Annotated in this window: 109 protein-coding genes and 5 pseudogenes (1 of these 114 only partly in view); 64 read left to right on the plus strand and 50 right to left on the minus strand. The window is 68.1% G+C overall.

Annotation, left to right across the window (positions count from 1 at the left end; all coding sequences use genetic code 11):
• The 12 genes and pseudogenes from ABZ909_RS25755 to ABZ909_RS25810 form a co-directional block, all read right to left on the minus strand.
• Positions 1-250, minus strand: a pseudogene (locus tag ABZ909_RS25755) (phosphoenolpyruvate carboxykinase); the annotation flags it as partial.
• Positions 251-350: 100 nt separating this feature from the next.
• Positions 351-680, minus strand: a complete 330-nt coding sequence (locus ABZ909_RS25760) for a metalloregulator ArsR/SmtB family transcription factor (protein WP_357003976.1) — start codon at positions 678-680, stop codon at positions 351-353.
• Between the two features lie 92 nt (positions 681-772).
• Positions 773-2,209 (minus strand): NADH-quinone oxidoreductase subunit C, encoded by a 1,437-nt coding sequence (locus ABZ909_RS25765; protein WP_357004389.1) that lies wholly within the window; start codon positions 2,207-2,209, stop codon positions 773-775.
• A 47-nt stretch (positions 2,210-2,256) separates the two neighbouring features.
• Positions 2,257-3,723: a proton-conducting transporter membrane subunit gene (locus tag ABZ909_RS25770; RefSeq protein WP_357003978.1), complete on the minus strand. Its 1,467-nt coding sequence runs from the start codon at positions 3,721-3,723 to the stop codon at positions 2,257-2,259.
• Positions 3,723-4,385, minus strand: a complete 663-nt coding sequence (locus ABZ909_RS25775; protein ID WP_357003980.1) for a hypothetical protein — start codon at positions 4,383-4,385, stop codon at positions 3,723-3,725. The genes ABZ909_RS25770 and ABZ909_RS25775 overlap by 1 nt, the downstream gene beginning before the upstream one ends.
• On the minus strand, positions 4,382-5,347 hold the full coding sequence (locus tag ABZ909_RS25780) for an NADH-quinone oxidoreductase subunit H (RefSeq protein WP_357003982.1): 966 nt from the start codon (positions 5,345-5,347) through the stop codon (positions 4,382-4,384). Before ABZ909_RS25780 ends, ABZ909_RS25775 begins: the two co-directional genes overlap by 4 nt.
• A complete protein-coding gene (locus ABZ909_RS25785; protein WP_357004392.1) occupies positions 5,344-7,278 on the minus strand; it encodes a proton-conducting transporter membrane subunit in 1,935 nt (644 codons plus the stop codon). Before ABZ909_RS25785 ends, ABZ909_RS25780 begins: the two co-directional genes overlap by 4 nt.
• A gap of 41 nt (positions 7,279-7,319) precedes the next feature.
• A complete protein-coding gene (locus tag ABZ909_RS25790; RefSeq protein ID WP_357003984.1) occupies positions 7,320-7,796 on the minus strand; it encodes an oxidoreductase in 477 nt (158 codons plus the stop codon).
• Between the two features lie 144 nt (positions 7,797-7,940).
• Positions 7,941-8,291 carry a zinc ribbon domain-containing protein YjdM gene (locus ABZ909_RS25795; RefSeq protein WP_357003986.1) on the minus strand — a complete coding sequence of 117 codons (351 nt, stop codon included), beginning with the start codon at positions 8,289-8,291 and terminating at the stop codon, positions 7,941-7,943.
• A 29-nt stretch (positions 8,292-8,320) separates the two neighbouring features.
• Positions 8,321-9,130 (minus strand): alpha/beta hydrolase, encoded by an 810-nt coding sequence (locus tag ABZ909_RS25800; RefSeq protein ID WP_357003988.1) that lies wholly within the window; start codon positions 9,128-9,130, stop codon positions 8,321-8,323.
• An 87-nt stretch (positions 9,131-9,217) separates the two neighbouring features.
• Positions 9,218-9,421 carry a hypothetical protein gene (locus ABZ909_RS25805; protein WP_357003990.1) on the minus strand — a complete coding sequence of 68 codons (204 nt, stop codon included), beginning with the start codon at positions 9,419-9,421 and terminating at the stop codon, positions 9,218-9,220.
• Positions 9,422-9,552: 131 nt separating this feature from the next.
• On the minus strand, positions 9,553-9,783 hold the full coding sequence (locus ABZ909_RS25810; RefSeq protein WP_357003992.1) for a hypothetical protein: 231 nt from the start codon (positions 9,781-9,783) through the stop codon (positions 9,553-9,555).
• A 240-nt stretch (positions 9,784-10,023) separates the two neighbouring features.
• On the opposite strand from ABZ909_RS25810, the pseudogene ABZ909_RS25815 reads away from it, so the two are divergent.
• The 4 genes and pseudogenes from ABZ909_RS25815 to ABZ909_RS25830 form a co-directional block, all read left to right on the plus strand.
• Positions 10,024-10,350, plus strand: a pseudogene (locus ABZ909_RS25815) (hypothetical protein); the annotation flags it as partial.
• 84 nt (positions 10,351-10,434) lie between these two features.
• Positions 10,435-10,635 carry a three-helix bundle dimerization domain-containing protein gene (locus tag ABZ909_RS25820; RefSeq protein ID WP_357004395.1) on the plus strand — a complete coding sequence of 67 codons (201 nt, stop codon included), beginning with the start codon at positions 10,435-10,437 and terminating at the stop codon, positions 10,633-10,635.
• A gap of 187 nt (positions 10,636-10,822) precedes the next feature.
• The gene (locus tag ABZ909_RS25825) at positions 10,823-10,993 is read left to right on the plus strand and encodes a three-helix bundle dimerization domain-containing protein (RefSeq protein ID WP_357004398.1); all 171 of its coding nucleotides are present in this window, start codon (positions 10,823-10,825) and stop codon (positions 10,991-10,993) included.
• Between the two features lie 12 nt (positions 10,994-11,005).
• On the plus strand, positions 11,006-11,206 hold the full coding sequence (locus ABZ909_RS25830; protein WP_357003994.1) for a hypothetical protein: 201 nt from the start codon (positions 11,006-11,008) through the stop codon (positions 11,204-11,206).
• A gap of 253 nt (positions 11,207-11,459) precedes the next feature.
• Here the strand turns inward: ABZ909_RS25830 and ABZ909_RS25835 are convergent, their stop codons facing one another.
• The 3 genes from ABZ909_RS25835 to ABZ909_RS25845 all read right to left on the minus strand — a co-directional run bounded on the left by ABZ909_RS25835 (position 11,460) and on the right by ABZ909_RS25845 (position 14,396).
• Positions 11,460-12,158 carry a hypothetical protein gene (locus ABZ909_RS25835; RefSeq protein WP_357003996.1) on the minus strand — a complete coding sequence of 233 codons (699 nt, stop codon included), beginning with the start codon at positions 12,156-12,158 and terminating at the stop codon, positions 11,460-11,462.
• Positions 12,159-12,528: 370 nt separating this feature from the next.
• A complete protein-coding gene (locus ABZ909_RS25840) occupies positions 12,529-13,443 on the minus strand; it encodes an alpha/beta hydrolase (RefSeq protein ID WP_357003997.1) in 915 nt (304 codons plus the stop codon).
• 362 nt (positions 13,444-13,805) lie between these two features.
• A complete protein-coding gene (locus ABZ909_RS25845) occupies positions 13,806-14,396 on the minus strand; it encodes a TetR/AcrR family transcriptional regulator (protein ID WP_357003999.1) in 591 nt (196 codons plus the stop codon).
• A 93-nt stretch (positions 14,397-14,489) separates the two neighbouring features.
• Between ABZ909_RS25845 and ABZ909_RS25850 the strand changes: the two genes are divergently transcribed.
• The gene (locus tag ABZ909_RS25850) at positions 14,490-15,794 is read left to right on the plus strand and encodes an alpha/beta fold hydrolase (protein ID WP_357004001.1); all 1,305 of its coding nucleotides are present in this window, start codon (positions 14,490-14,492) and stop codon (positions 15,792-15,794) included.
• A 68-nt stretch (positions 15,795-15,862) separates the two neighbouring features.
• Here the strand turns inward: ABZ909_RS25850 and ABZ909_RS25855 are convergent, their stop codons facing one another.
• The 3 genes from ABZ909_RS25855 to ABZ909_RS25865 all read right to left on the minus strand — a co-directional run bounded on the left by ABZ909_RS25855 (position 15,863) and on the right by ABZ909_RS25865 (position 17,326).
• A complete protein-coding gene (locus ABZ909_RS25855; protein WP_357004003.1) occupies positions 15,863-16,156 on the minus strand; it encodes a hypothetical protein in 294 nt (97 codons plus the stop codon).
• A gap of 126 nt (positions 16,157-16,282) precedes the next feature.
• Positions 16,283-16,525, minus strand: a complete 243-nt coding sequence (locus ABZ909_RS25860; protein WP_357004006.1) for a hypothetical protein — start codon at positions 16,523-16,525, stop codon at positions 16,283-16,285.
• Between the two features lie 288 nt (positions 16,526-16,813).
• Positions 16,814-17,326, minus strand: coding sequence for a hypothetical protein (locus ABZ909_RS25865; RefSeq protein ID WP_357004401.1), 513 nt, complete (start codon positions 17,324-17,326; stop codon positions 16,814-16,816).
• 33 nt (positions 17,327-17,359) lie between these two features.
• Here ABZ909_RS25865 and ABZ909_RS25870 point away from each other — a divergent pair.
• The 3 genes and pseudogenes from ABZ909_RS25870 to ABZ909_RS25880 all read left to right on the plus strand — a co-directional run.
• Positions 17,360-17,533: pseudogene (locus ABZ909_RS25870) on the plus strand (alpha/beta hydrolase); the annotation flags it as partial.
• Between the two features lie 649 nt (positions 17,534-18,182).
• Positions 18,183-18,902, plus strand: a complete 720-nt coding sequence (locus ABZ909_RS25875; RefSeq protein WP_357004403.1) for a VIT family protein — start codon at positions 18,183-18,185, stop codon at positions 18,900-18,902.
• 437 nt (positions 18,903-19,339) lie between these two features.
• The gene (locus tag ABZ909_RS25880) at positions 19,340-19,561 is read left to right on the plus strand and encodes a DUF397 domain-containing protein (RefSeq protein ID WP_357004007.1); all 222 of its coding nucleotides are present in this window, start codon (positions 19,340-19,342) and stop codon (positions 19,559-19,561) included.
• An 84-nt stretch (positions 19,562-19,645) separates the two neighbouring features.
• Here the strand turns inward: ABZ909_RS25880 and ABZ909_RS25885 are convergent, their stop codons facing one another.
• The gene (locus tag ABZ909_RS25885) at positions 19,646-20,557 is read right to left on the minus strand and encodes a helix-turn-helix transcriptional regulator (RefSeq protein WP_357004010.1); all 912 of its coding nucleotides are present in this window, start codon (positions 20,555-20,557) and stop codon (positions 19,646-19,648) included.
• 636 nt (positions 20,558-21,193) lie between these two features.
• A complete protein-coding gene (locus ABZ909_RS25890) occupies positions 21,194-21,391 on the minus strand; it encodes a hypothetical protein (protein ID WP_040863016.1) in 198 nt (65 codons plus the stop codon).
• Between the two features lie 94 nt (positions 21,392-21,485).
• On the opposite strand from ABZ909_RS25890, the gene ABZ909_RS25895 reads away from it, so the two are divergent.
• Positions 21,486-21,698, plus strand: a complete 213-nt coding sequence (locus ABZ909_RS25895) for a hypothetical protein (RefSeq protein WP_357004012.1) — start codon at positions 21,486-21,488, stop codon at positions 21,696-21,698.
• 21 nt (positions 21,699-21,719) lie between these two features.
• On the opposite strand, the gene ABZ909_RS25900 is transcribed toward ABZ909_RS25895, so the two are convergent.
• The 6 genes from ABZ909_RS25900 to ABZ909_RS25925 all read right to left on the minus strand — a co-directional run bounded on the left by ABZ909_RS25900 (position 21,720) and on the right by ABZ909_RS25925 (position 27,724).
• Positions 21,720-22,898, minus strand: a complete 1,179-nt coding sequence (locus tag ABZ909_RS25900) for a hydroxylase (protein WP_357004014.1) — start codon at positions 22,896-22,898, stop codon at positions 21,720-21,722.
• A 26-nt stretch (positions 22,899-22,924) separates the two neighbouring features.
• Positions 22,925-23,443, minus strand: a complete 519-nt coding sequence (locus tag ABZ909_RS25905; protein WP_357004016.1) for an ester cyclase — start codon at positions 23,441-23,443, stop codon at positions 22,925-22,927.
• The gene (locus ABZ909_RS25910; protein ID WP_357004017.1) at positions 23,433-24,638 is read right to left on the minus strand and encodes an NAD(P)/FAD-dependent oxidoreductase; all 1,206 of its coding nucleotides are present in this window, start codon (positions 24,636-24,638) and stop codon (positions 23,433-23,435) included. Before ABZ909_RS25910 ends, ABZ909_RS25905 begins: the two co-directional genes overlap by 11 nt.
• Before the next feature lie 500 nt (positions 24,639-25,138).
• Positions 25,139-25,705, minus strand: coding sequence for a helix-turn-helix domain-containing protein (locus ABZ909_RS25915; protein ID WP_357004406.1), 567 nt, complete (start codon positions 25,703-25,705; stop codon positions 25,139-25,141).
• Between the two features lie 31 nt (positions 25,706-25,736).
• Positions 25,737-27,065 (minus strand): HAMP domain-containing sensor histidine kinase, encoded by a 1,329-nt coding sequence (locus ABZ909_RS25920; protein ID WP_357004019.1) that lies wholly within the window; start codon positions 27,063-27,065, stop codon positions 25,737-25,739.
• Positions 27,062-27,724 carry a response regulator transcription factor gene (locus tag ABZ909_RS25925; RefSeq protein ID WP_357004022.1) on the minus strand — a complete coding sequence of 221 codons (663 nt, stop codon included), beginning with the start codon at positions 27,722-27,724 and terminating at the stop codon, positions 27,062-27,064. Before ABZ909_RS25925 ends, ABZ909_RS25920 begins: the two co-directional genes overlap by 4 nt.
• A gap of 608 nt (positions 27,725-28,332) precedes the next feature.
• Here ABZ909_RS25925 and ABZ909_RS25930 point away from each other — a divergent pair.
• From ABZ909_RS25930 to ABZ909_RS25945, 4 genes are all read left to right on the plus strand, one after another.
• Positions 28,333-29,403: a ParB N-terminal domain-containing protein gene (locus ABZ909_RS25930; RefSeq protein ID WP_357004024.1), complete on the plus strand. Its 1,071-nt coding sequence runs from the start codon at positions 28,333-28,335 to the stop codon at positions 29,401-29,403.
• Between the two features lie 123 nt (positions 29,404-29,526).
• A complete protein-coding gene (gene fabD / locus ABZ909_RS25935) occupies positions 29,527-30,504 on the plus strand; it encodes an ACP S-malonyltransferase (RefSeq protein ID WP_357004028.1) in 978 nt (325 codons plus the stop codon).
• Positions 30,505-30,567: 63 nt separating this feature from the next.
• Positions 30,568-31,665, plus strand: a complete 1,098-nt coding sequence (locus ABZ909_RS25940) for a 3-oxoacyl-ACP synthase III family protein (protein WP_357004031.1) — start codon at positions 30,568-30,570, stop codon at positions 31,663-31,665.
• The gene (locus ABZ909_RS25945) at positions 31,593-33,200 is read left to right on the plus strand and encodes an NAD(P)/FAD-dependent oxidoreductase (RefSeq protein WP_357004034.1); all 1,608 of its coding nucleotides are present in this window, start codon (positions 31,593-31,595) and stop codon (positions 33,198-33,200) included. Before ABZ909_RS25940 ends, ABZ909_RS25945 begins: the two co-directional genes overlap by 73 nt.
• A gap of 13 nt (positions 33,201-33,213) precedes the next feature.
• Here the strand turns inward: ABZ909_RS25945 and ABZ909_RS25950 are convergent, their stop codons facing one another.
• Entirely contained in the window at positions 33,214-33,801 is a 588-nt protein-coding gene (locus ABZ909_RS25950) for a TetR-like C-terminal domain-containing protein (RefSeq protein WP_357004037.1), read from the minus strand.
• A gap of 130 nt (positions 33,802-33,931) precedes the next feature.
• Between ABZ909_RS25950 and ABZ909_RS25955 the strand changes: the two genes are divergently transcribed.
• From ABZ909_RS25955 to ABZ909_RS26035, 17 genes and pseudogenes are all read left to right on the plus strand, one after another.
• Positions 33,932-35,500 carry a DHA2 family efflux MFS transporter permease subunit gene (locus ABZ909_RS25955; protein WP_357004040.1) on the plus strand — a complete coding sequence of 523 codons (1,569 nt, stop codon included), beginning with the start codon at positions 33,932-33,934 and terminating at the stop codon, positions 35,498-35,500.
• A pseudogene (locus tag ABZ909_RS25960) lies at positions 35,497-35,760 on the plus strand (transposase); the annotation flags it as partial. The gene ABZ909_RS25955 and the pseudogene ABZ909_RS25960, both read left to right, overlap by 4 nt.
• 346 nt (positions 35,761-36,106) lie before the next feature.
• A complete protein-coding gene (locus tag ABZ909_RS25965; RefSeq protein ID WP_357004043.1) occupies positions 36,107-37,294 on the plus strand; it encodes an NAD(P)/FAD-dependent oxidoreductase in 1,188 nt (395 codons plus the stop codon).
• Positions 37,284-37,796, plus strand: a complete 513-nt coding sequence (locus ABZ909_RS25970; protein WP_357004046.1) for an ester cyclase — start codon at positions 37,284-37,286, stop codon at positions 37,794-37,796. Before ABZ909_RS25965 ends, ABZ909_RS25970 begins: the two co-directional genes overlap by 11 nt.
• Positions 37,793-38,563 carry a 3-oxoacyl-ACP reductase family protein gene (locus ABZ909_RS25975; protein WP_357004049.1) on the plus strand — a complete coding sequence of 257 codons (771 nt, stop codon included), beginning with the start codon at positions 37,793-37,795 and terminating at the stop codon, positions 38,561-38,563. Before ABZ909_RS25970 ends, ABZ909_RS25975 begins: the two co-directional genes overlap by 4 nt.
• Before the next feature lie 45 nt (positions 38,564-38,608).
• Positions 38,609-39,007: an acyl carrier protein gene (locus ABZ909_RS25980; RefSeq protein ID WP_357004051.1), complete on the plus strand. Its 399-nt coding sequence runs from the start codon at positions 38,609-38,611 to the stop codon at positions 39,005-39,007.
• 5 nt (positions 39,008-39,012) lie between these two features.
• Entirely contained in the window at positions 39,013-39,453 is a 441-nt protein-coding gene (locus ABZ909_RS25985; protein ID WP_357004054.1) for a hypothetical protein, read from the plus strand.
• A complete protein-coding gene (locus ABZ909_RS25990) occupies positions 39,450-40,706 on the plus strand; it encodes a beta-ketoacyl-[acyl-carrier-protein] synthase family protein (protein WP_357004057.1) in 1,257 nt (418 codons plus the stop codon). Before ABZ909_RS25985 ends, ABZ909_RS25990 begins: the two co-directional genes overlap by 4 nt.
• Positions 40,703-41,107 (plus strand): hypothetical protein, encoded by a 405-nt coding sequence (locus ABZ909_RS25995; protein WP_357004060.1) that lies wholly within the window; start codon positions 40,703-40,705, stop codon positions 41,105-41,107. Before ABZ909_RS25990 ends, ABZ909_RS25995 begins: the two co-directional genes overlap by 4 nt.
• A complete protein-coding gene (locus tag ABZ909_RS26000) occupies positions 41,104-42,396 on the plus strand; it encodes a beta-ketoacyl synthase N-terminal-like domain-containing protein (RefSeq protein ID WP_357004063.1) in 1,293 nt (430 codons plus the stop codon). The genes ABZ909_RS25995 and ABZ909_RS26000 overlap by 4 nt, the downstream gene beginning before the upstream one ends.
• Entirely contained in the window at positions 42,393-44,717 is a 2,325-nt protein-coding gene (locus ABZ909_RS26005) for a beta-ketoacyl-[acyl-carrier-protein] synthase family protein (protein WP_357004066.1), read from the plus strand. Before ABZ909_RS26000 ends, ABZ909_RS26005 begins: the two co-directional genes overlap by 4 nt.
• Positions 44,714-45,475 carry an alpha/beta hydrolase gene (locus ABZ909_RS26010; protein WP_357004068.1) on the plus strand — a complete coding sequence of 254 codons (762 nt, stop codon included), beginning with the start codon at positions 44,714-44,716 and terminating at the stop codon, positions 45,473-45,475. The genes ABZ909_RS26005 and ABZ909_RS26010 overlap by 4 nt, the downstream gene beginning before the upstream one ends.
• Before the next feature lie 2 nt (positions 45,476-45,477).
• The gene (locus tag ABZ909_RS26015) at positions 45,478-45,924 is read left to right on the plus strand and encodes a nitroreductase/quinone reductase family protein (protein WP_357004071.1); all 447 of its coding nucleotides are present in this window, start codon (positions 45,478-45,480) and stop codon (positions 45,922-45,924) included.
• Positions 45,921-47,081: an FAD-dependent monooxygenase gene (locus ABZ909_RS26020; RefSeq protein ID WP_357004074.1), complete on the plus strand. Its 1,161-nt coding sequence runs from the start codon at positions 45,921-45,923 to the stop codon at positions 47,079-47,081. Before ABZ909_RS26015 ends, ABZ909_RS26020 begins: the two co-directional genes overlap by 4 nt.
• 15 nt (positions 47,082-47,096) lie before the next feature.
• Entirely contained in the window at positions 47,097-47,546 is a 450-nt protein-coding gene (locus tag ABZ909_RS26025) for a hypothetical protein (protein WP_357004077.1), read from the plus strand.
• 47 nt (positions 47,547-47,593) lie between these two features.
• On the plus strand, positions 47,594-53,080 hold the full coding sequence (locus ABZ909_RS26030) for a carboxyl transferase domain-containing protein (RefSeq protein ID WP_357004080.1): 5,487 nt from the start codon (positions 47,594-47,596) through the stop codon (positions 53,078-53,080).
• Between the two features lie 24 nt (positions 53,081-53,104).
• Positions 53,105-53,566, plus strand: coding sequence for a DUF1772 domain-containing protein (locus ABZ909_RS26035; RefSeq protein WP_357004083.1), 462 nt, complete (start codon positions 53,105-53,107; stop codon positions 53,564-53,566).
• A 34-nt stretch (positions 53,567-53,600) separates the two neighbouring features.
• Here ABZ909_RS26035 and ABZ909_RS26040 read toward each other — a convergent pair whose 3' ends face one another.
• The gene (locus ABZ909_RS26040; protein WP_357004085.1) at positions 53,601-54,209 is read right to left on the minus strand and encodes a hypothetical protein; all 609 of its coding nucleotides are present in this window, start codon (positions 54,207-54,209) and stop codon (positions 53,601-53,603) included.
• Positions 54,210-54,382: 173 nt separating this feature from the next.
• On the opposite strand from ABZ909_RS26040, the pseudogene ABZ909_RS26045 reads away from it, so the two are divergent.
• A pseudogene (locus ABZ909_RS26045) lies at positions 54,383-57,094 on the plus strand (aminotransferase class I/II-fold pyridoxal phosphate-dependent enzyme); the annotation flags it as partial.
• A gap of 160 nt (positions 57,095-57,254) precedes the next feature.
• Here the strand turns inward: ABZ909_RS26045 and bfr are convergent.
• Both bfr and ABZ909_RS26055 read right to left on the minus strand, forming a co-directional pair.
• Positions 57,255-57,734 carry a bacterioferritin gene (gene bfr, locus ABZ909_RS26050; protein ID WP_357004088.1) on the minus strand — a complete coding sequence of 160 codons (480 nt, stop codon included), beginning with the start codon at positions 57,732-57,734 and terminating at the stop codon, positions 57,255-57,257.
• A 57-nt stretch (positions 57,735-57,791) separates the two neighbouring features.
• Positions 57,792-58,028, minus strand: a complete 237-nt coding sequence (locus ABZ909_RS26055) for a (2Fe-2S)-binding protein (RefSeq protein ID WP_357004091.1) — start codon at positions 58,026-58,028, stop codon at positions 57,792-57,794.
• A gap of 100 nt (positions 58,029-58,128) precedes the next feature.
• Between ABZ909_RS26055 and ABZ909_RS26060 the strand changes: the two genes are divergently transcribed.
• The 6 genes from ABZ909_RS26060 (at position 58,129) to ABZ909_RS26085 (ending at position 64,199) form a co-directional block, all read left to right on the plus strand.
• Positions 58,129-58,884 carry a Mut7-C RNAse domain-containing protein gene (locus ABZ909_RS26060; RefSeq protein WP_357004094.1) on the plus strand — a complete coding sequence of 252 codons (756 nt, stop codon included), beginning with the start codon at positions 58,129-58,131 and terminating at the stop codon, positions 58,882-58,884.
• Between the two features lie 706 nt (positions 58,885-59,590).
• On the plus strand, positions 59,591-60,400 hold the full coding sequence (locus ABZ909_RS26065; RefSeq protein WP_357004097.1) for an SAM-dependent methyltransferase: 810 nt from the start codon (positions 59,591-59,593) through the stop codon (positions 60,398-60,400).
• Positions 60,401-60,564: 164 nt separating this feature from the next.
• Positions 60,565-60,966, plus strand: coding sequence for a hypothetical protein (locus ABZ909_RS26070; protein ID WP_357004100.1), 402 nt, complete (start codon positions 60,565-60,567; stop codon positions 60,964-60,966).
• A 130-nt stretch (positions 60,967-61,096) separates the two neighbouring features.
• Entirely contained in the window at positions 61,097-61,297 is a 201-nt protein-coding gene (locus ABZ909_RS26075) for a LysR family transcriptional regulator (protein WP_357004103.1), read from the plus strand.
• A gap of 4 nt (positions 61,298-61,301) precedes the next feature.
• Positions 61,302-62,324, plus strand: coding sequence for an AraC family transcriptional regulator ligand-binding domain-containing protein (locus ABZ909_RS26080; protein WP_357004106.1), 1,023 nt, complete (start codon positions 61,302-61,304; stop codon positions 62,322-62,324).
• Positions 62,325-62,531: 207 nt separating this feature from the next.
• A complete protein-coding gene (locus ABZ909_RS26085) occupies positions 62,532-64,199 on the plus strand; it encodes a BTAD domain-containing putative transcriptional regulator (RefSeq protein ID WP_357004109.1) in 1,668 nt (555 codons plus the stop codon).
• Positions 64,200-64,233: 34 nt separating this feature from the next.
• Here the strand turns inward: ABZ909_RS26085 and ABZ909_RS26090 are convergent, their stop codons facing one another.
• Positions 64,234-65,376 (minus strand): hypothetical protein, encoded by a 1,143-nt coding sequence (locus tag ABZ909_RS26090; RefSeq protein ID WP_357004111.1) that lies wholly within the window; start codon positions 65,374-65,376, stop codon positions 64,234-64,236.
• On the minus strand, positions 65,376-66,311 hold the full coding sequence (locus tag ABZ909_RS26095; protein ID WP_357004114.1) for a metal-dependent hydrolase: 936 nt from the start codon (positions 66,309-66,311) through the stop codon (positions 65,376-65,378). The genes ABZ909_RS26090 and ABZ909_RS26095 overlap by 1 nt, the downstream gene beginning before the upstream one ends.
• Before the next feature lie 174 nt (positions 66,312-66,485).
• Between ABZ909_RS26095 and ABZ909_RS26100 the strand changes: the two genes are divergently transcribed.
• The 4 genes from ABZ909_RS26100 (at position 66,486) to ABZ909_RS26115 (ending at position 69,781) form a co-directional block, all read left to right on the plus strand.
• On the plus strand, positions 66,486-67,121 hold the full coding sequence (locus ABZ909_RS26100; RefSeq protein WP_357004117.1) for a TetR/AcrR family transcriptional regulator: 636 nt from the start codon (positions 66,486-66,488) through the stop codon (positions 67,119-67,121).
• Between the two features lie 83 nt (positions 67,122-67,204).
• Positions 67,205-68,401, plus strand: coding sequence for a glycosyltransferase 87 family protein (locus ABZ909_RS26105; protein WP_357004120.1), 1,197 nt, complete (start codon positions 67,205-67,207; stop codon positions 68,399-68,401).
• A 472-nt stretch (positions 68,402-68,873) separates the two neighbouring features.
• Positions 68,874-69,224, plus strand: coding sequence for a nitroreductase/quinone reductase family protein (locus ABZ909_RS26110; protein WP_357004122.1), 351 nt, complete (start codon positions 68,874-68,876; stop codon positions 69,222-69,224).
• Positions 69,225-69,415: 191 nt separating this feature from the next.
• Entirely contained in the window at positions 69,416-69,781 is a 366-nt protein-coding gene (locus ABZ909_RS26115; RefSeq protein WP_357004124.1) for a hypothetical protein, read from the plus strand.
• Here the strand turns inward: ABZ909_RS26115 and ABZ909_RS26120 are convergent.
• Complete coding sequence (locus ABZ909_RS26120; RefSeq protein WP_357004126.1) at positions 69,778-70,464, minus strand: hypothetical protein; 687 nt, start codon at positions 70,462-70,464, stop codon at positions 69,778-69,780. The two genes, ABZ909_RS26115 and ABZ909_RS26120, sit on opposite strands and share 4 nt — an antisense overlap.
• Before the next feature lie 365 nt (positions 70,465-70,829).
• Between ABZ909_RS26120 and ABZ909_RS26125 the strand changes: the two genes are divergently transcribed.
• The gene (locus tag ABZ909_RS26125; protein ID WP_357004128.1) at positions 70,830-71,960 is read left to right on the plus strand and encodes an alpha/beta hydrolase family protein; all 1,131 of its coding nucleotides are present in this window, start codon (positions 70,830-70,832) and stop codon (positions 71,958-71,960) included.
• A 247-nt stretch (positions 71,961-72,207) separates the two neighbouring features.
• Here ABZ909_RS26125 and ABZ909_RS26130 read toward each other — a convergent pair whose 3' ends face one another.
• Positions 72,208-75,894: an arabinosyltransferase domain-containing protein gene (locus tag ABZ909_RS26130; RefSeq protein WP_357004130.1), complete on the minus strand. Its 3,687-nt coding sequence runs from the start codon at positions 75,892-75,894 to the stop codon at positions 72,208-72,210.
• A gap of 184 nt (positions 75,895-76,078) precedes the next feature.
• Here ABZ909_RS26130 and ABZ909_RS26135 point away from each other — a divergent pair, with 184 nt between their 5' ends.
• The 3 genes from ABZ909_RS26135 (at position 76,079) to hutU (ending at position 80,988) form a co-directional block, all read left to right on the plus strand.
• The gene (locus ABZ909_RS26135; protein ID WP_357004133.1) at positions 76,079-77,584 is read left to right on the plus strand and encodes an MFS transporter; all 1,506 of its coding nucleotides are present in this window, start codon (positions 76,079-76,081) and stop codon (positions 77,582-77,584) included.
• 213 nt (positions 77,585-77,797) lie between these two features.
• Complete coding sequence (hutH, locus tag ABZ909_RS26140; RefSeq protein WP_357004136.1) at positions 77,798-79,342, plus strand: histidine ammonia-lyase; 1,545 nt, start codon at positions 77,798-77,800, stop codon at positions 79,340-79,342.
• Complete coding sequence (hutU, locus tag ABZ909_RS26145) at positions 79,339-80,988, plus strand: urocanate hydratase (RefSeq protein ID WP_357004139.1); 1,650 nt, start codon at positions 79,339-79,341, stop codon at positions 80,986-80,988. The genes hutH and hutU overlap by 4 nt, the downstream gene beginning before the upstream one ends.
• A 9-nt stretch (positions 80,989-80,997) precedes the next feature.
• On the opposite strand, the gene ABZ909_RS26150 is transcribed toward hutU, so the two are convergent.
• The 4 genes from ABZ909_RS26150 to ABZ909_RS26165 form a co-directional block, all read right to left on the minus strand.
• On the minus strand, positions 80,998-81,390 hold the full coding sequence (locus ABZ909_RS26150) for a nitroreductase/quinone reductase family protein (protein WP_357004142.1): 393 nt from the start codon (positions 81,388-81,390) through the stop codon (positions 80,998-81,000).
• Between the two features lie 26 nt (positions 81,391-81,416).
• Positions 81,417-81,764 carry a DoxX family protein gene (locus ABZ909_RS26155; RefSeq protein WP_354835600.1) on the minus strand — a complete coding sequence of 116 codons (348 nt, stop codon included), beginning with the start codon at positions 81,762-81,764 and terminating at the stop codon, positions 81,417-81,419.
• Between the two features lie 75 nt (positions 81,765-81,839).
• Positions 81,840-83,009, minus strand: coding sequence for a lipase family protein (locus ABZ909_RS26160; RefSeq protein WP_357004145.1), 1,170 nt, complete (start codon positions 83,007-83,009; stop codon positions 81,840-81,842).
• 120 nt (positions 83,010-83,129) lie between these two features.
• Positions 83,130-83,564 carry a T6SS immunity protein Tdi1 domain-containing protein gene (locus ABZ909_RS26165; protein WP_354835595.1) on the minus strand — a complete coding sequence of 145 codons (435 nt, stop codon included), beginning with the start codon at positions 83,562-83,564 and terminating at the stop codon, positions 83,130-83,132.
• Between the two features lie 96 nt (positions 83,565-83,660).
• Between ABZ909_RS26165 and ABZ909_RS26170 the strand changes: the two genes are divergently transcribed.
• Positions 83,661-84,644 (plus strand): cyclase family protein, encoded by a 984-nt coding sequence (locus ABZ909_RS26170; RefSeq protein ID WP_357004148.1) that lies wholly within the window; start codon positions 83,661-83,663, stop codon positions 84,642-84,644.
• 18 nt (positions 84,645-84,662) lie between these two features.
• On the opposite strand, the gene ABZ909_RS26175 is transcribed toward ABZ909_RS26170, so the two are convergent.
• Positions 84,663-85,097: a DoxX family protein gene (locus ABZ909_RS26175; protein WP_357004151.1), complete on the minus strand. Its 435-nt coding sequence runs from the start codon at positions 85,095-85,097 to the stop codon at positions 84,663-84,665.
• Positions 85,098-85,259: 162 nt separating this feature from the next.
• Between ABZ909_RS26175 and ABZ909_RS26180 the strand changes: the two genes are divergently transcribed.
• From ABZ909_RS26180 to ABZ909_RS26200, 5 genes are all read left to right on the plus strand, one after another.
• The gene (locus tag ABZ909_RS26180; RefSeq protein WP_357004153.1) at positions 85,260-86,087 is read left to right on the plus strand and encodes a helix-turn-helix domain-containing protein; all 828 of its coding nucleotides are present in this window, start codon (positions 85,260-85,262) and stop codon (positions 86,085-86,087) included.
• A 188-nt stretch (positions 86,088-86,275) separates the two neighbouring features.
• A complete protein-coding gene (locus ABZ909_RS26185) occupies positions 86,276-87,094 on the plus strand; it encodes a GNAT family N-acetyltransferase (RefSeq protein WP_357004156.1) in 819 nt (272 codons plus the stop codon).
• 79 nt (positions 87,095-87,173) lie between these two features.
• Complete coding sequence (locus ABZ909_RS26190; RefSeq protein WP_357004159.1) at positions 87,174-88,043, plus strand: esterase; 870 nt, start codon at positions 87,174-87,176, stop codon at positions 88,041-88,043.
• 28 nt (positions 88,044-88,071) lie between these two features.
• Complete coding sequence (locus tag ABZ909_RS26195) at positions 88,072-88,638, plus strand: YbhB/YbcL family Raf kinase inhibitor-like protein (protein ID WP_357004162.1); 567 nt, start codon at positions 88,072-88,074, stop codon at positions 88,636-88,638.
• A gap of 86 nt (positions 88,639-88,724) precedes the next feature.
• Positions 88,725-89,048 (plus strand): hypothetical protein, encoded by a 324-nt coding sequence (locus tag ABZ909_RS26200; protein ID WP_357004165.1) that lies wholly within the window; start codon positions 88,725-88,727, stop codon positions 89,046-89,048.
• A 237-nt stretch (positions 89,049-89,285) separates the two neighbouring features.
• Here the strand turns inward: ABZ909_RS26200 and ABZ909_RS26205 are convergent, their stop codons facing one another.
• Together ABZ909_RS26205 and ABZ909_RS26210 are read right to left on the minus strand one after the other, a co-directional pair.
• On the minus strand, positions 89,286-90,074 hold the full coding sequence (locus ABZ909_RS26205) for a hypothetical protein (RefSeq protein ID WP_357004168.1): 789 nt from the start codon (positions 90,072-90,074) through the stop codon (positions 89,286-89,288).
• Positions 90,075-90,175: 101 nt separating this feature from the next.
• Entirely contained in the window at positions 90,176-90,745 is a 570-nt protein-coding gene (locus ABZ909_RS26210; protein WP_357004171.1) for a lipoprotein LpqH, read from the minus strand.
• A gap of 130 nt (positions 90,746-90,875) precedes the next feature.
• Here ABZ909_RS26210 and ABZ909_RS26215 point away from each other — a divergent pair, with 130 nt between their 5' ends.
• The 8 genes from ABZ909_RS26215 to ABZ909_RS26250 all read left to right on the plus strand — a co-directional run bounded on the left by ABZ909_RS26215 (position 90,876) and on the right by ABZ909_RS26250 (position 99,558).
• Positions 90,876-92,612, plus strand: coding sequence for a hypothetical protein (locus tag ABZ909_RS26215; RefSeq protein WP_357004174.1), 1,737 nt, complete (start codon positions 90,876-90,878; stop codon positions 92,610-92,612).
• Positions 92,609-93,727 (plus strand): hypothetical protein, encoded by a 1,119-nt coding sequence (locus ABZ909_RS26220; RefSeq protein ID WP_357004177.1) that lies wholly within the window; start codon positions 92,609-92,611, stop codon positions 93,725-93,727. Before ABZ909_RS26215 ends, ABZ909_RS26220 begins: the two co-directional genes overlap by 4 nt.
• 18 nt (positions 93,728-93,745) lie before the next feature.
• On the plus strand, positions 93,746-95,242 hold the full coding sequence (locus tag ABZ909_RS26225) for a tetratricopeptide repeat protein (RefSeq protein WP_357004180.1): 1,497 nt from the start codon (positions 93,746-93,748) through the stop codon (positions 95,240-95,242).
• Positions 95,239-96,537 (plus strand): hypothetical protein, encoded by a 1,299-nt coding sequence (locus ABZ909_RS26230; RefSeq protein WP_357004183.1) that lies wholly within the window; start codon positions 95,239-95,241, stop codon positions 96,535-96,537. Before ABZ909_RS26225 ends, ABZ909_RS26230 begins: the two co-directional genes overlap by 4 nt.
• 118 nt (positions 96,538-96,655) lie before the next feature.
• A complete protein-coding gene (locus ABZ909_RS26235; protein ID WP_357004186.1) occupies positions 96,656-97,978 on the plus strand; it encodes a serine hydrolase in 1,323 nt (440 codons plus the stop codon).
• A gap of 251 nt (positions 97,979-98,229) precedes the next feature.
• On the plus strand, positions 98,230-98,541 hold the full coding sequence (locus ABZ909_RS26240) for a hypothetical protein (protein WP_357004189.1): 312 nt from the start codon (positions 98,230-98,232) through the stop codon (positions 98,539-98,541).
• 82 nt (positions 98,542-98,623) lie between these two features.
• Positions 98,624-99,091, plus strand: a complete 468-nt coding sequence (locus ABZ909_RS26245) for a hypothetical protein (RefSeq protein ID WP_357004191.1) — start codon at positions 98,624-98,626, stop codon at positions 99,089-99,091.
• Between the two features lie 95 nt (positions 99,092-99,186).
• On the plus strand, positions 99,187-99,558 hold the full coding sequence (locus ABZ909_RS26250) for a hypothetical protein (protein ID WP_357004193.1): 372 nt from the start codon (positions 99,187-99,189) through the stop codon (positions 99,556-99,558).
• Between the two features lie 79 nt (positions 99,559-99,637).
• Here the strand turns inward: ABZ909_RS26250 and ABZ909_RS26255 are convergent, their stop codons facing one another.
• The gene (locus ABZ909_RS26255; RefSeq protein WP_357004195.1) at positions 99,638-100,297 is read right to left on the minus strand and encodes a TetR family transcriptional regulator; all 660 of its coding nucleotides are present in this window, start codon (positions 100,295-100,297) and stop codon (positions 99,638-99,640) included.
• A 106-nt stretch (positions 100,298-100,403) separates the two neighbouring features.
• On the opposite strand from ABZ909_RS26255, the gene ABZ909_RS26260 reads away from it, so the two are divergent.
• Positions 100,404-101,852 (plus strand): DHA2 family efflux MFS transporter permease subunit, encoded by a 1,449-nt coding sequence (locus ABZ909_RS26260; RefSeq protein WP_357004197.1) that lies wholly within the window; start codon positions 100,404-100,406, stop codon positions 101,850-101,852.
• Between the two features lie 240 nt (positions 101,853-102,092).
• Here ABZ909_RS26260 and ABZ909_RS26265 read toward each other — a convergent pair whose 3' ends face one another.
• The 3 genes from ABZ909_RS26265 to ABZ909_RS26275 all read right to left on the minus strand — a co-directional run bounded on the left by ABZ909_RS26265 (position 102,093) and on the right by ABZ909_RS26275 (position 105,132).
• Positions 102,093-103,208: an alpha/beta fold hydrolase gene (locus tag ABZ909_RS26265; protein ID WP_357004199.1), complete on the minus strand. Its 1,116-nt coding sequence runs from the start codon at positions 103,206-103,208 to the stop codon at positions 102,093-102,095.
• A 104-nt stretch (positions 103,209-103,312) separates the two neighbouring features.
• A complete protein-coding gene (locus ABZ909_RS26270) occupies positions 103,313-104,017 on the minus strand; it encodes a dihydrofolate reductase family protein (RefSeq protein WP_357004201.1) in 705 nt (234 codons plus the stop codon).
• Positions 104,002-105,132, minus strand: coding sequence for a hypothetical protein (locus tag ABZ909_RS26275; RefSeq protein ID WP_357004203.1), 1,131 nt, complete (start codon positions 105,130-105,132; stop codon positions 104,002-104,004). Before ABZ909_RS26275 ends, ABZ909_RS26270 begins: the two co-directional genes overlap by 16 nt.
• A 590-nt stretch (positions 105,133-105,722) precedes the next feature.
• Between ABZ909_RS26275 and ABZ909_RS26280 the strand changes: the two genes are divergently transcribed.
• Positions 105,723-106,187: a hypothetical protein gene (locus ABZ909_RS26280; RefSeq protein ID WP_357004206.1), complete on the plus strand. Its 465-nt coding sequence runs from the start codon at positions 105,723-105,725 to the stop codon at positions 106,185-106,187.
• Here ABZ909_RS26280 and ABZ909_RS26285 read toward each other — a convergent pair.
• Positions 106,156-107,388 (minus strand): sigma-70 family RNA polymerase sigma factor, encoded by a 1,233-nt coding sequence (locus ABZ909_RS26285; RefSeq protein ID WP_357004208.1) that lies wholly within the window; start codon positions 107,386-107,388, stop codon positions 106,156-106,158. The two genes, ABZ909_RS26280 and ABZ909_RS26285, sit on opposite strands and share 32 nt — an antisense overlap.
• A complete protein-coding gene (locus tag ABZ909_RS26290) occupies positions 107,385-107,738 on the minus strand; it encodes a YciI family protein (RefSeq protein ID WP_357004211.1) in 354 nt (117 codons plus the stop codon). The genes ABZ909_RS26285 and ABZ909_RS26290 overlap by 4 nt, the downstream gene beginning before the upstream one ends.
• 210 nt (positions 107,739-107,948) lie before the next feature.
• On the opposite strand from ABZ909_RS26290, the gene ABZ909_RS26295 reads away from it, so the two are divergent.
• Complete coding sequence (locus tag ABZ909_RS26295; protein WP_357004214.1) at positions 107,949-108,242, plus strand: hypothetical protein; 294 nt, start codon at positions 107,949-107,951, stop codon at positions 108,240-108,242.
• A gap of 319 nt (positions 108,243-108,561) precedes the next feature.
• Here ABZ909_RS26295 and ABZ909_RS26300 read toward each other — a convergent pair whose 3' ends face one another.
• Positions 108,562-109,164, minus strand: a complete 603-nt coding sequence (locus ABZ909_RS26300; RefSeq protein WP_357004217.1) for a GNAT family protein — start codon at positions 109,162-109,164, stop codon at positions 108,562-108,564.
• Positions 109,165-109,201: 37 nt separating this feature from the next.
• On the opposite strand from ABZ909_RS26300, the gene ABZ909_RS26305 reads away from it, so the two are divergent.
• Complete coding sequence (locus tag ABZ909_RS26305) at positions 109,202-110,356, plus strand: nucleotide pyrophosphatase/phosphodiesterase family protein (protein ID WP_357004219.1); 1,155 nt, start codon at positions 109,202-109,204, stop codon at positions 110,354-110,356.
• A 91-nt stretch (positions 110,357-110,447) separates the two neighbouring features.
• Here ABZ909_RS26305 and ABZ909_RS26310 read toward each other — a convergent pair whose 3' ends face one another.
• Both ABZ909_RS26310 and ABZ909_RS26315 read right to left on the minus strand, forming a co-directional pair.
• Complete coding sequence (locus ABZ909_RS26310) at positions 110,448-111,032, minus strand: QsdR family transcriptional regulator (protein ID WP_357004222.1); 585 nt, start codon at positions 111,030-111,032, stop codon at positions 110,448-110,450.
• Positions 111,029-111,982: a patatin family protein gene (locus ABZ909_RS26315; RefSeq protein ID WP_357004225.1), complete on the minus strand. Its 954-nt coding sequence runs from the start codon at positions 111,980-111,982 to the stop codon at positions 111,029-111,031. The genes ABZ909_RS26310 and ABZ909_RS26315 overlap by 4 nt, the downstream gene beginning before the upstream one ends.
• A 127-nt stretch (positions 111,983-112,109) precedes the next feature.
• On the opposite strand from ABZ909_RS26315, the gene ABZ909_RS26320 reads away from it, so the two are divergent.
• Positions 112,110-113,229: the 5' portion of an acyl-CoA dehydrogenase family protein gene (locus ABZ909_RS26320; RefSeq protein WP_357004228.1), read on the plus strand. The gene runs 47 nt beyond the window's last position; only the first 1,120 of its 1,167 coding nucleotides appear in the window; its start codon is at positions 112,110-112,112; its stop codon lies off the right edge, out of view.

Genomic DNA, 113,229 nt, shown 5'->3' on the forward strand with positions numbered 1-113,229 from the left:
CTTCGACCCGGGCCACATCGTCGGGATCGGAGACGCACCAGAACGAGTTCGGCTTGGCCGGCAGCGGCACGAAAGTGCCCTTGTCCACCAGAACGTCGGTGAGCCGGTCCCACTCGTCGCGGGACCCGTCGCAGTAGACGATGCGCTCGGGCGCGGTCAGTTCGGCGACTTCGGCGACCCAGGCCAGGATGCCCTCGTGGTCGATCAACGCCTGCACGGTCCCGGTGACGGTGGTGGACTGTTCGGTCACGGCGACTATCTCCTTCGCGAAACTACTAGGTAATAAGTTTAGAAAACCTGCAATAAGTGACGGCGCACACACCCACCCGTTCGGGGGTGTGCGGGTTGGATCAGGCGGGCTGCTCCAGGGCTTCGGCCTGCCCGGCCACGACGCCGGTGAGAATGGCCCGGGCGGCCGCGAGTAGTTCGGCGACCTCGGGGGAGGTGAGCTCGTAGGTCACCGAAAGTCCCTCGCGGCGGGCCGTGACCAGGCCGGCGCGGCGCAGGATGGACAACTGCTGAGACAGGTTGGCCGGTTCGACGCCGATCTCGACGAGCATTTCGGCGACGGGGTGGTCACGCTGGCTGAGCAGTTCGAGGACGCGGATGCGGACGGGGTGGCCGAGAGTTTTGAAGAAGTCGGCTTTCATCTGGTAGAGCGGCCGTTGCTGTTCTGGCATGTGTGCCACTCCTTCCACGGTGGCGGAATTCGTACCGATGACCGCCTTCTGATTGCAGAGTTTAGCAAACAGCGTAATCACTCCGAGTCGGGCTATAGGTCGTTTCCCGCATAGGAGAGATTGAAACTCTTGTTGACCAGCGGGAAGTCCGGGACGATCGTCTCGCTCATCGCCACCGGCAAGGCCGGCCAGTTGAACCACGACGGGTCGACGATCTTGGCGCGCGTCAGCCGTCCGGCCGCGTCGACCTCAACACGGTGCACGATGGTGCCGCGCCAGCCCTCCACGATCCCGACCCCGTTGCCCGGCCCTCGGTGGCTCGGTGGCGCCGTGAATTCGAATGGGCCGCCCGGTGATTCGGCCAGTGCGGTGACAAGGACGACGGATGCGTCGAATTCGTCTCGGCGCGTGGTGAAGCGGGCGAGCACATCCCCGGCATCGGCCCGGACCTCGGTCACGGGCAGCTCGACGAAGGGGTGGTCCAGGCGCGCGTCGGTGGCCAGACCGCTGGCGCGCGCGGGGTAGCCGAGGCAGCCGAGTGCGCGGGCATCGTCGCCGGTGAGGGTGCCGGTACCGGCGAACCGGTCGAAGACCACCCCGTTACGCAAGGTGAGTTCGGCGATCTCGGCGAGATCGGCTGCCAGCGAGCGCAACTCGCGGACGTCGGGCAACGCGCGCAGTGTCACTCCACCCGGCCGGATCGCGCCGCGCAGCAAGCGATGTCCGGTCACGACGGCGTTCATCCGCAGCACACGCTCGCGAATGCGCAGGGCGTGGGCGTTGGCCAGCCCGTATCCGACGTCATTGGCCAGCGCGCCGAGGTCGGTGGCGTGGTTGTAGAGCCGCTCCAGTTCGACGAGTATGGCGCGCAACCGATGAACCTCGTCGGGCACGGTGATCGCGCAGGCTTCCTCGACCGCGAGGCTGTGGGCCAGCGCGTGACCGGCGGAGGTGTCGCCGCTGACGCGCTCGGCGAGATCGACCGCGTCGGTCGCGGCCCGGCCACGGAACAGCCGCTCGATGCCGCGATGGACGTACCAGAGGCGGGCCTTGAGCCGCACCACGGTTTCCCCTACGACCGAGAACCGGAAATGGCCGGGGCCGATCATCCCCGCGTGCACCGGGCCGACCGGGATCTCGTACACACCGCTGCCGCCGACAGTGAGGAATCGCAATTCCCCGGCCCCCTCGAAAACCGGCCTGTCCTGAGCGTCCGCGCGCATGGGGTACCAGTCATCGGGCCAGTGCGCGTGCCGGACCAGACGGCGTGGGCGTGGATGGCCGTGCAGGCGAATACCGTAGAGGTCCATCATTTCCCGCTCGAACCGGCCTGCCGGAAACGACATGTACGCGAGCGACGGGAGCGCCGGATCATGCGCGGGCAGAGGGCATTCCAGCTCCACCCGCCGGTCGGGCCGTCCCGCGAGGAACAGGTACACGATGCGTAGCCAGCCGTCGCCGTCGTCGTGGGCGGCGACCAGCCCCAACCGGTGTCCGGCCATGAACAGGTCTTCGGCGGCGTCGCTCAGTTCGCCGGGCGTGACGACGCGCCGTATCCGCTGGGCCTGATCCGAAGTCACCGCGGCATCACCTGCTCGGCGGCGGTGGCGAACAGATTCGTGAGTGGTCCGGCCGTGATGCCCAGTGCCACCGAAAGCGCCACTCCCGTGACCAGCGCCACCGTCATCGAGGCGGGCACCGCGATGGCGGGCGCGCCCTCGGGAACACCGCCGAGCAGGATACGACTGGCATTGCGCACCAGCGCGGCGAACGCAATGGCGATCAACAGCAGCGCCAAGCCCAGCACCCACGCCAGGCGCGCATCGGCCAGCGACCGGGCGATGGCCAGCTCGCTGGCGAACATCGCGAACGGCGGCAACCCGAGCAGCACGACGGTCCCCACGGCGAAGGTCACGCCGATCAGCCGAGATCGGGAAGCGACGCTGGTGATGGCGGCGATGGCGGTGGACTGGTGGGCCGCCTGCAGCGGGCCCGTGGACAGGAACAGCACGGTCTTGCCGATCCCGTGGGCGAGGACGTGCAGCAACAGCGCCGCGATCGCCAGCCGGGTTCCCGCCGCCGCGGCGATGGCGATCAATCCCATGTTCTCCATGGACGAATAGGCCAGCAGCCGTTTGAGATCCCGGGTGACGGTGAGCATGGACGCCGCGATCAGCAGCGTGGCCAAGCCAACGATCAGCAGTCCGCCGCGCAGATATCCGGTACCGGTGGCCGCGTCGACGATCGGTTTGATGCGCAGCACGACCGACAGCGCCACCGCCAGCAACACCCCGCTCATCAAGGCCGATACCGGTGCCGGCGCTTGGCTGTGGGCGTCGGCCAGCCAGGTATGGAACGGCACCAGACCCGCTTTGGCGCCGTAGCCGATCAACAGCAGTCCGCCCGCCAAGCGGGTGACGCTCGGATCGAGATGGCTTGCGTACGTGAGCAATACGTCGAGATCCAGCGCTTGCTCACTGGGCGCCCCGGCATGGCGGGCGGCGAAGTACAGCAGCACTGTGCCCAGGAAGGCGACGATGATGCCCACCGAGCAGATCACGATGTACTTCCAGGTGGCCTCGAGCGCGGTCCGAGTGCGCCGATGCCCGACGAGGAAAGCAGTGACCACGGTGGTGGCCTCGACTGCCACCCAGATCACGCCGATATTGTTGGCGCACACCGCGAGTGCCATCGCCGCCAGGAACGCGGGCACCAACCCGGCGTAGGTCCGCGCCCCGCGAGTGTCGGTGTGGCCGTGCGCGAGTTCCGCATCGATATAGCCGGTGCCGGCGCAGGTCGCGAGGGCACCGACGACGCCGATGACGAGCAGCATGGAAACCGACAGCGCGTCCGCCCGCAGCAATCCGCCGGCCATGACATGCGTCCGCCCGGCTAGCCGGCTGCCCAGGGCTGCCCCACAGGCCAGGATCGTGAGCGCGCTGAGCGTGGTGAGAACGGCTGTGCCGCGCCGCCATCCGGCGAGGGCGCCGATCACGGCCGCACCGACGGGCGCCAGGATGGCCATGAGGATCAGGGCTGTCATCAGTCGTGCAGCTCCTGTAGCTGGTCGAGGTCGGCGTCGCCGAACGCGCGGCGCAACCTTCCGGTCAGGACACCGATGATGGCGACCGCGAAGAACACATCCAGGGACGCACCCAGTTCGACGATCAGCGGAACACCGGCGGTGAGCAGGAACGCCGTGGCGGCGATCCCGTTGTCCAACATGAGGAATCCGGCCGCCTGCGAGACGGCGTGGCGACGGGTGGCCATCACCAGCAGCGCGATCAGGATGACCGCGAACGCCGCCGGGACCGCAGCGGTCTCCGGGGTCGTCTCGAGGTCGACCAGTGGCCGGGTGACGCCGAACGCCGTCACCGTCAGCGCGGCCGCGATCAGCAGCGAGGCCGCGGTGTTCACCAGTGGCGTGGCCTCCCGGTACTCGCGGCGCTCTGCACCGATCGCCCGCGCCAGCAGCCACGGCAACACCCCGGCGCGCAGCACCAGCACGGCCGCGCCGACCCCGAGCAGCGGGCCGTCACGGTGATGGATGCCCTGCACAATCGGGATGATCGCCAGCGCGGCGCCCTGCGCGCCGAGCAGCCAGGCGATCGCGCGCAGGTCGCGGCGCCACACCACGAATACCGCCGCGAGCACCAGTGCGCCCGCGGCGAAGTCGAGCACACTCGCGTATCCGGCCTCGCTCACGCTCCTCCTCGCGAGGTGAAGAAGCTGGCGGCGGTGACCGCCAGCAGCGCCAACAGGAAAGAGCCCGCCAGCAATTCGGGCACCCGGAACAATCGGAGCTTGGCGATGAACACCTCCGCGGAGGCGAGCAGCACCGCCAGCACCGATACCTTGACCGCGATGGCGACCACGCCCACGGCGACGGCGATCACGCCGGGCTGACCGCCCGCGATTCCCCATGGCAGGAACAGATTCGCCAGCAGGGCGAGCAGCACGGTCAACCGCATGGCCGACGCCCACTCCACCAAGGCCAGTCTGGGCCCGGCATATTCGAGCACCATCGCCTCATGCACCATGGTCAGCTCCAAGTGCGTGGCCGGGTTGTCCACCGGCAGCCGCCCCGTCTCGGCGATGATCACGACCACCAGCGCCGCCGCGGCCAGGACCGCGCTCAACGACAGCACCCGGCCCGGGTGATCGAGGGTATTCGCCACCAGCGCACCGAGATTCGAAGACCCGCCGGGAATCGACAGCGCGAACACCGACAGCAGGATGGTCGGCTCGACCAGCGCCGCGATCACCGTCTCCCGGCTGGCCCCCATCCCGCCGAACGCGGTGCCGGTGTCGATGCCGCCCAGCGCCAATGCCACCGTGCCGACGAATAGCAGTCCTACCACGGCGAACAGATCGGCCGTCCCGTCCAGTGGCGACCCGGTCGCCACCAGCGGCGCGACCGCGGCGATCACCAGTGTCGTCGCCGCCAGTACCAGCGGCGCGGCGGCGAAGATGAGCGTGGTGCCGACCGGCGTGATCGACTGTTTGCTCAGTTGTTTGCGCAGATCTCGCCACGGTTGCAGGATCCCGGCCCCGGCCCGCCCTTCTGCGCGCGCGCGGACCTGCCGCATGGCGCCGAGAACCAGTGGCGCACCGGCGATGACGCCACCGATCTGCACGGCCCCGGCCGCATACGCTGTCGCGGTCACCGTGAGACCACCAGGACGATCAGCACTCCGAGCGCACCATAGGCGAGGTACAGGTGCACGCTGCCGGTGTGCGCGCGAGCAACCGTCAGCGCTGCCAACCGGATCGCCCGGACCACGGGACGGTACAGCCGGTTCTCGACCGCATCCGCGATCCGCGTGCGATAGGCGACCTTCTCCACCAGATACCGGGACTCGGCCAGATGTGTGATCTCGATGTCGGTGTCCGGGCGCAGCACGTCGTCGAACACCCGCTGCAACGGCTCGGCGAATGACGTTGCCGTGTACTGCATCCGCGCGGTCGGCTGATCCGCGCCGCACGCCCACAAGGGCAGCTCCGCTGGCGCCGGGTTGTTCCGCGCACGCCACCGCATCAGGACCGCGACAGCCACGAAGGCGACGACGACCACGGCGGCGATCCCGGCCGGCGCGATACTGCCCGCGAGCCCCGGCAGTCGAATCGTCCAGCCCAGACCGGTGAATTCGTTCATCCGCGACGCGGGCAGGGAACCGGCCACGGCACGAATCGCCGGCCCGGCGATCAACGGCGCCACAGCCAGGACCACGCATGCCCCGGCGGCGATCACCATCCCCGCCCTCATCGACGCCGAGGACTCGCGAGCCTCGGCGGCCTGCGGTGAGCGTGGTCGGGCGAGGAATCCGATGCCGAACGCCTTCACCATCGTCGCCACACCCAAACCGGCGGTCAGTGCGACCGCGCCGACCGCCAGTGGAGCCGCCAACGCCACCACCGAATCATCCTGTGTCCGTGTGTGGATCAACGACTGGACCAGCAGCCATTCGCTGACGAAGCCCGCGCCCAGCGGCAACCCGGACGCCCCGAGCGCCGCGATGCCGAACAGCGTTGTGGTGGCGGGCATCCGCCGTGCCAGCCCACCGAGCCGGTCCAGATCCCGCAGCCCGGTCGATGCCAGCACCGAACCCGCGGCGAGGAATCCGAGGCATTTGAACGCCGCGTGCGCGATCAGATGCAGCATCGCCGCCGCCATGGCCACGGTGGCGGCCGAGGTCGCGCCCGCGTCGGAGAACAGGGTCGCGGTCCCCAGCGCGAGGATGATCAAGCCCATGTTCTCGGTGGTCGAAAACGCCAGCAGTCGTTTGAGATCCGACTGCACCGACGCCTGCAACACCCCGTACACGGCGGTCACGCCGCCGACGATCATCAGTGTCAGGCCCCACCAACGCGGACCCGGGCCCAGCAGTTGCAGATCGAAGCGGACGATGCCGTAGACCCCGAGATTCACCATTGCCGCGCTCATCAGCGCCGACACCGGGCTCGGGGCTTCGGGATGTGCGCGCGGCAACCACGCGTGCAGCGGCACCAGCCCGGCCTTGGAGCCGAAGCCCGCCACGGTCAGCGTGAATACGACCGCTCGTGTTCCCTCGGAGACGCCGGCGAGCTGGTCGAACCGATCCGTCCCGCCCGCCGCCGCGGAGGCCACCATCAGCCCGGCGAGGATCGCGACGAAACCCAACTGGGTCATCACCGCATAGAACACACCCGATCGCCGCGCGACCGGCCGCCGATGCTCGGTGAACACCAGGACCAGTGACGCGATCGCCATCGACTCCCAGGCGAGCAGGAACGTCGTCACCGACCCGGCCGCGGGTACCAGCATCATCGCCCCCACGAACAGCGGCACCACCGCGAGGGGCACCGGCCCCAGATGGTCCCGCCGGGCATAACCGATCAGATAGATGCCCACCGGGATCGCCACCCCGCCGGTCAGCGCCAGGAAGAAGCCACCGACACGGTCCAGCTGCAGATATACCCCCGACAGCGGTAGCAACCAGCCGATACTCAGCGAACGCGCCGGAGCGAACAGGCCACCGAGACCCGCGGCCACCCCGAGCACCCCCAGCGCACTTGTCGCGATGCCCGCCGTCGAGGCGCTGAAAGTATTGCGGCGCACGGGAACCGGCGTCGACCCGGCTGCCGCCTCGACCGTCGCCGTCACCGTCCGGTCACCGAACGCAGCGCGTCCACGATCGCCTCCGGCGGCGGCGGGCATCCGGGAATACCGATATCGACGGCCACCACCTCGCCGACCGCGCCCACCACCCCGTACGCGTCGGCGAATACGCCCCGGTTCAACGCACAGTCACCACAGGCGATCACGACCTTCGGGCCGGGCGTCGCGGCGTGCGTGCGGCGCAGGGCTTCGGCCATGTTCCGCGTCACCACCCCGGTGACCAGCAGTCCATCGGCATGACGCGGGGAGGCGACCAGCCGCGCGCCGTAGCGCTCGGCATCGTATACGGGTCCGAACGCGCTGGTGATCTCCACCTCGCAGCCATTGCACGAGCCCGCGTCCACATGCCGCAGCTGCAGTGAACCACGCACCGCCGCGGGCACATCCGCCCGCGGGGGCAGGCCGGGTCGTGGCTCGGCGACCCGGCCGATCCGCAGCATCTTCCGCACCCAGCCCACGGCGGCTACCTCTGGTCCGGCGCGTCGACGAGAACCTCGATGAGTACTTCGCCCACGGTTGGAAGGTTTATCAGAAACTGCTTCAGGATTCTACTGATTGCGAAATGCGGAAATTGTGAAGTTTGGGTGGTTCAGTCGTTCGCGTCAGACCTTCTTGACCACACTGGACTTGAGCTGCATCGCGCCGAATCCGTCGACCTTGCAGTCGATGTCGTGGTCCCCGATGCCCTGGACCAGGCGGATGTTGCGGACCTTCGTCCCCGCTTTGATCGGGTTCGGGCTGCCCTTGACCTTGAGGCTCTTGATCACCGTGACCGTGTCCCCGTCGGTGAGGACATTGCCGACCGAGTCCCGGATCACGCCTTCCCCAGTGCCGTCGGTGTCCGAACTCGGTGTGGCGGTCCACTCGTGCGCGCACTCCGGGCAGGTCAGCAGCGATCCGATCTCGTAGGTGTACTCGCTCGAGCATTCGGGGCAGGGCGGTAGGGCGGTCATGGTTCTCCTGTTCGGTGCGGATTCGAACTTCAGTTGGCGGTGAGGAATTCGATGAGGACGCGATTGACCTCGTCGGGCTGTTCGAGATAGCCGTAGTGTCCGCACTTGTCGATCTCGGTGAAGCGTGCGCCGGGGATGGCCGCGGCGACCTCGCGGCACAGCGCGGGCGGGACCATCCGGTCGTCGGCAAATCCCACCACCAGACAGGGCCTTCCGATGTGTCCGTAGTCGGCCAGCCGATTGCGGGAACGGTCCATGCCCAGCTGCGCCCGCACGCCCGCCGTCGGTTTCGCGCTCGCGCTGTAGTCGAAGATGTCCAGCCACTGCTCGGCACGCTCGTCGTCGCCGAGCGTATGCGGGGACAGATTGAGGATCGCCTTGATCGCGGCCGCGTATTGCGGTGGCAGCGAGACGCTTTCGTCGATCAGCGCCTGCTCGCCGCGATTGAGCGTCCGGGCGACCGGATCCGGGCGGCCTGTCGCCGCCAGCAGCACGGCCTTGCCGACCAGATCCGGTCGGGACAGGGCCAGCTCGGCCACCACCCGGGCGCCCATCGACGCACCGACGACGTGAGCAGGTGCGCCACCGAGGTGCTCGATCAGAGCGGCGGTATCGGCCACCAGATCTTCCATAGTGATGCCGTCCGCGCATTCGTCCGAGGGCGCGATGCCGCGGTTATCGAAGGTCGCCACCCGGAATCCCGCCTTGACCAGCGCCGGTACCTGATAGTTCCGCCAGACGCGCCCGGGGCTTCCGGATCCCATTACCAGGACGACGAGGGGACCGGTTCCGGTGACGTCGTAGTTCAGTCGGATCCCGTTGAGGGTTGCGGTGGGCATGGTCCTTCTTCCGGTCGCTCACATGATTGGTTGCGAACATTAGCAATCAGCAAGATGGATGGCGCCGGCGGCCGGGACCGGGGTACCTCATGCATCGTTCCGGGTGCGCTGCCGTGGGTTGCATTCGCTGCCATACCGCCCCGACGTACTGACGATCACCAGTGGGTGCGCATGGCATCGCGGGCAGGAGTCCTCGCCGGGGCGGAGGGCGGCGGGCTTGCACAGCAGCCCGCAGTCGTAGCAGCGCAGGATCTGCCCGCGCACCAGTGAGCTGATCGGCGTCGAACGCATCCTCGACCTCTTTCGTTATCAGCAGAGTCCCTTGATCGGAAGATCTCGGCCTTGTTCAGTGGATCTTGAAGACGTACACAGGTCCGGCCGGTCGAGGTGGATCGAAGAGACCGAACCTGTGTCGCGTTGGGTCAGGTGGTGATGGTGATGACGTCGTTGGCGGTGGCGACGTCGGTGAAGCCAGTGGGCAGGTTTCGGATGGCCTGTTCGATGAGTTGGGTGTGGCGGCCGCAGAAGACGACGATGGCCACGGTCCGCGGGTCGAGAGTCTGTACCACGGCGTGGGCGCCGATCGTGGTGTCGCCGAGCTCGGGCAGAGGGAATTCGCGGATCCGGACTTCCAGTTCATTGATGGCATCCATCGGAAGGACTCCTGTCATCGGTGCGACTCCTGTTCGGTTGTTCCCAGTTGGGCCGGACGCTGTGCAGGGCGGTGAATTCGGCGCGCATATCCTATCTCAGCAAGTATTGACTTTAGAAAAATTGCAACTATTCGGTGGAACGCTCACGCGGCCGTCTCGCAAGCCGCCGAGGCGGCCGTGTGAGCAGGGAGCCTGTTTATGTGCGGCTCGCTCGGTGGCGTCGACCTCACCGCGGCTGGCGTGATCGTGCACGCCGGCGGGCCGGACCCCGAGTCGCGCCGCCTGCTGAACGGCATCTCGGACGTACGCGCGTTCTTTCACACCAACGCCGTACCGCTGTACTTCATCTCGCCGACCCCGTTCAACCTACTGGGCATCGACCGCTGGGTGCGGAACTTCTTCTACCTGACGTACTTTGACTCTTTCGAGGGCGCACATCCGCGCGTGTACATGCCGCGGCGGCGTGACCGCAGGGATTTCGGGGGCATTGAGGACGTGTGCAACCACCTCCTGTACGACCCCGAGACACTCGAGTTCATCGCGCACCGAGGGCCCGGTGGCAAGGCTGTGGCCGAGGAAATTTCGGGGCATACCGACCGAAGCGGATCGACGTCTGTTGACTGCCGCGTCAACGGCGGGCAACCATGGTTTATGCCATCATCTGATGAGGTCAGGCGGCTCGCGGAACTCACTGATCGGCTCGCGCAGCGGTTTCCGGCAATCAGTGTGTGGACTATCGCCACGATCGTGCACGAGGTCCACCAGGGCTTTGATGGCCGGCCGGTGCGGGAATTCGTTCCGCTGCTGGTCGAGCGGGTCGCCGCACGACAGCTCGTGTCGGCCGTCCGCTGACCCGCCACCGCGATGCCGCCGGGACTCCGCCCCGACGGCATCGGCAATCACTTTGGCGCAGAATGTGATTGCCGTACTGGTCGCGATCGAACGTGACATACTGCCCGAATCGGAAATGCGGGTAGTTGACGACGCAGGGGGTCGCGAACAACCATGAACCACGGCAGCAAATGACGAAGACCAGCAGATCGCGGCATTCGTCCGACGCCTTGCCGCACAGTTTCCCACATTCGATGCCGGCACCGTCGAGGGCTTCGTCGCCGAAATCCACCGCGGCTTCGCCGGCCGGCCGGTCCGCGATTTCATTCCGCTGCTTGTCGAGCGCGGCGCACTGCGGAGGCTTCCTGCAACCGGCTGATACGAGCCGCCGGTGAGTGAGGATCCCGAAACCGCCCAGGCGCGTATGTTTCTCGCGGAACTCGAGTACTACGCCGAACGCCTCGTTCGCCGGCGCAGCCAGTGGCGAGACGACAAACCCAACCAGGCCATCGAGGTCGAACTCGCGCAGGTCCACCAGCAGATCCGGAACCTGCACCAGCGATTCCCGGGATTGCGGCAGACATCCGGATGATTTCGAGCGATCGAACAATGAAACGGGATTCGGTGCGGAAACCCGGGCTCGGTTCCTGCGCTGGTTGACCAGTTGGTCGCGGCCGCAGCCTTTTCGGTGGGATCCGCCACGTCGAAGTGGCTGATCATGACGACAGCCTGATGTTCATCGGAGATCGTGCTTCAGGACAGTTCGGCGAGCGTGCCACGCGGCAAGAGGATTTCGGCAGCTGGGCTGGCGGAGTGGCCGGTGGGTCGGTCGGTAGAAGCATCCGTTACATGAGCAGGGGACTGGCGAAGGTCGAGTTGTCGATGACGACGTCCATGAACCGTAACGGTTCGACTTCGGCGAGGTAGATCTGTTCGGCCGGTTGGTATCGGTCGCGGTGGGTCTTCTCGTCGTTGTCCCGGTCGGTGCCGCGGCTGATCGAAATCTCCGGGGATACCTCCAGCCAGATGCGGAAGTCCCAGTATTCGTTGATCTCCGGGCGGAACGCGAAGACGCCGTCCACGATCAGCACCGCGTCGTAGTCGGCCGCGGTCAGCTCCGAGGAGTGGTCGATCTGGGTCAACGGATCGATCGCACACAGCGCGCATTCGCCAGAACCGTTGGGGCCGAAGGGCTCGAGCAGTAGTGCCCGAATTTGCGGATAGTCGAAGGCGTTGCGGTAGTAGCCTTCTCCGGACTCACGATCGTAGAGGTGCCGGTCACGCCAGGGCTTTTTGAAATCGTCCAGGCTTGCCCGTAGCACGGGCCGCCCGGCGCTGGCGATTCGTTCGGCAAGTTCGTGGCCGAAGCTCGTCTTACCCGAGGCGGTCGATCCGTCGATGCCCACCGTCAGACGATTGCGGCCCAATGCCGAAATGCGTTCGGCGACCTGGTCGATCAGTGCGCCACGCTCGGGTGAGGCAAGTGTTGGAACAGGTTGCTGCCAGGTCGAAACCGAACGGTGAATATGTCCCCTTGCCCTCATGCACCGAGCCTAGCTGAACTTGTTGGTGCAGCGATCGGTCAGTGAGTGCTCTGGACCGAGCCTTCGCGGTCCTTGCTGGACGCCTTGTCGGTGAAGGTCTTGTCGACGGGTACGCCGTCGAGCCTGGTCGTCGATGCTGACCCTGATGTAGCCGATTCGCTGACCGTTCGCCACCCGGAATCCCTTCTGCGCGTGGGAATGTGCCGGGCTGAAGTTTTGGAACAGACACCGACAAGTGTCGGAAGAACCGGCGCGGATTCTATTCCGAAGGCCGTGCAGGGGAATCGGGGGTGCCGGGTCGAGGTCTACCTCAAAACGACACCGACTTCGCCAGCGGAACCGGCTATGGAACTCGCCGAGGTTGGCGTGGTCAGCGCGGCAGCGTATCGCGGATCGCCTGAACCACAGCGTCCGCCCTGAGCCAGGCCATGCCCGAGTGCCCGGCATCGTCCAAGCGGCGGACCTCGGCTCGAGGGTGCGCAGCGGCCAGATCGGTGTACAGCCGGTGCTTGGTCTGGTTGGACTCGGCCAGCGAGGCATGCCCTTCTGGCGGCACCAGCTCTTGGGCGATCGCATCGGTCCCCATGGCCGCCATGAAGATCATCGGTACGTCTGGATCGGGCCCGGCGTCGCGGACCTCCCGGAACAGCCGAGGCAGGTTCATCGGCTCCCGCAGGGACTGCCGGAAACGCTCGCGGCGGTGCCCTTGGTCCAGTAGCGGTTCGCGGATCTCGGCGGGCCAGTCGGCGAGCGCCCGGGCCAATACGGTCCGGTACGCGGTCCGCATCGCGTCCAACTGCTCGGGCGAGAACAGGTCGTCGATATTCGAGTCCCGCAGCCGCTGCGCTTTCTCCTCTGACACGTAGTCGACCATGTCCTCGTGGGTCGGGTCGAGCAGGACCATGCTGATGACTTCGCCGGGGAATCGCTTCGCGTAGAGCCGCGCGTACAGGCCGCCGAGTGAGTGCCCGACCAGCACACACGGGCTGGGCACAGCCGCGACGCGCAGCAGCTCGTGCAGGTCGTCGGTCACCTGCGTGCCGCTGCGTGGCAGGTCCACCATGTCGCTCCAGCCCAGGCCGAGCCGGTCGTAGATCACGCTCGTGGTGAACTCCGCGACGAGGTCGTGCACCTTCCAGTAGTACAGGCCCGACATCCCGCCACCGGCCAGGAACACCACGGGCGGCCCGCCGGCGCCGGACTTGTGCAGCAGCATCGCCCCGCCCGCGAGCTCATGGCGCGTCCCCAGTGGGGGCCGGGCCACGCTCGCGATGTCGTCCACCATGCCTGGCACTCCTCTCGTCAGGAACCCGGTCAGCGCACCAGCGCGCTGAAGTCCGTTCGATAACAAAGCATCCCAGTGGATCCACCCGGCTGACACCTGCGCATGAACTCTCCGGAAGTTCCGACATGACATGGTGTTACCAAGTGATCCCACTGCACACCTCATGGAGCAGCGCCGGTGCTCGCCGGCCGATCCGCGCCGCCCGCCCGACTTCGGCCGCACGAGATCACCACGGCGGGTAGAGGAACGAATTGCCGAACACCTCGTCCTGCGCAGACCCGCGTAGTCCTGGCCTAGCGGCGGGATCTGCCGGTGTGCTGTGGTCTCGGCTCACCCGGTCGGCAGGAATGCGCACCGTGATATCAGCTGCTGGAAGCCGGTACGTGCCAGCCGATGACCAATGATGTCACGGCCGCCGGGATCACCACGTCGATGTACGCCGAGGGCAGGGTCCCGTCGAGTTCGAGCGTGACGAAGCCGTGCAGGGTCGCCCAGACCGCGACCGCGATGCGGTTCACCTCTGCGGTCGGGTACCGGGAGGCGTGTACGCGGCTGATCGCATCGACGAGCGGCGCCGCCGGGTCCCGGTCGCTCGGGGCGCCGCTGGGCGTGTAGGTCGTGCCGCCGCCGAAGATCACCGCGTAGAAGTGCCTCTCGTCGAGGGCCCACCGCCGATAGGCCGACGCCATCGCCAGCAGGTCGGTGAGTGGGTCGTCACCCGCGGGTACCGCGACCAGAACCTCGAACAGCTGCGCCGCCAGGCGCTGGCGCACGGCAGCGAGCAGACCGTCCCGGCTTCCGAACAGGGTGTAGATCGAGGTCGTCGAAGCGGTTGCGGCAGCGGCGATTTCGCGCACCGACAAGCGATCCGACGAGCGATCACGCAGCAGATCGGTCGCAGCGCTGATGAGGCATTCGCGCGTGGCGTCGTCGTTGGTTGGCGGACGTCCCATGGAGACGCAGTCTACCCGCCGTGTAACATCGTTTCAGAACGGTGTTCTGAAACTAGGGAGATCATAGTGACGTTCGTTCGACAAAGCTTGCGAGTGGTACGGACCACCGCCATCTACGTCACGGCCGTACTGGCATTGGTCGTGGTGTTCCTGGCTGTGGTGGTGCTGACCGGAGGGGCTGGGCGTGGATGGGCGGCATGGACCGTCACTGCCACGGTCGGCACGGCCATTGCCGGACTGCTGGCAGCCCGTCATCGTCGGCGCTCCGCCGTGCACATGCTGATTCAGACGAGTCTGGCCTGCGCGCTCACCGCCAGCGCCTGCGTACCAACCGTTTCGACGAGCTGGCAGTATCCTCCGGACCTGCCCGGAGTTTCGAGCGAGCGTTGGACGCTCGCGACGGGCAGCCGTGTCGCTGTGTATCACTACGCACCGCCGGCGGGCGTCGAGCATCACGGTATGCCGCTGCTGTATCTCAACGGCGGTCCCGTCCGCAGCATCGCCCTGATCGACCACACGTTTCTGCGGCGGCTGGCGGGCGATGGCTTCGATGTCTACGCCTACGAGCAGGCCGGCGGCGGACGAAGCGATCCGTTGCCCATGCGCGACTACACCATCGACCGCTCGGTGCACGACCTCATGGCAGTGCTGGAGCACATTCCCGGCCGACGCGCCGACGTGATCGGGTTCTCCTCCGGGGCGGTGATCCTCACGCGAGCCCTGGCCGACGCCGCGAGCACGGTCTTCATCCATAGGGCAGTGATCGTGGAACCGGGACCGATGGACGGACCCACAGCGCACGCGGCCGGCTGGACCGGAAGCGCTACGGCCGCCGGGATTGCTCCCCCACCCGGCGGCTCACGCTCGGTCTCGATGCCGCGCTATGCGATTGCCTTCGGGCTGCAGCGGCTGGGGCTACTGTCTCCGCAGGATCAGATGGTCGGCCAGGCCGAAGCGGTCAACGCCTTCCGGGCCGCCGATCTCGGCAGCGACACGGCGAACAGCTACTGCGCGAAGGACGCTCAGCGCATCCCGGTCGAGGACAGCGCCGTGAACTTCTCGTTCAACCCAGCCGCCAGCCTCCGCATCCAGGACACGATCGCCCAGTCGCCCTCGATCACTCCGCAACTGCGCGTATCCGAGGTACCGGCGATGCTGGTGATGGCCCAATGTTCGCACCAATTGCGGCAATGGGCGACGGCCATCCTGGCGTCCGATCCCGCGATTGCCCGGACCCAATACATCACCGGCGTCGGCCATCACATCTGGAACGGCCTCGACGACAACAACGACCGCGCAGCATCGGTGATCACCGCGTTCCTCGACGACGAGCCGGCACCGCTTCCCAACTACCCCACGGCCGCGGACGTTCCGACCTTCCTCGGCGAACACCGGTAGGGCCGGTCCGGCGGCCAGGGAACACCGCGGGCGGCTGGTGTCGTCAGCCGGCTGTTCGGAGACGAGTCTCAGGCTCGATAGGCGTCCCGGGGCTCGTGCACCGCAGGCCCGATCGCGACGTGTGCGAGCAACCCCGGTAGGTCGATGCCCAGATGCCGGGTGACCTCACACAGCGCGTTGTCCAGTGCCACCCGCGTGGACCCCGGCTGCGGGTGCAGCCGCACGACGGTGCCCGCGTGGCGGATTTCGACGTGGCAGACCTTGTCGCCGCGGGTGCACCCGGCGACCGGCCGCGGTGCACTGATGACGACATGGGCCTCACCGCCGCAGCGGCTGACCCTGCCGCTGATGAACATCTGCACTCCAGCACTTCCCCTCGACCGATTACAGGACCGCTCGATAGTTCGACGCCGCTGTGCCAGCGGATTGCTCGCACCGACGCAGCATTCCGGCCACACCGGCGATAGCGGCCATCACCAGCAGCGCATCTACTGCCCCGACTCGTTGCTGCCTGATGACCTCAAAGTGCTGGTCGCGTCGATCGCGGCGCACTGACGGCGCAGATAGGCGGCCGTGAGCAGGTCGTCGATGGTGGCGCGCCGGAGCCGATGGATCCGATCGGGGATGGTGGTGAAATCGGCAGTGCGACTGTAGATGTCCGCGTCGAGGAGTTGGCGGCGGATCCCGATGTCGGCCGGGATGAGATCGGCGGCACCGTCCAGACCGGTCAACTCCGGCACCGTGACGGTCCAATGCTGCTCAGGCCGGGTGGATCAGAAGAGTCTGCGGGCCGATCCACCCGGCCGCCGAGCACGGTGCACCGCTCGAGTTGGCGAAGCGGGGCACCGGTTCCGGAGTCGTCCACTATGACCCCGGCCGGATGATCCGACGTGAGAATGCGGCGCGATAACCGCTGGATCCCCGCCACGTTCCACGATCGGCTCACCCACACCGCACAGTAATGAGATACCGCGCCGGAGCCGCCCGAATATCGCGCTGCTGGCACGAATCGAGAGTGCTCAGGCACGAAAGGTCGCAGATATCTCCGAATTAACTGCGAGATTCAGACCGGCCAGATCACCCTGTACCCGATCACTGACCGATCGTTTTCCGAACGATCTTCGGCTCTGGCTGAGGCGCTGTGACTCGCAGCGGTGAATGGCGCTGTTCTCGCAGGGCCGGGTGGCGTCGATGGCGAGGACCGGAATCAGATTGCGTTGGTGAACATTCCGTTGACCGGTCCGTTCGAGGGGGCGGACAGAGCATCGAGGCGCTCGGCGAGTTCGATCGGCAGGTGGATCTACGGTGGGATTTTCATCGAGCTGCTCGATAGTGCGGGGACTGGTCGAGGTAGAGGAGATACCCGGCCGACTGGCGACCCACGCCAGCGCGACAGCGACAGCGGTCGTGTCCAATTCGGCTGCGATGCGGGCTACTTCGTCGGCGACACCGAGATTGCGGTCGGTGAGCAGATCGCTGGCCCAGCGCTGGGTCTGCGCTTCACGTGGTCGGCGGAGACGCTTGCGCGCCATACCGAACACACGCTGAAGGCCAAGGGATGAGCCGTGTCAACCATCACCACCAGCGACAACGCCGAGATCTACGACAAGGATCGGGGCAGCGGACAATCGGTCGTGTTCAGTCACGGCTGGCCGCTCAACGCCGACGTCTGGGACGAACGACCGAAACTGGTCGCCGAGCACGGCTTCCGCGCAATCGCCCATGACCGCCGCGGACACGTGTCCTGGGTTACGTCCAGATCTGATGCTGACGACCGCACTGTAGTGTGCGTTCGTCAACCAAGCTGATGCGATCAGCGAGGGCGATTACCCCCGAACGGGCCCCGTATCGATGTAGATCGGTACGGGGCTCGATTGGTCGGATTCATGCGCGGTGCCATCCGGTGGCGGGATTGCGCTCGAAATGTGAAGTGTCACTTCGATACGACAGCACACCGTCTTGATGGCCTCCGCACGCACCTGGATTCCTGCCCACCCCCACACCGACATATGGATTGGCGCCACGATCTATCTGATGATCCCGGTGGCGATAGCGACGTGGATGATGCTCGCGATCAAATCACAAAGGCACTGAGATCGGCTGGTTTTCACGCGTTGCCGCCGACGGGGCGATCTCTACGCATCGATCGTCTTGCCTGCCGGAATTGTGGTTGTCGACACACCGGGCGACGCTGTGCGCCTATAGGTGGATCCGATAATTCGATAAGGCATGACGATCGTTCGAGTTCGACCGGGCCGACATACGTTCGGAAGCGGGAGTGAGTTAGGCATGTAAACCCTTCCTGTGCAATGGTTTACCTTATTTTGGCTAGCCTTACGTTGCTGGTCGGGCATCGGAAAACCTATTAGCGTCGACCTCGTGCTCTTGATGAACGACGGAAATTCGGCGGTCTTGCCGCACTCCGAGACCCACGGTAACGGGCTTGCCGCACGGCTGAATTGGCTGCGCGCCGGTGTGCTGGGCGCGAACGATGGAATCGTCTCCGTGGCGGGCATCGTCATCGGCGTGGCGGCTGCCACGGCAGATCGCGGCACGATCGTGACGGCGGGCATCGCGGGCCTGGCCGCGGGCGCGGTGTCGATGGCCCTCGGTGAGTATGTATCGGTGAGTACGCAGCGCGACAGCGAGCGCGCGCTTCTCGAGATCGAGCGCCGGGAGCTGGCCGAGCAGCCCGAGGAGGAGCTGGCCGAGCTGGCCGCCATCTACGAGCGCAAGGGCCTGTCCCCCGCGACGGCCCGGAAGGTGGCACAGGAACTCACCGAACAAGACGCGTTCCTCGCGCATGCCGAGGCCGAACTCGGGATCGATCCGCACGAACTGACCAACCCTCTGCATGCGGCGGTGTCGTCGGCGATTTCGTTCACCCTCGGCGCCCTGCTGCCACTACTGGCGATCCTCGCCCCGGCCGCGATCCGCGTTCCGGTCACTGCGGGCGCAGTGCTGGTAGCGCTGGCGTTGACGGGCGCGGCCGGAGCCTGGCTCGGGCAAGCGCCGGTGCGGCGCGCGACGATCCGGGTGCTCATCGGCGGCGCCGCGGCCATGGTCGTGACGTATGCGGTCGGCCATTTGATCGGCATGGCGCTATAGCGGTGGCATGCCGGACGCTGCTGTCCAGAAGCGCTTCGGCGTGAGCGGGAAGCCGGTCGGGCCTGGACTACTCGGATAGTCCTCGGCCAGCGCAATTTTCGCGACCGACAGCAACCCGAACCTCCCGCCGTACACCGACCTCGGTACCGCTACCGTCCAGATCGGCGGCACCGCGAGTACGGAGGGCGGCTACGGCCTGATGGTAACCACGTAGTGGCCCGGCTGTAGCAGTGCCTCGCGTTCCTGCGATCCGTGCGTCACGGTGGTTTGTCGGTGGGTCGCCGTAGTGTTGCGTTCATGAGCATTTCGATGTGTCGGCGCGCGAGCCCGGGCGAATTCAGTTGCGCGGCCGGGGGTTCGGATAGCACTGTGTTCGTCGTAAGCGATTCACGAGAAGGGTCATGGGGAGTGACCCTCCGGGGGAAGGAATGAATGCCATGAACCGCAATATGATTCGCGGGGAGCATCGCGGCCCGAGGTTCGCCAAGAGCAGTTTCAGTTACGGTGGCGGCGATTGCGTCGAGGTCGCGTACCACGAAGGCCAGATCGCATTGCGCGATTCCAAGGATCGGCACAGCCCGACACTGTGGTTCACGAAATCTGAGTGGCGAGCGTTCATGTCAGGTGTGCGGGCCGGCGAATTCGATTTCGGCGACTGACGGGTAGGTGGTGTCGCAGCGAATTCACTGCGACACCACCACCCCCACGTGCGGCCGACCCCTCGTACAGCCGCTGGAAAATGGTCAATTGGTTGCGATGCGGTGGATTTCGTCCCGGAGCTCGGCGAGGAATACGCGGGCATCGGTGTCGAACACGGCCATTCGAGTCAGAGCCACCCAGCGGCGGCGATGGGCGTCGACAAGTTCGGGGCCACGAGTGACCATGCTTCCCGGGATCGGTTCCGCGGAGGCGAGCGCGTGGTCCTCGTTCTCGTAGATGACGAAACCGTGCGGGATCGTGGTGCTGGCCTCGATATCCTGCGGAATCACCCCGATGATGACCGTATCGAGGGTCTCGATCGAGATGATCCGGTCCAGTTGGGCGAGGAGCATGCGATGCGGTCCGGGCCGAAAGCGCAGGGCCGCTTCGGTAATCAGGAATTCGAAGCGCTTCGCGGGGTCGTACAACACACGCTGGCGATCCAGGCGCGCGGCGAGCGCGGCTGCCAGCGCGTCGGGCGTGTAGGGCGGATCGAAAGTGGCGAACACCCGGCGGGCGTAGTCGGCGGTCTGGAGTAGACCCGGCACCAGTGCGGGCTGGAAGTTCCGCACCACTTGCGCGTCCTCCTCGAATGCCCGTACGTCGTCCTGCAGGTGCGTGCGGTCCGCGAGCGAGGCCGCCCAGTCGCGCACCTCGGGTGAGTGCGCCGCTTCGGTGAGAGTGCGTAACGAATGCTGAGAATCAGGTTCTGCCCCAACCGCTTTGGCCCAGTCGAGCACCTGCGGCAGCGGGGGAACCACGTGGCCTGCTTCGATCCGAGACAATGTCGACTGGCTGATTCCGACTCGTTTGGCCAGCTCCCGCCCGGAGATTCCGGCCATGTCCCGCAACCGGCGCAGCTCCGCGCCCAACTGCTGGCGCGGGTGCGACTGGCGCGCAACAGAATTCGCGGCGGCTACCGCCGCCGCAGTCGCGCCCTCTGCCGGTTGATTCACTGGAAACATGATGATTCAGATCGAATCATCTCGATTCATCCGAGTCAAGACTCGGCCGGTCGTAACGTGAATCACGCGCTCACCGTCCAGCGCCCGGACAGCTGACCAGCCCATGCGCCATGGCCGGACCTGACCTGACGAGACGTCTATCCAGCCACCCATGGACGCTGCTCGCGAGGCGGTCGACTGGCTGATCGGATATCTGGCGCGCAACCTGGGCAGTGCGAATTCGTCGTCACCGCTGAGCATTCGGGCCATCCCGATCAGGCCCTCGGTCAGTGCATTAGGTCCGAAGCGATGGTCCAGCTGACCGAGGCCACACCGGATGATGTCCGCACCGAAATCAGCCGCTTCCACGCTTCCAACATCGGCCGCCTCATCGCAGCGCGCCTGCGTCCCGGTCTTCCGGGCGAGCACACCCGCGCGAGCGCAGGGAGTTGCCCTGCGACCGGGTCATATCGATGAGGACTGGCCCCCAGCCGGGTGTCAGGGGCTCGAGATCCCCTTGGCTCCACCGAAAAGGGGCGTTGCACGAACCGATTCCGACGGGGCCGATGCTGCAGGTTTGCGGCACCGGTCCCGTTGTCGTTATCGGGTCGGGATGGAGATCCCTTGGCCTCCGGGATGACTCCGGTTTCAGATGTGGTCGACCAGGCCTATGGCACCCTCGGACACGGCGCAGTGCACGCAGCAGAAGAATCGGCCCTCTGATTCCACACCGTGACCAATGATCTTGCAGTTGCAGTGCTCGCAGATGGGTGCCATCCGGTGGATCGCACATTCGAAGCAGTCGAAGACGTGCCGCACTCCCTGAGCTTCGACGACGATCGGCATAGCGTAATCATTACCGCAAACCTCGCATGCGCTCATGGATCGCACGCTACTCCGTGGGACCGGCTCGGTGTCTCCAGTTCCGTTTTTTAGGCCCTTGACCAGCCGAGTTGTGGTGCCGAGGTGGCTGCCTCGGCTACGCCGGCAGCCCGGCGCGGCGGCGGGCCACGGCGGCGACGGCGGCCCAGCCCTTGTCGCCGTCGCCGTGGGCGCGGGCGTCGCGCAGCACGCTGCCGAAGGGCAGCGGGACGCCCGCCGTGCGCGGTGGAACAACCGTGCGGGCGAGGCCGCTTCAGCCGATTATCGGTAGCCGATCACGGGGTGTTCTCCGTCAGATCAGCTTCTGCAGCGGTGCGGGCACTTCCAGTCCCATCCGGGCCAGGGAATTGGCGTGATACGCCTCGCCGGGAACGTGGATCATGTGCTGAAGTCCCACGTGCGCGTCCCGCCAGAACCGCTGCAGCGGGTTGCCGCGCCGAATCACGTTTCCGCCGGACCGCGCGAAGACCTCGTCCAGGGCCGAGACGGCTCGCCAGGCGCAGCGGACCTGGTTGCGGCGGACGGTCGAGCGGTCCTCGATCGTCGTCGGTTTTCCGGACACCACCAGATCGTGCATCTGGCTGATGCCATCGATCAATTGCACTCGGGAGGCCGCGATCTCAGCGGCCGCCTCTCCCGCGGCGTAGAGCACATACGGATCGTCCCGAACCACGGCGCCCACCGAGGTGACTCGGTCGCGTTGGAGGTCCAGGTGCGCGGCCAGCGCGCCCTCGCAAATCCCGATGACCGCCGCGGTGATCCCGATCGGGAACATCGAGGAATACGGGAGCCGGTACAGCACCTCGAGCCCGAGGGCTTCGGCGGTGGTACCCGACTGGACCGTCTCCTGATTGATCGTCCGATACGTGGGAACGAACGCCTTCGTGGCGACGACGTCCTTGCTGCCGGTGCCCGACAGGCCGATCACATCCCATGAGTCGTCGATGATCTCGTAGTCCGAACGGGGGAGCACCACGTGCAGAATGGTGAACGGCAACGCGGGCTTTCCGGTGCCGTCTCCGAGAATCGCGCCGAGAATGACCCAGTCGCAGTGGTCGGTGCCCGACGAGAACGGCCAGCGCCCGCTGAGAACGTACCCTCCGTCGACGGGGTCTGCGAGGCCCCAGGGTATGACGGGCGAGCCGATCCAGGTGTCCGGGTTGTCTCCCAACACCTCTTGTGCGAGACGGTGATCCATTTGTGCCAACTCCCACGGGTGGATGCCGACGACGCCACAGACCCACCCGGCGGCCCCGTCGTGCCGCGCGACCGCCATCACCGCTTCGGCGAAGTCCCGTGGATGGGCGGCGTAGCCACCGAACTCGGTGGGCGCCAAGAGCCGCATCACTCCTGTCGAACGAAGCAAGTCGACGCTCTTGTCGCTCAGCCTGCCGAGTTTCTCGTTTTCCTCGGCGAGCGCGGCCAGCTCGGGCCCGAGTTCATCGATGCGGTTGACTACGTCGTGTGCCATGTCGCACACCTCGCTTGTTGGTTGGTTCATCGCTGTTTCGTCTCGCGAGTGCGGCCCCCGCGCCTCCGGTCGCGCGTGCGGATGACAAACGACAGCACGCTCGCGATCGGTCTGGGCATCTCGGACTTCGGCACCATGCCCATCTGCCGCCCCATACCGAGTTGGTCGGCTTCCTGCCACCCTTCGACGATGCGACCGTCCTTGATCCGCACCATGCTGATGGCGTAGAGCGTGGCCACCCGCCCGGTCGCGGGAAAGCCGTTGAACACTCCGGCATGGGTGGCGGTGGAACTCCAGCGCATCACGACCAGGTCGCCTTCGGCGATGACCTCATGGACGTCCAACGTGAAGTCCGGCATGCCGGTCCGGACGACCTCCATCGCCGCGCGCATACCCTCTCGACCAGGCGGGAACTTCCCCTCTCGGATCTGGTCGTGGAACACCACATTCGGGTGGACGACCTCCTCGGCGTAGCTCCAATCCCCTTCATTCCAGACCCGTTTGATGTACTCCGCGACGAGGGCCTTGTTCTCTTCAGCCGACATCGATCGTCTCCTTTTCTTCTGTCGTGAGGGGGAGCAGCGCGGCGTGGCTTCGTGCGTCGAGCGCCAAGAGCGAGGGCGTGATCATGGCCCCGAGCGTGCGCAGAATCAGCCCGTTGGCCTTCGGTCCGAGCGGACCGCCCCAGTTTGTGGCGGCGCCGATCTCACGCGAGGCCATCACCAGCGGCAGTGTCACCTTCCGGCGGGCGCGTTCATAGCCGCGTAGCGCCGCGATCGGAGCACCGTGGCGCGCCCACTGATCGGCGAAGACGACGGCGTCGGTCAGCGACGTGCCCGCGCCCTGCCCGAGGTCGAACGTCATGGCGTGCGCCGCATCTCCGAGCAGGGTGACTCGTCCCTTGCCCCAGCGCAGCAGCGGCGAACGGTCGAAGGTGTCGCGTCGATGGAACGACTCGGGCTTCGTCGCCTCCAGTAGCCTTCCCGCGATCGGGCTCCAGTCCCGGAAGAACATGGTCAGTGCTCGGTGAGCGCCGAGATGGTTGCTGTCCGGCCCCTCGGGCCCCTTGCGGACCGCCCACCAGCACACCCGCCCGTCCCCGAGGTGGAAGAAGGCGAAACGCGCGGACCGCCCGTGCAGAATACGGAACGCACCGACCGGTGCGCCGCCGTCGCTCTCACTGATCCCGGACCAGTGCGCGTACCCGGGATGACGCGCCGGAGTCATTCCGTGCATATGCGCGCGCACGCGGGACTGAAGTCCGTCGGCCCCCACGAGGACGGTGCCGCGTGCGGTTCGCCCGTCGGTGAATGTCGCGGTGACCCCATGCCCGTCCTGCGATATCGACTGCAGCGTCGAATTCAAATGCAGCGCATCGGTACCGAGGTCCCCGTACAACAAGTTCAACAGATCCGCCCGTCGGATCGCCAGCGGCGTCACATCTTTCGCGGCGATACGTGCCGCCATGTCCACGCGGTAGTGCACGTTGTCGTGCTCACCGCACATCTCGAATCGATCGACCCGATGGCCGAGGGCAATTGCCTTGTCCAGCAGTCCGAGTCGGGCCAAGGACATGACCCCCGCGTACCAGAGCACATAACAGCCGCCGTATTGTGTGCCACGCAGAGATCTGGCTTCGTAGACCGTGGCGTCGAAGCCGCTGTTGCGCAGTGCGATCGCGGCACTCGTGCCGCCAATTCCGCCGCCGATAATCAGAATATTTCCATAACCTGACCGCATGGTGCCTTCCGAAGAACATGAGGGTCGATGTTCGGCTCGTCATTATGCCGATCGGCATCCGATTAAAATCGTGCTAATTGGCCTGTCGCAATCAGTATCGCTCCACCGGTCGCGGGCTCATCGGGAGTGGACGAAAGTTCATGTGGTGTACTTCATTTGCGGTACCGTTCCCGGTCAATCATGCGACGCCATGAATTACGCACCGGCGGAATTCGCCTGCACGGTAATCGCTGTGTTCGGTTTCTTATAGTCGACGACTTGCACAGCCGCGACGGGAAGGAAATATCTCGGAATCTCTGGGACCGAAAGTCCTAGCCTCGAGGTCGACACGGGGAGCGTCATCGGGCTTCTATCTAACGCTGTTCTATATTTGTAGAGCATTGTTCTACAGTCTGGGCCGCGAAGAGTCAAGTGGCTCGGTCGCCGAGCCTGGGAGAATCGTTGTAGTCGAGGAGATTTCCAACCTCGTTCGACGTGACCCTCCGCGGTGCGCTGTGAGATTACGAGCTGGACCGCCGACACGCTGAGGCAGCACGCGCCGGTCCGGCCCGGCGGTCGGTCGAATGGAGCGCGGTGGAGATGGCGAGTCTCGCACCGGCGGCCAGGAAGCGGCGCGTGTCGTGTGGAGACGCTCGGGTGACCTCCGCGAGGAGGCTGCGGAGACGGTCGTAGCGGTGGTGCAGATCGCGGCGGATGGGTTGTTCGGATGTGGCCGCGAAGCCGTGGAGGGCGACCAGCAGCAGATCGCGCTCGGCGGCGACCGCTCGGTAGACATCGGCCAGGGCGCTCGCGGACTGTCGCGATGGCTGGGCGTAATCGTGCTGTGCCGCAGCGGATTCCACGATGGCTTCGAGGCGGTCGAAGGAGTGGTGCAGGGCGGCGAGGAACAGCTGCTGTTTGCTGCCGAAGAGCCTGATCACATAGGGCTGGGAAACGTTGGCGCGGCGGGCGATGACATCGGTTCTGGTTGCGGTGTAGCCGGATTCGGCGAAGGTGGCAACGGCGACCCGGATGATCTGTTCACTGCGTTCGGCGGCGGTCATCCGGTTCTTGGCTGATCCGGTCATCACGGTGCTTTCCGATCGGTGTGCCAGGGTGTCAGAGCTCGCGGGCCGGTGTGGGCAGCGCGAATTCGAAGATTGCGCCGCCGCCGTCCGCGCTGTGGACGTCGAGGGTGCCGCCGTGGGCGTGGGCGACCCACCGGGCGATGGGCAGACCGAGCCCGGTCGACCCCGCATTGCTGTGGAAGGCCTCGAAGATCGAGTCGCGGTCGGAGTCTACGAGTCCCGGTCCCCGGTCCGCCACAATCACGCGGCCGCCGGCGACCGTCACGTGCACGCGTGCGGGTTCGCCCGGCAGATGGCCGTGCCGGACCGCGTTGTCGAGGAGATTCCGGATCGCCCGGCACAGCAGGGTGGGGGCGCCGTTCACGACGGTCGGTGCGGTCGTCGAGGTGAATATTGCTGCGTCGGAGTCGATTTCCTCGATCAGATCGAGGACGATCTGATCTAGGCGCAGTGGCTGGGTTTCCATCTCCTCGATACCCGCGGTGAGCCGGGCCCGGGAGAGCAGATCCTCGACGATGTCGCCCATGCGACGGGACAGGCGCACGGTGCGGTCGAGCAGTTCGGTGCGCTGGTCGGGGTGATCACGGGCGGTTTCGGCCAGTGCGCACAACGCGGCGATCGGCGCGCGCAGGTCGTGTGCGACTCCGGCGAGAATGTCCTCCTGGCTCTCGACCGCGCGAATTCGCGCCGGCAGCAGTTGTGCGGTGAGCAGGTAGGTCATGAGGCCGAACGACGCGATGAGCGCGGCCGTGAGACCGCAGGTGAGCGCGGTGATCTGGCGTTGCCGGGCGTGGTCGGGACCCAGGTCCGCCCATGCGATGGCGGCTCCGCCGAAGTGGTCGTACCGCCAATCGTCGACCGGCGTCGCCACCGCGCGGACGGCGCCGCCGGGGTAGGGAATGGTCACCTGCACCGGCACCCGCGTGCGGACCGCGCGGGCCCGCATATCTTGCAGTCGAATCTCGTCGAGGTCGTGGGTGCAGTGCCTGGCGCTGCGGAATTCCTGTGTCCCGACGCTCGTCGCGAAGACGACGGCGAACTGTGGGCAGTCGCCGTCGATCCGCGACAGTCCGTGACCCTGGTAGGTGACCGCATCGGCGACGGTGGTGTATACCGAGAATCCCTGTGGCACCGCGCCTGCCGGACTGCTCGCCACTTCGTGCGCGGCCGCCGAAGCCACGGTGTTCAGCTCTGCGTCGAGTCGTGCGGTGTCGGCGTGCTCCTGTGTGATCAGGTCGACCGCGGCGAAACCGGACAGCGTGACAGTCGCGAAGCCGGTCAGGACCGCGACCGCGATCCACGGTGCGTATCGCAGCCGCCGAGCGGGCGGGATGGCGCGCCCGCGTTTCGCCCGCTTCATTCGGCCGGGACGAGCCGGTAGCCGTATCCGCGCAGTGTCCTGATCATTTCGGGCGGGCCGAGCTTGCGCCGGAGCATGGCGATCGTCACGTCGAGCGCGTTGGAGTTGGCGGCCGCGTGCTCGTCCCAGCAGTGTTCGAACAGGTCGGTGCGGGATACGGTGTGCTCGAGGTTGATCATGAGCTGTTCCAGCACCGAGTACTGCTTGAGCGTGAGGCTGAGCAGCACACCGTCGCGACGGACTTCGCGCCGTCCGAGGTCCATCTCGAGGTCGCCGCACCGCAGCACCGAGGGGCGTCGAGTGTCCCTGCGGTGGTACAGGTTTCGGACTCTGGCGACCAGTTCGGCGATGGCGAAGGGTTTGCCGAGGTAGTCGTCGGCATATTGGAGCCCGAGGATGCGATCGTCGACGGAATCGCGGGCGGTGAGGAACATCGTCGGCGTCGACCAGCCGCTTCGGCGTTGACTCGCAACGTAGTTCACCGCATCACCGCTGGGCAGCATCCGGTCGAAGACCACACAGTCGTAGCTGGTGACAGCGAGCGCTTCGTCGGCTGCCGGGATATCGGCGACCGCGTCGACGGTCAGGCAGGCGCCGCGCAGTGCGATCACAATGACGGGCCGCAGGTCCTCGTCGTCTTCGGCAACCAAAACACGCACGGGCGATCCTCCATCGAACACGAACAGGTTCGGGGGCGAATGCCCTTGCGCGAGTTGTCGGACGGATGCTTCGGTTCTGCCGGCTCGTTGCGCGATGACCTATTCGTGCGAATCGTACAAGTTGGCCCCCGACTGCGCCCCTCGAGCTTCGTGGTACTGCCCACTCTGGAACTGGTCGTTTGTGCAGGTCATCTCGGCCAATGACTGGTCATTTGATTAGTTGTGTGGAGGTCTGCGGCTGTGCGCGTGGGAGGCAGGCCGCGTCCGCGCGGATCGCTGTCTGATTGCGGATGATCCACTGCCCGTTCACCACGGTGTCGACTGGCTTACGGATTCCCGCCCGGAATCGGAAATCCTGGTTCCGGTCCCCGAATTAAGGCTTGATAAAGGTTGCTACAGGCAGGATCGAGCCGTGCCGATCGGTGTGTCGGCGCGCGGTTCGGGAGAGTGAATTGGCTGTCCTGCAATGCCTTTCGTGAAACAGCACCGTGATACCGAATGGTGCGAGCGGCAACGACGCCCTTGTTGGTCGAAGTATGTTGCGGCGCAGTCCATATCGAATCTGCCGCACGTTCATAGGTGAGCTTGGCTGATCGAGGAGGAGTCCGATGTCGGAGCAAGGTTCGGTTGTGTGCGGTGGACCGCTCGATCGGTATCTGCCGTTGGGCAACGAGAGCGGGGTGTCGGCAGCGGGCGCGGTGCCGGTCGCGATCGCGGAGCTCCGGGTGATCGGAGGGGTGCGGGCCGGAGGCGTCAACGCTGCCCATGTGCACGCCCTGGCGGAGTCCGGTGCCGATCTCCCGCCGATCCTGGTGCAGCGTAGCGGGATGCGCGTGATCGACGGCGTGCATCGCATGCGGGCGGAGGTCCTCCGTGGCGGAGACGTCATTCGTGCGGTGTTCGTGGAGGTGACGGACCAGGAGGCGTTCGCGCTCGCGGTCCGGATGAATGTCGGGCACGGTCTGCCGTTGTCGCTGACCGAGCGGAAGACGGCGGCGGCTCGCATTCTGGGGGAGTGTCCGTCCTGGTCCGATCGGTACGTCGCGTCCGTGACCGGATTGTCCGACAAGACCGTCGGGGCCATCCGCAAGCGGTCGGCCGCGGATATTCCGCAGCCGACCGATCGGCTCGCGCGGAACGGCGCGATCAGCCGCCGACCGGTGGTCGATGGCCGCCTGCGCGCGGCGGAGCTGCTGCGGTCCCGGCCGCGGTTGCCCCTGCGGGATATCGCGGATGCGGCGGGCATCTCGCTGACGACCGCGAAGGATGTGCGGACCCGGCTGCGGCGGGGTGAGCACCCGCTGCCCGCGCGGCAGCGGTCCACCACCGAACCGACGGCCGCTCCGGCGGTAGTGAACAGCGCGCCCGGCAACCTCGTTGCCACGGCGACCGCCGGATCGGATGCCGGTGAACCGGACACGGCGGCAACGGAATTGATGATGCAGCGTTTGCGGCGCGACCCCGCGGTCCGCCTGACGGAGGGTGGGCGCTGGCTGCTGCGCTGGCTCGACGCCACGGCGCTCGATCAGCAGGGCTGCGCGCGGGCGGTCTCCGGACTGCCGGAGTATCACCTGCACACGGTGGCGCAGCTGGCCCGGCAGCGCAGTGCCGCCTGGCTGCGGATGGCGGAGTCGCTGGAGCGGCGCGCGGATGCGAAGCGGTCGATGGATATCTCGTGATCGGGTGGACGGCTATTCTTTGACAATTATTGTAGAACGATGTTCTACTACCGGTGAGGCGATATTCTCGACATATTGTCCTCGTTCGAAATGGAATGACAGCCGCTCCTGCTAGGTCGGATTATGAACAAGCTTGTGCAAGCTCGATGGTGCTTTCTGTTTCCGGGTCAGGGTTCGCAACGTGTCGGCATGGGGCGAGATCTATATCTGAAATACCATCAGCCGGTGGCGGAAATCTTCGAAACCGCGGACGATACGCTCGGGTTCTCGATATCGCAGATATGCTGGAATGGTCCCGAGGAAATTCTCCGGCGCACCGATATCACGCAGCCGGCGATATTTCTGGCGAGCTACGCGAGCTATCGCGTGCTCGTCGAACACCTGCCCGCTCCGGCCGTCGTCGCCGGGCACAGCCTGGGCGAGTACACGACGCTGGTCGCGGCGGGCGTGCTGGACTGGACCGACGCGCTGCGGCTCGTCCAGCGGCGCGGTCAGCTGATGGCCGCGATCAACGAGACCACCCCCGGCGCAATGGCTGTGGCCCTGGGCCTGGCCGCGGATGCGGTGGAGCGTCTGTGTGACGCCGCGATCGCGGCCACCGGCGAAATCGTGGAAGTGGCCAACTACAACGAGTCGACGCAGACGGTGGTCTCCGGGACGGTGGCGGCGGTCGCGGAGTTCCTGCGCCTGGCGCGGCCCGAACTACCCGAGGGCGGCAAGATCAAGAAGCTGGATGTCGGGGCCCCGTTCCATTGCTCACTGATGTCGGCGGTGGAGGCCGAGTTCGCCGCCGAGTTGGAAACCGTCGAGTTCCGTTCTCCGAAAACCCCGGTCGTGGTCAATGTTTCCGGTGATTTCGTCACCACGGGGTCCGAGGCGCGGGAAGCTCTGCGCCGCCAGCTGGCCGGGTCCGTCCGGTGGACCGACACCCTGGCGAGACTGGTCGATTTCGGGGCCGGCACGTTCGTCGAGATCGGTCCCGGCAAGGTGCTGACGGGGATCTGCCGGCGCAGCTACCCCGATATGGACTGTCACTCCGCGGCCGATGCCCGCCGGATCACCGCACTCCTCGACGAATACACGCTCCCCAACATCGCGTGAGCGGGCCCGACCGGGCTCGCGCGAGTCGCGAAACCTACTTCCCGCCAAACGATTAGGACTGTCATGCCCTCCGCTCAAATCATCGGCACCGGGGGATTCCAGCCCGGTGATCCCATCGACAACGCCACCATCGAGAAGTACGTCGGCCCGCTGCCGGAGGACGTGCTGTCCGGACTCACCATCGAGCAGCGTTTCTGGATGATCGACCCGGAAACCGGCGAACACCACGACAGCAATTCCGGCATGGCCTACAAGGCCGCCGTGCGGGCGCTGGAGACCGCTGGGATCGAGGCGGCGGAGGTGGATCTGATGATCCTGGCCACCGGAACTCCCGACTACACGCTGCCGCCGTCGGTGAACCTGGTGCAGGAGCGGCTCGGCGTGGAATCGGTCACCACGCTGGAGATTCGCTCCGGCGGGGCGGGCGCCGCGCACGGACTGGATCTCGCCCGGACCTACATCGAACAGGGCATCGCCACCACGGCTCTGGTGATCGGCGTGGAGGCCATCTCCCCGGCCATCGCGCCGGTCTTCCTGGAGACCGAACCGCACAAGATCCGCATGCGAGATCGCATGCCGCTGTACATGTTCGGTGACGGCGCCGGCGCGATCGTGCTGCGCGCGGGCGAGGCCGGCGGGCTGCGGCGCGGTGCGGCGCGGGCCATCGGTGGCAGCCGCAAGCCCGGCATCTGGGCGATCGGTGGCGGCACCCATGCGCCCCTGCTGCAGCAGCAACGCTCGAAGAAGCTGGTGGACCTGAAGGTCGACGTGGTCGGTGCGGGCGACTTCACGCCGGTGATGGTGTCGGAGGCGCTGACCCACACCCTCGCGGCGGCCGGCCTGGCCGCCGCGGACACCGACTGGTGCCTCATCCCTGAGGGCAACGCCGGCTGGATGCTGGACTCCATGCGCGAGGCCGGGGTGCAGACCGCCGAGTGGGAGGCGTTGGAGGGCCGCATCTTCGACAACCTGGCCATGACCGGGGCGTGCGGGTGTGCGGCGGTGCCGCTGTTCCTCGACGACGGCTGGCGCAACGGCCAGATCCAGCCCGGTCACCGGGTCGCCATCATCGGCGTGGAGGCGACCAAGTGGATGTACGCCGGAATCGTTTGCGACTGGACCGCTCCCACACCCGCGGCATCGAGCAGAGTGCCGGCGTAATGGCCGATGTGATCGTCATCGGCAGTGGCCTCGGCGGCCTGTCCGCCGGGTCGCTGCTGGCCCGCGCCGGCCTCGAGGTCGTGGTCGTCGAGCGCAACGCCGCCCCCGGCGGTTACGCGCAGCCGTTCCGCCGGGGCCCGAATCTGTTCGATCCGGCAATCCATTTCACGATGGACGCCGGTCCGGGCGGATTCATCCCCGCCATGCTCACCCATCTCGAGGTCGCCGGCGGCGTCGAATTCCTCGAATTGCCACAGACATACCAGGCGCGGTTCCCGGGGCTCGTCATCGACGCGCCGCCCGGCCGGGACGCGTTCCTGGACCTGCATCAGCGGTTGTTCCCCACGCAGGCGGACGGTCTCGAGCGCCTGTTCGACCTGCGGCGGAACATGTTCACGCAGCTGGCTTCGCTGCCGCAGCAGGTCGGCACGGGCGGACTGGAGGACGCGATGGCCGCCGCGCCCCTGGTCTTCCGGTATCGCATGGCGACCCTGGCCGACGTGCTCGCCGAATTCGTGGACGATCCCCGCTGTGCGGCGGCGCTGGGCAGCATCTGGCCCTACATCGGATCGCCGCCGTCCCGCATGTCGTTCCCGCTGTTCAACCAGATGCTCGAGACACTGCATCACGGAACCTATTACCCCCGTGGCGGTTTCGGGACGCTCGTCGACGCGCTGTCCACGGCCGTGGTCGCCAACGGTGGTGCGGTGCGGCTCGGTACCGAGGTCGAGCGAATTCTGATCGAGGACGGCCGGGCCGCGGGCGTGGTCGTGGCGGGTGGCGAGGTGCTGCGGGCACGGGCGGTGGTGTCGAACGCCGATGCGCGCCACACCTTCGGCGAGCTGGTCGGCTGGAATGCCCTGCCCGCGCCCCTGCGTCGCCGTCTCGATCGATACCGCCTGGCACCGTCGGCCTTTGCGCTCTATGGCGCGCTCCGCGCAGATCCGCGTGAATTGGGTTTGTCGCACGAGGGTTTCGTGTTCGGATCGTGGGACACCGACGCGATCTGGGAGGACGTGCAGGCTGCGCGGCCCGGCGGCATCTGGGTCACCGTCCCCACCCTCGCCGATCCTGAACTCGCGGCGGAGGGCGGGCATCTGGCGGTGGTGACCAGCCTGGTCCGTGCGGACTCCGAATGCCGTTGGCCCGAAATCCGTGAAGCGCACGCTCGAGAGCTGCTCGGAGCGGTGGAGAATGGGGTACCCGGTTTCCGGGACGCCTTCGAGACCATCGACATCGCCACGCCGGACACGCTTTTCCGCTACAGCCGCAATGCGTGCGGCGCGGCCTACGGCTGGGAGAACACCCCTGCTCAGACCGCGAGCAAGCGCCTGGGCCATCGAACGCCGCTGCCGGGCCTGTATCTGTCGGGTCACTGGGCGGAGGAGGGTACGTCGTCACTGCGGACCCTGACTTCCGGTCGCGCCACCGCCGCGCTGGTGGTCGCGGATCTCGAACACCCCACGGCGGTACCGGATTTCGGCGGTCCGTCATTCGTGGCGGAACTGGCGGCGGGTACTCCCGCCGCCGGCTGATCGCGGGACTCGGCTACCCGCGCAGTCCGCGGATGATCAGGTCCACCATGCTGGCGTAGCTGCCTTCGGGATCGGGGGATCGCATGGCGCCGTTGAGCTCCAGTGAGACGGCGCCATGCAACGCGGACCAGACCTGCTGGGCGAGTTCCGCGGGGTCGCCGCCGACGATCGTGCCGCGGCCGATGGCGTAGCCGATATGCAGGACCAGTTCGCCGAAGGCCCGGCCGGCGCTGTCCTGGACGGCTTCATTGGCGAAGTGCTTGCCGACGGATGCCGCGAACATGATCGAGTAGTGCTGCGGATGCTCGATCGCGAAACGGCGGTAGCTGGCCGCGGCCGCACGCAGGCGAGCTATCGGGTCGGGATCGTCGGGTGCGGCCACTTCCGCTCGCAGCGCGTCGAAACCCCTGATCAGCAGTTCGCGCTCCAGGCCCTCCTTGCCGCCGAACCGGTTGTACACACCCGCCAGCGCTACGCGCGCTTCCGCGGCCACCGCCCGGACCGTCACGCCGTCCAGCCCATCGCGGACGAGGACCGCTTCGGCCGCGTCCACCAGGATGCGTTCGATGTCCTTGCTGGGAGTACGGACACGATTGGCCATCGCGGTTCGGTCTCCTCTGTTCGATGTATCGGACTGTCACCCTAGCGCTTTCGCCCTGGTTGACGGTCTGCCCGGGTTGTTGTAGAACAATGTTATATAACTACAGTACACCGTTCCATGGGAGGGCGGCGTGAACACACCCACTGACGAACAGGCACCGCTGCGGCAGCCTTCGACCGTTCCGACTCCTACGACATCGCCGGCACCGGCCGGCTCCCGGCGCTGGGTGGCTCTGGCCTTCATTTGCGTCAGCGTGCTGCTGGCCGTGGTGAACAGCACCGTGGTCAACATCGCGCTGCCGACCCTGGGGCGCGAGCTGGGCGCCTCGACAACCGCCATGCAATGGATCGTCGACGCCTACACCCTGGTGTTCGCCGTCATGCTGCTCACCGGCGGCGGCCTCGGTGATCGCTTCGGGCGCAAGACGACTCTGCACATCGGCTTGGTACTGTTCGCGATCTTCTCGCTGGCCGCCGCGAACGCGGCATCGACCGGCCAGTTGATCGCCGCGCAGGCCGCGCTGGGATTGGCCGCGGCGCTGATCTATCCGGCCACCCTGGCCCTGCTGTCCACGATCTTCACCGATCGCAAGGAACGGGCTGCCGCGATCGGCATCTGGTCGGCGGTGTCAGGACTCGGCGCGGCGGTCGGGCCGGTCGCGGGCGGGCTGCTGCTGAAGCATTTCTCGTGGCACTCGGTCTTCCTGGTCAACCTGCCCTTGGTTGCGGTGGCTTTGGCCGGCGGCCTTGTGCTGCTGCCGAATTCGCGTGCCGAGAGCATCGGCCGGTTCGATTTCCCGGGCGCGCTGTTGTCCATGGCCGGTGTGGGGCTGCTCGTCCGCACGGTCATCGAGGCCCCGGCCGAGGGCTGGCACTCGGTGCTCACGCTGGCCGGGTTCGCCGGAGCCACCGTGCTTTTCGCGCTCTTCGCGTGGTGGGAGTCTCACACCGACGAGCCCCTGCTGGATGTGAGCATCTTCCGCGATCGGCGCGTCACCGCGGCCTGTGTGGCGATCATGATGGCCTTCCTCGGCCTGCTCGGCTTCGTCTTCCTGATCACCCAGTACTTCCAGGCGATCCGCGGCTACGACAGCCTGAAAGCCGGTTTGGCGATTCTGCCGTTCGCCGCGGTCATGGGTGTGATGTCGCCCCTCGGTATGGCCTTGACGGTCAAGATCGGTCCGCGGATCGTCATCTGCCTCGGAATGCTCTCGCTCACCGCCGGTTTCGTGGTGACCACCCAGGTCACCGCCACGTCGGACTACTGGGGGCCGGTTGTGGCCTCGATGGCGCTGATGGCGGCGGGCCTGGCCTGGGGGACGGCGCCGGCCACCGAATCGATCATGAGCTCGCTGTCGGCCGACAAGTTCGGCGCGGGTTCGGCCGTCAACGACACCACGCGGGAAATCGGTGCGGCACTGGGCATCGCGGTCATCGGGTCGGTGATGAACCAGGTCTTCGGCGACCGGATCACCACGGGCTTCGCGGTCCTGGGGATTCCGGCCGAACCGGCATCGAAGTCGCTGGTGTCCGCACTCGGCGTGGTAGGCCACCTGAACGGACCCGTCGCCGGTCAGGCCTGGGAGACCACTCGGAACGCGTTCATGGATGCGCTGCACTCCGGGGCCGCGGCCGCGGCGATGGCCACGGCCGGCGCGGCGGTCGTGGTGGGCATCCTGATGCCGAATCGGAGGGGATGAGGCCGGTGTCCAAGCGGTACCCGGCCGAAGTCCGCGCGCGGGCATTGGCCTACGCCCTCGAGCACTTGGACGAGTACCCGTCGGTGTACGCCGCCGCGCAGGCGATCGGACCCACGATGAGTGTGCATCCGGCCAGCCTGCGCCAGTGGATCCTCGCGGCCCGCGGGCCCGAGGACGAAAGCGAGGAGCTCGCGCGGTTGCGCCGCGAGAACAGGGAGCTGCGGCACGCCAATGCGATCCTGAAACTGGCGTCGGCGTATTTCGCGCAGGAGATGGTCTCCGAATCGGTCTGTCCCGCCGTTTTCGATCCGCTCGGCGAGCGGATCGAGGCGATTGAAGACCCTCAGGAAGAAATGCGCGACGAATAGCTGGACGTTCGTCCTGTGAAAATTGCAGCCGTAGTCCCGAACAGGGACTACGGCCATTTCGCTATGGTTTCTTCTTTCGCTCGGCGCGCTGATGTCGGGTCGGAATTAACTCGTCCGACAAGTGCGGAAGACTTAATTCGGTGCAATACTCGCTGCAGGCAACATGAACGGCGCAGTGCGGCGCCGGACTCCCCACCTTTTCCTTTGTGTCCCGGTCGAATATTTCTCGAGGGGCGGCATGCTCAACTCAAGCGAACCCATTCTGATCATCGGCGGTGGTATCGGCGGCGCGGCCGCCGGCGTCGCGCTGCGGCGGGCCGGTCTCGACGCCGTCGTGTACGAGGCGCGGACGCAGCGCGGCACCCGCTACGGCGGTTGCTATGTGCTCTGGTACGCGGGCCGTCGTTCGCTGCGCCGGCTCGGCCTGGGCGACAAGGTCGCCGCCGCCGGTCACCGCGTGGATCGGTTCGAGATGTGCGACGACCGTGGCCGCCTGCTGTACCGCGTCGATATGAACCATCGGTCGGTGGATCCCGAGCTGCGGCCGCTGGCCATCCGTCGTGCCGATCTCGTCGACCTACTGCACACCGAACTGGGATCCGAAGCGCTGCAGCTGAATTCGACGATGCGTGAATTCAGCGAGTCGGCGCGCGGAGTGCAGGCGACCTTCACCGACGGCAGGGTCGAGTACGGATCGGTGCTGGTCGGTGCGGACGGACTGCAGTCGAGAGTTCGTGCCCACCTGCACGGTTCGGCGACGCCGCGCCACCCCGGCTATGCGCACTGGTCGGGCATAGCCGAATCCGACTGCGGCACACCGAAACACACCTTTCACATCATGCACGGCCGGGCCGCTCGGTTCGCGTTCTTCCAGCTCGGCGACGGAAGCACCTGCTGGTGGGCGACCCGCAAGGCGCCCGCGGGGCCCGACGGAGACCATCTGGGGGAGCGACATGCCCTCGAAATGGCCTACCGCGACTGGCATCCGCTGGCCGGCGCACTGCTCGCCGCCACGGATCCGGCCACGCTCCATCGCCGCGACACCCTGGACCGGCCGCCGCTGCGGCAGTGGGGCCGGGGGCGGGTGACCCTGCTCGGTGACGCCGCCCACGCCATGACCTTCGACCTCGGGCAAGGGGCGGGCACCTCGCTCACCGATGGTGTGACCCTTGCCCATCACCTGACGCGGGCGCGGGCGCCGCTGGCGGGACTGCGTGAATACGAGCGCGTTCGGCGGTCGGTGACCGTGCCCCTGGCCGTCGCCTCCCGTCAGATCGGCGCCGGCGCCGCCTGGGGCGGACCGCTCGGCCCGCGTCTGAACCACGCCATCCTGCGCACGGTCGGCGCCCGGATCACCCCCGCCCTGCTCGAACTGGACGCCCGCAGCCATCTCGCACTCGAAACGGAGCCGGCTCATGCCGAATAAGACCTCGACCACCGAACAGAACAGGGCGCTCATGGAGCGCTACATCCAGAAAGCGTGGAACGAAGGCGATTGGAGCGTCGCCGAAGAGCTCATCGACCCCAATGCGGTCTTCCACGACCAGGTCCGCGAGGGCAAGCTGCCCCCGGGACGCGAGGGGGTGCGAGCCGCCATGGACATGATCCGCATCGGCATGCCCGATTTCGTCATGGACCTGCAGGAGATCATCGCCGATCGCGACCTGGTGGTGATCCGCTGGCGCGCGACCGGCACGCACGCAGGCGTTTTCAACGGGCTGCCGGCCACCAATCGGGTGGTGTCGCTGTACGCGATCAGCATCGTCCGGTTCGAGGACGGCAGGATCGTCGAGGGCTGGCAGGAGGCCGACCAGCTGGGTATGGGCCGCGAACTCGGCATGGTTCCCAAGTCCGACATGCCGCGGCCGCTCGCCGGCCTGCTCGCCTTCGGTATCCGTACCCGCGATCGCCTGGTGGGTGCGCGATGAAACTCGACGGCAAGATCGCGCTGGTCACCGGCGGCGCGCGCGGCATCGGCCGCGCCATCTGTCTGGCGCTGGCCGACGAAGGCGCGGACGTGGCGGTGAACTACCGCGCGAGCGACGCGGCGGCCAAGGAACTCGCCGCGGAGATCGAAAGCCGCGGTCGCCGGGCCATTGCCGTCGGTGGTGACGTCTCCGATCCGGCCGCCGCGGAACAGATGACGGCACAGGCGATCTCGGAGCTGGGCGGACTGCACATCCTGGTCAACAATGCGGGCATCGCCAACGACAGGCTCATCTATCACATGAGCGCCGATGACTGGCGCGCGGTGATGGACGTGAACTTCGGCGGGGTGTTCAACGGCACCAAGTCGGTGCTCGGGCACTTCATGGCCCAGCGCGACGGCTCCATCGTCAACATCTCGTCGGTGATGGGCGAGCGCGGCTGGGTCGGGCAGTCCAACTACTCCGCGTCCAAGGGCGCCGTCAACGCGTTCACGCGTTGCGCCGCAGTCGAATTCGCCCGCTTCGGCATCCGCGTGAATGCGGTGTTGCCCGGGTTCACTCCCACCGACCTGGTCGCGGAGCTGGTCGACAAGGGCGGCAAGGGCATCAAGAAGCAGGTCCCGATGCGTGGCTTCGCCCGGGTCGAGGACATCGCCGGGATGGTCGTCCACCTGGCCGGACCCGATGCCGCCTACACGACCGGCGCGACCATCGCCGTCGACGGCGGCGCCGGCGCGCAGCTCGGCCTCGGCCGCCCCGAATGGTAAGCCGCACAACCCATTTCCACCCTGTGAAGAAGTAAGGAAGTTCCGATGAACGACACCATGTTCGCCCAGGTCCGCACCGCCGTCGCCGAGGCGCTCGGCATCGAGGAGGACGAGGTGACCGCCGACGCGTCCCTGCTCGACGAGCTCGGCGCCGAGTCCATCGATCTGCTCGACATCCTGTTCCGCATCGAACGCCTCACCGGCACCAAGATCACCGTCGCCGAGCTGTCCAACTATGTGCAGGGCGGCATCCCGGACGAGGAGTTCGGCGATGAGGAAGCCAATGTCATCACCGAGGCCGGTATGGCACAGCTGAAGAAGGTCATGCCGCAGCTGGCCGAGATGGATCTGGACGGCAAGCTCCAGCCCGAGCGGGTGATGAGCCTGTTCACCGTCGCCAACCTGGTCGCGCTGGTGGAGACCCGCGCCGCTGTCACCGCCTGAGTGCCATGCGTTTCCACCTGATCGACCGGATCGACGACTACGAGCCGAGCACCCGCGTCCGCGGCCGCAAGCTGGTTTCGGCGGCGGAACCGGGTCTGCGCGACACGGCGGCCGGACCGGTGCTCGAGGCTCCGCTCGTCCTCGAGGCGCTGTGCCAGGCCGGTACCTGGCTGATCATGCTCTCCACCGAGCGCCGCAAGCGTGCGGCGCTGCTGCAGATCGGCAGCGTCGAGTTGCTGGGCGTTGCCCGGCCGGGCGATGAGGTGGTCCTCGACGGCGTCGTCGAATCCATGTCCGACGAAATGGCCGTGCTCTCGGGCACGGCCACCGTCGGCGGCGTGCTGATCATGCGCGCCACCGACATCATGTGCGCCCTCATCGATGCGGGAGACCTGGCCGACGACGCGGACTCGGTCCGCCTGCTGGAAGGACTGGTGCGCTCGTGAGGCGAGTCGCGATCACCGGAATCGGGGCGGTGACGCCCGTTGGCAACGATGCCGGCACCACATGGAATGCGTTGCGGGAAGGCCGATCCGGGGTCGGCCGGATCACGGTCTTCGACGCCTCCAGCTTCGCGGTGCGGATCGCCGGCATGGTGAAGGACTTCGACGCCGCGTCGGCCATTCCCGACCCGGCACTGCGGCGCAACCTGTCGCGTCCCGGTGCCTTCGGAGTCGCCGCCGCCCTGGAAGCCCTCGCCGACGCGGGCCTGCCGGGCGGCGGCGACTACCACCCCGCCCAGCGCGGTGTCAGCGTCGGTGCCACGGTGGGCCGGCCGGCTCTGGACGAAATGGCCGAGATCTTTCATCGGCTGCGCGAATCGCTGCCGCTGTACCGGCAGCCGATCGAGCATGTGCTCGAACGCGATCAGAACACGCCCGCGGCCGCCATCGCGCGGGCCGGTGGCTGCGCCGGCCCGATGGTCGGTGTCTCCACCGCTTGCACCGCCTCCGGTCACGCCCTCGGCGAGGCCTATCGGATCGTCCAGGAGGGCGAGGCCCGCATGATGCTGGCCGGCGGCTACGACTCGCTGATCTCGTGGCTGGACGTGCTCGGCTTCTCCCTGCTGGGTGCGCTCACCACCGACCACGCCGACGAGCCCCAGCGGGCATCGCGACCGTTCAGCGACGACAGGTCCGGATTCGTTCTCGGCGAGGGCGCGGTGATGTTCGTGCTCGAGGATCTCGAGTCGGCGCGCGCCCGCGGTGCACACATCCATGCGGAGATCGTCGGCTACGCGGCCACCATGAACGCCTACCGCATGACCGACCCGCCACCGGACGGCGGTGGCGTCAGCCTGGCGATGGCGCAGGCCCTCGAAGACGCGGGACTGCCGCCCTCGGAGGTCGGATACATTGCCGCGCACGGCACTTCGACGCCCGGCAACGACATCTGCGAGACGAAGGCCATCAAGGACGTGTTCGGCGCGCACGCCCAGCGAGTGGCCGTCAGCTCGGTGAAGTCGATGATCGGCCACCTCACCGCGGCGGCCGCCGGGGCCGGATTGCTGGGCGCTCTCGGCGTGCTGCGCACCGGATACGCGCCACCCACCATCAATCTCGACCGCCCCGATCCCGCGCTCGATCTGAACTACGTCGCGAACGCGGCCCAGGCGATCGACACGGACACGGTGATGGTCAACGCATTCGCGTTCGGCGGCACCAACGCCTGCCTGATCCTGCGGAAGGACACGCCATGATCGCCCGCACGGCGGCCGCGCCGGCACTCGTCGGCCTGGACCGCATCGTCGACCTCACGGCGGGCCGTACCGCCGCGGCGATACGCAATGTGCCCAGCACGCTCGCCCTCTTCGACAGCCACTTCCCGCGTTTCCCGGTCCTGCCGGGCGTGCTGATTCTCGGTTCGCTCGGCGAGCTCGCCGCCCTGCTGATGTCGGAAACAGCCGGGGGCGCATGGGAATTGGCGGCAGCGCGGACGATCCGGTACCGCCACTTCGTCCGGCCCGGAGACAGCATGCACCTGCACGTCGACCTGCTGGAGCCCGGTGTCTGCGCCGGCCGGGTCCTGGTGGCCGGCAAGCGCGTGACAACCGTTGGCCGCCTGGAGCTTTCGGCGGCAGCAACCGGGGGTGCGCGATGAAACGGGTCGTCATCACGGGCATCGGGCTGGTCACCGGCCTCGGCGTCGGGACCGCGGAGACCTGGAAAGGGCTGTTGGACGGCCGCAGCGCGGTCGGCGACCTCCGCGGCTTCGACGCGAGTTCGCTGCGTTCGCGGCTGGGCGCCGAGGTGGCCGACTTCGAGCCCGCGCAGTTCGCGGCGAACCGGCGAGTGCTGCGGAACATGACGCGCAACGACCAATTCGGTGTCGCCGGCGCCGCGCTGGCTCTCGACGATGCGGCCCTGACGATCGCCGACCCGGATCGCGCGGGGCTGTTCCTGGGCGGCAACAAGGAGATTTCCGAGCCTGCCAAGGTGCTCGACGCGGTGCTGCTGGCCCGCAACCCCGACGGCAGCGCGGATCTGGCACGCATGGGCACCGAGGGCGCGGCGGCCTTCTACCCGCTGTTCTACGTCGAGGGATTGCAGGCCGCGGCACTCTTCTACATCTCCCAGGCACACGGATTGCGTGGCGCCAACACGTATTTCGCGGGTACCGCCGAGGCCGGCGCCACCGCGATCGGCCGCGCCTTCCGGGCCGTGCGCCGCGGTGAGGCCGCAGTGGCGGTGGCGGGTGGCTTCGACGACCCGACCTCGTGGTGGAGCATGACGAAGCTGGACCCGATGGGGGTGCTCAGTCTCCGGAACGAACTCGGCGCCACGGCGGTCCGGCCCTTCGACAGCGAGCGTGACGGCTTCGCGCCCGGTGACGGTGCGGCATTCGTCGTGCTCGAAGACGCCGACGCGGCGGTCGAGCGCGGAGCGTCCGTCTACGCCGAGATCACCGGCTTCGGACGAGGATTCGCACAGCCGGGCGCCGGCGATCCGGCTGCCGAGGCCGGCGCCGCAGGAGCGATCAGGTCCGCGCTGCGCGAGGCCGGGATCGAACCGGATGCCATCGATTGCGTCGTCGCCGAGGGCGCGGCGGTGCCCGATGTCGACAGTGCCGAGATCGATGCGCTGCGTACGGTTTTCGGGCCCCGCCTGGAACAGCTTCCGGTGACCGCCGTCACCGCGGCCACCGGTCATCTGATGGCGGGTGCGGGCGCCCTCAATGCGGCGGTGGCCGCATTGATCGTCCGACACGGTGCGGTGCCGCCGATCGCCACGCTGACCGATCCGGACCCCGCCTGCGCCGGTCCGCGCTGGGTCACCGACCCGGGTCACGAGCAGCCGGTCGGGCACGTCCTGGCCCTGGCCCGTGGCTTCCAGGGCCAACACGTCGCTCTGGTCCTCCGAGCACACACAGCAAGGACACCGCAGTCATGAACACCGCAGTCGCCACTACCCCCGCCCCCTGCCGCATCGCCGTGATCGGTGTCGGCGCCATCACCTCCCAGGGCCCGACCGCGGCGGACCTGTGGCTCGGCGCGAGCTCGGGCCGGGTGGCCATCCGCCCGGTCGAGCTCATGTCGATGGACGGATTCCGCACCCGGCTGGCCGGCGAGGTCGTCACTTCCTACACCACCAAGCACGATGTCGGCTATCCCGAGGGATTCGTCGATCGCGCACTGGATTTCGCTCTCGTCGCCGCCCAGGAAGCCATGGAATCGGTGGGGGAGATCGAGCGGGTCGTGTCCGCCGAACGGTTCGGCGTCGTGCTCGGTACCTGCAATGCCGGACTGCTCAGCGCCCGGCACTGGTACCGGGCCCGCGATCGCGGCGAGACCGTCGATCCGCGAGTGCTGCTCTTCACGCCGCCGCAGGCGCTGGCCGAGGCCGTCGCCGGAGCGTTCGGCGCGCGGGGCCCGGTGCTGTCGGTCAATACGGCGTGCGCTGCCGGCGCGAACGCGGTCGGTTACGCCGCGGATCTGATTCGAGCCGGGCGAGCCGATGCCGTGCTCGCCGGCGGCACCGACGCGTTGTCCGATGTCCTGGTGGCGGGATTCAACTCGCTCGAGTCCCTGTCCCCGATCCCCGCGGCACCGTATTCCAAAGACCGGCAGGGACTTTCGCTCGGCGAGGGCAGCGGCATGCTGGTGCTGGTCCGCGCGGACCTGGCGTCGCGGCTCGGGCGCCCGATCCTCGCGGAGGTGGCGGGACTCGGGCTGTCGGCCGACGGCTATCATGCGACCGCGCCGCGCCCGGACGGCACAGGCGCCGCCCGGGCGATCCAGGCCTCGCTGCGCGCGGCGGGCCTGGAGCCCGCTGATGTCGTCTACGTGAACAGCCACGGCACCGGCACCGCGAAGAACGATCCGGCCGAAACCATGGCCATGAAGGTGGGTCTGGGCGAGGCCAGCAGCGCGGTCTCGATCAGCAGTACCAAGTCCATGATCGGCCATCTGCTCGGTGCCGCGGGTGCGGTCGAGGCGATCGTCACCGTGAAGGCGATCGAGGAACAGCTCGCCCCGCCCACCGCGAGTTACACGCCGGGCGATCCGGACTGCGATCTCGACTACACGCCGAATGTCCCACGCAGCATGAACATTCCGGTCGCCATGTCCAACAACTTCGCCTTCGGCGGCGCGAACGCGTCGCTGGTACTGACCCGTGACTCCGCGGTGCCCGCCACCCCGGTTCCCGATCGGGTGGTGATCACCGGCATCGGCGCGCTGACCTGTGCCGGTGTGGGGACGACGGCACTGCGGGAAGCCTTCGCGCAACGGCTTCGGCGCACGACAGACGAATCCGGCGCTCGCATCGGCCGGGTTCCGCTCGACGCGAGCGAGTTCCTCTCGGCGAAGGTGCGGCGCCGGATGGATCGGCTGGGCATCTTCAGCGTGATCGCCTCGCGCCTCGCGCTCGAGGACGGCGGATTGACGCTCGACGATGGCAACCGCACGCGCGTGGGCACGGTGCTCGGTACGGGCATCGGGCCGATGGACGCCATGGAGGCCTTCGCTCGGCCGCTGTTCGACAACGGCCCTCGGGCCGCCAGCCCCGCGCTGTTCCCGAACACCGTCTACAACGCCGCCACGGGACAGGTCACCATGCATGTGGGCGCGGTCGGACCCACCACCACGGTGACCACCGGCCACGCCGCCGGAGCCGCCGCGCTCGCCTACGCCTTCGACATCCTGGCCCGCGACGAGGCCGACAGCATGCTGGCCATCGCGGCCGACACCCTCACCGACACGGTCGTCGATGCCTACCGTGCGATCGGGCCGATGGCCACCGCGGGATTCGGGATCGCCGAGGCCGGAATCGCGGTGCTGCTGGAACGGGCGAGCGCCGCGGCGGCCCGCGGTGCGACCGCCTGTGCCGAGCTGCTCGGCTACGGAATCGCTTCGGACGCACGGGGAGTCGGCCGGTGGGATCGCGACGGCGGTGGCGTCGAACGTGCGATCCGCGCGGCCCTCGAGCAGGCAGGCGTGGAGCCGCACGGCGTGCGCGCGGTGTGGACCGGCAGCATCGGTGTCCCGGCCGCGGACGAGCCCGAAAATTCCGCTCTGACAAGGGTATTCGCTGGGCCGCCGACGCCCGTGCGGTTCGATCCGAAACGGTTGTTCGGTGAGCCGATCGGTGCGGGTGCGCCGCTGGCGCTGGCACTGGCCACCGCGGACCCCGGCCTGGACGGGCCGGCGCTGGTGCTCAGCAGCTCGCTGGGTGGCACGCACATCGCTCTCGTCGTCGGGCCGGTCCTATGACGCGCAGGGCTCGACCGCTCGCCCAGCAGGCCGAACTCGGCGGCGTGCGATTGGGGTACGGCGAGCTGGCCGGCGAGGGGCCGCCGCTGGTGCTGCTGCACGGTGTCGGCGCGCGCTGGCAGGTGTACAGCCCACTGATGGTGGCCCTGTCCGACCACTACGCCCAGTACGCGCCCGATCTGCGCGGCCACGGTGTGTCGGGGCGGTCCGCCGACTACGGCATCGGTGATTTCGCCTATGACGTCATCGATTTCATCGACAGCGTGGTCGGTGAACCCGCGCACCTGTACGGGCACTCGCTCGGCGGCTGGGTCGCGCTGACCGTGGCCGCGCGGCGGCCGGAGCTGGTCCGGTCGCTGGTCATCGCGGATTCCGGCATCTACCCTGCCGACATCCCGCGGGAGACGGCGCTGCTGTGGCTGGCCGGACTGCCACTGGCGCTGCGCTCGCTGGCGAAGTCTCTGGACCAGTTCGACGCGCAGGTGCTCACCCAGTACAACGACGGGCGGATGACCCGTGACTACGACCCGGACGAACTGCTGGTCCGAGTCCGGTGTCCCGCCTTGCTGATTCAGGGCGACGCCGCGCGCGGCGCGTTCATGTCGGACAACGACGTCCGGCGCGCGACGGCCTCACTCGCCGACGTCCGGCACGTGCGTATCGAAGGCGTCGGACACGGCCTGCACATCGAGGACACCACCGGTATTGCCGACACCCTGTGCGAATTCCATCGAACAATCTCGTCGATCAGGAGCTGACCATGCCCACCTTCGTCGACCATGCGAAGAACTTCTTCCCGTCGCTGATCATCCGCTCACCGTTTCACAGTCTCATGAGCGCGAAATACGGCATTCTGACCTTCACCGGACGCAAGTCGGGCCGAATCTATTCGACGCCGATGGCCTATGTGCGCGAGGGCAATCGCGTTCTCCTGTCCACGGATTCGCCGTGGCACCGTAACCTGACGGGCGGCGCGCCGGTCACGCTGCTGCTGCGCGGCCGCACGGTTCAGGGTGTGGCCACCCCGGTGTCCGACCCGGCCGAAGGCGCGGCCATCCTGCGCACGCTCGTCGACGCCATTCCCTCCTACGCGGGTCCGGCGGAGTTGGCCACCGAGAACGGCCGCGTGCCGGACGCCGAGATCGCGCGCGCGGTCACCACCGGCGGCCGGGTGAGCATCGCGGTGGAATTGGGTGCGGGGCAATGACGATCGGACGGGTCATCGTCGCGGGCGCCGGAATCGGCGGCCTGACCACCGCCATTGCCCTGCGCAGGGTCGGCATCGATGTCGTCGTCGTCGAGAAGGTCGGCAAGGCCGAGGATCTCGCCAAGGGTGCGGGAGTACACCTGTGGGCCAATGCCTTACGAGCGCTTCAGCATGTGGACCTCGCCGAAAGGGTCGCCGCGATCGGCACCGAGGTCACCGCACATCGCTACCTGGACTGGCGGGGCCGCCGGCTCGGCGGGCTCGACCTGGCGACGCTGGGCGGCGAAATCGGCGCCCCCTCGGTCGGTGTGAGCCGCCCGGACCTGCATCGCCTGCTGCTCGAATCCGTCGGCGCGGAGGCGTTGCGCCTGGGTGTCGAGGTGATCGGCTTCGAGCAGAACACCCGGCGGGTGCTGGTCCGGCTCGCGGACGGCAGCAGCGTGGAGGGCGATGTGCTGGTCGGCGCGGACGGAATATCGTCGATCGTCCGCAGGCAGTTGCACGGGCCCGCCCAGCCGCACTACTCCGGGATAACCGCGTGGCGCGGCATCACCGATTACACCGATCCGGAGATACCGCCGGGGGAGATGCGAATCTACTGGGGGCCGGGCGCTCGGATACTCCACTACAACGTCAGCGGTGGGCGCCTGTACTGGCTCGCACTCGTGAAGTCCCCACCCCGGGTGCCGGATCCGGCCGAAGGCCGCAAGGCCGCCGTGCTGGAGGTCTACCGGGGCTGGCCCGCCCACATTCAGCGCATGCTCGCCGCCACCGCACCCGAAGCGATTCTGCGCACCGATATTGTGGATCGGGATCCTTTGCCGCACTGGGGATTCGACCGCGCCACCCTGCTCGGTGACGCCGCCCACCCGATGACGCCCGACATGGCGCAGGGCGCCGGACAGGCGATCGAGGACGCGGTGTGCCTGTCGCGCGTTCTGGTCTCGGCCACCGATCCCGTTGCCGCGCTGCGGGAATACGAGCGGCGCCGCATCGGCCGCGCCAACGAGTTCGTCAAGACCTCGCGCATCGTGAGCCGCATGAGCCTGCTCGAGGCCGCACCACTGCGTGCGGTCCGGGACAACGTCGTGCTGCGCACCGTCTACGCCATGCAATCCGCCGGCCGGGCCCGCGCCGATCTCATTCCGCAGTTGTAGAAAGGAACCAGTCCGATGTCGATCGAAAACCAGACCCGCCCGGCCGGAGTCGAGGCGCCGGTCTTCACACCGGCCACGCGGCGCATCGCCGGAATCCTGTTGCTGATCATGGTCGGCGTGGAGTTCGGCGGATACTTCCTCACTCAGGTCGACACCGGCAAGGTGCCGCAGACCGCATTCCAGGAGAGCTTCGAGCGCGCCGGTCACGCGCACGCGGGTGTGCTGCTGATCCTCGCGCTGATCTCGTTGATCCTCACCGACTCCGTCCGGCTGACCGGATGGTTCGGCCTCGTCACCCGGCTGGCGACCCCGGCCGCGGCCGTGCTGATCTCGGCGGGATTCTTCCTCTCGGCGATCGGCGACGGGCGTACCCAGCCCAACCCCCTGGTGGTGCTGCTCTGGCTCGGTGTGGCCAGCCTGACCGCCGGATTGGTCAGCCTCGGCGTGGCCCTGCTGCGCCGCTAGCCGTTCCGAATACCTCGTCTCGAAGAAGTTCCGCTTCAGGAGTAGTCATGTTCACGCGCATCGCCATCGTCAACCGTGGGGAGGCGGCTCGCCGCCTGATTCATGCGGTCCGGGAGTTCAATGCCGAGCACCGAGATCGCGAACCACTACAGACCGTCGCGCTGTACACCGATGGCGAGCGCCACGCGGGATTCGTTCGCGACGCGGATCAGTCCTACTGTCTCGGACCGGCGTCCGCGCGGCCCTACCTGGACCTCGCCGTCCTGGAGCGGGCGTTGACCGCGACCGGCGCCGACGCCGCGTGGGCCGGTTGGGGTTTCGTTGCCGAGGACCCGGCCTTCGTCGAGCTGTGCGACCGGCTCGGGGTGACATTCCTCGGTCCCACCGCCGCGGCCATGCGTGCGCTGGGCGACAAGATCGGCGCCAAGCTGCTGGCCGAACAGGTCGGGGTACCGGTCGCGGCCTGGAGCCGCGGGCCGGTCGACTCGCTGCCGGCCGCCCTGGAGAAGGCGGAGGAAATCGGCTATCCCCTCATGCTCAAGGCGACCGCGGGCGGCGGTGGGCGCGGGATCCGGATCGTCGCCTCGCCGCAGGAGCTCCGGGAGGCATACACCCGTACCAGCCAGGAGGCGCTCCGGTCGTTCGGCAACGGGACGGTCTTTCTCGAGCGTCTGGTAAACGGCGCCCGGCACATCGAGGTGCAGGTCATCGCCGACGCGCATGGCACGGCCTGGGCGCTCGGCGTGCGCGACTGCTCCATCCAGCGCCGCAATCAAAAGATCATCGAGGAATCCGCCTCGCCGCTGCTGGATTCGGAACAGATTGCGACAGTGAAGAATTCGGCCGAGCAGCTGGCGCTCGCCGTCGGCTACTGCGGCGCGGCCACGGTGGAATTCCTCTACCAGCCCCAGGAGCGGTTGTTCGCCTTCCTGGAAGTCAACACCCGGTTGCAGGTCGAGCACCCCGTCACCGAACTGACGACCGGCATCGACCTGGTCAAGGCGCAGATCGAAGTGGCCGCCGGACTGCCGCTGCGTGGTGAGCGCCCGGCCGAGCGCGGCCACGCGGTCGAGGCTCGACTCAACGCGGAGGACGCCGACCGCGATTTCGCGCCCGCACCCGGTCGGATCGAACTGCTGCGCTGGCCGGCCGGACCGGGCATCCGCATCGATACCGGCGTGATCGAAGGCGATGAGATCCCACCGGATTTCGACTCGATGATCGCCAAGATCATTGCCTACGGCCGGGATCGGGACGAGGCGCTGGCGCGGCTGCGGCGCGCGGTCGCCGAGACCACGGTGGTGATCGAGGGCGGCGCGACCAACAAGAGCCTGCTGATGTCGCTCCTGGAAGCCGCCGAGGTGATCGACGCCACCGCCGACACCCGCTGGGTGGACCGCGTCCGCGGCGAAGGCGGTCTCGTCCCCGCTCAGCAGGCCGGAATCGCATTGGCGGCGGCGGCGATCGCCGGCTACGAGGAGGGCGAGCAGGCGCGCCGGGCCAGGTTGTGGGAAACCGGCCGCGGCGGTCGCCCCCAGGTCCTCGACGAGGCCGTACGGGCGGTGGAGGTCAAGCTCTCCGGCCGCACCCATCGCACGGTCGCGGCCCGGACCGGCGCCGACCGCTACCGGATCACCATCGACGGCATCGGATTCGACGCCTCCGTGGAGCGGCGTGATCGCTATTCGAGCCGATTGACCGTCGGCGACCGTACCTACCGCATCGTCACGGCCGTTCACGGCACCGCGCATGTGGTGGAGGTCGACGGTGTCGCCCATCGCGTGAGCCGGGACGAGGGCGGCGCCGTGCGCGCGCCCGCCCCGGCGCTGGTGGTCGCCACGCCGGTCGCCGCCGGCGACGAAATCGCCGCCGGAGCACCGGTTGTGGTGCTGGAGAGCATGAAGATGGAGACGGTGCTGCCGGCGCCGTTCGACGCGCGGGTGCGGGCGCTGCTGGTCTCCGTCGGCTCTCAGGTGACCACCGGAACACTGATGGCTCGGTTGGAGCCGATGGGCGAGGCGTCCGACGCGGCCCCGCAGGAACCAGCGGACCAGGTGCTACCGGTCCTCGCCGACGATCACTCCCCGTCGGCGACCGCGCTGCGCGCGTTGCAGGAATTGTCCTGCACGATACTGGGTTTCGATCACGTCACCGAGTCCGATTCCGCGCTGACCCGCTATCTCCGCGGGCGCAACGATCTCGTGGCGGCCCAGTTCGCGCCGCTGATCGCCGAGGCCGAGGTGATCGATGCCTTCTGTGACATGGCCGAAGTGTCGGACCCGGCGCCCGAAGAGGACTCGCACCGCAGCCGACGAGAGCAGCTGCACGTCTACCTGCAGAGCCTGGACGTCCGGCGCGGGGCGCTGTCCGCCGGATTCCGGCAGGCCCTGACGGCAGGATTGCTCCGCTACGGGGTCGACGGCTTCGACCGCACACCCCAACTGGAGCAAGCGGTGTATCGGATCGTCCTCGCGGGCAAGCGATTCGACGACGCCACCCGGGCGGTGCAGGAACTGCTCAAGGTGTGGCTGACCGAGCCGCGCCCGGACGCCGATCCGGCGGTGCGGAACGCCCTGGAACGGCTGATCAGGGTCGCGGGCGCACGCATGCCGGTCCTGGCCGAACTGGCCCGCAGCGTCCAGTTCCGCTGGTATCTGCATCCCGAGTCCGAGGCGGCTCGCGCCGCCATGCTGGCCGGCATCCCGGATGAACTGCGCGCCCTGGCGAGCATTCCGGACTCGCCGGAGCGGACGCGGCGGATCACTGCCATCGCCGATATTCCGGAGTCGCTGGACCGAATCGTGGTGGCCCGGTTGCGGCGTGACACGCACGCCCCCGTGGATCCGCTCCTGGAAGTGATGTGCCGCCGCCGCTACGGCGAACAGCAGCTGCGGAGTGTGCGCACGGTTACGATCGCGGGACGCGCCTTCGCGGTGTGCGATTACCGGCTGGAACTGCGGCCCCGTAATACCGTTCCGACCACCTGCGTCGCCACCGTGGCACGCGTGAGCGACCTGCGCGACGGTCCGACCGGCGTGCTGGTGACCGCACTGTGCGGGCTGCTCGACGGCTCGCCCGCCGACCACGTCCATGTCATCGATCTACTGCTGTACTGGCCCGACGCACCGGACTCGATCGAGGAACGAGCGGCCGATCTGCTCACGGCACTGCGCGGCACCGGATTGGCGCCGCACACTCGGCGGATCACGGTCGCGCTGGCGCCGCCGGACGGCGCTCCGCTGGAGCACTTCACCTTCCGCCGCCGCACCGGTGATCTGGTGGAGGACACCGTGATTCGTGGTGTGCACCCGCTGGTCGGGCGCCGCTTGCACCTGTGGCGACTGCGCAATTTCCATCTCGACCGCCTGCCGACACCGCCCGACATGGCCGCCTATCACCTGGTGGCCAAGGAGAATCCCTCCGATCAGCGGCTGGTCGCCATGGCTCAGGTGCGCCGCTTCGAGCCGGTGCGCGACGGCGCCGGCGCGATCATCACGGTGCGTGGTGCGGAAACCGTGCTCAATGCCTGCGTGGAGGTGGTGGCACAGGCGCAGCGGGAACTGGATCCGGTCGGTACGCGTCTGGAACTGAACCACGTGTGGCTCGACATCCGGCCGGTGATCGATGTCGACATCGCGGCACTGGCGGATTGGCTGCACGCCACCGCGCCCCAGATCGTGCGGGCGGGCATTCAGGAGGTGGTGGTCCACGGCCGCGTACGTCAGCCGGACGGCTCCTACGATTTCCAGGTCACCCGATTCCGCTACGACCTGACCGGTGGCACCGAGGTCACCGTCGATGCGCCGCCCGCCGAACCGCTGGCGCCGCTGGCGGATTACGACCAGAAGGTGCTGCGCGTGCGCCGCCGCGGGGCGATCTATCCCTACGAGCTGGTCGACCTCGTGCGCGGGGCCGGCGGCAGTTTCACCGAGCTCGACCTCGACTCCGACGGCACCGCGCTGATCGAGGTCGACCGGCCCCGTGGCCGGAACCGGGCCGGAATCGTCGTCGGCGCGGTGTCCACGCCGACCGAATTGCATCCGGAAGGGGTGCAACGGATCGTGCTGCTCGGCGACCCCTACCGCGAACTCGGCGCGCTCGGTGAACCCGAATGCGCCCGTATCGATGCCGCGCTGGAGTTGGCGCAACGCCGACGGGTGCCGTTGGAGTGGTACGCCCTGTCGTCGGGCGCCCGCATCTCGATGGCTTCCGGGACCGAGAACATGGACTGGGTCGCCCGGGTGCTGCGCCGTATCGTCCAGTTCACCCAGGCCGGCGGTGAGATCAATATCGTTGTAGCGGGCATCAATGTTGGCGCGCAGCCATATTGGAACGCCGAGGCCACCATGCTGATGCACACCAGGGGAATTCTCGTGATGACCCCCGCGAGCGCCATGGTGCTGACCGGTAAGCAGTCGCTGGACTTCTCCGGCGGTGTATCCGCCGAGGACAACTTCGGTATCGGCGGGTATGCCCGCGTCATGGGCCCCAATGGCCAGTCCCAGTACTTTGCGCCCAATCTTGCTGCCGCACAAGCTATTCTGATCAGTCATTACGAGCACTCGTATGTCGCCGCGGGTGAGTCCGGCCCGCGCCGGGCCGCGACCGCCGACCCGGTCACCCGGGATGTGACCGAGTTCCCGCACCGCCACCCGGACAGCGACTTCACCACCGTGGGTCACATCTTCAGTCCGGCCACCAACCCGGACCGGAAGAAGCCCTTCTCGATTCGCGCTGTTCTGCAAGCGGTTTCGGACCAGGACCAGCCGATCTCGGAGCGGTGGGCGGACATGGCGGAGGCCGACACCGCCGTGGTGACCGACGCCCGCGTCGCCGGTCGGTCGGTCTGCCTGATCGGCATCGAATCCGCGCAGGTCGCCCGCCACGGATTCCCGCCCGCCGACGGACCCGAGTCCTTCACCGCCGGAACGCTCTTCCCGCTGTCATCGAAGAAGGTGGCCCGCGCCATCAACGCCGCGAGCGGCAATCGCCCGGTGGTGGTGCTGGCGAACCTGTCCGGTTTCGACGGCTCCCCGGAATCGATGCGGCGGTTGCAGCTGGAGTACGGCGCCGAAATCGGCCGCGCCATAGTGAATTTCGATGGACGCATCGTGTTCTGCGTGATCTCCCGCTATCACGGCGGCGCGTTCGTGGTCTTCTCCAAGGCACTCAACCCCGGCATGACGGTCCTGGCCGTCGAGGGTTCCTTCGCCTCGGTGATCGGCGGCGCCCCCGCCGCTGCCGTGGTATTCGCCCGCACCGTCGACGCCCGCACCGCCGACGACCCACGCATCCGCGGACTCCGGCAGCGCATCGACGCCACCGATGACGCCGGGAAGCGCGCCGAACTGGTCACCGAGCTGGCCGACCTGCGAACCCGGTTGCGCGCCGAACATCTGTCGGCCGTGGCCGCCGAGTTCGACGAGGTCCACAGTATTCAGCGGGCCGTCGCCGTCGGCTCGGTCGATGCCGTCATCCCCGCTGCCGAGTTGCGGCCGCGCATCGCGGCCGCGCTCGCGACCCGCCCCGAGTAACCGACACCGATCCGAGAGGCCGCCATGAACTGGTTCGCATTCGCCGCCCTGGTGCTCACCGGCTTCACCGCCTGCGCCGAATTCGGCTCCTACGCATTCGTCCACCCGGTGGTGCGACGCCTGCCCCGGACCGAGCACCTCCAGGTCGAGCAGGGCCTGCTGAGGACATTCGGCCGGGTCATGCCGCCTTTGATGATCATCACCGTGATCATCGGCGTGAGCTACGCGGTCGACGTCTGGCACCTCGGCGGGGCCTCCCGCGCACTCGGCGTGGCCTCGGCGACCTCCTTCACGGCAGCGATCATCTCGACGATCATCTTCAACGTCCCCATCAACCTGTCCACGGCACGATGGAATGCCGAAGCGCCGCCGGAGCATTGGAAGCAGATCCGCAACAGATGGGAGTTCTTCCAGGGATTGCGTTCGTGGCTGCTATTGATCGGCTTCATCCTCCTCTCCGCCGAGATCGCCACCCAACTGGGCTGACCGAGCGTCTGGCGTTTCGCGGAGATCGAGGGTCTCAAGGAGTCGTGAACGTACCGAGCCCCGAGGAGACGTTGATGGCTACGCCGTCGGCGGTGGCGGCAGCGACGATCCGGCCTGCCCCGGTGAACACCGGCACCGGTACCGGGGCACAGTCGCAGGGCTGCTGCGCTGTTTCTCGAATTGCCATGTCGATCACACCCGATGCTCCGGTCGTCAGGTTCGCCCACCGGATCCGGGCGGCCGAGTCGAGCATGCTGCCGCCGTCGAACGGTGGTGGAGTGGCGACACCGAAGGTGGTGACTCCCGGTTGGTCGCCGACGGTCGCCGTCAAGTAGATCGTGAATTGCGTTGGAACACCCCATGATTGGGATACTTCAATCATTGGGAACTGGAACGTGGTCGTCTCCGCGGCGCGAGCGACGGCGTGCTGCTCCAGCACCGACGCACCCGCCATTGCACTCGCGAAACCCAGCCTGCCGACCACGCCTGCAACCCGGCGAATCACATTGTTCGTCACTGGCCCTCCTCGCATTCGATTCCGGCGTGCATCGAGTGATTCCTGTGTGCGTCGAGGTCGGCGGCGTGCTGACGACTGCCCTGAACCAGCACCCTGCCAGTAAACAACCCGAGATGCGATATTCACGGCATCGCCTCGCGCGTCGCCGCAGGGCAACCTGGTCGCGGTGCACAGCCACCGAACGTCAGCTAGGAATTTGCTCGGCGGCGGGACACAATAAGTGCAGGGATGACTGTTCCAGAGCGATCTGTCGTGTTCGACAGACCCACCTCGTCTGCGCTGATTGGGGCGGAACTGACATGCACCGAGATGGTGAGCGACCGAAGCGGCTCAGTGTTTCCGCGCTGGCGGCGGTAGCAAATCCGTCGTACTCGCGAATCGATACGTGGAATCTGCTCGACGACGCGTGCCGTCAGCTGGCCGATGTCGACCATGCCGGTCAGGACACCACACACGAAGCCGCCGTGGTGCGACGTCTCCTCGATCGTCTCGGCGCCTACGAGCGGTACTGGCTGTATCCGGGAGCAGAGAGACTGGCGGCGTTTCACAGATATGTCGCCGACCTCGCCACGGCGCGGCTCACCGAGGAGGTGTCGTTGGCCGTGCGCCTGCTCTCCGAGTACGGCGACCGCACGGCTCTGTTCGACACATCCGCGCCATTGGCCGATCAGGAACTCGTTGCTCGGACCAAACAGCAGCAGTTCTATACCGTCGTGCTCGGCGACGATTCCCCGCCCGGAGCTCCCGAGAGCCTGGCGGAGAGCCTGCGGGCGCTTCGCGACCCGTCCGACGATGTGCAGTTCGAGCTGCTCGTCGTCGCGAGCATCGAGGATGCCATCACCGCTGTCGCGTTGAACGGCGAGATTCAGGCGGCGATCATCCGGCATGACCTGCCGCTGCGTTCACGCGACCGGGTGCCGTTGATGAACACGTTGCTCGGCGCCAACGAGGACGTGGTCGTGACCGACCGCACCCACGACTGGGTCGAATGTGGTGAGTGGATCAGGAAGCTGCGGCCTCATATCGACCTGTATCTGCTGACCGACGAGTCGATCGCCGCGGAGACCGAGGGCGAGCTGGACGTCTACGATCGCACGTTCTATCGGCTCAACGATGTCACCGACCTGTACAGCACAGTGCTCGCCGGCATCCGGAGCCGGTTCGCCACACCGTTTTTCGACGCTCTGCGGGCCTATGCGGCCGCACCGGTCGGCCAATTCCACGCCCTTCCCGTCGCGCGCGGCGCCAGCATCTTCAACTCCAAGTCGTTGCAGGACATGGGCGAGTTCTACGGCCGCAACATCTTCATGGCGGAGACGTCGTCCACCTCCGGCGGGCTGGACTCGCTGCTGGACCCGCACGGCACGATCAGGGCGGCCATGGACAAAGCCGCCGCGACGTGGTGCGCCGACCGGACGTACTTCGTCACCAATGGAACATCCACCGCGAACAAGATTGTCGTGCAGGCCCTGACCCGGCCGGGCGACATCGTTCTGATCGACCGCAATTGCCATAAGTCGCACCATTACGGCCTGGTGCTCGCCGGCGCGTACCCGATGTACCTGGACGCATACCCACTCGCGCCCTTCGCGATCTACGGAGCGGTGTCCCTGCACACCATCAAGAAGGCGTTGCTGGACCTCGAGGCTGCCGGGCTCCTGGACCGAGTGCGCATGCTGCTGCTCACCAACTGCACTTTCGATGGCATCGTCTACAACCCCCGGCGGGTGATGGAGGAGGTCCTGGCGATCAAGCCGGATATCTGCTTCCTCTGGGACGAGGCGTGGTACGCGTTCGCGACCGCCGTGCCGTGGGCACGGCAGCGGACCGCGATGGTCGCCGCCGAGCAACTCGAATCGACATTGTCCTCGCCCGGGTACGCCGAGGAGTACCGCCGGTGGAAGGCGTCGATGGAGGGCGTGGACCGTGCCGAGTGGGTCGACCACCGGCTACTTCCCGACCCCGGGCGCGCGCGGGTGCGCGTGTACGCGACGCATTCCACCCACAAGTCGCTGTCGGCGCTTCGGCAGGCGTCGATGATCCATGTCCGCGACCAGGATTTCGCAGCCCTCGTCCGCGAGACGTTCACCGAGGCGTTCCTGACTCACACCTCGACGTCGCCGAACCAGCAACTCCTGGCGTCGTTGGACCTGGCGCGCCGGCAGGTCGACATCGAGGGCTTTCAGCTGGTCCGGAACGTCTACGACATGGCGCTGGTCTTCCGTCACCGGGTCCGCAAGGACCGGCTGATCGGTAAGTGGTTCCGCATCCTGGACGAGGCCGACCTGGTGCCCGAGGAGTTCCGGGCCTCCGAAGTCAGCTCGTACCGGCAGGTCAGGCAGGGTGGGTTGGCCGAGTGGAACGAGGCGTGGCGGTCCGATCAGTTCGTGCTCGACGCGACACGGGTCACCCTGTTCATCGGTAAGACCGGCATGAACGGATACGAGTTCCGCGGGAAGATCCTGATGGACCGGTTCGGCATCCAGATCAACAAGACCTCGATCAACAGTGTGCTGTTGATCTTCACGATCGGCGTCACCTGGTCGAGCGTGCAGTACCTGCTCGACGTGCTGCGACGGATCGCCACCGACTTCGAGCGCAGCGAGAGCGCGGCAGGCAAGGCCGATCGCGCCCTGCATCTGCGCCGCGTCGACGCGATCACCAAGGATCTGCCCGCGCTGCCCGACTTCAGCGAGTTCGACACCGCGTTTCGTCCCGACGGCGCAAGCTCGTTCGGCGACATGCGATCGGCCTTCTACGCCGGATACGAGGAGTCCGACCGCGAACACGTCCTGCTCGGCGAGGCCGGGCGCCGGCTCGCCCATGGAAAGACCCTGGTGTCCACGACTTTCGTCGTGCCCTACCCGCCCGGCTTCCCGGTGCTGGTTCCGGGTCAGGTGATCTCACGGGAGATCCTCTATTTCCTGGCCGAGCTCGACGTCAAGGAAATCCACGGCTACAACCCCGACCTGGGGTTGTCGGTCTTCACCGAGGCCGCGCTCGCGCGGCTCACGGCCCGGCGCCTGGGTGCCGCCACGGCCAACGGTGCGCCGACTGTCCCTCCGACGCGCGTGTCGGCCACCGTCGGAAGGGTCTCGTGAGCTGTCCGACGACGGAACGGGCCGGGCGGGGTGGTCGCGGCTCACCCGAGGTTGTGATCAGAGGTGCGGGTCAGTCTTGCGGGGTGTCGGTGTAGCGCTGGAGATAGAGCGGTTCGCCGAGCTTCTCGAGGAGGTCGAGTTCGGTGTGCAGGTAGTCGACATGCTGCTCTTCGTCCTCGAGGATCTGCTCGAAGAGGCGAGCCGAGGTCGCATCGCCTCGCGAGCGCATCAGCTCGATGCCCGGGCGAAGCCGGTTGACGGCGTCGATTTCGATCTGCAGATCGGCCTGTAGCTGTTCGGCGACGGTCTGTCCGATACGGAGCAGGCCGAGTTTCTGATAGTTGGGAAGCCCGTCGAGAAACAGGATTCGATCGGTGAGGATTTCCGCGTGCCGCATCTCGTCGATCGACTCATGACGGGTGTGCTGGGCCAGCTTCGGAAAGCCCCAGTGCTCCTGCATCTTGGCATGCAGAAAGTACTGGTTGATCGCGGTGAGTTCGGCCGTCAGCTGGTCATTGAGCAGTGCAATGATGTCCTTGTCGCCCTTCATGGGCGTGATAGTGGCACAGATCACACGAGGTGGCGAGGTGTGAGCGTGCGTGTCGGCTCAGGCCGCCGACGACTCGACGCCGGACGACGCCCGGGCCTGGCTGAAAACCTCCGCCAGTCGCGTCGCGCAGTTGCCGCAGCCCGGCCGCCAGCCGCACGCGCGCTTCACCTGTCGGATGGAGTGGGCGCCACTCGAAACGCAGTCGTGCACATCGTCTTCGGAGACGGCGTTGCAAATGCAGACATACACGGGCGGGCCTCGCTGGCAGGAGTGATTTCCGAAGCGGCTTACCATCTAGAGGTAAGCCTCCCCTAATTTATAGCACCGTATGGGGGAATCGGGAAGCCGGCAAACTCGGTGTGGCCGCTGCGCGGGTGGCGCCGACAATGGTCGTATGACCGCCAGTGTCCAACTGCGCGTGTACGCCGAGCTGAACGACTTCCTGCATCAGGACGTCCGGTACGCGGCGCAGCCTCGGCCGATCCGTCCCCATCAGACCGTGAAAGATGTCGTCGAGGCTGCCGGTATCCCGCATACCGAGGTCGACCTGATCCTTGTGAACGGCGAATCCGTCGGCTTCGGCCACCACCCGCAGCCCGGCGATCGGCTCGTCGCCTACCCGATGTTCGAGACGCTGGATATCGGGCCGCTGACCCGGGTGCGTCCCCATCCGCTGCGTGATCCGCGTTTCGTCGTCGACGTCAATCTCGGCGGGCTCGCGCCGTTGCTGCGACTGATGGGACTCGACGCTCGCTGTGAGTGGGACGCCGACGACGCCACTCTGGCCGCGACAGCCGCCGCGGAGAATCGCATCCTGCTCACCCGCGACCGCGGACTTCTGAAGCGCCGCAACGTGACTCACGGCGTATTCGTTCGCTCGGACCGGCCATTCGACCAGATAGTGGAGGTGATCCGCCGCCTCGACCTGGCCGATCGGCTGGCCCCCTTCACCCGTTGCCCGCGCTGCGGCGGCCTGCTCGCCGACGTGCCCAAGCAGGACATCATCGATCGGCTCCAGCCCCTCACCCGCCGTTATTACGACACTTTCCGCCAGTGCCCGGATTGCGGCCGGATTTATTGGGAGGGTTCGCATCAGCCTCGCCTGAACTACCTCGTCGCCCGAATCCGCGCCGCGATCGGGTCGGCGTAGCGGGCCGGAAAAAAACTTGCCATCGAATTGCCCGCATGTATTGACTCCGGGCAAAGGTGGAGGAGACTTGTGTATACACCGAAACACCGGAGAACGTCGCAATGGCGATGGAGACGTCCATCAAAGTGAGCGACGGTACCCACAGGATTCGGCCAGGCCCCCGGCAAGTCGATTGGAAAATCGAGTGGTCAGCGACGACTGGGACTCGAGATTTCGATAGGGACTACCGGGGACTGATCTGTTCGGGGGCAAATGTACGACGGCGCGGCGACCATCGGGGTCGGCGCGCCGTCGTTTCTCCAGTGGCGTCGCACTCACCTGCGCGACCGGATGCGCCGCGTCGATCACAATCTCGTGATAGCGAGGCGCGGGCATCGGATGATCGCCGCCGGTTTTCATCGCCGCACAGGCGCCGACGCCCGCCGTCGCAACATCCGCATACCGTCGCCGCGGTGTCGTGCGCATTCTGCAACAGCACTCGCCCCGTCAGCGCCGCCAGCACGACAACCAGCCGGCGGATGCCGACGCGTCGCATAGTGGGCAGCTGCCCGATTCACCACATGAGGCGCGGCAAGCTGGATCGGGGACGAGCGCCCACCCTGAACCCCGCTGTGTAACTTGTTCGTGATCGTGTCGTGTGGAATGACCGGCTGGGGTATACCTGCGGTATACGGGTTTCAGATCTCAGCGCCCAGGGGACTTGCCGATGTCCGGTCAGATCGATCTGCATACCGACGTGCCGCACTCGGCTCGTATGTACGACTACTTCCTCGGCGGCAAGGACAATTACGAGGCGGATCGTGATGCCGCAGAAAAGGCGTTGCAGGAGTTTCCGGCGGTTCGGGTGACCGCGCGCACCAATCGTGAGTTCATGCGGCATGCCACGCGTTTTGTCGCCGGGCAGGGGATTCGGCAGTTTCTCGACATCGGCACGGGCATCCCGACGGAGCCGAATCTGCACCAGGTCGCGCAGGAACTGGCGCCGGAGTCCCGGGTGGTGTACGTCGACAACGATCCGCTGGTATTCGCGCACGCACGAGCACTGCTGGTGAGCTCACCCGAGGGCCGCACCGCCTACGTCCAGGCCGACGCCGCGCGCCCGCGGGATATCCTCGCCGCGCCGGAACTGCTGGAAACACTGGATCTTTCGCAGCCGGTGGCCGTCTCCCTGATGGCCCTGCTCCACTTCGTGCCCGGCGACGTCCACGATATCGTCGAGACCCTCATGGAGCCGCTGGCACCGGGTTCCTACCTCGCGATCTCGCATGTGACAACGGACTTCGACGACGGCGACTCGGACCCCGATGGCATGGCCCGCCTGCTACAGGTCTACATCGATCGCGGAATTCCCGTCCGGCCCCGCACCCGTGCCGAGGTCGAGCGCCTGTTCGGCGGCCTGGAACTGGTGGCTCCCGGCGTAGCGGTGATCCATCGCTGGCGGAGCGAGGGCATCGACCATCCACCCGGCCACGACAAGGTCGTGTCGCTCTACGGCGCCGTGGGCAGGAAGCCCTAGGCCATCGCCGGATAGGGTCCCGGCGGTGCCAGTGTGCTGACAGCGGTTCGCCAGGACGGTCTCGCAGACTGGGGGCAGGGCGGCGTGCGAAGCGTCGGTGGCCGTCCGGTTATATGAAAGCCGTTCCACCGCATCGACATCCGTACCAATTGAAGGAGTCAACCGTGCCGAATACCGCGCACCGCATCGCCCCGATCGCAGTCTTCGCCTCCCTCGCCGCCGGATTGGTCGTCGCCGCGCCGCAGGCCTCGGCGCACACCATCACCGCGGTCACCGTCGCCCCCGGTCTGGGCGGTGGCTACGGCACCGGCTGCAGCTACCAGGTGTCCGCCACCGTGGACGAGGATGCCTACCGGATCACCTTCATGGACAACGACTATCCGATCCGCAGCAACCAGAACCTCCAGGTCTCCGGCAATACCGCCTCGCTGGCCTGGACGCCGTCCACCACCGGTACCCACGTCATCACGGCCCTGTTCACCACCGGTGACCAGGCGCCCGCGACCACGACCGTGCAGGTCGGCGGCGCCGGGGTCAACCTGGGCAGCACCTGCTTCGCCCAGTAGCACCGGACGAGTTCGTCCTGCCTGCCTCGCAGGTTCCGAGGGATACCTCAACCCCTGGCACCAACCCGGCCGTTGGGCTGAACAACTATGCTGAACAGCAGCGTTCACTTCAGCTCAACGATTGGCAGGCATGGTCGACCGTCTCGAACCCGAGGCCTTCCTGATTCTCGCGGAGGAACGGCATTTCGGGCGGACGGCCCAGCGCCTGCGATCGACCACGGGCGCATCGGCCAGACTCCGCAAACTCGAGCGCAATGTCGGTGCGCCGCTGTTCGAACGCACCACCCGCCGGGTGCGGCTCACCTCGCATGTGCGCGAGGTAGGGAGGTAGGCCGGTGGTTGCGGTATCGGCGGGGGAGGAGCCCCGCGTGCAGGCCGAGGCGACCGACAATGTCCGGCTGCCGCAATCGATACTGCGGCACGCGGTTTCGGCGGGACTGGAACCGCGACAGCTCACCCGGGACTCGGGGGTACCCACGTGGACGCTGAGCGACGGCGAGGAGTATCGCGTCCCCAGCGCCGGATACCTGCGCACGTGGGAGGTGGTCGAGCACGGGCTCGGTAACCCGGATGCGGCGCTCGAGATCGCCGAGCGGTACGTCCTGGGCCAAGTGGGTTTGTACGACTACCTTTTCAGCACCGCGCCGACGCTGGGGGCGGGGCTGGAACTGTGCGGAACGTACCTGGGGGCCATCACTACGAACTTCCGAATGGAGCCGGGTCTCGAGACCGAGGAGGAGGTCACCTTCGACATCGGCATGATCAATGGCGAGGGCCGGGGCCGGGAGTTGGCCGCGCAGTGGGGTCTGGCGGCGATCTTCACACGCAGCAGGCTGGTCATGGACGGGCCGGTGAACCCGGTCCGTATCGCGTTCCACCAGCGGGCCCCGCGCAACCACGACCGGCTGGTCGAGTTGTTCGGCACCGACGCCATCGATTTCGGCGCGCCCGTGGACAGCATCACGGTCAGCACCGCCGATCTGGTCCGCCCGCTGCGCACCGCGGACCCGCGGCTGGCCGAGATCCTCCAGCGGTACGCGGCCACCACCCAGCCCGTGGCGCCGCCGCGCGCGGCCACCTGGACCGACCATCTGGGCCTGGTCATTTCGGCTGCCCTGGAGGAGGATTCGGTCACCATCGACCAGGTCGCCGCCCGCCTGTTCCTGAGCCGCCGCTCGCTGCAGCGGCGACTGGCCGAGCACGGCACGACCTGGCGCACCGAGCTCGAGCGCGCCCGGCGCCGGCGGTATGAGCAGGCCGCGGTGTACGGCTCGCTCACCCGGTCCGAACAGGCGGAATTGCTCGGTTACAAGGATCTTCGGTCGGCTCGCCGCGCGGTGGAACGGTGGCGGAACTGACGGCGCTGTCGTCAGGGTTGGCACGTTTTTGCCTTGTAATTGGCGCAATCAGCCCTCGTCGCCGGACCGGTCGTCCCACGAAACTGACGGGTGCGGGGGCGAATCGAGTGGTTGATGTCGAGCGAGGGACGTGTGGGACAGATAACGCTCCTTGGTGGAGTGGGCATTTCGGCCGATGGGCAGACGAAACGAGTCGGTGGTTCGCGGGTGCGCACGCTGCTGGCACTGCTCGCCCTGCAGCCCGGCCGGGCGACGACCTGTGACGCGCTGATCGGCGCCATCTGGGGTGACAGCCTGCCGGTCGATCCGGCGAATGCTCTGCAGACACTGGTGAAGCGGCTGCGCGCGGTGCTGCCGGAGCACGCGGTGGTGGAGTCGGACGGCGGCGGGTACCGGCTGCGCATCGCGGCCGACGACATCGACATGCATCACTTCACTCGTCTGGCCGAGGAGGGCATCGGCCGGTTAGCGGCCGGTGAGGCCGGCGCCGCCGCCCGGACCCTCGATATCGCGTTCGGCCTGTGGCGCGGTCCGGCCTTCGCGGACCTGGCCGATCATCCGGACCTGTACTGGCACGCGGACCGGCTGAACCAGCTCCGCCTGCACGCGGTCGAGGCCCGCGCCGACGCCTATATCGCGCTGGGACGGGGACGTGAGCTGGTCGCCTCCCTCGAGGCGGAACTCCGCGACGAGCCGTTGCGAGAGTCCTTGGCGGTGCGGGTGATTCACGCGCTGACCACCGCCGGCCAGTCCGGCCGGGCCCGGGAGGTCTTCGACGCCACCCGCACGCAGCTGCGTCGCGAACTCGGCGTGCCGCCGTCCCGGGAGCTGGTCCTCGCCCTCGACCGTGGCGACAGCGCCGCAGCTCCGGCCACGCCCGCCCTGCCGGTCCGCCTGACCAGCCTGATCGGCCGGAAGCCCGACCTGAACCACGTGGCGGCCCTGCTGTCCTCGACCCGGCTGCTGACCCTGACCGGTCCCGGCGGGATCGGCAAGACCAGCCTCGCCCTGGAGGCCGCCACCTGCCTGGCCACCCGCTGGCCGGACGGCTGCCGCCTGGTCGAGCTGGCCGCGATCGGCGACGCCGCCACCGCGGGCGAGCACCTGCTGGCCGCACTCGGGCTGCACCCCGACCCGAATTCGGTGCACGCCTGCCCGATCCACCGCCCGGCCGTCGGCGCCGAGGTGCTGCTCATTCTCGACAACTGCGAGCACGTGCTGGATATCGCGGAGCTGGTCGCGGACACGCTCAGCCGCTGCCCCAACCTGACGGTGCTCGCCACCAGCCGCGAGCCCCTCGGCATCAATGGCGAAACCCTGTTCCCCGTACGGCCTTTGGCGTCGCCCCGGCCCGGATCGGCCCCTGCCGAGGCCCTCGGCTCCGCCGCGGTACATCTGTTCCTCGACCGAGCCCGCGCCGTCCGATCCGGCTTCACCCTGACCGACGAGAACTACGAGACGATCGCCGCCATCTGCCGCCGCCTGGACGGCATCCCGCTGGCCCTGGAACTGGCCGCTGCCCGCGTCCACACCATGACCCCCGCCCAGATCCTCCGCCGCCTCGACGACCGCTTCCGCCTGCTGGCCGGCAAACGGTCCGCCGTGGAGCGGCACCGCTCCCTCTACACCGCCATCGAATGGAGCTGGGACACCCTCGCCGCCCCGGAACGCCGCCTGGCCCAACGCCTCTGGCTGTTCCCGGACGGCGCGACCCTCGAAACCCTCCAGGAGGTCGGCCCCGGCGACATCCTGCCCCCGCTGAGCCGCCTGGTGAACAAATCCCTGGTCGAGTTCGACGGCCGCCGCTATCGAATGCTGGAAACCATCCGGGCTTTCGTCGGTTCCACCGTCTGCTCCGAACAGAGCGTCGCGTAGTCACCGAGATCGCGTGCACCGATGCGGCATTCGATCAGACCCTCGCGGTTGAATGCTCCTCCTTGTCCGAAGCGGCCGTCGTGGGCAGGGTGAAAACGGCTGCGACGCAGAGGATGCCGATGGCGAAGCAGGCGAGGGTGTACCAGAGGTTGCCGATGGGGTCGCCGTTGCGGGTGACTCCACCGGTGGCGTCGAGGAAGTCGGAGAGGGCGGTGGCCCACAGGACGGCCATGACGAGGAGGTAGACCACGCTGTAGGCGCGGACGAATCGGTTGTCGTAGGCCGGGCCGGCCGATCCGGGCTGTCGCCGGCGGGTCCACTGGCGGTACATCAGCGCGATCGCCGCCAGGGCGAGGACGATCAGTTCGAGTGCGTAGACGGTGCCGCGGACGGTCGTGCTGGTGGCTCCGAGCACGGTGGCGGGCAGCGGGAGGATGAAGGTTCCCAGTGAGGCCAGCAGGCCGATCACGATGGTGCGCCAGACCAGCTGGAGGCCGGTGAAGCGCTCGCCGCCGTCGACGCGGCGGCCGACGAACCAGTACACGCAGAACGCCAGCGACATCGGCCACAGGGCGGCGAAGACCACCACGCTCGGCAGCGGTACCGAATCGAACACGGGCTGGTTGAGCGGGTTCGAGGTCGACCACTCCCACCAGCGCAGCTGCGGCCCGATCTGATCGAAGATCTCGTAGAACGCATGGTGTACGAACCCGACGCAGGCCGCTCCGGCGATCGCACCGTAGGTCCGGAAAACCCCCAGCATGCGCACGATCTCGTAGGCGAGCGTCGCCATGAACGGATAGATCGCCACGATGTAGAGCGGCAACCGCCCCCACAGGAAATCCACCGTGAAGACGTTGTGCGCGAACATGGTGTCCACATGCCCCGAAATACCGAACGCCGCAGGGAAATACAGGGGTGGCTCGATGATGAACAGGTACGCGGTCGCGCCGAACCACAGCACCAGGTTGGTGGGATCGCCGTGCCGGCGCAGCCGCACGATGGCCCACACCAGCGCGAGTACCGAGCCGAGGATCACGGTCAGCTCGAGGACGGGCAGCGTCCAGTTCTCCAGCGCCAGCGGGTTTCTCACCTCGACCAGCCCGCCCGCCGTGTCGCAGGAGAAGCCGAGCGATCGGGCGAGCTGGTCGAAGGTGGGTGCGCAGTGGCCGGCCATCAGTTCGCCCCCGCCCCGGTCGCCGCCGCGGTGTACCAGCGCGTGACGTCGTACCCGTCGCGGTAGCGCTCGAACCACACATCGGCCAGCGCCGGCGTGTTCTCGTGTGCCGGATCATGGTTGGGCAGCTGGCTGCGGATGATGCCGCGCAGCGCGGTGAGCTGCTCGCCCAGTGGCAGGTCGTCGAAGGCCCGCGGGCCCGGGCCCGCGTAGGGCAGCGCGAAGCGGGGCAGCAGTTTGCCCAGCAGTTGTCGGTAGCGGTAGGTGGCGAACATCGACATGGCGTCGATCTTCCGATCCTCCAGTGGCACATGCTTGTTGAACCCCGCGCAGGCGATGCGCACGACCCGCAGCACATGCCGGAAGATGGACGGCGCCACCCGCATGCGGTAGAGATCGATGCCCACCAGCGAATCGAAGATGATGAGCGCGGAACTGCGGTGCTCGACCTCCTCGACGAAATGCCAGATGAACAGTGACGCGACCCGGTCGTCCCCGGGCCGGAACAGCGACGCCTCGTTGTCCAGCATGAGCTTGAAGACCGAGGTGAAGGTGGCTTCCAGATCGGCGGTGTAGGCCAGCCGGTACCTGAGCGGCGTCTCGGCGGTGAGCCGGTCGAATTCGGCGACCACCTCGTCGAGGGTCTCCTGCAATCCCGGGTAGGCGCGGATCAATCCGCGCACATGCTGGCGGTGCGCGGTCGAATGCTGACCCTCCTGCCGCATGAAGGCGTCGGCCTCCTCGGCGACGACGGGGTCGGTGAATTGCGGTTTGGCCTGCGTGATCATCTGCACGATCATCTTCTCGAAACCGATGGCCAGGAACGACACCGCGTTGGCCATGCTGGAGAAGGCCGGGTTCTCGGGATTCCAGAGGAACGGCACGTCGTGTTCCTCGAACGCGAAAGTCAGCTTCCGCACAATCAAATCCGTCATGTCGGGCGATACCTCGTCTTCCGGAGGTGGATGGGTCCGGTGGCCCGGTCGCGCGCTCCGATGCCGCTGTGAACATACAAACATACACAAGAGCGTACAAGTGTATGATTAGAAATCCCAGCTCAGACCGTATGCCGTACCGGGTGGGCCGATCCCGCGTGTTACGGTCGGGCCGTGGCAAGAAGGCGCGGGTGGGGCGGGAGTCCGCCGGAGAACGACGAGGAGGCGTCCCGTCGAATCGTCTCCGCCGCAGTCGAATTGATCGCGCGCACCGGTGCGGAGATCAGCATCGCGGACGTCGCGGAATCGCTCGGGGTGATCCGGCAGACCGTGTACCGGTACTTCCCCAGCGCGGACGCGCTCATGCGGGCCTCGGCCATCGCCTCGGTGGACGACTTCCTGGATCGGCTGGCCGCACAGGTCAGCGGCATGACCGATCCGGTCGAGGCCATGACCGAGGGCGTCGTCTACACCCTCGCCGAGGTGCGCCGGACGCCGCACCTGGGCATCCTGCTGGCCGCCACCTACTCCAATGCCGACCCCGCCGGGATCACCTCCGCGGAGGCGCAGGCGTTCGGCATCACCATGATCAAACGCTTCGACGTGGACTGGCGGCACTACGGCTACGACGATGAATCCCTGCGCGAGCTGGTGGAATTCCTGCTGCGCACCATGCAGTCGTTCTTCATCTCGCCGGGCAATCCGCCGCGCGAAGACGCGGAGTTGCGGCGATACCTGCGCCGCTGGATGGGGTCGGCGATCATCGCTCAGGCGAGCACCGTGCCGGGTGCGCCGAACGGGCGGTCGTGAGTGCGCCAGGTCATTCACTAGGCTGATCGGTTGTGTCGGATTCACGCTCGATGGAGGTTTCCCGCTCCGGTACAACGCTTTTCGTGCTCGTACTGGGTGCGGTGCTGGCGTTGGCACTGGTGTTCACGACGGTCGATCCCTGGCTGGAGAAGGCGGGAATTCTCGCGGGCGGGCTCGATGTGCACATCTACCGCGAGGGCGCCTGGCGTTTGCTGCACGGGCATTCGCTGTATCGGGACGAGACCGTCGGCGGGCTGCTCTACACCTACACGCCGTTCTCGGCCATGGTGTTCATCCCGGGTCTCGCCGTGCCCGCGGCCTGGATCACCAATGCGTTCCTGCTGGTGAATCTCGGTGTGCTGTATGCCTGCGTCCTGCTGTGCTGGCGGATGCTCGGCTACCGCATGAGCACGCGCTCGGCGGGTATCGGTGCGCTGCTGGCGATTACGTGCGTCTTTCTCGAACCGGTGCGCACCACGCTGTTCTACGGGCAGATCAACCTGGTGCTCATGCTGCTGGTGCTGTGGGACTTCGCGCGGCCCGAGGGCGGGCGGCTGCGAGGTCTCGGCGTCGGGGTGTCCGCCGGGATCAAGCTGGTGCCGGCCTTCTTCATCGTGCAGTATCTGGTGCTGCGCCAATGGCGTTCGGCCGCGACGGCGTCGGTGACGCTGGCGGCGACGATCGCCCTGGCCTGGCTCGTCTCGCCCGGTGATTCCCGCCAGTACTGGTTCTCGACCTTCTTCCACTCCGAGCGCATCGCGCCCGATATCGAGCCGGCCAACCAGTCGGTCCGCGGAGTGCTCGCGCACCTGACCGGGGGCAGCGAGCCGGTCTGGCTGTGGCTGATCCTCGCGGGCGTGTCGGCGGGTGCGGGCCTGACACTCGTTGTCGTGCTGGACCGCTGTGGCGAGCGGCTGCTCGCGGTCACGTTGGGCGGGATGACGGCCTGCGCGGTGTCGCCGTTCTCGTGGGGGCACCACTGGGTGTGGTTCGTCCCGCTGCTGGTCCATCTCGTGCACCGGGCGCAGACCCGGCCGCCGTGGTGGTTCGCGGCGGCGCTGCTGTTCGTGGCCACCGGGGCGTGGACGTACCAGTGGACCCCGGATTTCGCCTCGGTCGGTGTCTTCGTCCTGCCCAAGCCCTGGCATACCGAGCCGATTCTGGAGAACGCCCACGTGATCGTGTATGTGTTCGCCCTGCTGTACGGCCTGTCGGTGGCGCGCCGCGCCGAGGTCGAGCGGCCCCGGTCATCGGTCGCGGATCCGATCCGCGTCGGCTGACACGCACGGGATTCGCTGCGGGTCATGTTCGACGATCCGATACTCGATTTATTCATCGTGATTTGCAAGAGCGTTGCGGTACCGGGGACGGGATTGTCTGGGAAATTCATGGCAAACTCGCTGCTGGGGTGAAAGGTGCGGTCCCGCGGTGAATTTTGTTCCTTTCCAAGGCATTTCCCGGACTATTCCGGCAGGAATGGATTTGCTTGCCATCCGTCCAGTCTCCGGCAACGAATAGGAGATCAGCACAGTTGCCGGTTCGGGTACGAACCCGCTGGTAACGGTTATTAGTTCAGAATTTCCACGAAGGAGAAAAGGCCCATGATTCCGCACTTGATCGGTGACTTCATCGACGCCGTGAACACCCTCATCGCGAAGTGGTTCCTTCCGTAGAGCCGCCGGCCCGGGGCGGTCCGCCGCCCCGGCCCCCGATCCCACCCGTGCTACCGTGCCCCGGAACAGGAGGGCGCACATGGTGAAAAATGTTGTGGCACAGGTTGTGGGCGGGCTCAATGCCGGTATCGTGGCGCTGACCAAGCTCCCGGTGATCGGCCCGCTCATGGGCCGTGGATTCGTCGTCATCACCTACACCGGCCGCCGCTCGGGCAAGACTTTCTCCACGCCGGTCAACTACTGGCGTTCGGGCGACGAACTCGTCATCGGCGTCGGCATGCCGGACAAGAAGAGCTGGTGGCGCAACTTCCAGGGCGAGGGCGGGCCGATCTCGTTGCACCTGAACGGCGTCGACCGCACGGGGCGCGCGGTGACCCAGCGCGACAATGGCCGGGTCTCGGTGCGGGTCACCCTCGACGACAAGGTCTGAGCTCCACCGCGGCCAGGCCGTGGCCCATTGCGCACGCCATGGCCTTCTCGAAAACGCGGTACGACGCGGCTGAGCGTCTCTCCGGGCGGATTCGCGTTGCCTCGCCGCGGGGTCCGTGCCAGCCTGGTTGCAGTGGGACACCTGCCCGGGCATGTCGATGTGCGTCCGGCCGGGTGCTCGAGGAGGCAGCCGTGAAGGACCGGGCAGGACTCGAGGAGCGCTCGGCGCTGCGCGTCACCGTCGATTTCACCGATGCGGCCCATCGGTCGCTGGGGGTCGGCTGGTCGGTGGACGCCGCAACCTACCGCCGATTCGAATCAGCGCGAATCTTCCTGGTGGCGCTCGGTTCCCGGCCCTGCCGGACCTATCTGGGGCTGGTCGACGGGCAGGACAGGACCTCGATCCAGCTGCCCGAGGCGCTCCCTGCGGGCGCGTACGCCATCGATGTCGACGCCTACGGCAGTGCGAGCTGGGGCGACGGCCGGCTGGATGCCCGCGGGCGTAGCCCGGTCTTCACCGTCGAGTCCGAGGCGGCCGAATCCGCCGGTGCCGATTAGCGCGGTGCGTCGGGCAGCCCGGGGCGGGCGAAGTCGACCGGCCCGAGGAGGTCCGCCACCTGGCACAGTTGCCCCGCGAACCAGGGAATCAGGTTCGGGTCCTTCAGTTTTCCGCCGGGCGCGAAGGTGAGCAGTTCGTTGCCGACCAGGCTCCACTGCGGCACCGCGCCCGCGATGTGCGCGGCGACCAGCGCCGGTCCGACCATGGCCTTGGCGTGCGCCGGGGCCATCGCATCGATCCGGAAGCGGGCGTCGAACAGCGCATTGCCGGTGGCGGTCGGCCTGTCGCCGAAAAGAGCTCGGCCGAACTGCGACATCAGTCCGCGCTGCCGCACCGCGAGGGCGGGCTGTGGCCGGTCCAGCAGCACCAGCGCCACCAGGTAGCGGTGCGTGGTGGTGGTTGTGGATTCGCCTGTGCTCGAGGTGGTTTCGTACGAGTACTCGGCGACCGTCACCCAGCGCCCGCCCACTCGTCCGGTCAGGGTGACGCCGAGTCCGCGGCGATTGCGTCCGGGGAGCCGCGCGGTCCACGACGCGGCCGACCGTTCCCGGAAGGTCCAGCCATTGGCCACCGCCCAATCTCGCAGTCGCGTCTTCCGATCCCGTTCGGCGAGAATCGTGATGGGCAGCAACACCACCGGCAGTACCAGCGGGACCCCGAGCATCACACCGAAAACAAGCACCGCCGCCTCCATCCCCGTCCCCTTCTACCGGCGTTCGGTCCTGCGGGACTCGAACTGTTCGCGGTGCCAGCCTTCGCGTGAAACCTTCCGGTTCGCTTAACAGATCATTGGGCCGCAGCGGTATTGGCATCTTGTCGAAGAACTCTTCAACATCTTGTTGAATGTGACTTGTGACGCACCCGACCCGCATCCGAACTGGCCCAGCGCATTTCGATTCGCCCCAGTGCCGCAATCTGATTCGGGGGGACCCGACCCATCGGCAACGGCTATGCTGCTCGGCGAACCGCCGCGCCGGGAACCGGGGAGCGGGGGAGGATCGAGGGGTGCGGCCGGGTTCGGCCGTGGAGTGAAAGGCACAACAGGATATGCGGGGTGGATGGGCCAAGCGGGGCCTGGCGGGAGCCGCGGTGGCCGTATTGCTGCCGTTCGGGGCGTTGACGGCCGGATCGGCTGCGGCGGATACGAATCCGGATGCGTTCGACTTCTATGTCGACTCCAGTATGGGTTCGATCAAGTCCCGGATCGTGCGCGCGGCCGACGGAAATACCGACCGAGTGGTGTACCTGCTCGATGGCGAACGCGCGCAGAATGATTACAACGGCTGGGAGATTCACACCAGCATCCCGGCGGCGCTGGCCAAGTTCAATATCAATGTGGTGATGCCGGTCGGTGGCGAATCCAGCTTCTATCAGGACTGGGATGCCCCGAGCAGCTTCGGCGGCGCCAATCCCGACGCGTCGCTGTTCCCGAGCCGGGATTCCGGTTCGGCGGTCGCGGGCTGGGACGAGACCTCCGGCAAGTCCTACACCTATCAGTGGGAGACCTTTCTCTCCCAGAACCTGCGTAATGCGCTGCGAGATCGACTGGGGTTCAGCGACTCTCGCAATGGCATCTTCGGACTGTCCAGTGGCGGTAGCGCGGCCCTGCTGATGGCCGCCTACCACCCCGACCAGTTCGACTACGCCGGTTCGCTGTCGGGCTACCTGTACATGTCGGCGCCCGGCATGCGTGAGGCGCTGCGCCTGGCCCTGCTCGCGGCCGGCGGCTACAACATCGACTCCATGGCCGCAGCGGGCAGCGCCAAATGGCAGCGGATGGACCCGTACGGCTTCATCCAGCAGCTGATCGACAACAACACCCGCCTCTACATTGCCGCCGGCAGCGCCGTCCCCGCCCAGCAGGACCTGTCCTCCGCGGACGCGGTCATCCAGGGCATGCCCCTGGAAGGCATCGCCCTGGCCAACACCAAGGCCTTCCAGTCCCGCCTGCAGTCCCTCGGTTACGACAACGTCAGCTACGACTTCCCGAGCATCGGCGTCCACAACTGGGGCAACTGGGAGCAGGTCGCCAACCGCATGCTCCCCGACATCGCCCAGCACATCGGTAAGCCCCTCCCCCCGGGCGCCCAGCCCGCCCAGTCCCCGGCCGACGCCCCGCCCGGCGGCCAGCCCCCGAACGGCGCCCCGCCCGCCGGAGCCCCGGCCCCGCAAAACTGACCGCACCCAACCGAATCAACAGCGCCAGAATCGAAAGACCCGCCGCCGCCCGAGCATTCGGACGGCGGCGGATCTCTTCTGCGCTACCCGGTGCAGCAGGCCGGCGGGCGGACCATTCTCGAACTGTGGGTTCCGGCCGGAGAACTGGAACAGTTCGATGCGCACCTGGTGGGTCCGATCGAAGTCGTTCACGAATTTCGGTGATACACAGCCGGGTCCGGGCCCGAAGGCCCGGCTCGGTCGAGTTCTAGTGGGTTTGGGTCGGGTCGAGGGCGGCCTTGATGGGCGTGTCGTTGCTCCAGCCCCAACGGGTTTCGACGTGGACGGTGGCGGTGGCCGGGGGTGCATCGACGTAGGGGGTGAGCTTCTGGAGTTCGCCCCAATCTCGGGTCCAGTCGTGGTCGAGGTAGGCGGGGACGGGCTGGGAGCGGAGAAGGAGGGTGGACCAGCCGAGGGGGCCGCCGCCGGCGTCACCCTGCCAGGTTTCGGAGACCTGGGCGTTCAGCTTGTCGGGGAGGATGCGCCAGGCGGGGAGTTGGGCTACGCCGTCTCGATGGTCGAAGGGGTGCTGGCACGGGAAGGCCAGGCCGACATGGAAATCGGTCAGGACCGGGGCGTTGTGGCCGACGACGGTGTCGAGGGTGGCCAGGTGGGGCAGGCGGGGTGGGGTGAGGGCGAACCATTGCTTGCCGGTCGGGTCGTCGGTGGTGGCCACCAGGCGAATCGCGGTGGTCCGGGCGGGGATTCGGTCCAGGGGGATGGGCAGGTTGCGCCAGCCGGGGGCGCCGCCGACGGTCGGGGGCGCCAGAGTCCCGAGCGGTTCGATGGTGCCGTCGTCGGCTCGGTGGGCGAACTCCAGGTGCAGTTGAGCGCCGTCGATCCGGTGGCCCTGCTCCTCGCCGGCGATGCGGCCGGCCACGGTCAACACCAGGACGTAATAGCCGGAATTGCGCTGTGCCGCAGCGAGATCCATCCGATACCACTGGGTGGTGAGATGCGCGGGCTGCGGCTGACCGGTGGTGTAGCTGCCCAGGATGGGCGTGAGCTTGGGGTCGAGGCCGTAGGGCAGGGCGATGGTGCTGCCGTTGATGCCGGGCTCGGCCTTGGGGCTGTTCGTGGGGCCGCCGCCGGGCGGGGGAGTGCCGAGTTGCTGGCCACCGCCACCGGGCCCGCCACTCCCCCCGCCGCTGCTGCCGCCGGGACCGCTGCTGCCGTCGGGGCCGCCCTCGGGGGCGAGGTCGCCGACGCCGTTGGCGGTGAATCCGCTGTTGTCCGCGGCGAGTCCGTCGGCTGCGGTGCCGGTGTAGGGCGTGAGGAGGGATTCCTCGGGCTTGGTCTCCACGAGCACGTCATCGGCCATGGAGCAGGGCTTCCCTTGCAGGGCACGCAGATTCGACAGCGCGACCGAGTACGCGGGGTACTGCGTCCACGCCGCCGAGGCCATGGTCGCTACTTCGAACAGCACCACCAGGGCGGCGGCGACCGTGAGCGGCCGGATGGCGATCCGATCGAAAACCCTTGCCGCGGCGCGATCTCCGGTCGATCGATAGGGCTCGCGGTAGTACTGCCAGGCCGCCGCCAGCAGGCACAACGCACCCAGCCCGAGGATCAGCGAGGCGACGCTGGTACCGCCGACCACGGGTGCGCGATCCGGCCAGCGCACGCCGTAGCCGGACACGTACCACCAGCCGTTGGAGCCGGTGAAGCAGAATGCCACCAGGATCAGCACCGCCGCCGCGAACAGCGAGCGCAGGTACGGCAGCCGGATTCCCCTGCCGCCCACCGCGACCGCCGTCACCGCGGCCAGCGCACCTGCCAGCCCGGCATACACGCCGAAGTGATGCGTCCACTTGGTCGGCGTGAAGGCCATGAGCAGCGGTGACATGACGGCGATGCCGAGCACCCGTGCCACCGGCCCGCGGGCGGTCTCCGGAATCCGGCCGCCCTTGCGCAGCGCCACCGCGACGCAGACGGCCAGGCACAACAGCATGGCGAGCACGCCGAAGCGCCGCGATAGGGAGCCGTCCGGTGTCAGGGAGAGCAGCGAGATCCAGCGGGTGGGTTCATCTGGCCAGGAGAGGTTGGGGCCCACCAGCTTTCGCACCCGCGTGGCCTCGGCGACCGCCGCCAGGGTCTGATCCGCGAAGACCACCGTCAGGACCAGGGTGCCCGCCGTCAGCACCGGAGCGATGCGCGCGAGACAACCCAGGAGCCCGCCGTGCTCCGCGCGCACCTGGGTGAGGAGAATCCGCAGCACCCGTCGCGAACCAGCGAAAAGTGCTGCCAGGCAGATCAATCCGGACGGTCCCGCCGCCAGCGAGAACGCCGCGATCAGCACCGCGACCGCGGCGGGCAGCAAACGCCTGGTGGCGATCGCACGCTCGATGGAGCACCAGGTCAGCAGCGCGCCAAGCGCGATCAGGGGTTCCGGGCGCAGACCGTTGTCGTACGGCAGCCACAGCGCCAGGAACATCAGCGCGGCCGCCCACCGCGGACCCGCCGCGGCGCGTACCCGGGAACCCAGGCGCGGCAGCACCTCCCGGCTGATCACCCACCAGCACAGCACCGCGGCCAGCAGCGCCGGCAACCGCATCCAGACGCCGGCATCGGTGACCCGGGTCATCTGTGACAGCAGTTCGTACGGCCACCCGAAGGGCGCTTCCGCCACCCCGTACCACCGGTAGTAGTTGGCGGTGTAGCCCGCGTATTCGGACACGCGCGCCATCGTGAGGATGTAACCGTCGTCGGAGGTATTGGCCCCGATCACATGCCAGACACCCAGCGTCGCGAGCACGACCGCATCGGTGAGCGTGAACCGCCACCAGCGTGCCGGCAGGAACCGCCGCCTGCGCCTACCGTCCGCCACATCCATGAAATACAGGCAGACCAGCGCGGTGAGGGTGCACAGCACCGCGCCCGCAGTGGCCGCCAGCTTCAGTGCGCTCGGGCTCGACGAGAACCGCGAATCCACCTCGGCGTGCAGCTTGGCATCACTCAGCCGGGTCCGATCCAGATCGGTGTACACCCCGACGATCTGGGGCCGCACATCCCGCGTGACGGTGGTCCGGAACGGCGAACCGTCCGACCTGGTCAAGCCGGTCAACTCCGCGGTGGTGACCTCCGCACTCGAATGCACCACCAGCGCACCGCAACCGGCGTGCGGCACGAGATTCGGATTCGACCCGCTCCCCGCCCCGGGCCCGGCAGCCGTACCGGGATCGGTGCTACCGGCGGGCGGCAGTGGCGCATCCGCCGGCGGGGTGGCTCCCGGCGGTGGGGTCGCACCCGGCGGCGGAGTAGCTCCGGCAGGCGGATTCGCACCCGGCGGCGGTGTGGCACCGGGCGGCGGGGTTGCTCCTCGCGCTGGATTCGAGCCCGCTATCGGTACGGTTCCGGGCGGCGGCGTGGCCCCTGGCGGCGGTGTGGCTCCGGGCGTGGGGTTCGCATTGGCGGGCGGTGTGGCTCCGGGTGTCGGGGTCGGTGTCGTGCCGGATTGCGGGGTGACGCCGGAGGGCAGGGTGATGACGGGGTCGGAAGCTGTTCCAACGCGGGTCATTTCGAAGACCGAGGCGGTGAGCAGCGGGACATTGCGCAGGGTCACCGAGAGAGTGCGGCCGGTGCCGGGTCGGTCCTCGACGCGGGCGATCAGACCTTTGGCTGCGGCGCCGGGAGCCTGTGCGGGCACCGTGGACAGCACTGTCCCACTGGGCATGTCCCGCAGCACCGCGCACGGCACGCTCATATCCATCGACAGCGGCACGTAATCCACCAGCGGAGCGGTCATCTGAACCGCCTGTGCCTGTGGCCAATCGAGGCCGGCCCGATCCTGCCGGACCGGCAGTAGCGGTGTGAGCACCGCCAGCAGAACACCGAGCACCCCCGCCACGAGGGCGATCAGTCGAATTGGAAAAACTCCCCCGGAAACTGAACGCACGAACGCCGATGCTAGCCATAGCCTCCGCGAAACTCATTGCGGAATATTCGAACCGGCACGGTTTCCGGTGGCGGCCGACCCGTATCTTCGCAGTTCGAGCGGTGATCTTCGAGGATTGGCCTATCGTTTGTCGGGGCATTCGATCGGTGGACAGAGGACGCGGGAACTGGACTCAGGAGTCGTGATGGCGGAGGCGCTCGACAGCGGCGGCATGGTACGGACCCTGGTGCCCGCCCGGATCGATCGATTGCCGTGGTCGAGATTCCACACCCGGCTGGTGGCCGCGCTGGGAGTGGCGTGGATTCTCGACGGCCTCGAGATCACGGTGGCCAGCGCGGTCGCCGACACACTCACCAAACCCGAGACCCTGCACCTGTCCTCGACCGCGGTCGGACTGATCGCGACCGTGTACCTGGCGGGTGAGGTGGTGGGCGCGCTGGTGTTCGGCAACCTCTCCGATCGCCTGGGCCGGCGCAAGCTGTTCCTGATCACCCTGGGTATCTATCTGCTCGGAAGCGGGCTCACCGCAGCAACTCTCGGCAATGGCGCGGGCTGGGTGGCCTTTCTGTACGTCACCCGCTTCATCGCGGGCATGGGCATCGGCGGCGAGTACGCGGCCATCAATTCCGCCATCGACGAGCTGATTCCGGCCCGCTATCGCGGCCGCGTCGACATCGGGGTGAACGGAACCTATTGGGCCGGAGCGATTATCGGTACCCTCGGCACCTACATCCTGCTCGAGCACTCGAGCCTGTCGCTGGGTTGGCGGCTGGGCTTCCTCATCGGCCCGGTGCTGGGCCTGGTGATCCTTTTCGTCCGCCGCCATCTGCCGGAGAGCCCGCGCTGGCAGATCATGCACGGCCGCGCCCGCGACGCGGAGGAGTCGATCGAGGAGATCGAGCGCGAAGTGGAGGCGACGGGGGTGTCGTTGCCGCCGGTCGACGAATCCCGGGTCATGGAGGTGAAACCCGCCGATCGCATCGGGTATCTGGCGCTGACCCGGGTGCTGTTCCGCGAGTATCCGCAACGCGCGATTCTGGGCGCGAGTCTCATGATCAGCCAATCGTTTCTGTACAACGCGATCTTCTTCACCTACACGCTGGTGCTCGGCAAGTTCTACGGGGTGCCGTCCGGTTCCACGCCCATCTATCTGATCGCCTTCGCGGCCGGAAACCTGGCCGGGCCGCTCATCATCGGGCATCTCTTCGACACCATCGGCCGCCGTCACATGACCGCGGGTACCTACATTCTCTCCGGGGTGCTGCTGGCGATCTCGGCGGTGCTGTTCTACACCGGGGTCCTCAACGCGATCACCCAGACCGCATGCTGGTGCGTCATCTTCTTCTTCGCCTCGGCCGGCGCGAGTTCGGCGTACCTCACCGTGAGCGAGATCTTTCCGCTCGAGGTCCGGGCCAAGGCGATCGCCGTCTTCTTCGCCATCGCACAGTGTTTCGGCGCGCTCGGACCCGTCATCTACGGTGCGCTCATCGGTGACGGCTCACATCCGGTCCGCCTGTTCCTCGGCTATCTGCTCGGCGCGGCGGTCATGATCGCGGGCGGTGTGGTCGCCCAGCTCCTCGCGGTGGATGCCGAGGGCCGGTCCCTCGAGGACATCGCCCTGCCACTGGCGGCCACCCGGCGCGCGGGCACGGCCCGGGCGGAGGGCGCGGGTTCGCCGTCCTCTACCTGAGTTCCGCGGGCCCGCACCGAAACTCCTTGGCGAGCGACTTCATCCAGTCGAGGACGACCGCGCGGTAGTCACCCGGCCGCCGGCCGGCCGGGCCGACGACGACGGCCGACGCGACGTGCAGCCCATCGGCAACCTGCCAGGCGTCGGAAAAAGCCCGCGAAACCGGCTCGCGGGTGCTCGATCTCCGCGCCCGGAAGCGCTGGAATGGTGCCCATGACTCGAATCGGAGCCGAACGGGTACCGGTGGGAGCGGGACCCCTGACGCGGGCGGCGGTGGTGGCCGTGGCCCGGCACGGGGCGCGGGTGGACTTGGACGCGGACGCGCTGACGGAGCTGGCCCGGGTGCGTCGGCACATCGACGCGCTGGCACACAGTGATCGGCCGGTCTACGGGGTGTCCACCGGGTTCGGGGCGCTGGCGCTGCGGCACATACCGCCGGATCGGCGAACCGACCTGCAACGCTCGCTGATTCGCTCGCACGCCGCCGGGGCCGGTGCGCCGGTCGAGGCGGAGGTGGTGCGGGCCATGATGCTGCTGCGCTTGCGCACCCTGCTGTCCGGGCACACCGGGGTGCGGCCCGAGACCGCGCTGGCGCTGGCCGGACTGCTCGACAGCGGGCTGATTCCGGTTGTGCCGGAATATGGTTCGCTGGGCTGCTCGGGCGATCTGGCCCCGCTGGCGGCGGTGGCGCTGGCGCTCATGGGGGAGGGGTCGGTGCTCGGGCCCGGCGGCCCGCGCCCGATCGGGCCCGCGCTGGCCGAACACGGGCTGACGCCGATCACCTTGGCGGAGAAGGAGGGCCTGGCCCTCACCAACGGCACCGAGGGCATGCTGGGCATGCTGGTGCTGGCCATCGAGGACCTGCGGCGGCTGTTCGATCTGGCGGATCTGACCGCGGCCATGAGCGTAGAGGCGCAGCTGGGCACCGATCGTGTGTTCGCGGCGGATCTGCAGGAGCTGCGCCCGCATCCCGGGCAGGCGGTGTCGGCGGCGCGCATGCGGGCGGCGCTGGCCGGGTCCGAGATCGTGGCCAGTCACCGGGGTGCGGACTGCCCACGCGTGCAGGACGCGTATTCGCTGCGGTGCGCGCCGCAGGTGCACGGCGCGGCGCGGGACACCCTGGACTACGCCGAGACCGTCGCCGCACGCGAATTGCGGTCCGCCATCGACAATCCCGTGGTGCTCGCCGACGGCCGCGTGGAGTCCAACGGGAACTTCCACGGCGCGCCCGTCGGCTACGTGCTGGACTTCCTGGCCATCGCGGTCGCCGACGTGGCCAGCATCGCCGAACGCCGTACCGACCGCATGCTGGACGTGCACCGATCCCACGGGCTGCCCGCGTTCCTGGCCGCCGATCCGGGTGTGGACTCCGGCTACATGATCGCCCAGTACACCCAGGCCGGGGTGGTGACGGAGCTGAAGCGGTGGGCGGTACCGGCCTCCGTGGATTCCATACCCTCCAGCGCCATGCAGGAGGACCACGTGTCCATGGGCTGGACCGCGGCCCGCAAGCTGCGGCGCGCGGTGGACGGGCTGACAACCGTGCTCACGATCGAATTGCTCACCGCCGCACGGGCGTTGGACCTCCGCGCACCCCTGCGGCCCGCGCCGGTGAGCGCGGCGCTACGGGATCTGGTGCGGGCACGGGTGCCTGGACCCGGGCCAGACCGCCACCTCGCACCGGATATCGCCGCCGTGGCCGACCTGGTGCGGTCGGGTGCGGCGGATCACCTTCTCGACAAGGGGGTTTCGTCGTGACCCGAACCGTCCGGGCCGCCCGCGGCGCCACGCTCACCGCCCGCACCTGGCAGACCGAAGCGGCGTGGCGCATGCTGCACAACAATCTGGATCCCGAGGTGGCCGAGCGGCCGCAGGATCTCGTCGTCTACGGCGGGACCGGCCGGGCGGCCCGGGACTGGCCCAGCTTCGACGCCATTGCGCGGACCCTGCTCGATCTGCGCGAGGACGAGACCCTGCTGGTCCAGTCCGGCCGGCCGGTCGGCGTGCTGCGCACCCACGAGTGGGCGCCGCGCGTGCTCATCGCCAACTCGAATCTTGTTCCGGAGTGGGCGAACTGGCCGGAGTTCCGCCGGCTGGAGGCGGCCGGGCTGACCATGTACGGGCAGATGACCGCCGGGTCGTGGATCTATATCGGCACCCAGGGGATCCTGCAGGGCACCTACGAGACCTTCGCGGCGGTGGCCGCCAAGCGATTCGGCGGCACCCTCGCCGGAACCCTCACGCTCACCGCGGGTCTGGGCGGCATGGGCGGGGCGCAACCGCTGGCCGTCACCATGAACGGCGGCGTGGCGCTGTGCGTCGAATGCAATCCGCGGCATGCCCGCCGCCGGGTCGAGACCCGGTACCTGGACGAGATCGCCGACGACATCGACGACGCCCTGGACCGGGTGCTCGCTGCCAAGGCCGAACGGCGGCCACTGTCGGTGGGGCTCATCGGCAATGCCGCCGAGGTACTGCCGGAACTGCTGCGCCGCGAGGTCGAGGTGGACATCGTCACCGATCAGACCTCGGCCCACGACCCGCTGACCTACCTGCCGATCGGTGTCGCACTGGAGGACTGGGACGACTACGCGGGCCGCAAGCCCGACGAATTCACCCGCCGCGCCCGGGATTCCATGGCCATCCACGTCGGCGCCATGGTCGGCTTCCTGGACCGCGGCGCGGAGGTCTTCGACTACGGCAATTCCATTCGCGGCGAGGCGAAGCTGGCCGGGTACGAGCGCGCCTTCGACTTCCCGGGCTTCGTGCCCGCCTACATCCGCCCCCTCTTCTGTGCGGGCAAGGGCCCGTTCCGCTGGGTGGCCCTGTCCGGAGACCCGGCCGATATCGCCACCACCGACCGCGCCATCCTCGAGCTGTTCCCCGAGAACGAGTCCCTCGCCCGCTGGATCCGCCTGGCGCGGGACCGGGTCGCGTTCCAGGGCCTGCCCGCCCGCATCTGCTGGCTCGGGTACGGCGAACGACGGTCCGCCGGACTCCGATTCAACGAGCTGGTCGCCGGCGGTCGGGTCGCGGCTCCCATCGTGATCGGACGCGATCACCTCGACTGCGGCTCGGTCGCCTCGCCGTACCGCGAAACCGAATCGATGGCCGACGGCTCCGACGCCATCGCCGACTGGCCACTACTCAACGCCCTGGTCAACACCGCGTCCGGCGCGAGCTGGGTCTCCATCCACCACGGCGGCGGCGTCGGAATCGGCCGCTCCATCCACGCCGGTCAGGTCACGGTCGCCGACGGCACCCCGCTGGCCGCCCAGCAGATCGACCGGGTCCTCACCAACGACCCGGCCACCGGTGTGCTGCGCCACGTGGACGCCGGATACCCGGAAGCCGAATCGGTCGCCCGCGACAAGAACATTCGAATTCCCCTGTGGGAGGGCTGATCCGGCGCCTCAATCCAGGTCGATTCGGACAGTCAGGAGGTCGGTGCCCATCACTCGTACGGCCGCGCTGTTGGCCCTCGGAAGGGTGCGCAGACGGGCGATGGGGTCGTCGTCGGGTAGTAGGTGGGCGGTGCCGGTGTACCAGCGGCCGTGGAGGCGGAGGCGGACGTGGGGGTCGGCTTCGATATTGCGGATGTACTGGGAGCGGGTACCGAATTCGGAGACCAGCCAGAAGGACGCGCCGGAGCGGCGGCCGCCGATCGGGGTGAGGCGGGGGCGGCCGCTGACCCGGCCGGTGGTCTCCAGCAGGGTTTGGATGGGTAGGCGGCCCAGGATCGGGTTGCCCACCCTCCGCTGAAATGTCGTGACCATGGCATGTTGCAGATCGCGTCGGCTCGGCATGGGCCGACGCTAGCACCGGCCGCGGCTCACCGGGCCAGTTGCAGGGCCAGCGTGGCGGCGGCGGGGGCCAGGTATAGAAGGGGGAAGGGGGTGGTCTTGTAGGAGTGGGCGCGGATGGTGGTGGCCGCGGCGCCGGTGAAGTAGAGGATCAGGCCGATGGCGGCCGCGATGCCGAGGGGCGGGAGGAAGAAACCGGCCACCAGGCCCAGCGCACCGGCCGATTTGGCCAGGGCCAGCCAGTTCCACCAGGTGCGCGGGACGCCGTAGTCGATCAGCGGGTCCACGACGAACTGCTGCTCGGTGAACAGGGAGTAGCCGGAGAAGCCGATCCAGAGGGCCGAGACGACACCGACGATGTGGTACGCGAGGTTCATGGGAGCCACGTCCTTTCAGGTTTGCTGTGCTCTTACCCGAATGACGAAGCGGGAGCCCGAGGAGTGACATCGGGGTCAGGGGAGATGGGATTGCAGGAAGGTGAGGGCGTCGGGCAGGGAGGCGAGAAACGCGCCGCTGTGGTCCTTGCCGGGGTAGGCCGTGACGGTGACGTGCACCCAGGGGTTGTGGGCCTGGAGGGCGGGACCGTACGCGGGGGTGTCGGCCGGGGGGACGTCGATATCGGCGGTGCCGTAGCCGATCATGAGGTCGGCGGGGACCAGGTCCTCCTGATAGGAGACCAGCGATCTGATGTCGGCCTCGAAGGTCGGGGTGGGGTTGTCCGGATCGGCGACGAGCGCCTCGGGACGGCGGCCCTCGGCAGCGGCCACCAGATCCGAAAGGCATTCGGTGGCAGCCTTTTCCACGTACTGCCGGCCAAAGTCGGACAGGTACGGGGTGACGGTGCCGGGCGCGAGCTCCTCCAGCGCGGCGAGATAGTAGCCCGCGTAGCCGACCTGGTTCTCGGAGCCGGTCGAGCCGCGGCGGAACATCTCACGCAGGCTCTTGGCCGGATTCGTGCGCAGGCCGGTGGCGATCACGCCGGTGAGTCCCCTGACGGCGGACGGGTTCCGGGCGTACAGGGCGGCCGCACTCATCACGGCGTGCGCGCCCTCGGACTGGCCGATGAGCACCCAGTGCGCCGACAGTGGGACGGGCAGACCACGGACCGCCGTGATCGAGTCGAGAATGGAGCGGCCCTCGACCGCGGCGTTGTAGTAGCTGAAATTGCCGCCGGTGCCCAGACCCTGATAGTCGGGAGCCAGCACGGCGTAGCCCTGGTCCAGAATCTGGTTGAAATAGCTGCGATTTCGATCCGACTGCGGCCGATGCGAGGGCGCGCAGTCGTTGCCGATCCCGGTCGTGCCGTGCGCCCACACCACCAGCGGCCAGCCACCCTGCGGCGGCAGCCCGGACGGCAGATACAGCGCCGCGCCGGCCCGGGCCGGATTCTCCCGCTGATCGACCGTGGTGTAGGTGAAGCCGACCGACTCCGCGGCCTTGTCGAAAGACCATGCGCCATTGAGCAATTCGATCCCGTTCAGCCGCCCGAGATCAGTGCTGTCGGCCGCGGCCGGCGTCGCCGTCACGGTCAGGGCGGCGGTCAATGCGGCACATGCGCTCACCGTGCCCGCGGCCAATGCGGCCTGCCGGACCGCGGCTGCGAACCTGCGACGAATCGGCATGGCCATCACTCCCTTTCGGCGGGCAACGCCCCGACCATACCGCCCGCAACGCACTCCGGACGGCGCTCGAGCACGATTGGCGCGCCGCGACCTCGGTGGTGATGTCGTCGAACCCGGCCGTCATTCCATCCCGTGGGCCTGCGCCACCAGATCGAAGAACACCCAGACGCCGCCTTTCTGATACGCGTCCGGTGTCTCCGATCCGCCCAGGAACGGGTACGGGGTGGCGATGTACACCTCGTCGTCGGCGAGGGGGCCCAGACGCCGGCGGATCTCCGCGACGTGCCCCGGCTGGAGGACATAGGTGATGACGTTCGGATCGAACAGGACCCGGCTGACGAACTCGGTGATCTCGGTGAAGACGCCGTAGGGCTTCACGCCGGGGCTGTACGGATCGAGGATCCCGTACTCGCCGGTCCGGCTGCTCATCAGGAACGCGCACCCCAGATCCGAGTAGCCGACCACCGTGTCGAACTGCGGATAGTGTTCGGCCCAGGCCGGCATTACCCGGTCCATACGTTGGTCGCCGATCAAACGGAAGGGAACGCTGGTCACTGCGCCCATCCAACCAGACCGGCGGCCGGGACCGATCCTCGACAGGTCCGGCCGCGCCGCGCGAAGATCGAATCACCCGTCGCAGTGGAGGTGCCCGTGACCGAAGAATGGCGCAAAGTCGCTGAGCGCGTCCGCAACTGGGGCCGCTGGGGCGACGACGACCAGCTCGGCACCCTGAACCTGCTGACCCCGGACCGTATCGCCTATGCCGCCACCCGGGCGCGCGCCGGCCGCACCATCCAGCTGGGCATCCCGTTCGACGCCTACGGCCCGCAGGGCTCGAGCGGCTTCCGGCGCAACCCCATCCACCTCATGGCCGTGGACGGCGGCGACGCCGACCTCGCGACCGTCCTGGACGGCTGGGGCGGCCGGAACGAGGCACAGGTGGCGGGCATGTACGCCGCCGGCCCGATGCGCTACAACGACGACTACATCATGATGCCGCTGCAGACGGCCACGCAGTGGGACGCGCTCTCCCACGTGTACTACGACGGCCTCCTCTACAACGGCTTTCCGGCCGCGGCCGTCACCAGCTTCGGCGCCGCCAAGCTCGGCATCGAACACGTCGCCGAGCGCGGCGGCGTGGTGGGCCGCGGCGTACTGCTGGACGTGGCCCGGCACCACCACCTGGATCGGCTCGAGGCCGGGACCGTCGTCACGCCGCGGGACCTGCAGGCGACGGCGGACGCGCAGGACATCGAGCTGCGCCCCGGCGACATCCTGCTGGTGCGCACCGGCTGGTGGACCCGCTTCCTCGAAACCCGCAGGCCCGCAGAATGGTTCGGCGGCAGCCCCGGCCTGAGCTGGCGCTGCGCGGAATGGCTGCACGAGCACGACATCGCCGCGGTCGCGGTGGACAATCCGGCCGTGGAGGTCATGCGCCCCGAGGACGGCGTCATGATGCCGCTGCACATGCTCGCGCTGCGCGACATGGGGCTGCCGCTGGGCGAGATCTGGGATCTCGAAGCCCTGTCTCGCGACTGCGCCGAGGACGGCGTCCACGACTTCCTGCTGTGCGCGCCCGCCCTGCGGATTCCGGGTGCGGTGGGCACCCCGATCAGTCCGATCGCCATCAAATAGACCGGCCGGGAATACCTTTCAGAACGCCGCCAGCACCAGCGCGGCGATGAAGACCGCCTGCACCAGGCTCCGCAGCGGCAGCGGCATCGACTTGATGCCGAGATCGGCGTGAGCTGCCCGGACGTTGGCCGGGAACAGGAAGACCAGCATGACGGCCAGGCAGACGGCCGCCAGGGGCGCGGCCCATGGGATGAGCAGGCCGATGGCTCCGGCCAATTCGAGGACACCGGTCAGGGTCACCAGGCCCGCCGGATTGGGCAGGCCCGGCGGAACCATGGCGATCAGGCCGTCGCGGCGGGGCTGGAGGAAGTGCGCCGACGCGGTCAGTGCGAACATGGCGGCCAGGCCGATCCGGGCGGCGTGTGGCCAGGAGTTCAGCCAATGGGTGATATCGAGCCACCCGGCCAGGCGGGCCAGACCGGAGACGACGACCAGAACGATGAGCGGTGCCATCGCGGACTCCTCTGGGGGAGAACAATCTTGACGGGGACGTGAATGATAATCGGCGACCATCTATTCCGGATACCCACAATGACAGACCACCCCGGACGTCGGGGCCAGGCTCGACGGTATGGGCCCGAAACCCGGGCCGGACCGGTAGATTCGGCACCGCTCATGGTCAAAATTGGACAGCCCATCCGGACGTTGCAGTACGCGCCGACGGCCGGTTCCCCCACCGGTCTCGAACTGCTGACCTTCGACCAGTTGCGCCGGATGCCGGTGGCCGCCGGACACGAGGTGATCCGCGGCGACTTCCACGTCCTGGCCCGCTGCACCGCCGGAAGCGGGCGCATGACCATCGATTTCGTCGCGCACGACCTGGCCGCGGACACCGTCGCCTGGATCCGCCCCGGCTGGACCCACCGCTGGGATGACATCGCCGAGCTGAAGGGCGATCTCATCCTGTGCCGCCCGGAACTGGTGCCCGCCGCGGCCCTCGGGCACCTGCCGTCCCCGGCCACACCCCCGGTGGTAACCGCGAATCCCTTGACCGACTCCGCCTTCGAACACCTGACCAGCGAATACGCCGTCGATCCGCCGAATACGGCCATCCTGCACCACCTGCTCAGCGCGGTGACGCTCCGGCTGGCCGCGGGCCTGCCCGCCCTGCCCGACCCCACCGACCTCTTCGACCGCTTCGCCCGCCTGGCCGAGCGGTACCACGCGGAAACCCGCGAAGTCGCCTGGTACGCGGCCCAACTCGGCTACTCGCCGCGCACCCTCTCGCGCGCCGTGCAATCGGCCACCGGAGCCACCGCCAAGCAGTACCTGAACGCCCGCGTCACCCTCGAAGCCAAACGCCTGCTCGCCCACGCGCCGGTCACCACCGCCGAATGCGCCCGCCGCCTCGGCTTCGACGACCCGGCCAACTTCACCAAGTTCTTCCGCGCGAACACCGCCACCACCCCCACCCGCTTCCGCCTCGACCTCACCGGGCAGTAGACCCGGCCCGAGGCACAGCGCACCGCGACCCCGGCGGCACGTTGTTCGAGTCCGTCGAGCCGGGCCCGGCTCGGATAGCCGGACCGACCTCGCAGATGGAAGATCGTTTCGGGGAATCTTGTGATCACCGGGCGATTCGCGCGTGATCTGGCGGATCGTCGCGTTAGGTTGGGCCGGTGCGGGTGGAGATGACGAGCGATCCGGCGGAATTCCAGCGGCGGGTGGCCGGGTTTCTCGGGCGTGATCCCTTGCGACACACGGTGATGTCGACGGTCCTCGTCCATGAAATCGCCGGTCCCACCATCGTCCGTGAACCCTCCTATTTCGCATCGGTGCACACGGATGACGTTGTGGGCGTTGCCATGCGGAGCGTCGGGCGCGGAGTGTGGTTGGGGCAGTTACCGATCGATGCTGTGCCGCTCCTGGTGACCCGGTTCGCCGAACTCCTGCCGCACATCGACGACGTGCACGGCACCGAACCTGTGGCCGGACCGTTCGCGGCGGCCTGGAGTGCGCTGCGCGGCAGGGCCTATCACGCGGACCACGGTGCGCGGCTGTACCGGCTCGGGCCGCTGCGCCCGCCGCTCGCGCCCCCGGGCAGGGCACGGCCCGCCACCGCGGCCGATATCGAGATCAGCGGGCGCTGGCTCGCCGAGATGGCCCGCGAATTGGACGATGCACACCTGGCCATGAGCGAGAAGGGAATCCGCGCCCGTATCGAGGCCGGACGCTTGTGGCTGTGGGAGGACGACGGGCAGCCGGTGTCCCTGACGGCGCACCAGGTCCCGGTCGGCGGCTGGGTCCGGATCGGGCCGGTCTTCACGCCCCGGGCCGCACGCGGCCATGGCTACGCCTCGGCACTGGTCGCGGAGGTTTCCCGGCGGCTGCGCGAGACCGGGGCCGAGGTCTGCCTGTACGCCGACATCGACAATCCGACCTCGAACAAGATATACCGCGCCATCGGATTCGAGGCCGTCATCGATGAGGCGCACTACGCCTTCGAGTGATTCGCGGCCGGCGGTCACCGCCGGAACGGCCGCCTAGAGTGGGTGCGATTTCCGGGAACTATCGCTAGGAGGGACGACCGTGGCCGCTGACCTGGTCGAAGGCGCACTGAGCGTCGATGGATTGCGCCGAACCTTCGGTGTCCGCCCACCGCAGCGGAAGCACGCGCCACTGGTGCTGGCGCTGCATGGAAACCAGGGCGCGACGACGACCGAGCGGCTGATGTACGACTGGACCAGCTTCGCCCGGCACGCCGACGAGTGGGGGATCGGGGTCGTCTACCCGGACGGGTGGGAAGGCTGCTGGGCCGACGGTCGCGGGGTCACCGCGGCGGATGCGGCGGGCGTGGACGATGTCGCCTTCCTGCGGGCCGTGATCGACTGGTGCGCTGAGCAATTCGGCACCCAGGACGATCGCGCCGTCGTCACCGGCATCTCCAACGGCGCGTTCATGTCCCACCGGATGGCCCTCGAGGCGGGCGAACGGGTGGCGGTGTTCGCCGCCGTCGCGGGTGGGCTGCCGGAGGCGCTGACCGCGATCCGGCCCGGGCACGCGGTATCGGCCATGCTCATCAACGGCGACGCCGATCCGGTGGTGCCGATCACCGGCGGCTACTCGCGCCATCTCGGTCCGAACGGCGAATCCCGGGGCGGCACCAGGGGATTGGCGGAATCCGCGCGTTACTGGCGCGAGCTGGACGGCTGCGCCGGGCCCGGCGAGACCGTCACCACCGACCGGTCGACGCGCACCACGGTGAGCCAGGGCGTCGGCGGCACCGTGGTATCGGAGTGGACGGTCTTCGGGGGTGGCCACACCTGGCCCGGCACACCCGTGCCGGAACGCTGGGCCGGCAGCCCGGGCTCGGCGGTGTCGCTGGAATTCGATGCCGCCGAGCAGATCTGGCGCTTCGCCGAGCCGCTGCTGCTGGCAGCGGACGCCCGCAAGCTCTGAAGAACTCTATCCGCCGAAGGAGAACGGAATGGCGATCATCGGCAGACTGCTGCGGAACCGGCGTGCCGCGCCCGAGGACCTGGCCTGGTGCCGGCCGAATCTGGCAGTGGGTGACGTCTTCGAAGTGACCAGCCCGGATTTCGAGCACGGGGCGGCGCTCGATGTCCGGCACGCCATGAAACGGGTCGGGGGACAGGACCTGTCGCCCGCGCTGGCCTGGTCGGGAGTCCCCGCGGACACCGCGCAGCTGCTGCTGGTGGTGGAGGATCAGGACGCGCCGTTCGGCGGTCCTTTCGTGCACGCGCTCGCGCTGCTCGATCCGAAGATCAGCGAACTGCCCAGTGGCGCACTGGCTCCCGGCTCGGCCATCGACGGTGTCGAGGTGCTGCGATCGAGCTGGGGGCGCGGATACATCGGTCCGGGTCCGGTGCCGGGACACGGGCCGCACCGGTACGTCTTCCAGGTCTTCGCGCTGACAGAACGGGTCGCCATCCCCGGCGGCAGCGCTCCCGAGTCGGTCAAGCCGCGCGTGGTACTCGCGGCTGCGAGGGCACACGCCCGGGGCCGGATCGACGGTTTCTACGAACGTCCCTGAGCCGGCCAGGGCCGCGGCCGCCAGGGCCATGAGTTGGCTTGCCAGGATGGCCTTTTCGCGGTCGGCTGGCCCGCAGCCCCCCCGAATTGGTGGCACAGCAAATAACGGCTCTTTTCGCAGCCGATTCGATCACTATCGTCTGGGCGGGGCGGGACACACGAAAGGTATTGGTATTGAAGACATTTGGTATGGGCATGGTCGCCGCCGGCGCGATGCTACTCGGGACCGGACTCGGCGCCGCTCCGGCGCTCGCGGCGGCACCGATTCCGCTGGAGCCGGCCACTGTTGATACATCTCCCGTGCCGCAGGGACAGCCGGTCGTCGGTATGGTCAGCTCGGGATCATCATCGCCGGGCCTTTTGTGCAGTCTGTCGGGCTACGGTCCGACCAACGACTGCTTCATGGGTTGACGCTGCCGAGCTGAGCGCCGGCGGTCGTCCGCAACCGCCGGGGCGTGGATGCATCGGTCCGGTCCCGGAACACGAGCCGCACCGGCACGTCTTCCAGGTCTTCGCGCTGACAGAACGGGTCACCATCCCCGGCGGGATACGACAAGAACCCCGGCATGACGAAGAGCCGCGGCCCGATGGGCCTGCGGCTCTGTGCTTTGCGGATACCACTGTCAGTTTGCTTTTCGGATACCACTGTCAGTTGGCGGTGTTGACCGGTAGCGACAGCACCACCTCCTGCTCGTTCTCGGGCAGGTAGTGGACGTTCACCACGCGGCCGACCTGGACCATCGAGACCGCCGCCGGAGGCAGGAACTTCTCGGTGCGCGCCTCGAAGGTGCTGCCGTCCGGGCGGGTGACCACCAGCACCAGATCCAGCCGCGAGTGGCCGTCGCGGATCTCCCCGGGCACCGACAGCGACCGCACCACGGCCTGGGCCGCGATGCCACGCCGGGCGATGTCGATCTTGGCGGGGGTGGTGAAGCCCTTGCGGATGTTGGCCGCGTTCATGGCTTCCTGTGCCGCGGAGGTATCGCCGGACAGGTCCACCTCGACCTTCTCGAGCCGGTCGGGCAGGTAACGGACCGGCAGCACCACGCCGGGTCGCAGCAGCGCCAGCTGGGTCAGCGGCACGATCATCTTGGCGTGCGAGGCGAAGACCTTACCGTCGGCGCCCTCGACCCGGAAGTCGATGCGCACCTGCGGCTGCTCGTTGAGGTAGACGCCGGTCTGGCGGACACCCTGGACGGTGCCCAGGCCCACCAGGCCATTGCGGAACTGGGAGCTGTTGTTGCCGGTAAAGGCCGAGATGATGCCGTCACCGGTGAAGGCGAACGCGATGGGGACGATGGTCAGGGCGATGATCGGCAGGGCCATCTGCGGGCCGACCCAGCCGAAGACACTGTCCGAGGTGAGGCCGTGCCACAGGTAGTAGCCGATGGCCAGCACGCCGAGGGCGAGTGCTGCGTAGCGGATTTGGTTCTTCATGAGCTTTCCGGATCAGAGAGGTGGGGGAAGAGCCCGCTCATGCCCGGCGGCACGAGCGGGGACAACAGGGCCCCGCGTCGGGGGCCGGTGGACGGACCGGCTCAGCCGCCGACGATGGTGCTGCAGGCGAAGACGATCTCGAACTTCTCGGTCTTCGGGCCGGCCATCGGGTTGGACAGATCGGGGGTGCCGACGCCCTCGCCGGTGACGGTGAAGGTGTTGCCGCTCTTGGTGACCTTGGCGTTGCCGCCCGGCATGCCGTTGCCGAAGCCGAGCGCGTACGGCTGGCCGTTGTCGCCACCCTTGGTGCCGGTGATGCCGACCGCCTGCACGGTGGTGTCGCCGGTGATGGTGGCGCTCGCGCTGAGCGTGCCGTAGGTGGAGTTGCCGCTGTCGGTCAGTGCCAGCGCCAGATTGCCGCCCTGCTTGGCGCAGGTGGTCTCGAACTTGGCGGTGATCGCCTTGCCGTCGACCGAGGCCGACGACGCGCCGCCGGCCGGGGCCGCGGAGCCCGGAGCCGAAGTGGCCGCGGCGGAGGTGGCCGCGGGGGCGGCGGTGGTCGAGCTGGACTTGGAGCTGCTCGAGTTGCTGGAGCAGCCGGTGACCAGCAGGGCCGCCGCGGCGGTGGCGGCGAGGACGGCGGTGGTCAGGCGGACGGGCTTGGAGTTCATGGTCATTCCTCGTTCTCGTGATGGTGGCTCCGTGGTGGAACCGATGCCAGAACCGTAGAAATCGAAACCCGGCCTACCGATCCCAACTTCCGGCACGCGAAAGCCGGTGACACTGGGCTAACCTGGGCGAATGCGACGACCGCGGGCCATGGTGCTGGACGAGGTGTGGCGCCGCCTCGAAGGGGTCGAACCCTTGAGCGGACCGCACGGCGGACCCCTGCGGCGGACCGTCAAACTGATCCTGGATCCGCTGGTCATCCGCCCGGTTCAGTACCCGCAGTGCGCGGGCTCGATGCTCTCCGCCGACGGAGCGGTGTTGCTGGCCACCCGGATTCACGCCGCCGCCGATGTCCTGCGCGCCACCGCGGCCTGGTTCACACTGCTCAAGCAGACGCGCCGCGCGCTGCGGATCACCGAGGGCAACGCCCAGGACCTGTACTTCCAGCGCTGCTTCGAACTCGCCACCGTCTCGGGCGTGTCGGACCCGGTCGGCGACCGGGCCGCCGCGGAAGCCGCGCTGCGCGAGATTCACGGGCTCGCCGCCGGCCGCACCACCCAGGCGCTCAAGGAGTACCTGTCCGAACCGGCCCGCGTCGGCGAGCTGACCGAACTGATCCAGACCGCTTGGCGGCGGCGCCCGCTGACCGAGGTGCCCGACCACTCCGAGCTGCTCGCCCGGCTCCTGGAGGATTGCGCCGCAACCAGATTCGACAGCGCCGGTGACCTCGCCGATATCGACGCCGTCATCGACGCATACGTCGGCACCCACACCGGAATCCGGCTGTGGCTCGATGAAATAGGGTGCACCGCACAGGAATTCGGCCTCACCCTGTACCCCCTCCCGCTCGCGCCCGAGGTCGGCTTCTCGGCTTCCACGGCCACCCTCGGCCTGCCCCTGGATCGCACCATCCACGAGCGCATCTTCACCGTTCTGCAAGCGTCCAGCGAACGGTCCGACCTGCCTGCGATCCCCGAACTGGTCGCCGCCGAAATCGCCCGCGCCTGCGCCCCCTGGGCCCTGCTCGACGAATCTCTCCGGGTGGCCGCTGCCGCCGGTGCCACCCTGGCGGTCAACCTCCGCCCCCTCGGCGCATCGCTTCCCATCGGCTCCGACCCGGACAGCGACGCCGCCCCCACCCCCAGATCTACTGTCACCCTGGGCGGTGCGGCCACCGGTCTGCTGAGTGCGGCCGTCGGCCTGACCGGCACGGCCGCCGGGTTGCTGGGCGGCTCGGCCGGATTGCTCGGCAGCTCGACCGGGCTCGCGGGTACCGCGGCCGGGATGACGGGCACCGTCGCTGGATTGACCAGTGCCGCAGCCGGTCTGACCCGGCCGGGCACGCCATCGAGCGATGCTCCGGAGGAGGCCGTGCGGATCGGCGGGTCGGCAGCGGGGCAGACCGGCAGACCCGTGGGATCGTCCGGTGTTCAGGACCACCCCCGCTCGGTGGACGCGGTGGGCGGCGCGACCGATCTGTCGGCCGGATCGGGCAGCGCCCGCGATGCCGCGCCGCGTGCGATCGGGGGCGGCGGTGCCGCGGCGCGGTTGATCAATGGGCGATGGCAGCGCGAGGCCTATGTGTTGCAGGCACGGCGAATGGCGGTGCGGGTGGATGCGATCGACGGTCCGCTGGGGGCGATAGCGGCGGATCTGCGCGTGCCGTGGCGTTCCTACCTGCGCAGATTATGGGCGCGACTGCACGGGCGGGACGTGCGTGAGTTCCCCGTGTACGCCGCGGACGAGCTCTGGGATCTGCTGGACGGCGTGGCCCGGTCGGTGATCCTGGACCACCGGATGCGGGTGAAGCGGGCCCTGGCCGCCGGCGCGGTGGCCGAGCCCGGCGATCGGGAATCGAGGGTGGGATGACGAACTCGGCGGTCACGATCCACCGCTACCCCGACGGGTTGCGCGGCATAGTCCCGGTCGGCGACCCGGCCGCCCTGCACGCTGCCCCGGGGCCCGACTCCATGGTGCTCGAGGTCGTCGGCGGCCACCTCATCTGGAGTGTGCTTGCCGGACAAGAACTTCCGGCGGCACTCATCGACGATGTGGACGCCGCGCAGGAATGGGTGTGGGCGCTCTACGGTGAATCCGTCGCCCTGGCCCTCGACTCCGTCCGGCCGGGCGGGCCGGTGGCGACAGCAGGCGATCAGCCGGTATCGGCGGTCGCCGCGGATGAGCGCCCGGTCGATGTGGCCACCGCTCCTGTGCTCGAGTCCCAGGCCGTCAGCGCCCGCCGGCTCGCATACGCGCACTGGGCATCCCGGTGGTGGCCGGCGTCCACCCTGGACGGCATCGCGGACCTCGACCCAGCGCTGCTCGACCGCGATATCGCCCTGCTGACCGACGAGTGCGAACTGCTGGTCGACGGCGCGGACGCGCTCGCCCCGCCCGCTCCCGCCTATCTCGAAACATCCTTGCGTGCTTCGGATTACGCCCTCGCGGCCGGTGACGAGATCCGGCCCGTCGGCACCCTGGTGCTGGCCCGCGGTACCGGCGGGTGGGACTGGCGCCGCTGCCCGCCCGGGCTGGTCGACGCCTCAGAATCCGCGGTGTCCTGGCAACTCGTCCGCGACGCCGGAGCGACCAGCGTGGCCATCGCGGTGGCGGCGCACCCGGGCCTGCCCGACGCGGTTCCGGCCCACCTACGGCCCTGGGCAACCGTCGATACCGGCCGTGGCGAGCTCGACACCGAACTGCGTGCCGCCGACGACACCTGGATCGGCGAATTCGTGCTGTCCGCACCGGCTTCCGCCGTCCGTGTCGCCATCCACGTCCCCGGTTTCGGACCGGATCCGGAGGCCGACCCGGCCTCGGCCGATGACCCGGCCGCCGATACCGCGGCCGCCCTGCGCCGCCAGATTCGCGACTTCGCGGCGGCCCGGCTCCGCACGGCCGCCGACCCGACCGCCGGCGATTCCGGCCCCTTGGCCCCGTTGCTCGCGGAAATCGCAGCCGCAGCGGCAGATTCGGATTTCTGAATGCCGAATGAGGAGTCGGTGGTCGACACAGCGGAGAGTCCATTGCTGCGGGCGGGGGCCGAGGCGGTCGCCCGCGACGAGTTGTGGGAGGCGCTGCGGATCTTCGAGCGGGCCGTGGAGACGGAAACCGGAGATCTGCGGCTGTGTGCGCTGGTGGACCTGGCGGTGGTGATCGATCGGCTGGGGAATCATGCGACGGCGGTGGAGCGGTTTCGAGAAGCGTTGGGGGAGATGTCTTCCGACGCGCCGCGGATGTATCCGGGTGCGCTGATCGGGCTGTCGCAGGCCTTGCAGAACCTCGGGGATCTGGATGGGGCGCAGGAAGCCCTCGAGCGGGCTCGGGCGGCGCTGGGCCGCGCGGATGCACCGGGGGACCTGCGCCTGGCGTGCCTGGTGTCGTCCACGGCGGTAGCCGCGCATCGGCAGCACTGGTGGCGGGTCCTCGATCTGGCGGGTGAATCCCTGGAGGCGGCACGGCGTTTCGGGCCGGAGCGGGTCGGGCACTCGCTCATGAATCTGGCCGCCGCCCACTTCGAGACCGGGCGTTGGGAGCTGGCACAGGATTTCGCCGGTCAGGCGCTGGCGGCCTTCGAGGCGGTGAACGACAGCGCGGGGGTGGCCGAGACGCGGCAGAACCTGGCGTCGATGTACCTGCGCACCGGATCTCTCGATGATGCCGAACCGCTGCTCGCCGCTGCCCAGGAACACTTCGAGGCTGCCGGTGCGGCGCATCGCGCCGGAATCGGGCTGAAGGTCATGGGATTCATCGCCGAGCACCGGGGCCGGCCGGAGGTGGCCCAGGCCCGGTATCGTGAGGCATTGCACCGATTCGAGGAATCCCGTGCGGTCATCGACGCCGCGGATGTGCGACTCCGCCTGGCCGCCATGGCATTCACAGCCGGGCGGTTCGAGGAGGGCGAATCCGAACTGGCCGCCGCTCGTGCAACCTACTCGGTGCGCGGTCTGGGTCTGCACTGCGCGCAGCTCGACTACTGGCATGCGGGGCTGCTGGAGCCGCTCGTCGCCCAGGTGCCCGGATTGCTCGCGCGGGCAGTGGATCTCGCGGTTCCGGCAGCGCTGGCGCTGGATGCCGTCCGTTACGAGCTCCCCGACGGCGCCCAGCGTGACACTTGGAACCGTCGCATCGTGAATCCAGCATTGCGCCTCGCCTTCCGCTACTCGTATCTGGCCGGTGACGCCCGGCTGGTAGCCGATCTCATCGAAAATCAGTGTGCAGGATCCATTGTGGATATCGATAGGCTGTCCGAGGCACCGCCCGCGCCGCTCGATCTGTTCCAGCCCTTCGAACCGCCGTCCGAGTCGGCCGCCGTTCACGACGCACTGCAACTCGGCACCGCGCTGGCGGCGGTGGCGGCCGGCGCGGGCCTGCCCGTCAGCCCGCCGCCGCGGGTCTCCGTTCCGCCGGACGGCCATATCGCCCTGTCCGCCTGGCTGGATGCCGCCGAGCAGCGGTACGGCCGTCGTGTCCGCGCCGAGCGGGTGATACCCGCATGACACCCACCGTCTGCGTCCGCATGGCCGATGCGGGCGACCTCTACCTGACCTGGCGCTGGACCGACGGGAGCGCGCCCGGCGGCGTCGGCGTGGTGCCGGAGGACCAGGTCGAGGCGGCCGTGGCCCGGTTCGCGGCGGCCCTGCCCGCGCCCGGCGTGGCCGGTGGTCTCGAATCCGCGCTCACCACCGGTGAACTAGCCTCCTATCCCGCGGAAAACGCGCTGGCCCAATACCTCTCGTCGACCTTCCTGATCTACAACCTGGCGGTGCGGCTGCACGAGCTCCATTCGCAGGGCATCCGGCCGCGCATCCGCATCCAGCCCTCGCCGCGCACCGCGCAGCTGCCGTGGGAGCTCATCGCCCCCGATCCGGACGTGCGGCTGGTGGAGATCGCCGACGTGAGCGTGCTCGCGCCCAGCGGCATCGTGCACGCGCCCGCCCGGGTGACACGGTCGTGGGACGAGACCCGGACGCTGCCGGTGGTCGCCATCCTGGATCCGCGGGTGCCGGGCTTTCGCGCCGACTCCGCGCTGGGGTCGGTGCTCGGCCGGATGGATGCGGACGCGCCGCTCGCCGCCCTGGTCGCCACACACGCCGCCGCCGATCGGTTGAGCCCGGCCGTCGGCGATCCCCTCGCGGCGTTCCGCCGCACCGATCTGGACCGGGCCTGGCTGAGCCGCACCCTGCACGCGGGCGCGGCCCGCCTGCTGTACGTCGGTCACGTCACCGCCGCGGCCCCCGAATCCGGCCGCAGCGAATCGGCCACCCTGCACCTGTCCTGTACCGCCGCCAGTCCGGGCTGCGCACCGGCCTACCGTGACCACCGCCCCCTCTCGGCCCGCGACCTGCTGCTCGGCACGCACGCACTCACGGACGGTGCGGGCCACGACTATTCGGGCAATGGGCACGGCGAGGCCGTGCCTCGCACCGGGCCCGAGATCTGGCCGATGCCGAGCCGGGTTGCCCTGATCGCCTGTGAGAGCGGCGGCGACCTCCGCTTCGCCGAGCCCCTCGGCCTGGTCGCGGCCATGCTCACCGGCGGCGCGGATGTGGTGACGGCCGGACGTTGGCCATTGCCCACCGATCTCGCGTTCCATCGCTTCGCGGGCACGCCCACCACCGCGCGCCCCTTCCAGGAAGCGGTGTGCGCCATCGACGCCGCCCACGAATCGCCCGATCCCGTCGCCGCTCTCAACGCGTGGCAGCGTGCGCATTTGGCTGCCTGGCGCAGCACCGGCGAGATCCAGCATTCCCCGCTGATCTGGGCCGCCTTCGCCACGGTCGACGCCCGCTGAGTCACCGGAACGGCTGAGCCCCCAGAACTATCGCCCCAGAAAGTCGCGGCTCACGAAAAGATAACGGCCCCAAGGGCTCTCCGATGAAGCTTCACGACCGATCGGGAGCGGAGGGCGAATGGCGCGAATCGTGACAGGCATCGTGGTGGCGGCGCTGGCGGCCGCCCTGGCATTGATCGCCGGGCCGGTCGGCCGCGCCGAGCCGGATGGCCTGCGGCACTGCGAGGTCAGCGCGGGCCGGCAGCCCGAGACCGCGACACCCGAAGAGGTGGGACTGGATTCGGCCGCACTGCGGCAGGCGGTGACCTTCGCCTCCGATCCGACCCGATTCACCGTTCAGGTCTTCCGCAACAACTGCCTGATCGGCGGTGGGCCCAACAATCAACGCGCGGGCGGCGTTGCCTGGAATCTGTGGAGCGGCACCAAGAGCGTGGTGTCCCTGGTCGCCGGGATCGCGGTGGACGAACACAAACTGCGCGTGGACGATCCGATCGGCGTCTACCTGCCCGCCGGGCTCGGTGACGCCGAACATCGCGCGATCACCGTGCGCAGCCTGCTGACCGAGACCTCCGGCATGGAGGTCGCCATCGCCTCCGAGGGCGTCACCGGGCTGGCCCGGCTCGACCCGAACGTGGTGGCGCAGGCGCTGGCCATGCCCATCGAGCATCCGCAGGGCGAGACCTGGCAGTACAGTCAGCGGGCCGTGGACCTGCTGGTCTATGTCATCCAGCGGGCCGTGGGCGAGGACTTCCAGGCGTACGCGCAGCGAAACCTCTTCGACCCGTTGGGCATCCAGAAGTCCGACTACCTGTGGGCACGCGACCGCAGCGGCAACACCTACGGCCACGCCCACCTGGTGCTACCGCCCGACGACTACGCCAAGCTGGGCCTGCTGCTGGTGAATCGCGGAAACTGGCATGGCCGCCAGCTGATCTCCGCCGGCTACCTGACCCAGGCCACGACGCCGAACGACGTCAACCCGTGCTACGGCTTCCTGATCACCGTCAACGGTCCGGATTGCGAGGACCTGTTCCCCGGCCTGCCCAAGGACGCCCTCCAGATGGCCGGGATGCTGCGCCAGGACAACTTCATCGTTCCCAGCCTGGGCCTGCTGGTCAGCTGGACCGGCGTCACGGTTCCCGGTGGTGCGGTGAGCTTTCCGCACGACGCGCTGCGCGGGCTCACCAGCGCCTTCCGCACCCCGAGCCTCGCCGACCCGGGCCCGTACGAACCCCGGCCGGACACCAGCCTCACCGACCCGATGTTCCTGAACCCGGACGCCACGCTGTCCGCTCTGGGCCTCGGCCCGATGGCCTACCCGGGCTGTGGCCCGCTGGAATGCCTCGGCAAGCCGCTGTATCCGCCGTTCGGCGACTGGCCGCCGGGCTGCTTCGTCCTCGGCTGCGTGGGAACCGACCCGGCGACCCCCGGCATCCGCTGACCGAACGCTACTGCGGCTGACCGCAGTTGGCGCAGCAGGCCGCCCCGGACCGTGTTCCGTCAGGTCCTCACCGTATGACTCGCTCCGCCCGCAACACATCCCACGAATCCCCCGCGGCTGAACCGCTCGCTGCTGACCGATCCGGACCGCGGCTGACCGGGCGGATCGTGGCCCCCGGGAAAACGGCGGAATCGGCTCCGGTTACCGTCGAGGGGATAGTTCGTTCGCTTATGTGTTCGGAGGTAGTGACAATGGCAGGGATTCCCGCGGTACCGACCTCGCTGCTGGTGGCCGGAGGGCTCACCGGTGGCTTCGCCCTCGCTCAGGCCACCAAGAAGCGTCAGCTCGGTGGCGCGGTTTTCGCGGCGGGCACGGCGGCCGCCTTCCCGCGCTGGCGCAAGACGGTCGGCACCGGTGGTGCGGCCGCGCTGACCGGGCTCGCCATCGGCGCGATGGGGGCCTCGCACCCGCTCGCCAAGAAGATCGGCGCCTGGCCGTCGGTCGCGGTCGTGTCCGGTGTGGTCGCGGTGGCCGCGTGGGCCGCGGTGGACCGCCGCGCCTGATTCATCCGCCGGTCTCCCGGCGTGTTTCGGACCGTAAGGTTCGAGGGCGTGCCGGGGGACCGGAAGCGCAATACCGTGGAGTATGCGCACTTTCGTTCATCTGCTGCTGTTCGCCGCCGCTATCGCGGTGGCGGTCGGGGTTTTCGGTCCGCTGGTCGGCACGGTCGACGCGCGGAATGTCCAGTTCACCGACCTGCGGAATGGCTTTGCCCCGGGCCGGTCGCTGGACCAGATCGGGGCGCAGTCAGGGTCTTTCACGACCTCCCTGGCCATCGGGCTGCTCGGGGTGGCGGCCGTGGTGCTGGTGGCCGCGCTGGTCGGATCGCGGATCCTGGGCTGGATCGGCGTCCTCGTCGGCCTGGCCGGGCTCGGCGTGCTGGCCTGGCGCCTCGACCAGCGCTTCGATCACGAGCTGCGTACCGACTATCGGCATCTGCTCAGTGGGACCTGGGGGTTGTATCTGGTCGGCGGCGGGCTGGTGCTGTCGCTGCTGCTTTTGCTGATCCCCCGCGAGCGCCGCTTGCCGCTGTCGCCCGGACCCGGCTTCTGATCTCGTAATCCGCTGTAGGCCTTCACTGTTCGATCACCTACCGAACCACCACGTAACCCGGCGTCGTATCTAGGGCGAACGAGGAGGTTCATTCAATGCACACCAACAACGCCCTGATCGCCGTCCGGAAACCGCTGACCTGCCTGGTCGCGGCCGGAGCGCTGTTCGCCACCGTCGCCGGCATCGCCGCGGCCGAACCGCCGGGCGCAACGATCTCGGGCGGCTCCGGGGCCGGATCCACCACCCCCGGCACATCCCACCACACCGTCATCACCTACTCGACCGACCCATACGGCTACTCCTACCAGTACGAATACGTCGACCCTGCCCCACAGCCCGCCGCCCCCGACCCGGCTACCGCCAACCGGCTCAGCACCGGCGGTTCGGACCACACCTGGATGCCCGCGGCCCGCCCCGACGGCACCGGCTGGACGGTGTGCACCCCGTATTCCACCGTCTGCAGATAATCCCCGCCGCAGTGGAAATCCTGTCTCACCTTCGGTGAGATCGCCCCGAACCGCTGCTCGCACGGTGAATTCCGCAACCTCACCGGCCGATCAACTGGATCAATCTGCGCAGCTGCGCGCCGTAATACTCTTCGAATTCCGGTGAGCCGGGCTGCTTTCCGGTCGCCTGCAGGGCTGTCTCGGGAAGCATGACGGGTGCCAGGATCATGCCCATCAGGGCCATTCTGATGAAGGCGGGGTCGAGCTCGGGCGAGATCTCGCCGCGTTCCTGGGCCAGGGTCAGGTTGGCCAGATCGGTGTCGACGGTCGCGGAACCGTCCAAATAGTCTGTGGTAGAACCACTTCCGGTGAGGCCACGCCACACCAGGAGGCGGGCCGGACGGGGATCGGCGAGCACCGCGGACAGATAGCGCGCGGCGACTTCGTCGAGCGGGAGTTCCGGATCCGCGCGCTCGGCCTCCGCTGCGGGCCAGCCGCGCTGAATCTCTTGGTACAGGCCCTCTTTGCCGCCGAAGTAGTAGGCGATCAGCTGTTTGTTGACGCCGGCGCGATCGGCGATCTCCTGCACCCGTGCGCCGTCGAAACCCTTGGCGGCGAACTCGTCCAGGGCCGCGTCCAGCAGGGCCTGGCGGGAGCGTTCGGCGTCGCGGCGGCGATCGGCGGCGCTGGGCGCGCGCCGGGGCCGGCGGCCCGCGGTAGGCGGGACAGGGTCCGTGTCGGGGTCGGGCGCGGTTGCCATGCGGCCATCGTAATGCGGTGGATGACTGTGTCATCCAACTGTGTCATACATCCGTATGTCATCCATGTGGTTGACACTTTTATCCAAACGGATGACACTTCAACGCGTGACTATCTCGAATATGCCGGGCGCGGTCGTGGACCGGCCCGCCCTCACTCCGCAGGCGCGCCGGGCCATCGTGGTCGTGCTGGTCGGCGCGATACTCGCCTTCCTCGACGCGACCGTCGTCAATGTGTCCCTGAAATCGCTGGCCGCCGATCTGGGCGGCACGCTCGACGCGATTCAGTGGGTCGTCACCGTCTACCTGCTGGTACAGGCGGCCGTGCTGCCCGTGACCGGTTGGGCCGCACGGCGCGTCGGGGCCAAACGGCTCTATCTCGCCGCGCTGCTGCTGTTCACGCTCGCCTCGGTGGCCTGTGCCGCCGCGGGGAGTGTCGGCATGCTGATCGCAGCCCGGGTGGCCCAGGGGCTGGGGGCCGGGGTCATGATCCCGGTCGGGCAGATGATCCTGGTCACTGCGGCAGGTCGGGACGGGATGGCGAAAGCCATGGCGGCGGCGGGCATTCCGATGGTGCTGACCCCGGTGATCGGACCGACGATCGGCGGTCTACTGCTGGAATACGCGGGCTGGCAATGGATTTTCCTGATCAACGCACCGATCGGCGCGATCGGGCTGGTGCTGGCCGCGCGCCTGCTGCCGTCGGATGAGCGCGCCGAGTCGGCCGGGGCGCTGGATGTGCTCGGCCTGATCCTGGTCTCGGCGGGCATGGCCGGAATCACCTATGGACTGTCCGAGGCGGCATCGCGTGGCCTGACCGATCCGAAGGTGCTCGTAACACTTTGTGGCGGCGCGATTCTGGTCGCGGTATTCGTCGCGCATTCGCTGCGGGTCCGGAATCCGGTTCTGGACCTGCGCCTGTGGCGGGACCGCTACTTCGCCGCGGGGACTGTCTCGACCCTCGTCATCGGTGCGGTGACGTTCGGCGCAATGGTGCTGCTGCCCTTGTACTTTCAGCTGATCCGCCATCAGGACGCCGCCCACACCGGCCTGCTGATGGCACCGCAGGGCGTCGGCGCGGCCATCGCCATGGGCCTGTCCGCGCGCCTCTACGAGCGCATCGGCGCCCTCACCTGCCTGCTTGGCGCCCTCGTCTGCTGCGTCGCCACCGTACCGTTCATGCTGCTCACCGACGACACCCCCTATTGGCTGCTCTGCCTCGCCATGATCGTGCGCGGCCTTGGCATCGGCCTGGCCGCCATGCCCGCCATGACGGCGGCCATGCGGCATCTCACTCCGTCCCAGATCATCGACGCCACACCACAACTCACCGTCATGCAGCGTGTCGGCGGCTCGATCGGCACCGCCGCCTTCGTGATGATCCTGCAACAGCACCTGCCGGGAGGCATCGGGCAGCCCGGCCGAGGAGACGCCTTCGCAGTCACCTTCAGCTGGGTGCTCGCAGGCTCCGCCCTCGCCGTTCTGCCCACCGGCCTGCTGGCAGTGCTCGAGCGCCGATCGCGTCAGCGCCCGGAGTCCAACGCTGCGGCAAGCTGATCGGCGACCCACTGCTGGACGTGGGCGAGGCCCTCGGGTTCGAGGGACAGCCAGTGCTCGCGGCCGCGTATCTTCCGGTGCGCGAGTCCGGCGGCCAGATCGCCGCGAGCCGGGACACCCGCCCCTGACGACCATCCACCACGTCGTTCACCTCGACGCCGCGCGCCTGCGGATGGCTGTGCGTCGAGGGGGCGGGAAAACACTTCCGGCACAGCTAGTTCGGCTGGTGTGCAAGGCCGGTCACCGGTGGGCGTCCAGCCAATGCGCCAGGGCGTCCAAGGCCGACTGGTCGATGGGCTGGAAGTCGTCGTGGAGGACGTCGGGGGTGGGGCCGAGGGAGTGGCCGAGGCCGGGGAAGAGATGGAGGGTGTGGTCGCGGTTGCCGGCGGCGGCCAGGGCGGCGTCGAGGCTGGACGAACCCGCAGGCGGGACGTTGGCGTCTTGCGCACCCTGCAGGATGAGCACGGGCGCAGTCAGTTTCGGGGCCTGTTCGATCACGCTGGGGAGGGCGCGGGCCGGGTCGTAGATGTCGTAGATGCCGCCGGGGCGCATGGCGGACTCCAGGTAGAACTGGTAGACGGGGCGGAACTCGAGGTTCACGTCCAGCTTGCCGTCTCGGTTCAGATCCCAGGTCGGGCGGACGGTGAAGTCTCCGGCATCGGCATTCACACAGGCGAACCGGAGCGCGAGCTTGGCCATGAGGCCGCCATCGCCGTGGAAGGCGCGGGCGAGTTCGTCGGGTCCGAGCAGGCCGTCCACCGCGAACCGTGAGAGGTACGGCGCGTAGACCTGCTCGCCCTGATAGCCGAAGGTCACGCGCCAGGGGAGTGCCACCGGGCCCTGGAAGATGGTTCCGGCCAATTCCGGATGGGTCGTCGCCAGGGCGGCCGCGACGGTGCTGCCCTCGCTCCAGCCGTAGACGAAGACGCGGTGCGGGTCGACGTGTGAATCCTGTTCGGCGGCACGCAGGACCTGATCGGCGTCGTCGCGCATGCCGTTCAGGTCGAGTTTGGTCCAGTAGTCGGCATTGTCGACGTCGCCGGGGCCGTGCACGTAACGCTTGTTGTAGCGCATGACGGCGTATCCGCGGCTGGTCAGGTTGTCGGCGATATCGAGGAAGATGTGGGAGCCGGACGCCTGATCGGCGTTGAGATCCTCGGGGCCCGAGCCCGGAATCAGCACCACCACAGGCGCATTGCGCGCGCCCGCCGGATAGTCGAGCTCACCCGAGCCGGTGAAATCTCCGAACTGGAAGGTGAAGGACTCGCGTTCGACCGTGGGCTCCGCCGCGGCCACGCCGCCTGTTCCCACGACCAGCGCGATCGCCCCCAGTGCCACTGCCCCGCGGATCCCCATGAGCGGCAATCTAACTGTCCGCACGCATCACGGCAATCCGATTCAGCGGTCGAGGTCGTGCAGGCGGGAGGTGAGGACGTCCGCGCTCGCGCGCCGCCGAGCGCCTACTGACCCGGCGAGATCGTGCTGGTGCGTTTCGGTCGGTATCGCAGAACCACAACATCGTCGAGCACTGTCGCATCGAGGAATTCCAGTCGCCTGCGCGACCCGCCCGGGAATTGGGCGGGCTGGACGAACCGAGGTGCATCGGCCTGTCCGATCAGCAGCGGCGCGACGGCATATCGCAGCTCGTCGGCCAGGCCCGCCGAAAGGAACGCGGTGTGAATGTGGGTGCCGCCCTCGACGATCAGTCGCTCGATGCCGCGGCGGCCGAGGTCGTCGAGCAGTGCGCCCCAGAAATCCTGATCAGTGATAGCGGTGACCTCCGCGACGGCTTCGAGACGGTCACCCATCTTCTCGGCACCTTCAACGGTGGTGTACACCAGTGGCTTTCCCGCCTCGATGTGGTGGTGGAACATCCTCGCGTCCGGGTCGATGTCGCCCGAGCGCGTCACAGTGACCTTGACCAGGTTCGGGGGTTTGCCCGCGGCGACGCGCGCAGCGCGGCGTTCCTCGCTCCGTAGCCAGAGTCGCGGATTGTCTCGGCGCACGGTCTCCGCTCCTATGAGGATCGCGTCGCAGTCGGCGCGCAGCGCGTCGACGCCGTCGAAATCCTTGTCATTGGACAGATAGAGCCGCGCCGGGATCGTATCGTCGATGTAGCCGTCGAGGCTCACGGCGACGGAGAGCACCACTAGTGGTCGAGGCAACTCGCGTCCTTCCAGGCGGTGACGGCGTCTCGGAATTCGGCGACACCGGTCTGTGTGCTGACCGAGTCGATCATGCCTGAGAGCTCGCGGACCTTGTGCAAGATGCGGGCCGACCTTGTGCCGATACCGATTTCGAGGGCGCGGCCCCCAGCAGCTGCCGCAGGCTCGATCTCGCCGGCCGCCATGTGGGCCACGGCCACCCGGGCGAGATAGACGCCCTTGTCGCGCTGGTAATCGGGTTGCATGTGCGCGATGGCCGCTGCGAACTGCGTTGTCGCACGGGAATAGTCGCCGGTCTCCGCGCTGGTATAAGCCTGATGGGCATCCACGTACGAGTGGTCGAGGAACATGCCCCACTTCGGATCATCGGGTGCGACTTCGACGATTTTGCGTGCGTCGTCGTAAGCCCGGGCGCTGCCGAGCGGGTCGCCGTCGAGCGCCTGGCCGTGCGCGCGAAAGGTCAATGCTGCTGCGGAAAATAGGGAATCCGGTGGCGCGCTGCGTCGAGCGGCGGTGGCCAGTTCCGCGGCCTCGGTCGCGTCGCCCTGGTCGCAGGCGAGCTGGCTCATGCGGACCAACGAGAGGCCGATGTAGTAGTCGTCGGCCAGCTGATGAGACCACCGCAGCGCCTTCGCCGCCCAGTTGTCGGCCTGGATGAAGTCACGTTGGTCTTGGTACTGCCAGGCCGCAGTTTCGGCGAACATGGCCTGCATTCGGAGGATCCCGCGCGGATCGCCGACTTTCCCCCGCTTCAGACGGCCGAGCAGATCGAGAGCGCTCAGCACATGTGGAAGGGTCTGAGCCGAGCCGTACAGATTGTCGGATTCGATCAGCGACATCCGCAACTTGTCGAAGTGGCGGACGTGATCGATCGAGGTATCAGCGAACAGAGCCGCGAGCGTGCTACCGACCGGACCTTTCGTCACGCCTGCAACGGCTGCCCCGATCGTGCCTGTTCCAATTCCGAGCACGACGGTCCGTCGCGGCACCGCGACGAGCACCATTTCGCCGGTGAGCGCTCGGGCCGAGACGACTACACAGTCGTCATCGTCGAATTGCGCGCCGGCAACATCGTCGAGCGGTTCGAGCGGCCGGCCCTCGACGACCGTCGGCATGTTCAGGATGGCCCGGAACCGTTCGACGACAGCGGGATCCGCGGCCGCGAGCTTGTTGTCCATCCGAGCGGCGTAGGCGGGACTCAAGGTGATGTCGCCGAGTCGGCGATCCCATTTCTTGACCGAGTCGTAGGAGACGCCGACGTGCTCCGCGAAGGGCTCCTGCGTCATACGGAGCGCCTTGCGGAATGCGTTTACTTCGATGCCGGTCCACCGCGCGCAAATGCTCATCGGGGTTCCCCTGTGCATGGTCGATGCACCGAAGAGTACCCGCGGGGTACCTGCTCGGTCACTTCAATCAGGGATGTCTGGGCGGCAACGTTGAAGATGCACGCGACGCCGGGACGACCATCTGAACTCGGCGTCGGGTGCCCTCCAACGCCATTCCAGGGACATGGAGAACACCCGACATGGAGATCATCGTTGCAATAACGCTCGCCGCGCTAGTGCTGCTCATCGCCGCGAGAATCGCACTGCCCGGCTCTGGCCGCCATGACCAGCCGAAACGGTTGACTGTCAGCGACATTCAGACACGGTTGGCCGCAGAGCCCCCGTATACGCACATCCCCCTGAGCCGGGGGTGGTGACCGATGAGCCTGCTGCCGTCCGCCGTTGGGTTCTTGCGTAGCGACGTATCCGGCCTGAGTCAGCCGCAGGATGAGTTGCGAATTCGTCGTGCTGCCAGGAGAACTGGCTATGACTTGAGGCGAACAATCGTGTTCAGCGACTGCACCGAGAATCGGGCGCACCGCCTGCGCGTGGCGATCAGGCGCCTCGGCGTGGACGCCGTCATCGTGCCGAGCACCGCACACTTCGACGACCACGTTATCCCCGCCGAGGTTCTCGATGTGGCGACCGTGATCACGGTATCGCCCGGAAGTACCCACACTCGGCAGAAGAATCCAGGTCGCGAAGGCGGACCCCTCGGATTTCACCACACCGAAAGCGGCGTGATACCGATTGGCGATGACGGGCTGCCGATCATCGACGGCGAGTGCCCAACCGGCCCGCCGACAATCCGATTCAGCGGTCGAGGTCGTGCAGGCGGGAGGTGAGAAAGTCCGCTTCGACCGTGTTCTCGGCGAGTAGCAGGGCCTCCTGGTAGGCGAGCCGGGCCTCGTCGAGTCTGCCTAGGCGGGTGAGGAATTCGGCGCGGGCGGCGGGCAGGTAGTGGTAGCTGGTGAGCTGGGGTTCGGTGGCCAGGCGGTCGAGTTCGTCCAGGCCGCGCTGCGGGCCATGGGCGTGGCCGAGGGCGACGGCGCGATTGAGGGCGACGACGGGGGAGGGCCAGACGGCGATGAGATGCTCGTAGAGACCGGCGATCTCGTGCCAGTCGGTGGCGTCGAAGGCGGGGGACTCGGCGTGAACGGCGGCAATGGCCGCCATGAGCGGGAAGCGGCCCGGCGTACGTCCGCGTAATGACCTGCGCACCAAGGCTATTCCCTCGGAGATGGCTCGGCGGTCCCAGTGGGCGCGGTCCTGCTCGGCCAGCGGCAGGAAGCGTCCGTTCTCGTCGGTGCGGGTGCCGCGGCGGGCGTCGGTCAGCAGCAGCAGCGCGTACAGACCCGCCACATCGGGATCGTTGGGCAGCAGCAGGCGCAGCATGCGGGCCAGGTCCAGGGCGCGTTCCACCAGCTCGGGGCGGACCAGCTCGGCGCCGGCCGGGGCGGTGTGGCCGGTGGTGAACAGCAGGTGCAGCACGGTCAGCACCGCGTCGACGCGGTCGGGCAGTTCCTCGTCGGACGGGAGGCGGTAGGGGATGTGCGCCTCGGCGATCTTCTTCTTGGCCCGCGTGATGCGTGCCGCCATGGTCGGTTCCGCGACCAGGAAGGCGTGCGCGATCTCCGGAGTGGACAGACCGCACAGCAGGCGCAGGGTCAGCGCCACCCGCGCCTCCATCGACAGGGCCGGGTGGCAGCAGATGAAGATGAGCCGCAGCCGATCGTCGGCCACCGAGTCCGGGGCGGCCGGGTCGGGAACCGGATCCTCCACCAGCAGTGGAATCGAGCGCTCGAACGCGATGTCGCGGCGCAGGGCGTCCAGGGCGCGCCGCCGGGCCACCGTGGTCAGCCAGGCGCCGGGACGATCCGGGATCCCCGACTCCGGCCAGGCCTGCAGGGCCTGCGTGAACGCCTCCTGCACAGCCTCTTCGGCGAGATCGATATCGCGGGTCACCCGCACGGTCGCCGCCAGCACGAAGCCCCACTCGCGCCGGTGCGCGTCGGCGACCGCGGCGGCCACCTCCGGCGTGGTCACGGCTCGTCGTGCGGGTGGATCGGCCGGACCTCGACGCAACCGAACGGCGACGGCACGTCCGCGGCGATCCGGATGGCCTCGTCCAGATCGGCGGCCTCGATCAGGTAGTAGCCGCCCAGGACCTCTTTGGTCTCGGCGAACACACCGTCGGTGATGACCGTGCGGCCGTGCTCGTCGTGCCGGACCGTGGTCGCGGTCGAGGTGGGGCGCAGGCGGTTACCGCCGCGCAGCCGATCCGCGTGCGCGGCCATGAACTCGACGTGCTCGTTCAGGGTGCGCTGCCGCACGGCCGGATCGGCGGCGAGCCAGGTTTGCTCGTCCTGGTGGATCAGCAGCAGGTACTCGGGCATGTCACTGCTCCCTTCGCTGGGGTGGATCGCACGGCTCCATTGCCGTGTCACTGCCGACGTCGTTGTCACTCAGCACGTCGTTCGGGATGGCGGCGAAATCGACACAGTCGCGAAAAAGATTCTCGACCAGATTGTCGATTTCCGGCCGGAGCCGCGCGACGGATTCACGAGTCGGCCGACCGGGCCGTCCACCCGATAGGAGAAACGACAATGTCCACTTACATCCTCGCCTTCCGCAACGATCCCACCCGCACGCCTACGCCCGAGCAGGAGCAACTGTGGGTCGACTGGTTCGCCGAGCTCGGCGAGCGCGTCACCGATTTCGGTAATCGCGTGGGCCAGGCCGTCATGCTGGGCGACAACCCCGCCGCCCCCGACCGGCTCTCCGGCTACGTCGCCGTCGAGGCCGACGACCTCGACGCGGCGGTGAAACTCGCCTCCGGCTGCCCGGGCCTGACCTATGGCGGCCGCGTGGAGGTCGGCGAACCCGTCCCCATGTCCTGACGCCCCGAGTGCCGGGCCCGCACCCGCCGGGCCCGGTGCCCGGCTCGCCTGCGCCGGACCGCTGCCAATTATCCCGCGATTCGCACGCTGCTGGATCTGGCGCCGCCGCCGGCGGTGGTGATCCGGGCCGGGCAGGAGGTCGAAATCCCCACGGCCGAAGTGAAAGTCGGTGATCTTCGAGCCCGCCCTCGGTTTCACGCTGCGGCCGGAGATCGCCGCCAACATCACCTACATCCTGAAGGCGTGGGGCCTGGCCTGATTCGCCCCACAACGCACGAAACCGCCTCCCCGGAGGCGGTTTTCGCGTATGTGGGCAGGATTACGCGGGATGGCCTCGGTGCTCGGCCCATTCGCGGGCGAGGATGGACATGACGGTCGCGTCGATCCACTCGTCGCCGTAGCGCAGGGATTCGCGCAGGACGCCCTCGGGTCGGAAGCCGGCCTTCTCGTAGGCGCGGCGGGCGCGTGGGTTGAAGGCGTAGACCTCCAGGGAGATTCGGTGCAGGCCGAGCTTCTCGAACCCGTAGCCGACGATCAGCCGCGTCGCCTCCGTGCCCAGTCCGCGGCCCTGGCCATCCGGGCCCATCAGGATGCGGAAGTTGCAGCTGCCATTGCCGGGATCCCACTGGTTGAGGACGGCCTCTCCGACACAGCGGCCGGTCGCGATGTCGACGATGGCCAAATCGAGGCGGTCCGGCTGGGTTTCGCGCGTGGCATACCAGTCGCGCAAGCGCACGTGCTCGGCCGGATCCTCCGGCACGGACTCCGTGGTCTCCTCGTGGACGCTGCCGGTGAGCCTGCGTACGTCGGGATCGCGCAAGGCCGCGAGGATGGCGTCGAGGTCCTCGGGGATGAACGGCCGCAGGAGAATTTTCGCGCCGGTCAGGGTGGGCTTGATCGAAAAGTCGGCGGATTCGAACACCGGTGAATTATCGCGCCGAGATCAATAGAGTCGGCGAATGGCCAGTTCACCCTGGGGGACGTCGCCGGCCACGCTCGCCGACGTCCTGCCGTCCGTCGCCGCGTCCTTCGGGCTTGACCAGCGCAATCCGCTGGCCCTCGCACCCAACCGGGATGTGGTGGTGCTGCTGATCGACGGCCTCGGCGCGGAACTCCTCGCCCGCCACCGCGACAGCGCGCCCACCCTGGCCGCGCACGTCCGCACCACGCTCACCGCGGGCTTCCCCGCCACCACCGCGACCAGTCTCGCCAGCCTCGCCCTCGGCGCGCCCTGCGCGACACACGGCATCATCGGCTACAGCTTCGCCCTGCCCGCCGGCGACCGTCTCCGCCTGCTGAATGCGCTGCGCTGGAATCTCGACGGCGCGACCGGCGAGGATGCCCGCGAGGCGTATCCACCGGAGTCGGTGCAGCCGCACACCAGCCGTCTGGAGGACCTCGCCGCCCACGGTGTCGAGCTGCACTACGTGATCCCCGCCTACCAGCGCACCTCCGGTCTGACCCGGGCCGCCTTCCGCGCGCCGGGCACCTTGCACGCGGCCACCACCCTCGATGAGGTGCGCACCGGAATCCTCGCTGTCGCAACGCATTCCGGCGTGAACTCGCGCTTCGCCTACGCTTATTTCCCCGATCTCGATGCCAACGGACACCTGTACGGACCCGAATCGCCGGAATGGCTGGCCGTTCTCCGCGATATCGACGCCTGCCTGGCCGGCCTCTTCGCCGAGCTCCCCGCCACCTGCACGGTGCTGATCACCGGCGACCACGGAATGATCCACGCCGACACCGTCATCGATCTGGACGCGCGTCCCGCGCTGCATCGCGATGTCCGGCTGATCGGCGGCGAGGCGCGGGTCCGCCACATCTACCTCGACCGCCCCGAAGCCCTGGCCGACGCCCACTCCGCGTGGACCGCCGAACTATCCACGCACGCAACGGTTGTGACTCGCGAGCAGGCTCTCGACGAGCACTGGTTCGGCCCGACCCCGCCCACACCGGTGATCGCCTCCCGCATCGGCGATCTGATCGCCGTCGCCGAGGGCACCGCGGTGCTGGTCCGCCCCGCCCTCGAGCCACTGGAGTCCGCCCTCGTGGGGCATCACGGCGCCCGCACCTCGGCCGAGCAACTCGTCCCTCTCATCACCACACCCTGATCCTGGTCGCGGTGCGGTGGGACACGTTGGCGGGTGCGGGGGAGATGGGCGCTCACCCACCGGATGTGCGTCGCATCGGCTCGGAACCCACTCAGGTGCGCAGTAGTGCGGTCTGGACCTTGCGCAGGCGGTCCACATCGCCACGGAAGCCGGCCACGGCATCGTTGTAGAGGAAGGCCTCCCACAGCCGGACCAGGGCGTAGGCCAAGGTGTCGCGCTCGATGGGGGGCTGGTAGCCCTCGGATTCGGCTCGCTCGATGAACCGCTCGACCAGGGCCACCGCGGACTGGTGCACGACCCCGTCACTCCGGGTGATCAGGCGCAGCGCCACGGTGGATTCATTGTCGAAGTACCAACGCAGCGCGTCGTTCGCGACGAGCAGATCGATGGTGCGGTTGAGCGCCGCGGTGAGCCGCTCACCACCCGACCCACGAGAGCGACGATCGGCGTGGGCCACGACTCTCTCCAGCTGCCGCGCCACGGCCGCGCCCAGCAGGCCCTCCCGGGATCCGAACCACCGGTAGATGCTGGCCCGGCCCACCCCCAGCTGGGCGGCAATGGCATTGACGTCCACCCGTTTTCCGCTGAGGAACACGGCGATGGCTGCCTCGAGCACATCGTCCCGGCTGGCCGAGGCGGGCCGGCCCGGCGCCCTCGTTCCCTCCGCGCGTGTCACGCGGACAGCTTAGGCGCCAGGTAGGGCGACAGGGTGCCGGCGGTGGCCGCGCGTCCCAGTGTCAGGGCCTGCTCCAGCACCCCGGGATCGCGGGCGACGCGCCCGATCTCGGGTGCGCCGGCCGGAGGGCGGATCTGCAGCACAGCCGGATCGGAAGCGAAGTCCCGCTCGTCGCTGTGGTGTCGCGCAACCCGATCGAGCCACGGCCCGACCGTTCCCGGCGCGTGCCGGGACAGGAAGCGGGTCACCACCCGGGATTCCAGACTCGAAGGAGGACGCATGGTTTCGTCGTCACGACGGGTACGCAGCACCAGGACGCGGGTCGCGCCCTGCGTCAGCGCCGTTCGCACCGGCACGGATTCCGAGAGCCCGGCATCGACGTACCGGCGCGTGCCGATCGTCACCGGCCGCCCGGCCAGGATCGGCAGGCAGGTCGACGCCCGCAGCGCCGCCTGCACCGAGCCCACATCACTCAGCTCCGGATGCAGGTCGACGGCCGCGCCGGTGTCGGCGTCGGTGGCGATGGGGTGGAAGGTGATCGAATTGGCCAGGATCGCAGGGAAATCCATCGGCACGATGCGCTCGTACACGGTGTGCACCAGGTACTCGGTATCGACCACGCGGCCGCCGCGCAGGGCCCGGGCCGGATTGATCACGCGGTTGATCACCTCGGGATTCCAGGCTCGCCGCGAATCCACCGCGCGACCGCACAGCAGCCAGGCGCCGTTCAGCGCACCCGCCGAGGCCCCGTACACCGCGTCGAAACAGGGCAGGATGCCCAATTCCTCGATGGCCATGGCCATGCCGTGCGAGTACGCGCCGCGCGAGGAGCCGCCCTCGATGACGAGGGCCAGCCGATGTGAGTCCGTGCGCTGCCCGGGTGCGCTGCCCTCGCGATGCCGGCGGGCGATGAGCTCGCCGACGCCGAGTGTGCGGTCGTGGTCGGGCACGGATGGCTCCCTTGGCTGTCGTTGGTGTGCGCGGGCGTTCGAGTATACGACCCTATTTGAGACACTGATGTCTCTGTGTATCATATCCGGCGATGGCGCGGGTAGCCATGAAACTGGAGGTCAACGCATGCAACTAGCGCTCACCGACGACGAGCTCGCCTTCCGCGACGAGCTGCGCGCGTTCTATCGGAGCGAGATCCCGGCCGACATTCGCAACCGGCAGCGGCACGGGCAGGAACTCAGCAAGGACGACATCGTCACCACCCAGCGCATTCTCAACGCGCACGGGCTGGCCACCCCGAACTGGCCGGTGGAATGGGGCGGCAAGGACTGGACCCCGATCCAGCGCCACCTCTGGCACGACGAGATGCAGCTGGCCTCGGTGCCCGAACCGCTGACCTTCAACACCAATATGATCGGCCCGGTCATTGCGCACTTCGGCGCCCAGGAGCTCAAGGAACGCTTCCTGCCGGCCACCGCCAACCTCGACATCTGGTGGTGCCAGGGCTTTTCCGAACCCGAGGCGGGCTCCGACCTGGCCGGGCTGCGCACGGTCGCGGTCCGCGACGGCGACAGCTACGTGATCAACGGCCAGAAGACCTGGACCACCGCCGCTCAGTCCGCCGACTGGATGTTCTGCCTGGCGCGCACCAACCCGGACGCGCCCAAGAAGCAGGCCGGCATCTCCATGCTGCTGTTCCCGCTCGACACCCCCGGCGTGACCGTGCGGCCGATCAAGCTCATCGACGGCGGCCACGAGGTCAACGAGGTGTTCCTGGAGAACGTCCGGGTTCCCGCGAATCAGCTTGTCGGCGAGGAGAATCAGGGCTGGACCTACGCCAAGTTCCTGCTCGGCAACGAGCGCACCGGCATCGCCGCGGTCGGCCAGACCAAGGTGAAGCTGTGGCTGGCCAAGGAGCACGCCAAGCAGACCCGCCTGGGTGAGAAGACCCTCCTCGAGGATCAGCTCTTCGCGACCCGCCTCGCCGAGCTCGAAAACGAGCTGCTGGCACTGGAACTGGTGCAACTGCGGGTGGCCGCGGGCTCGGCCGACGGCAAGCCCAACCCGGTCTCCTCGATTCTCAAGCTGCGCGGCACCGAACTCCAGCAGGCCGTCACCGAACTGCTGGTGGACATCGCCGGACCGGATTCCGTTGCGCGCGAAGACGAGTCGGACCCGGACTGGGCCCGCCGCAGCACCGCCACCTACCTGAACTACCGCAAGACATCGATCTACGGAGGATCCA

This window comes from Nocardia sp. NPDC046763, from assembly GCF_040645495.1.
In the GTDB taxonomy this organism is placed as follows: Bacteria; Actinomycetota; Actinomycetes; order Mycobacteriales; family Mycobacteriaceae; genus Nocardia.

What these genes read in the sequence shown, in the direction of transcription:
- ABZ909_RS25985 (WP_357004054.1), top strand. Translation starts at nt 39,013, where the DNA reads ATGCGTTTCCACCTGATCGACCGGATCGACGACTACGAGCCGAGCACC.
- ABZ909_RS26245 (WP_357004191.1), top strand. Translation starts at nt 98,624, where the DNA reads ATGCGCACTTTCGTTCATCTGCTGCTGTTCGCCGCCGCTATCGCGGTG.
- ABZ909_RS25880 (WP_357004007.1), top strand. Translation starts at nt 19,340, where the DNA reads ATGAACCGCAATATGATTCGCGGGGAGCATCGCGGCCCGAGGTTCGCC.
- ABZ909_RS26125 (WP_357004128.1), top strand. Translation starts at nt 70,830, where the DNA reads ATGCGGGGTGGATGGGCCAAGCGGGGCCTGGCGGGAGCCGCGGTGGCC.
- ABZ909_RS25845 (WP_357003999.1), bottom strand. Translation starts at nt 14,396, where the DNA reads ATGGGACGTCCGCCAACCAACGACGACGCCACGCGCGAATGCCTCATC.
- ABZ909_RS26280 (WP_357004206.1), top strand. Translation starts at nt 105,723, where the DNA reads ATGAGCCTGCTGCCGTCCGCCGTTGGGTTCTTGCGTAGCGACGTATCC.
- ABZ909_RS25810 (WP_357003992.1), bottom strand. Translation starts at nt 9,783, where the DNA reads ATGGATGCCATCAATGAACTGGAAGTCCGGATCCGCGAATTCCCTCTG.
- ABZ909_RS25980 (WP_357004051.1), top strand. Translation starts at nt 38,609, where the DNA reads ATGAACGACACCATGTTCGCCCAGGTCCGCACCGCCGTCGCCGAGGCG.
- ABZ909_RS26030 (WP_357004080.1), top strand. Translation starts at nt 47,594, where the DNA reads ATGTTCACGCGCATCGCCATCGTCAACCGTGGGGAGGCGGCTCGCCGC.
- ABZ909_RS25890 (WP_040863016.1), bottom strand. Translation starts at nt 21,391, where the DNA reads ATGCCGATCGTCGTCGAAGCTCAGGGAGTGCGGCACGTCTTCGACTGC.
- ABZ909_RS26305 (WP_357004219.1), top strand. Translation starts at nt 109,202, where the DNA reads ATGGCCAGTTCACCCTGGGGGACGTCGCCGGCCACGCTCGCCGACGTC.
- ABZ909_RS25900 (WP_357004014.1), bottom strand. Translation starts at nt 22,898, where the DNA reads ATGGCACACGACGTAGTCAACCGCATCGATGAACTCGGGCCCGAGCTG.
- ABZ909_RS25915 (WP_357004406.1), bottom strand. Translation starts at nt 25,705, where the DNA reads ATGACCGGATCAGCCAAGAACCGGATGACCGCCGCCGAACGCAGTGAA.
- ABZ909_RS25835 (WP_357003996.1), bottom strand. Translation starts at nt 12,158, where the DNA reads ATGAGGGCAAGGGGACATATTCACCGTTCGGTTTCGACCTGGCAGCAA.
- ABZ909_RS26290 (WP_357004211.1), bottom strand. Translation starts at nt 107,738, where the DNA reads ATGCCCGAGTACCTGCTGCTGATCCACCAGGACGAGCAAACCTGGCTC.
- ABZ909_RS26160 (WP_357004145.1), bottom strand. Translation starts at nt 83,009, where the DNA reads ATGCCGATTCGTCGCAGGTTCGCAGCCGCGGTCCGGCAGGCCGCATTG.
- ABZ909_RS26210 (WP_357004171.1), bottom strand. Translation starts at nt 90,745, where the DNA reads ATGAACTCCAAGCCCGTCCGCCTGACCACCGCCGTCCTCGCCGCCACC.
- ABZ909_RS26020 (WP_357004074.1), top strand. Translation starts at nt 45,921, where the DNA reads ATGACGATCGGACGGGTCATCGTCGCGGGCGCCGGAATCGGCGGCCTG.
- bfr (WP_357004088.1), bottom strand. Translation starts at nt 57,734, where the DNA reads ATGAAGGGCGACAAGGACATCATTGCACTGCTCAATGACCAGCTGACG.
- ABZ909_RS26195 (WP_357004162.1), top strand. Translation starts at nt 88,072, where the DNA reads ATGGCGATCATCGGCAGACTGCTGCGGAACCGGCGTGCCGCGCCCGAG.
- ABZ909_RS25920 (WP_357004019.1), bottom strand. Translation starts at nt 27,065, where the DNA reads ATGAAGCGGGCGAAACGCGGGCGCGCCATCCCGCCCGCTCGGCGGCTG.
- ABZ909_RS26095 (WP_357004114.1), bottom strand. Translation starts at nt 66,311, where the DNA reads ATGACGGATTTGATTGTGCGGAAGCTGACTTTCGCGTTCGAGGAACAC.
- ABZ909_RS26065 (WP_357004097.1), top strand. Translation starts at nt 59,591, where the DNA reads ATGTCCGGTCAGATCGATCTGCATACCGACGTGCCGCACTCGGCTCGT.
- ABZ909_RS25760 (WP_357003976.1), bottom strand. Translation starts at nt 680, where the DNA reads ATGCCAGAACAGCAACGGCCGCTCTACCAGATGAAAGCCGACTTCTTC.
- ABZ909_RS26235 (WP_357004186.1), top strand. Translation starts at nt 96,656, where the DNA reads ATGGCGCGAATCGTGACAGGCATCGTGGTGGCGGCGCTGGCGGCCGCC.
- ABZ909_RS26275 (WP_357004203.1), bottom strand. Translation starts at nt 105,132, where the DNA reads ATGCCGACGGTCGTCGAGGGCCGGCCGCTCGAACCGCTCGACGATGTT.
- ABZ909_RS25865 (WP_357004401.1), bottom strand. Translation starts at nt 17,326, where the DNA reads ATGGCGCGCAAGCGTCTCCGCCGACCACGTGAAGCGCAGACCCAGCGC.
- ABZ909_RS26205 (WP_357004168.1), bottom strand. Translation starts at nt 90,074, where the DNA reads ATGAAGAACCAAATCCGCTACGCAGCACTCGCCCTCGGCGTGCTGGCC.
- ABZ909_RS26175 (WP_357004151.1), bottom strand. Translation starts at nt 85,097, where the DNA reads ATGGCACCGCTCATCGTTCTGGTCGTCGTCTCCGGTCTGGCCCGCCTG.
- fabD (WP_357004028.1), top strand. Translation starts at nt 29,527, where the DNA reads ATGAACAAGCTTGTGCAAGCTCGATGGTGCTTTCTGTTTCCGGGTCAG.
- ABZ909_RS25875 (WP_357004403.1), top strand. Translation starts at nt 18,183, where the DNA reads ATGAACGACGGAAATTCGGCGGTCTTGCCGCACTCCGAGACCCACGGT.
- ABZ909_RS26150 (WP_357004142.1), bottom strand. Translation starts at nt 81,390, where the DNA reads ATGCCGAGCCGACGCGATCTGCAACATGCCATGGTCACGACATTTCAG.
- ABZ909_RS26215 (WP_357004174.1), top strand. Translation starts at nt 90,876, where the DNA reads ATGCGACGACCGCGGGCCATGGTGCTGGACGAGGTGTGGCGCCGCCTC.
- ABZ909_RS25905 (WP_357004016.1), bottom strand. Translation starts at nt 23,443, where the DNA reads ATGTCGGCTGAAGAGAACAAGGCCCTCGTCGCGGAGTACATCAAACGG.
- ABZ909_RS25805 (WP_357003990.1), bottom strand. Translation starts at nt 9,421, where the DNA reads ATGCGTTCGACGCCGATCAGCTCACTGGTGCGCGGGCAGATCCTGCGC.
- ABZ909_RS25795 (WP_357003986.1), bottom strand. Translation starts at nt 8,291, where the DNA reads ATGACCGCCCTACCGCCCTGCCCCGAATGCTCGAGCGAGTACACCTAC.
- ABZ909_RS26005 (WP_357004066.1), top strand. Translation starts at nt 42,393, where the DNA reads ATGAACACCGCAGTCGCCACTACCCCCGCCCCCTGCCGCATCGCCGTG.
- ABZ909_RS26035 (WP_357004083.1), top strand. Translation starts at nt 53,105, where the DNA reads ATGAACTGGTTCGCATTCGCCGCCCTGGTGCTCACCGGCTTCACCGCC.
- ABZ909_RS25970 (WP_357004046.1), top strand. Translation starts at nt 37,284, where the DNA reads ATGCCGAATAAGACCTCGACCACCGAACAGAACAGGGCGCTCATGGAG.
- ABZ909_RS26230 (WP_357004183.1), top strand. Translation starts at nt 95,239, where the DNA reads ATGACACCCACCGTCTGCGTCCGCATGGCCGATGCGGGCGACCTCTAC.
- ABZ909_RS25820 (WP_357004395.1), top strand. Translation starts at nt 10,435, where the DNA reads ATGCCATCATCTGATGAGGTCAGGCGGCTCGCGGAACTCACTGATCGG.
- ABZ909_RS25800 (WP_357003988.1), bottom strand. Translation starts at nt 9,130, where the DNA reads ATGCCCACCGCAACCCTCAACGGGATCCGACTGAACTACGACGTCACC.
- ABZ909_RS26060 (WP_357004094.1), top strand. Translation starts at nt 58,129, where the DNA reads ATGACCGCCAGTGTCCAACTGCGCGTGTACGCCGAGCTGAACGACTTC.
- ABZ909_RS26250 (WP_357004193.1), top strand. Translation starts at nt 99,187, where the DNA reads ATGCACACCAACAACGCCCTGATCGCCGTCCGGAAACCGCTGACCTGC.
- ABZ909_RS26110 (WP_357004122.1), top strand. Translation starts at nt 68,874, where the DNA reads ATGGTGAAAAATGTTGTGGCACAGGTTGTGGGCGGGCTCAATGCCGGT.
- ABZ909_RS25940 (WP_357004031.1), top strand. Translation starts at nt 30,568, where the DNA reads ATGCCCTCCGCTCAAATCATCGGCACCGGGGGATTCCAGCCCGGTGAT.
- ABZ909_RS25910 (WP_357004017.1), bottom strand. Translation starts at nt 24,638, where the DNA reads ATGCGGTCAGGTTATGGAAATATTCTGATTATCGGCGGCGGAATTGGC.
- ABZ909_RS26265 (WP_357004199.1), bottom strand. Translation starts at nt 103,208, where the DNA reads ATGGGGATCCGCGGGGCAGTGGCACTGGGGGCGATCGCGCTGGTCGTG.
- ABZ909_RS26220 (WP_357004177.1), top strand. Translation starts at nt 92,609, where the DNA reads ATGACGAACTCGGCGGTCACGATCCACCGCTACCCCGACGGGTTGCGC.
- ABZ909_RS26075 (WP_357004103.1), top strand. Translation starts at nt 61,097, where the DNA reads ATGGTCGACCGTCTCGAACCCGAGGCCTTCCTGATTCTCGCGGAGGAA.
- ABZ909_RS26010 (WP_357004068.1), top strand. Translation starts at nt 44,714, where the DNA reads ATGACGCGCAGGGCTCGACCGCTCGCCCAGCAGGCCGAACTCGGCGGC.
- ABZ909_RS25950 (WP_357004037.1), bottom strand. Translation starts at nt 33,801, where the DNA reads ATGGCCAATCGTGTCCGTACTCCCAGCAAGGACATCGAACGCATCCTG.
- ABZ909_RS25965 (WP_357004043.1), top strand. Translation starts at nt 36,107, where the DNA reads ATGCTCAACTCAAGCGAACCCATTCTGATCATCGGCGGTGGTATCGGC.
- ABZ909_RS25770 (WP_357003978.1), bottom strand. Translation starts at nt 3,723, where the DNA reads ATGACAGCCCTGATCCTCATGGCCATCCTGGCGCCCGTCGGTGCGGCC.
- ABZ909_RS25840 (WP_357003997.1), bottom strand. Translation starts at nt 13,443, where the DNA reads ATGGTGGACGACATCGCGAGCGTGGCCCGGCCCCCACTGGGGACGCGC.
- ABZ909_RS26155 (WP_354835600.1), bottom strand. Translation starts at nt 81,764, where the DNA reads ATGAACCTCGCGTACCACATCGTCGGTGTCGTCTCGGCCCTCTGGATC.
- ABZ909_RS26015 (WP_357004071.1), top strand. Translation starts at nt 45,478, where the DNA reads ATGCCCACCTTCGTCGACCATGCGAAGAACTTCTTCCCGTCGCTGATC.
- ABZ909_RS25995 (WP_357004060.1), top strand. Translation starts at nt 40,703, where the DNA reads ATGATCGCCCGCACGGCGGCCGCGCCGGCACTCGTCGGCCTGGACCGC.
- ABZ909_RS26000 (WP_357004063.1), top strand. Translation starts at nt 41,104, where the DNA reads ATGAAACGGGTCGTCATCACGGGCATCGGGCTGGTCACCGGCCTCGGC.
- ABZ909_RS26295 (WP_357004214.1), top strand. Translation starts at nt 107,949, where the DNA reads ATGTCCACTTACATCCTCGCCTTCCGCAACGATCCCACCCGCACGCCT.
- ABZ909_RS26240 (WP_357004189.1), top strand. Translation starts at nt 98,230, where the DNA reads ATGGCAGGGATTCCCGCGGTACCGACCTCGCTGCTGGTGGCCGGAGGG.
- ABZ909_RS25975 (WP_357004049.1), top strand. Translation starts at nt 37,793, where the DNA reads ATGAAACTCGACGGCAAGATCGCGCTGGTCACCGGCGGCGCGCGCGGC.
- hutH (WP_357004136.1), top strand. Translation starts at nt 77,798, where the DNA reads ATGACTCGAATCGGAGCCGAACGGGTACCGGTGGGAGCGGGACCCCTG.
- ABZ909_RS26090 (WP_357004111.1), bottom strand. Translation starts at nt 65,376, where the DNA reads ATGGCCGGCCACTGCGCACCCACCTTCGACCAGCTCGCCCGATCGCTC.
- ABZ909_RS26025 (WP_357004077.1), top strand. Translation starts at nt 47,097, where the DNA reads ATGTCGATCGAAAACCAGACCCGCCCGGCCGGAGTCGAGGCGCCGGTC.
- ABZ909_RS25930 (WP_357004024.1), top strand. Translation starts at nt 28,333, where the DNA reads ATGTCGGAGCAAGGTTCGGTTGTGTGCGGTGGACCGCTCGATCGGTAT.
- ABZ909_RS26255 (WP_357004195.1), bottom strand. Translation starts at nt 100,297, where the DNA reads ATGGCAACCGCGCCCGACCCCGACACGGACCCTGTCCCGCCTACCGCG.
- ABZ909_RS26185 (WP_357004156.1), top strand. Translation starts at nt 86,276, where the DNA reads ATGACGAGCGATCCGGCGGAATTCCAGCGGCGGGTGGCCGGGTTTCTC.
- ABZ909_RS26055 (WP_357004091.1), bottom strand. Translation starts at nt 58,028, where the DNA reads ATGGTAAGCCGCTTCGGAAATCACTCCTGCCAGCGAGGCCCGCCCGTG.
- ABZ909_RS26135 (WP_357004133.1), top strand. Translation starts at nt 76,079, where the DNA reads ATGGCGGAGGCGCTCGACAGCGGCGGCATGGTACGGACCCTGGTGCCC.
- ABZ909_RS26180 (WP_357004153.1), top strand. Translation starts at nt 85,260, where the DNA reads ATGGTCAAAATTGGACAGCCCATCCGGACGTTGCAGTACGCGCCGACG.